The following is a 112,562-nucleotide window of genomic DNA, read 5'->3' on the forward strand; positions in this document are numbered from 1 at the left end:
CCTGAGCTGCAATCGCGGGCCTGCCTGATGCAGGCGGCCCGCCGTCCGCTGCGCCGCCATGACTGAACCCGTCGCAGGCAGCGCATCCCGCCGGTCCTGGCGCTGGCTGCCGTGGGCCCTGGTGCTGGCGGCCGGCATCGCGGCCGGCGCGGCGGCGGGCTATTTCAGGGCCCAGTCTCATGTCGTGCCCGAGGGGTCCGTCCTGCTCACGCAGACGCAGCTCGCGGCGCGTGACCAGGCCCTGGCGCAGCGCGAGACCGAAATCCGTTTCCTGCGGGCGCAGCTCGACACCGCCGACGGCGAGATCGCCGTCGAACGCGCGGCGCGCCTGGAGCTCGAGGCGCAATTGCGCGAGGCGCAGGCAGACGTCGGCCGTGGTCGCGACCAGCTCGCCTTCTACGAACAACTCCTGCCGCCCGGTCCGGCCGGATCGCTGGACATCCGCGGCGCCGAGTTCGTGCGCGAAGGCGCGGGCGTGCGCTACAAGATCCTGATGATGCGCAGCGGCCGCAGCGAGACACCGTTTCTCGGCGAGCTGCGCTTCGAGGCCGCCGGCCTGCTCAATGGCGAGACCGTGAGCGTGCCGCTCACCTCGCTGCAGGTCGCCGCCAGCGAAAACACCACGGTGCCCTCGGTGCCGGTGAACGGCGCCGCCAGCGCGGCGGCCAAGCCCGAGGCGCCCGCTGCCGGCGCCAACGGCCAGGCCAAAGAGCAGGCGAGTGCGGCGGCGAGTGCGGCAGCGAGTGCGGCGGCCAGTGCGCCGGCAAATTCCGCGGCAAGTGCGGCGGCCACCGCCGCCGCGGCGTCGAACGCGGCCGCGCCGCTCGCCTCGGCGGCCACCGGCGCCGCGCCGGCCGCCTCGGTGCCCGCGCTGACCGGCAATGGTCTGTCCCCCGAAGCGGCGGCGGCCGTGGCCAAGGTCAGCGACGGCGGGCCGTTCGACCTGCATTTCGACCAGTATCAACGCAGTCAGGGCGTGTTGGCGGTGCCGCCCGGATTTGTCCCCGAAGCCATTACCGTCAGCGTGCTGGAAAACGGCACCGTGCGTGCCACGCGCACCGTCAAGCTGGAATTTTGAATCCGGTTGACGCCTGCGCTATAGTGAACTATCTGAGCGGGTTTTCCCGCCCACCGTACATGGCCCCGTTGCGGCCAGGAGTGTAATCATGAACGCTGTCACCGAAACCGTCGACCTGCAGGAAGCGCCGCCGACCCCCCTCGTCTTCACCGACTCGGCCGCCGCCAAGGTCAAGGACCTGCTGCTCGAAGAAGGCAACCCCGACCTGAAACTGCGCGTGTTCGTGCAGGGCGGCGGCTGTTCGGGCTTCCAGTACGGCTTCACGTTCGATGAAGTCGTCAACGAAGACGACACCGTGCTCGACAAGGAAGGCGTACAGCTGCTGGTCGACCCGATGAGCTTCCAATACCTGGTCGGCGCCGAGATCGACTACAAGGAAGACATCGAAGGCGCGCAGTTCGTGATCCGCAATCCGAACGCCTCCACCACCTGCGGCTGCGGTTCGTCCTTCTCGGTCTGATCCTTGCGCGGTGCGCGCGCATTCGTTGCGCGCGCAACAAAAAGCCTCCCTCGGGAGGCTTTTTGCTTTTGCAGCGCTTTGCTTGTCGGGGGCGCTGAAGAATCAGCGCGGGTAGAGCGCGCCCAGCACCCGCGCGGCGCGCGCGCCGGTCACTTCGGGCACGGCGGCGGGCAGGCGGTCGACGTGCATCTGCGCCAGCCAGGCGAAGGCCATGGCCTCGACCCACTGCGCGGGTACGCCGGCCAGATCGGTGGGCTCGACCGGCACGCGCAGCACCGATGCGAGATCCTGCATCAGGCCGCTGTTGCGCGCGCCGCCGCCACAGACGAGCAGGTCCTGCACCCGCACGCCCTGCACCGCGATCGCGTCTGCCACCGTGCGGGCCGTGAGGCGCTGCAGCGTGGCCTGCACGTCTTCGGGCCGCAGGGCCGGGCCGTGAAAGCTGGCCAGGCGTTTTTCGATCCAGCGCATGCCGAAGAGGTCGCGGCCGGTGGACTTGGGCGCCGGCAGCGCAAACCACGGCTCGCTGTCGACGAAGTGCGCGAGCAGCGCTTCCGAGGCGCGGCCCAGCGCGGCCCAGCGGCCGTCGGCATCGAAGGGCTGGCCGGTGTGGGCCAGGCACCAGGCGTCGAGCAGCACGTTGGCGGGCCCGGTGTCGAAGCCGCGCGGTGCGCGGCCCGGCTCGAGCAGCGTGACGTTGGCGATCCCGCCCAGGTTGAGCACGGCGCGCGGGAAGTCGCGGCCGAACATGGCGGCGTGAAAGGGCGGCACCAGCGGCGCGCCCTGGCCGCCGGCCGCCACGTCGCGGCTGCGGAAGTCGGCCACCACGTCCATGCCGCAAAGCTCGGCCAGCAGGGCCGGCGCATTGAGCTGGATGGTGTAGCCGAGGTCGGGGCGGTGCCGCACGGTCTGGCCGTGTGCGCCCACCGCCACCACGTCGGCCGGATGCAGGCCGGCCACGAGCAGCAGGTCGCGGCAGACGGCGGCGTAGACGTGGGCGAGTTCGTTGGCGGCGAGGCGGGCCTGCGCGAGTTCGTCGGGGCCACTGGTGTTGAGCGCCATCAGGGTGGCGCGCAGGGCTTCGGGCAGCGGGGCGCTCACGCTCGCCAGCATCTGCGGCGCGGCGTGCGGTGCGAAGCGCATCAGCACGCCGTCCACGCCGTCCATGCTGGTGCCCGACATCAGGCCGATGAAACAACGGCCCGGCAGCTTGCTGCGCGGGCCGTTCGAGGCGCGACTCATGGATGGGATCAGCGGCTGGCGACGCTGGTGGTGGCCTCGGGCAGCGTGGTCTGGAACTGCGTGAGCAGTTCGATCTGCTGCTTGTAGGGCGCCACCGCCTGGGCGAAGGCCCGGGCCTCGGCGGGCTCGAGCGTGCGCGCCACCGGCAGGTCGACCGAGAGCGGATCGATCGGCTGGTTGTCGACGCGGAATTCGTAGTGCAGGTGAGGGCCGGTGGCCCAGCCGGTCGAGCCGACGTAGCCGACCAGGTCGCCCTGGGCGATCTTGTCGCCCTTCTTCAGGCCCGGCGCGATCCGGCTCTGGTGCGCGTACAGCGTGGAGTACTTGCCGTGATGCTTGACGATCACGACGTTGCCGTAGCCGTTCTGCCAGCCGGCGAAATCGACGGTGCCGTCGGCCGTGCTGTGGATCGGCGTGCCGGTGGGGGCGGCGTAGTCGACGCCCTTGTGGCCGGTCCAGGTCTTGTGGATCGGATGCATGCGCATGCCGAACGTGGAGCTGATGCGGGTGAACTTCAGGGCGGTGCGCAGGAAGGCGCCGCGCAGGCTGGTGCCGTCGAAGTCGTAGTAGGAGCCCGACTTGTTGTCGGCGCTGAACCAGACCGCGTTGTAGGTCTTGCCGCCGTTGATGAACTCGACGGCCAGCAGGCGGCCGGCGCCGGCGTAGCGGCCATCGTGCGAACGCGTTTCGTAGACCACGCGGAACTGGTCGCCCTGGCGCAGGTCGCGCAGGAAGTCGATCTTGGCGCTGAGGATGTCGGCCATCTGCAGCGTGATCGAGTCGGGGATGCCGGCCGCGTCGGTGGCGCCGAACAGCGACGAGCGGATCGTGCCCACGGCGACGCGGGTCTGCAGCTCGGTGTTTTCGGTGAGCTCCTGCGCCTTGAAACCGCTGGCGGTGGGCTCGACCTGCAGCATCTTGGTGTAGACCTGGCCGTTCGATTCGTTGCCCGGCGTGTGGATGTAGCGCAGCCACACCAGCTTGCCTTCGGCGTCGGTGGCGGCCTGCACGGCGCGGCCCGGGTACAGCTTGTAGATGCTGCGCGCGCTGGGCTCGTGCGTGAGGAAGGACTGCAGGCCCGACTCGTCGATCTCGAGACGCTGCAGCACGGCGGCGAGCGTGTCGCCGGCGCGGATGCGGGTTTCGCTGATGTAGGGGGCGTCGGTGGCCGGCGTGGTGCTGACCTGGACCTGGCTCGACTCGAGCGGCAGTTCGCTGTTGATCAGTCGCATCGGCGGCAGGTCGGCGTGGTTGGGCTGTTGCACCATGCCCAGCGCGGCGGCGCCGACGAAAAGACCGAGAGCGGAAACGACAAGGGTGCGCCGGAACATGGCGCCACCACGGGAGGAGGGTTCGGCTTGGGGGGCGAACAGGGCGGCAACTTTACGTCGGAAGCTGCTCACCAGGCTGTTGGGGCCACGATTCATCGTGATTCAGACCTTGAAGTGGCGTCGCGTTCAAGTTACGGGTTAAACGCGGCCTCCCCCTGCCGGCCTGCGGGCCGGCGGCAGGAATACGCCGCGCGGCGTATCTTGGTCCAAAGATTGGTACAAACGGCAATAAGTGACAGATGGCTGCCGAGGCAGAGCCCCATCTGATCCGGACAGCAACGGCCACGAACATGACAGTTGCGTATGATTAGGGCAGTATCCTAGCCGATTCGGCTAGAATTTTCGACCAATTTCCTCGCTTTTTACACCTTTTTTGCGCCGTGGATTACCCTCGGCCGGACTGCCCATGTCGCACCCCGAAGCCCCCATCACCCCCGAAATCGAAGCCGATTTGCGCATCGTGCGCCGCGGATGCGACGAACTCCTGGTGGAATCCGAGTTCGCCCGCAAGCTCGCGCGCAGCCGCGCCACGGGCGTACCGCTGCGCATCAAATTGGGACTGGATCCCACCGCACCGGACATCCACCTGGGCCACACGGTCGTGCTCAACAAGATGCGCCAGCTCCAGGACCTCGGTCACACGGTGATCTTCCTGATCGGCGACTTCACCTCGATGATCGGCGACCCCAGCGGCCGCAACTCGACCCGCCCGCCGCTCACGCGCGAGCAGATCGCCCAGAACGCCGAAACCTACTACGCCCAGGCCAGCCTGGTGCTCGATCCCTCGCGCACCGAGATCCGCTACAACTCCGAGTGGTGCGACCCGCTGGGCGCGCGCGGCCTGATCCAGCTGGCCTCGCGCTACACCGTGGCGCGCATGATGGAGCGCGACGACTTCACCAAGCGCTTCAAGGGCGGCGTGCCGATCGCGGTGCACGAGTTCCTCTACCCGCTGATGCAGGGCTACGACTCGGTCGCGCTGAAGTCCGACCTGGAGCTCGGCGGCACCGACCAGAAGTTCAACCTGCTGGTCGGCCGCGAACTGCAGAAGGAATACGGCCAGGAGCCGCAGTGCATCCTGACCATGCCGCTGCTGGTGGGCACCGACGGCGTCGAGAAGATGTCCAAGTCCAAGGGCAATTACATCGGCATCTCGGACACGCCGGATTCGATGTTCGGCAAGCTGATGTCGATCTCCGACACCCTGATGTGGCGCTACTTCGAGCTGCTGTCGTTCCGCTCGCTCGAGGACATCGCCGCGCTCAAGGCCGAGATCGACGGCGGCCGCAATCCGCGCGACGCCAAGGTGGCGCTGGCGCAGGAAATCATCACCCGCTTCCACTCGGCCGCCGCGGCCGAGGCGGCGCTGGCCGCCTTCGAGGCGCGCTTCCGTGATGGCGCGATCCCGGACGACATGCCGGAGGTGAACGTGGCCGGCGCGCCGATGGGCATTCTGCGCGTGCTGCGCGAGGCCGGGCTGGTGGCTTCGAGCTCGGAAGCCCAGCGCAATGTCGAGCAGGGCGGCGTGCGCGTGAACGGCGATCGGGTCGAAGACAAATCGTTGCAATTGGCGGCGGGCACCTACGTGCTCCAGGTGGGCAAGCGCAAGTTCGCGCGTGTTAACTTGGGGGCGTAGCAACACGTTCGCATTTCTCCAGGAGGTCGCCATGAAACTTGCGAGTTTGTCTTTCTCCGATAACGAGTCGATCCCCGATCGCTATGCGTTCGGCAAGATCGATGAAAAGTCGCACGTCGCGTTGGCGGACAACTTCAATCCGCAGTTCTCCTGGGATGAGGTGCCTGCCGGCACGCAGTCGTTCGCCCTGATCTGCCACGATCCCGACGTGCCCACCAAGCCCGACGACGTCAACCAGGAGGGCCGCACCGTGCCCGCCTCGCTGCCGCGCACGGACTTCTTCCACTGGGTGCTGGTCGACATCAAGCCGGACCTGCGCGAGATCGACGAAGGTGCGTTCTCGAGCGGCATCTCGCCGCGCGGCAAGGGCGGCCCGCTGGCGCCGCACGACATGCGTCAGGGCCTGAACGACTACACCGGCTGGTTCGCGGAAGACCGCGACATGAGCGGCGAGTACTTCGGCTACGACGGCCCGTGCCCGCCCTGGAACGACGAGATCGTCCACCGCTACATCTTCACGCTGTATGCGCTCGACGTGCCGACGCTCAACCTGCAGGGCTCCTTCACGGGCGCCGACGCGCTCAAGGCGATCCAGGGCCACGTGCTGGCCCAGGCGCATCTCACCGGCACCTATACGCTCAACCCCGGCCTGGCGCCGCGCCAGATCGGCGCCACCACGGCCACGTGAGGGCGGGCGCCGGCGCGGCCCGCGGCCGCGCCGGCCTTCATGAGGGCGGCTCATGCCTGTCATGAAAAATCTTCCCCAAACGCGCAGATGACGGCGCGTTGGTCGCACAAACGACGATCTTGGCCGCAGGCGCGGAAATAAGCGCGGGTATACCCGGGCGGCGCGCGGTACACTAGCGCTCATTGATTTACCCCCGCAATCCTCACCGATCCAGGAACCCCCCATGTTTGACCGCAAGCTCACCCTCGACAAGGTGGATCCCGACCTCTGGGCCGCGATTCAGAAAGAAGATGTCCGCCAAGAGCAGCACATTGAGCTGATCGCTTCCGAAAACTACGCCAGCCCGGCCGTGATGCAGGCCCAGGGCACGCAGCTCACCAACAAGTACGCCGAAGGTTATCCGGGCAAGCGTTACTACGGCGGCTGCGAGTACGTCGACGTGGTCGAGCAGCTTGCGATCGATCGCCTGAAGGAACTGTTCGGCGCCGAAGCCGCCAACGTGCAGCCCAACTCGGGCTCGCAGGCCAACCAGGGCGTGTACATGGCCGTGCTGAAGCCGGGCGACACCGTGCTGGGCATGAGCCTGGCCGAAGGCGGCCACCTGACGCACGGCGCGTCGGTCAACGCCTCGGGCAAGCTGTACAACTTCCTGCCCTACGGCCTGGACGAAAACGAAGTCCTGAACTACGCCCAGGTCGAGCAGCTGGCCAAGGAACACAAGCCCAAGCTGATCGTGGCGGGTGCCTCGGCCTACGCCCTGCACATCGACTTCGAGCGCATGGGTCGCATCGCCCGTGAAAACGGCGCGCTGTTCATGGTCGACATCGCCCACTACGCCGGCCTGGTCGCGGGTGGCCAATACCCGAACCCGGTGCCGCACGCCGACTTCGTCACCTCGACCACGCACAAGTCGCTGCGCGGCCCGCGCGGTGGCGTGATCATGATGAAGGCCGAGTTCGAGAAGGCCGTCAATTCGGCCATCTTCCCGGGCATCCAGGGCGGTCCGCTGATGCACGTCATCGCCGGCAAGGCCGTGGCCTTCAAGGAAGCGCTGTCGCCCGAGTTCAAGGACTACGCCGCCCAGGTCGTGAAAAACGCCAAGGTGCTGGCCGACACGCTGGTCAAGCGTGGCCTGCGCATCGTGTCGGGCAAGACCGAAAGCCATGTGATGCTGGTCGACCTGCGTCCCAAGGGCATCACCGGCAAGGAAGCCGAAGCGGTGCTGGGCGAAGCCCACATCACGGTCAACAAGAACGCCATCCCGAACGACCCGGAAAAGCCCTTCGTGACCAGCGGCATCCGCCTGGGCACCCCGGCGATGACCACCCGCGGTTTCAAGGAAGCCGAGGCCGAGGCCACCGCCAACCTGATCGCCGACGTGCTCGACAACCCGCGCGACGAAGCCAACATCGCCGCGGTGCGTGCCCGCGTCAACGAGCTGACCTCGCGTCTGCCCGTCTACAGCAAGTAAGCACCCGTCGGGGCGGCCGCCAGCGGCCGCTTCCGCCGCGAGACAGGCCCCGGAGCAGGCTCCCGGGCCTGTCTTTTTTTGGCATCGGACGCGGCGGATGCGTGGGATGCGCGCGGCATTATTTACAATGCCCGGATCACAGAAGTACAGGGGAAAACCGATGAGATGCCCATTCTGCGCCAATGCCGACACGCAAGTGGTCGACAGCCGCGTCTCCGAGGAAGGCGACACCATACGGCGCCGGCGCCGCTGCCTGGCCTGTGACAAGCGCTTCACCACCTACGAACGCGTCGAGCTGGCCATGCCTTCCGTGGTCAAGCGCGACGGCAACCGCACCGAATACGACGCCCGCAAGCTGCGCAGCAGCCTGGCGCTGGCGCTGCGCAAGCGGCCGGTCAGCACCGAGCAGCTCGACGGTGCCGTCACGCGCATCGAGGAAACGCTGCTCGCCAGCGGCGCGCGCGAGATCCCCAGCGAGAAGATCGGCGAGCTCGTGATGAACGAGCTCAAGCGGCTCGACAAGGTGGCCTACGTGCGCTTCGCGTCGGTCTACAAAAGCTTCGAAGACATCGGCGAATTCGTCGAGGCCATCCGCGAGATGCAGGGGCCGCGGCCGCCGAACAAGCTGCGCAAGGAATAGCCGCGCGGCCTCATGCCGCCGGCTGCGGCGGCGCGGCGGATTCCGGCGGATGCGCGCGCAGCGCGCTGGGCGGCGCGCTCTCGAAGCGGCGCCAGACCCGGCGCAGATGGTGGGCCGAGCTGAAGCCCGACTGCTGCGCCACCCGTTCCATGCCGTGGCGCGTCTGGCTCAGCAGCGTGCGCGCCAGCGCCAGCCTCACCTGATACAGATAATCCATCGGCGTGCAGCCCGCATGCTCGGCGAACAGCCGCGCCAGGTGCCGCGCGCTGGTGTGCGCGTGGCGCGCGAGCGCGTCGGCGTTCCAGTCGGCGGCGGGGTCGCGCAGCACCGCGTCCTGGACCCGGTGCACGCCGGGATGCAGGTGATTGCGGTGGTCGAGCCAGGGCGAGATGGCCGGGTCGTTGCCCGCGCGGCGCAGGTACACCACCATGTCGCGCGCGACCGCGCTGGCGATCTGCGGGCCGGTCACGCGCGCCACGAGGTGCAGGGCCAGGTCGATGCCGGAGGTCACGCCCGCGCTGGTCCAGAGACGCTCGTCCTGCACGAAGATGCGGTTTTCCAGCACGCGGGCGCGCGGCTCCATCCGCGACAGGGCCGCGACGCAGTTGTGGTGCGTGGTGCATTCGCGGTCGCGCAGCAGGCCGGCGGCCGCGGCCAGCAGCGCGCCGGAGCAGATCGATACCAGTTCGAAGCCGTCGGCCGGCATGCGCACGCGCAGCCATTCCAGCACCTGCTGGGCCGCCGGCGCGCGCAGATCGTAGTGGCGGTCGATCACGCCGCTGATGATGACCAGCGCGTTGGGCGCTACGCGGGTGGGGAGCGGCGCCAGGCGCGACAGGTGCAGGCCCGGCAGCCCGGTCTCGAGCTCGGCCGCGGGCGAACAGTAGGTCACGTCGAAACTGCCGGGGGCGAGCTTGTTGGCGACCCGCAGTGCCTCCGCCGGCCCCGCCAGGTCCAGCAGCACGATGCCGTCGAGCACGACGAAATAGACCGGCACGGGCGCGGCGCGCATCACAGACTCCAGGCCTGGGCCGCCGGCACCACGCGGGCGAAGCGGCCCTCGAGCACCAGCTCGGTCCGTTCGCGCAGCTCGGCCGGAGTGTAGACCCTGCCGCTGCGCGCCTGCATCGCGAAGGTGAGCGTGGCGTCGAGCGCGTAGATCACGTCCAGCCCGTTGTCGCTCGCGTGCCGGGTGGTGGTTTCGCAGCACTGTTCGGTGCGGATGCCGCTGATCACGACGCCGGTGACGCCCTGCGCGCTGAGCCAGTCGTCGAGGTTCTGGTCCTTCGCGTCGCGGGCATAGAGCGCGGAGTGCACCGTTTTGCGAAACACGGGGCAGGGCGGCACGCGCAGGCCGGCCAGGGTGCGCACCTGGCCGTTGGCCGGGTCGAACGGATCGGCCTTGCCGCCGTCCTGCTCGTGAAAGATCTGCACGATCGGCTGGCCGCGCCGTTGCGCCTCGTCGATCAGGTGCTGGACCGCCGCGAGGAACGCCGGCAGCTCCGTCTCGTCCCAATACGGACGCGAGCGGAAGGATTCCTGGATGTCGATCAGCAGCAGGGCGGTGCTCATGGCGAGGCTTCCAAAGACAGAAAGGGACAGGAAATGATCCTGTGTGTCGCTGGATTATCGCCCGACTTCCCCGGGGCGGGCAGCCCGGGCCGGGACCGCCAGCGGCCCGATTCGGACATCGCCTGCGGTGGCGGCGCCGGGCAGTCAGGCACGCGTCAGCGCCGATGCGGCGTTCGCGCCGCTGCGGCATACAATCCGTGAGTCGTCATCACAGCCGCCGTACCCGACGTGGATCGCACCCAGCCGCAAGACCTCGCCCATATGCAGCGCGCACTCGCCCTTGCGCGTGGCGTCCTGTACACGACCTCGCCGAATCCGCGCGTGGGTTGCGTGATCGTGCGCGAGGGCCGGGTCATCGGGGAGGGCGCCACGCAGCCGCCCGGCAATCCGCACGCCGAGGTGATGGCGCTGCGCGCCGCGGCCGCGGCCGGCGAGACCGTTGCCGGCGCAACCGTGTACGTCACGCTCGAACCCTGCTCCCACCATGGCCGCACGCCGCCCTGCGTCGACGCGCTCATCGCGGCCGGGCCGGCGCGCGTCGTGGTGGCCATGGGCGACCCCAATCCGCAGGTCAATGGCGCCGGCTTCGCGCGCCTGCGCGCCGCCGGCATCGAGGTCTGCACCGGCGTGGGCGAGGCCGAGTCGCTCGAGCTGAACGCGGGCTTCGTGGCGCGCATGAGCCGCGGCACCCCCTGGGCCTGGATGAAGATGGCCGCCTCGCTGGACGGCCGCAGCGCGCTGCACAACGGCATTTCGCAATGGATCACCGGCGATGCCGCGCGGGCCGACGGCCACCACTGGCGCGCCCGCGCCGACCTGGTGCTGACCGGCATGGGCACCGTCACCAAGGATGATCCGCAACTCAATGTGCGCGCGGTGCAGACGCCGCGCCCGCCGCGCAAGGCCGTGGTCGATGCGCGGCTCGACATCTCGCCGCAGGCGCGCCTGTTCGACGGCACCGAGGTGCTGGTGTTCACCGCCGCCGCCGACCCGGCGCGCGAGGCCGTGCTGGCCGACCGCAACGCCCGGGTGATCCGGCTGCCCGACGCGCGCGGCGAGCGCGTCGACCTCGCCGCCATGATGGCCTGGCTCGGCCGCAACGATTTCAACGAGGTGCACGTCGAGGCCGGCGCCGGCCTGTCGGGGGCGCTGCTGACCGCCGGCTGCATCGACGAGCTGCTGGTCTACCTCGCGCCCGTGCTGCTCGGCGACGCCGCCGGCATGGTGCGGCTGCCGCTGCTCGAACATCTCGAGGCGGCGCGCCGCTATGTGTTTACCGATATGACTCGCGTGGGCGCCGACGTGCGCCTGCGCGCCACGAGTGATGCGCACTGGCAGGCCCTGGTGGCCAGCGTGCGCGGCGTCGGCGCTGCCGGCGCGCTTTCCTGATCAAGACGGCGCCGCGGAGCGCCCAAAGGAGCAAACCTATGTTTACCGGTCTGGTTGCGGCAGTCGGCCGCATCGTCAACGTGGCGCCGCTGGGCGACGAATCCGCCGGCGTGCGGCTCGACATCGATGCCGCCTCGCTCGGCCTGCACGACGTCGGCCTGGGCGACTCGATCGCCGTGCAGGGCGCCTGCATGACCGTCGTCGCGCTGCAGGGCACGCAGTTCCAGGTCGACGTCTCGCGCGAGAGCCTGAACCGCACCGTGGGCCTCGCGGCCACGGGAGAGGTGAATCTGGAGAAATCGCTGCGCATCGGCGACCAGATCGGCGGCCATCTGGTGTCCGGTCACGTCGACGGCCTGGGCGAGGTGCTGCGCTTCTCCGATGCGGGCGAATCGCGCGAGCTGGTGATCCGCGTGCCCAAGACCCTCGCGCGCTTCCTGGCCTACAAGGGCTCGATCGTGGTCAACGGCATCAGCCTGACGGTCAACAGCGTGCTCGACGACAGCGACGGCTGCGACATCAGCATCAACATCATCCCCCACACGCAGGAAGTCACGACGCTGCGCAACGTGAAGGCGGGCGACAAGGTCAACCTCGAGGTCGACATGATCGCGCGCTACGTGGAACGCATGCTGTCGGTGAGCGGCGCCGCCGCCGGCGGCGCGGTGGCCTGGCTCTGATCCGGGGCCCCAGGCTCCTGCGGCCGGCTCGCGGGCCGGCCTCCTGCCCGCGAGGGCGCTTTTGGCGGGTACGGAAGGTGGAATGAGAGACGAAGCACTGACCTTCGTGGCGGCGGCCCTGGTGCTGCTGACCCTCAGCCGGCTGGCGCTGGCGGCGTGGCAGTGGCCGCGCGTGCGCGACGCGGGCGGTCTGTGGCCGCTGCTGCGCGGCGGCCTGCGGATCGACGCGCACATGGTGGCGGTGCTGGCGGCCTGGCCGCTGGTGCTGGGCCCCTGGCTGGGCGAATTTCACTGGGCCGCCGAGATCACCTCGTACTGGTTCATGCTGTCGTGGATCCTGCTGGTGCTGCTGGAGGTGTCCACGCCGCCCTTCATCCAGGAATACGACACGCGTCCGAACCGCCTCTTCGTGGAGTATCTCAAGCATCCGCGCGAGGTCTCCAACATGGTGTGGCGCGGCTACAAGACGGCGCTGCTGGGCGGCACCGCCGTGCTGGTGCTGGTGGGCTTCGCCGGTTGCGTGCTGTTCTTCAACCCCACCGACGATACGCCGCTGGCCTGGTGGCAACGCATCCTCTACAGCGTCGGCATGCTGGCGGTGGTGATCCTGGCGATCCGCGGCAGCCTCGGGCACCGGCCCATGAATCCCTCGTCGGTGGCGTACTGCTCCGACGGCATGGTGAACACGCTCGCGCTGAACTCGCTCTACAACGTCTTCTACGCGATCTACAGCATGAAGAACGAGCGCGGCGGCTCGGCGATGTACGGCAAGATGCCGAGCGCGCGCATGCACGAGATCGTGCTGGCGCACGCGAACCTGCCGCCGCCCGCCGCGGGCGCCGAATTGCCCAGTCTGCACCGGCAGCAGCCGGCGGCGCGGCCGGCGCGGCCCAAGAAGATTGTCATCATCCTCGAGGAAAGCCTGGGCGCGCAGTACAGCGCCGCGCTGGGCGGCATGGGCCTCACCCCCGAGCTCGATGCGCTGATGCGCGAGGGCTGGGCCTTCACCCGCACCTATGCGACCGGCACCCGCTCGGTGCGCGGCCTGGAGGCGGTCACCACCGGTTTCCCGCCCACGCCGATGCAGGCGGTGCTGAAGCTGCCGCGCGCGCAGCGCGGCTTCTTCACGCTGGCGCAGCTGCTGGGGCGCGAGGGCTATCAGTCGCGCTTCATCTACGGCGGCGAATCGCACTTCGACAACATGAAGGCCTTCTTCCTGGGCAACGGTTTCGACGGCATCGTGGATCGGAAGGATTTCGTGGATCCGGTGTTCGAGGGAACCTGGGGCGCGAGCGACGAGGACATGTTCAACCAGCTCGACCGCGTGCTGCGCGAGGAGGGCGAACAGCCCAGCTTCACGCTGGCGTTCTCGGTGTCGAACCACACCCCCTGGGAATACCCGGCCGGCCGCATCGAGGTGCAGGGCGAGCCCGCCACCGAACACAACAGCGTGCGCTACGCGGATTGGGCGCTCGGCCGTTTCTTCGAGCGCGCGCGCAAGGCCCCGTATTGGGACGACACCGTATTCCTGGTGGTGGCCGATCATGATTCGCGGGTGTTCGGCGCCACGCTCGTGCCGGTGCGCCACTTCCACATCCCCGCCGTGATCCTGGGCGGCGGCATCGCCGCGCGCACCGACGACCGCCTGATCAGCCAGATCGATCTCGCGCCCACGCTGCTGTCGCTGGCGGGCATCGAGGCCGACCACCCGATGATTGGTCACGATCTTGCGATCAGTTCGCCGAATCGCGCCATCATGCAATACGACAACACGTATGGTTATCTGCGGGGCGACGATCTGCTGGTGATGACGCCGGGGCGCGACCCGGTGCAGTTCCGCTACGACGCGCCCGAGCAATACACGCCGGTGGCGGTCGACACGGAGCTGGCGCGCGTGGCGCTTGCGCACGCTCTGTGGCCCGACTGGGCCTATCGCGAGGGACGCTATCGGCTCGCGGATGTCACACCGGCCGTTTGAACGATGCTGCTTCATCATCCCGGATGATCGCGACGCGCCCCACGGGGCGCGTTTTTCATGGCCGCGTCGTCATCGGCCTCATGCGTGCGGCCGGTGTGCTCGCCGCCGCATCGGCCGATCTCGCGTGCGTCGCGATCTCCGTCATGCGGCTGGCCGGCAGCGCTTGTACACAAGCAGGTGTACCGGGAACGGCAAATGCTAGGTAATGCGGGTGAGGCGATGCGCGTTGTCTTTCCGGGCGGCGTCGAACGCGATGCATCCACCGCGCAGCGGCACGCGTATGTACCAACGTGAGGCCCCGCGCATGCGGACCCCGGCTTTTCACCGCGACGGTTTCACCGCGACGGTTTCACCGCGACGTGTTCGATATGAATAAAGGGTATGTACTCATTGCTGTCAGCACTCGCCCGACTGCGCTGCCAATGCCTGAAATCGTGGGGTCTGACGGTAAATTTCATGATGTGCCGGAACTTGTGGCACATCATCGGGGCCTAATCTCTGAAGGGGTCTCACATCCCTGTCTATTGTGTGTGGTTAAAGTGCGACGACTACATAATGCGGTGGAGCCTCATTCGCAAGAATGACTAGCTTGGCTGGTATAGGAAGCACACAATGGGTTTAACCGTATCTGATTGTTGGATACGGCACTGTAGGAGGGTCGGCCGTGCAAAGCATCCTCGAAGGCTTCAAGTCCCAGTACGCTCGGGAACAGGAATCGGAACTTTCTCTCGAAGAATTCCTTGACCTCGCCAAGCGTGATCCCATGGTCTACGCCAGCCCCGCGGAGCGCATGCTCGCGGCGATCGGCGAACCGGAACTCATCGACACGCGCAACGACCCGAGGCTCTCGCGGTTGTTCTCCAATCGCGTGATTCGCCGCTATCCGGCGTTCAAAGAGTTCTACGGCATGGAAGACGTGATCGATCAGATCGTTGCGTTCTTCAAGCATGCCGCTCAGGGCCTTGAAGAGCGCAAGCAGATTCTTTATCTGCTGGGTCCGGTGGGGGGCGGCAAGTCCTCCATCGCGGAACGCCTGAAGGTGTTGATGGAGCGTTATCCCATCTACGCCCTGAAGGGCTCGCCGGTGAACGAATCGCCGCTGGGGCTGTTCCACCCCGACCGTTTCGGCGAAACGCTCGAGCGCGACTACAACATTCCGCGGCGTTATCTCAGCGGCATCATGTCGCCCTGGGCCGTGAAGCGCCTGAAGGAATTCGACGGCGACCTGTCGCAATTCCGCGTGGTGCGGCTCAATCCCTCGGTGCTGCGCCAGCTCGCGATCGCCAAGACCGAACCGGGCGACGAAAACAACCAGGATATTTCTTCACTGGTCGGCAAGGTCGACATCCGCAAGCTCGACCGCTATTCGCAAGACGATCCCGATGCCTACAGCTATTCGGGCGGGCTGTGCCTGGCCAACCAGGGCCTGCTCGAGTTCGTCGAGATGTTCAAGGCGCCGATCAAGATGCTGCACCCGTTGCTGACCGCGACGCAGGAGGGCAACTTCAAGGGCACCGAGGGCTTCTCCGCGATCCCGTTCAACGGCGCCATCCTGGCGCACTCGAACGAATCCGAATGGCAGACCTTCCGCAACAACAAGCACAACGAGGCCTTTCTCGACCGGATCTACATCGTCAAGGTGCCGTACTGCCTGCAGACCGATGAAGAGGTGAAGATCTACGAGAAGCTGCTGCGGCACAGTTCGCTGTCGAACGCGCCGTGCGCACCCGGAACGCTGGACATGATGGCGCAGTTCTCCGTGCTGACGCGCCTGAAGGAGCCGGAAAACTCGAGCATCTATTCCAAGATGCGCGTGTATGACGGCGAGAGCCTGAAAGACGTGGATCCCAAGGCCAAGGCGCTGCAGGAATACAAGGATTACGCCGGCACCGACGAGGGCATGAACGGGGTCTCGACCCGCTTCGCCTACAAGATCCTGTCGAGCGTGTTCAACCACGACCAGACCGAGGTCGCGGCCAACCCCGTGCACCTGATGTATGTGCTCGAGCAGCGCATCGCCCGGGAGGACTTCCCCGAAGAAACGCGCCGGCGCTATCTCGATTTCATCAAGGGCTACCTGGCGCCGCGCTACGCCGAATTCATCGGCAAGGAGATCCAGACCGCGTATCTCGAGTCGTATTCCGAATACGGCCAGAACATCTTCGACCGCTACGTGACGTTTGCCGACTGCTGGATCCAGGACGAGGAGTTCCGCGACCCTGAAACCGGCGAGAGCTTCGACCGCGGCGCGCTCAACGATGAGCTGGAGAAGATCGAGAAGCCGGCCGGGATCGCGAACCCCAAGGATTTCCGCAACGAGATCGTGAATTTCGTGTTGCGGGCCCGCGCCAACAACGGCGGGCGCAATCCCAACTGGACCAGCTACGAGAAGCTGCGTGAAGTCATCGAGAAGAAGATGTTCTCGAATACCGAGGATCTGCTGCCGGTGATCTCGTTCAATGCCAAGGCGTCGGCCGAGGACAAGAGCAAGCACCAGAGCTTCGTCGATCGCATGGTCGACAAGGGCTACACCGAGAAGCAGGTCCGCCTGTTGTGCGAGTGGTACCTTAGGGTGAGGAAGTCATCCTGAGCGAGGTGAACCATGAATTCGCTCATCGATCGTCGTCTCAATGGCCGCAACAAGAGCGCTGTCAATCGCGAGCGCTTCTTGCGGCGGTACAAGGAACAGATCCGCAAGGCCGTCCAGGATCTGGTCCGTGAGCGCTCCATCGCCGATATGGACCAGGGCGGCGAGATAAACCTGCCCGCGCGCGACATCTCGGAACCCCATTTCCGGCACGGGCAGGGGGGCGATCGCGAGATGGTCCATCCGGGCAACCGTGAGTTTGCCCGCGGCGACACCATCGACCGTCCTTCGGGCGGCGAGGGCGGTGGCGGCTCCGAGCCCGGCGAGGGGGAGTCGGTGGACCAGTTCACCTTCAGCCTTTCGCGGGCCGAGTTCCTGCATTTGTTTTTCGAGGATCTCGAGCTGCCGCATCTGGTGCGCACGCAACTGGGCGATGTGTCCCAGAAGCGCTGGCAGCGCGCCGGCTACACCACCACCGGCTCGCCCAGCATGCTGAGCGTCAACCGCACGCTGCGCGCCTCCCTGTCGCGGCGTGTCGCGTTGGGGCTGCATGCCAAGAGCGAGCTGGAACTGGCCGAAACCGAGCTGGAAGAGGCGGAACAGGCCGGCGCGCCCCAGGCGCGGCTGGTGGCGCTGCGCGAGCGGGTCGCCGAGTGCAAGGGGCGCGCGGCGCGCGTGCCCTTCCTCGACGAGATCGATCTGCGCTATCGCAACCGCGTGCCGGTGGCGGTGCCGGTGGCGCGCGCCGTGATGTTCTGCCTGATGGACGTGTCCGGTTCGATGGACGAGGGCAAGAAGGACCTCGCCAAGCGCTTCTTCACGCTGCTTTATCTGTTTCTGTCGCGCAAGTACGAGCACGTCGAGGTGGTGTTCATCCGCCACACCGACAACGCGGAAGAGGTCGATGAGCACACTTTCTTCTACGATCCCAAGAGCGGCGGCACCATCGTGCTGTCGGCGCTGGAGCTGATGCACGAGATCGTGCAGGAGCGCTATTCGCCGTCGGCCTGGAACGTCTACGCGGCCCAGGCCAGCGACGGGGATTCGTTCGGCGCCGATGCCGGCAAGAGCGCGCGCTTCCTGGCGGAAAACCTGCTGCCGGCCACGCGCTACTTCGCCTACATCGAAGTGCCGGATTCGCAGGAGGCCCGCAAGAGCAGCCTGTGGGCCGAATACGAACAGGAAACCGCGCCGCACTTCGCGATGCGCCGCATCTGCGAGCGCGGCGAGATCTTCCCGGTCTTCCATGACCTGTTCAAGAAGGAGGTCGCATGAACGCCATCGCGGGTTCGCGTGCCGAGCTGGAGGCCGTCGGGCGTGCCCGGCCGATCTCCGAAGGATCCGAATGGACCTTCGAACTCATCCAGCGCTATGACGAGGTCATCTCCGAGACGGCTCGCGAGTATGGCCTGGATACCTATCCCAACCAGATCGAGGTGATCACCTCCGAGCAGATGCTCGACGCCTACGCCTCCGCGGGCCTGCCCATCGGCTATCCGCACTGGTCGTACGGCAAGGAGTTCATCCGCAACGAGCAGTACTACCGCAAGGGCATGCAGGGCCTGGCGTACGAGATCGTCATCAATTCCAACCCCTGCATCTCGTACCTGATGGAAGAGAATTCCATGCCGATGCAGGCGCTCGTGATCGCGCATGCCTGCTACGGCCACAACTCTTTCTTCAAAAACAATTACCTGTTTCGCCAGTGGACCGACGCCGACGGCGTGCTGGACTACCTGGTGTTCGCGCGCCGCTATGTGATGGAGTGCGAGGAGCGCTACGGCATCGACGCCGTGGAGGCCATGCTCGACTCCTGCCACGCGCTGCAGATGCACGGCGTGGACCGCTACAAGCGGCCGCCGCCGATCTCGTATCGCGAGGAGGCCACGCGCCAGGCCGAGCGCGAGGAACACGCCCGCCGCCAGTACAACGATCTCTGGCGCACCGTGCCGCGCGCGCAATCCGCGCCCGAGGCCGAGCGCCAGCGCAGCGTGTTTCCGCCGGAGCCCGAGGAAAACATCCTCTACTTTATCGAGAAGTATTCGCCCAAGCTCGAGCCCTGGCAGAAAGAGCTGGTGCGCATCGTGCGCAAGGTGGGCCAGTATTTCTATCCGCAGACCCAGACCAAGGTGATGAACGAGGGCTGGGCCACGTTCTGGCACTACACGCTGCTCAACCGCCTGCATCAGCGCGGCCAGGTCAACGACGGCTTCATGATGGAAGTGCTGGCCAGCCACACCAACGTGGTGAGCCAGCGCGGCTTCGACGAGCGCGGCTACGGCGGCATCAATCCGTATGCCCTGGGCTACGCGATGATGACCGACATCCGCCGCATGTGCGAGAACCCTACCGACGAAGACCGGCGCTGGTTTCCCGACATCTGCGGCACCGACTGGATCAAGACGCTCGACTTCGCGATGCGCAACTTCAAGGACGAGTCGTTCATCTCGCAGTATCTGTCGCCGCGCCTGATCCGCGAATTCCGCTTCTTCGCCGTGGCCGATCACGAGGCCAACCCCAAGCTCGAGATCGCCGCCATCCACGACGACGACGGCTACCGCCAGGTGCGCAAGCTGCTCGCCGCGCAGCACAACCGCGACAACCAGGTGCCCGACATCCAGGTGGTGCGCTACTTCCGCGAGTCGGATCGCTCGCTGGTGCTGCGCCACACCCAGAGCCGCGGCCGGCCGCTCGAAAGCAGCGAGGCCGACCAGGTGATGAAGCACCTCGGCCGCCTGTGGGGCTTCCGGGTTCGACTGGAAGAGGCCGCGCCCGACGGCACCGTGCTGTCGTACCGCCAGATCGAGCCTTGATTCCCGAGAGCGGGGCGCACCGGCGCGCCACGGCGTGCTAGTGCGTCCCCTTTTTTAGCCCACGTGTGGCGCCTGCGTCATCTGTCATGCCACGGTTCCGCCGATTCTGCTAGAATCGCGGATTCGCGTTTTCCGCAATGCGGCTTTGGCCGCCAGTCGAGGATCTCAGCGAGCCAAATTAGGACAGGTGGCCGAGTGGTTGAAGGCGCACGCCTGGAAAGCGTGTATACGTCAAAAGCGTATCGGGGGTTCGAATCCCCCTCTGTCCGCCAAGAATTTGCGCATCCTCCAGATGCCATGAAAAAACCCGCAGACGCGTGAGCGCTGCGGGTTTTTTTCATGGGCTTGGAAACTTCAATACGACCGCGAGACCTTCCTGACAAGCGGGTATCGCGGCGTTTGCGGCTTTGGCTGTTCCGCGGAGGATCGGAGGGGGCTACGCGCCTGTCTCACAGGAATAAAGCGTGAGTTCATCACGAGGCGTTGCCCCAATGCCGCGCCAGAATGCACGCCCTTTTGCGTTGTCGGCGAAGACCAACAGGTGGCACTTGGCGATGCCTTGTGCGCGGAGCGCGGCCAGGCTTGCTGAAACCAGCGCCCGTCCCAGACCCCGCCTTCTCATGAGGGGCGAGACCACGAGGTGATGTATTAACCCGCGGCGTCCGTCATGACCACACAAAATGGTGCCGACGAGCTCGTTGTCATCCCAGGCAGTGAAGCTGAGGCCGGAATTTCGATCCAGAAACGCCGATATCGCGGAATAGCTATCGGCGTCGCTCAATCCGACTTCAGGCGTGCGCAACCATAATTCGAGTGCGATCGCGTGATCGGAGGCCAGAAATTCACGCATCGTGAGAGATTTTGCGGGGCTCGAGCTTGTAGTCTGGCCGTCGAAACTCATCGGAACCTCGTTTTAGAAAGCGGGATACACAGAACCTACGTCTCCTCGCGCATCCTCTTCCACGCGGAACAGATCGTCAAACGCTGGCGTCCAGGGCTGTCGTCGATAGCTGGCTGCGCTCGAGGCGGCATCGCTCAACGCGATTGCCGAGTTGCAGCCGCATCCGCCGACCCTCACTTCCAGTCGATGCGTTCCAGCGTCATCTGCGAGATGTCGAAGTTGGCGCGGCCGACCAGGCCGTAGACGATGGCGTGGCAGCGCGCGCGCAGGTCCTTGCAGGTGAGCAGTTGCTTGCGGTCTTCGCGGGAGAGGTGGTCGGTGTTGACCGTCATCGTGTTCATGTCGCGCGGCTGGGACCGGATCATGGTAATGCCGCCGAAGCCCTGGATGTAGACCTCGACCGCGACGCGCTTGCCGCTGAGTTGATCGACGTCCAGCGTCAGGTCTTCAAAGGTCATGAACGTGTACTTGCCGGCGTCGGCCTTGGACGCCGCCGGCGCGGCGGCCTGCGGGGCGGCGACGGGCTTCAGTTTGTCATAGCAGGTCAGGCGGGTGCGGTCGTCCTGCAGCCGGGTGCAGGCGGTGTAGCCTTCCTGCAGGCTCTGGGCGGACGACAGCATGGGCAGGGCCATGGCGCAGACGAACACGGACAAGCGGGCGGCGCGGTACATCGATCTCTCCTGGTTGTTCGAGGCGCCGCGCAGCCGTTCATGGTGTCAGACTGCATTTTTGGGAAATTGCAGTCTGACACCTTTGTTTGGGGCCGGCGGCAGTTGTGATTAGGTCATGCTGATTGTGACCAATTATTCCACGAAAAGACGACAGGCTTGCCGCGCGCTGCCTCATCCAGGCACGTGTCCGCCCTCAATCAGGCCGGTGGGGGGCCAATCTCAGACGGTAGAAGACCACGCGCTCGGTTTCCTCGAAGCCCAGCGCCTCGTGCACCGCCTGCGAAACGTCGTTGTCCAGCGCGGTGTCCGATGCCAGCTCGCGGCAGCCTTGCGCGAGCGCCCAGGCGCGGCAGGCCTCGACCAGCAGGCGCGCCGCGCCGCCGCGGCGCGCCTCGGGCGCCACGTAGATGCCTTCGAGGAACGCGACGGGCGAGCTGTCGGTGCCGTTGACGTAGTCGTGCCGCAGCGCGATCTCGGCGAGCCCGATGGCGCCTGCGGGCTCCGCGGTCACGATGAACGCGGCATAGCGCGCGGGCTCGGCGAGCTGTTCGGCGATCTCGCGCCGATGCTCGGCTGCCGAGGCATCGGGCCAGAGCGCGGTGCGCAGCCGCGCCCAGTCGTCGATGAAATCGGCGCGTCGGTGAGGGGCGTGGCTGGCGAGAACGAGGGGCATGGGCGGACTCCGGAGCGGGGCGGATGCAGAATGGCCGTGCGCGACGGCACGGCCATTCTCGCAGGAACGCGGCGCGATCCCGGCTAGGCGCTCAGGTCGCGGCCGCGTGTCTCCGGCAGCACCAGCGCGCCGATGATCGCGGTGAGCGCGGCGAAGGCGACCGTGTACCAGAGGCCGCCGAAGATGTCGCCGGTGGCGATCACCACGGCCGTTGCCACGAAGGGCGCGAAACCGCCGATCCAGCCATTGCCCAGCTGCAGCGCGAGCGATACGCCGCTGTAGCGGATCTGCACCGGGAACAGCTCCACCAGCAGCGCGCCCAGGGGCCCGTAGACCATGGTGGCGAGAAAGATCAGCGCGAACAGCACGGCCACCACCATGGGCCCGTCGGGGTGCACGGGCGCGCCTGCGGGCGGCAGGCCATGCGCGGCCAGGCTGGCCATCAGGGCGGGCTCGCTGACGTCGCTCAACGCCTCGCCGTTGATGGCGACGCGCACCGGGCCGGTGCCGTCCTGCACCTTGTAGGGCACCGCGTGCGCGGCCAGCTGGCGCTTGAGCGGCGCGCAGGCGGAGCCCGTATCGCGGGCCTGGAACAGCGACAGGGAATCGTGCGCCCGGCAGCCCTCGCCGCTGATCTGCACCTGCGTCTGCGCGCGGAAGGCGGCGAGCGGCGGGTTGCCGTAGTGCGCCAGCGCCTGGAACAGCGGCACGAACAGGACCGCCGACAGCACGCAGCCGGTGAGCACGATGCCCTTGCGCCCGATCTTGTCGGAGAGCCAGCCGAAGAACAGGAAAAACGGTGTGCCGAGCGTGAGCGCGATGATGAGGTAGAGGTTGGCCTGGTCGTGCGTGAGCTTGAGCGTGGTGGTCATGAAGTACAGGCTGTAGAAGTGGCCGGTGTACCAGACCACGGCCTGGCCCGCGACCACGCCGAAGATCGCGATCAGGACCAGCTTGCGGTTGCGCGGGTTGCCCAGCGTCTCGGCGATCGGGCTGCGCGAGGTCCGGCCTTCCTTCTTCATCTGCTGGAACACCGGCGACTCGTGCAGCTTGAGCCGGATGTAGAGCGACAGCAGCAACAGCACGATCGAGCCGACGAAGGGCAGGCGCCAGCCCCAGCTGGCGAAGGCTTCCGGCGACATCGAGGCGCGGCAGATCAGGATCACGATCAGCGACAGGAACAGGCCCAGCGTGCCGGTGATCTGGATCCAGCTGGTGGTGAAGCCGCGCTGGTCGGCGCGCGAGTGTTCCGCCACGTAGGTGACCGCGCCGCCGAACTCGCCGCCCACGGCCAGGCCTTGCAGCAGGCGCAGCGCCACCAGCAGCGCGGGGGCGGCCCACCCCAGGGTCTCGAACGTGGGCAGCAGCCCGATGGCCGCGGTGGCGATGCCCATCACCAGCATGGTGATGAGGAACGTCTTCTTGCGCCCCACGACGTCGCCGAGGCGGCCGAACACGATCGCGCCGAACGGCCGCAGCACGAAGCCCGCGCCAAAGGTCGCGAGCGCGGCGAGCAGCGCCGCGGCCTCGTTGCCCTTGGGAAAGAACAGCGTGCTGAAGAACGCGGCCAGCGAGCCATAGATGAAGAAGTCGTACCATTCGAAGACGGTGCCGAGGCCGGCCGCGAAGACGATGCGTTTGGTGTCGTGGTCGAGCGGCGTGGCCGGCGCGGCCGGTTTGGAGGACAGAGCTTGAGTGGTCATGGAAGGCTCCTCAACGGGCGCGTTGCGCCAGGAACGCGGCCAGCACGCGATTGAACGCCGCGGGCTGTTCGAGCATCGGAAAGTGGCCGGCCTGCGGGATCAGGGCCAGGCCGCATCCGGGGATGCCGTCGGCGAGCGCCTCCGATTCGCACACCGGCGTGATGATGTCTTCCTCGCCCACGATCGCCAGCGTCGGAACCGTGATCTCGCCCAGCCGTGCGCGCGAGTCGGCGGCGTTGAGCGAGGCGATGGCCTGGCGGGCCACGAAGGCCGGCGTCTGTGCCACCTCTTCGCGCGCAAACGCCAGCAGCGCCGCACTCGCCGCGCTGCCGAAGGAGCGCTCGATCACGCGCTGGCTCGCCGCCACCACGCCGAGCGACTCGATGGCGGCGAGCACGTTGTCGGCGTCCACGTCCGGCCCCAGGCCGTGCGGCGTGGCGCCCACCAGCACCAGCGCGCGAACGCGGCCGGGATGGTCGAGCACGAACTGCTGCGCCACCGTGCCGCCCATCGAGAGGCCCACCAGCGTCGCGCCTTCGAGCGCCAGGGCGTCGAACACCGCATTCACGTCGGCCACGAAGGCGGCGATCGTGTACGCGCGTTGCGCGGGGCGCGGCGCGGCGCCGTGTCCGGGCAGGTTGATGAGCACGACGCGGTGGCTGGCGCTGAAGTGCGCCATCTGCTCGCGCCAGAATTCGGCGGTGGTGGTGAAGCCGTGGATGAACACCAGCGGCGCTCCCGCGCCGGCGACGCGTACGACGGTGTCGCCCAGCGCCAGGGTCTCGGTCTGCATCATGTTTTCGTCTCCGTAGTGATTTTCTTGTGGCCCGGCGCGATGCGCCGCGTCCGGGCGGTGCGAGACGGCGGTGACGCGTCTCTCGCGTCATCCATGCAAAGTGCGTGCCAGTTTCGTCCCGGACGCGGCGTTCCCGCGTGCACAGAGGGAGAACAGCGGCCACGAATCGGATTGGTCCGACGCTGGTAGGTCCCGATTGTGTCTCCGGTGTCGTGTATGGGATACATGTCTCCGGCATTAATGAGACATTCGGAGACGGCCCGGACGGGCCGCAGGGAGACGCAATGACGGCGCGCTTCATGGACGTGTTCGAGGAAGCGGAGTTCCTGCGCCTGGTGCTCGACCACGTCTCCGACAGCCTGGTCGTGGTCGACACCCACGGCACCATCGTGCTGATCAATGAACCCTATTGCCGGGTGCTGGGCGGCCGCCCCGAAGACTTCATCGGGCGCGGCATCACCGAGGTGGTCGGCCCGGCGACCAAGCTGCATCTGGTGGCGCAGGGCAGGCAGGCCCAGATCAGCTATCCGCTGGAGGTGCGCGGCCACAAGCTGGTGACCAAGCAGGTGCCGGTGCGGCGCGACGGCCAGATCGTGGGCGCCGTCGGCTTCGCGCTGTTTTCCGACGTGGCGCTGCTCAAGTCGACCTATGGGCGTGTGTTCAAGCCGGAGCTGTCGCTGTCGCAGGACGGCCAGCGCTGGACCTCGAAATACGACATGGCGGACATCGTCGGCGAGGGCGCCCGCATGGCGGCCTATCGCGAGAGCCTCGAGCAGATCGCCCGCCACGATTTTCCGGTGCTGATCTCCGGCGAGACCGGCGCGGGCAAAGAGCTGGCGGCCCACGTGATCCACGCCCGGTCGGCGCGCGCGGCCGGGCCGTTCGTGTGGGTCAACTGCGCGTCGATCCCGAGCGAGCTGATCGAGGCCGAGCTGTTCGGCTACGAGGGCGGCGCCTTCACCGGCGCGCGCCAGCGCGGCAAGCCGGGCAAGTTCGAGCTGGCGGCCGGCGGCGTGCTGTTTCTCGACGAGATCGGCGACATGCCGCTGGCCTTGCAGGGCAGTCTGTTGCGCGTGCTGCAGGCCAGGGAGTTCGTGCGCGTGGGCGGCACGGCGCCGGTGAGCGTGGACGCGCGCGTGGTGTGCGCCACCAACCGATCGCTCGAAGCGCAGGTGCGCGCGGGGCGCTTCCGTGCCGATCTCTATCATCGGCTCAACGTGCTCGCCGTCGAGGTGCCGAGCCTGCGCGAGCGCGACGACATCGCGTCGCTCGCCGACAGCCTGCTGGCGCGGGTGGCGTCGCGGGCCGGCCAGCCCGTGCCCGTCCTGTCGGCTGCGGACCATCGCCGGCTGCGCGGCCACGACTGGCCCGGCAACGTGCGCGAGCTCGAGAACGTGCTGACCCGCCTGCTGGTGGCGGGCACCCTGGCGCTGCCGCAGGCCATGCCCGCCGCGGTGGGCGCGGCCACGGACGCGGCGCCCCTGAAGCGGCGAATGCGCACGCTCGCGCAGGCCGAAATCCACGAGGCCCTGCGCGATGCAGGCGGCAACAAGCGGCGCGCTGCCGAGCGGCTCGGCATCAGCCGGGCCCATCTCTATCGCCTGCTCGCGGACACGTCCAGCGCCGAAGACTGACGTGTTGTCGAACGATGGTTGCCTGTGCAATCATCCCTGCGCCACTACATTCCGCATGAGGACCCCGCGCTTGGAGATCTACCGAGAATCCCCCCGCCGCGCCGACGTGATGGCGCTGATCGATGCGCTCGACGCCTATCAGATGCCGCTGTCGCCGCCCGAGAGCCATCATGGCGTGGATATCGAGGCGCTGTGTCGCGACGACATCGTGTTCCTGGTGGCGCGCGACGCGGGCGGCAAGGCGCTGGGCTGCGGCGGCATCCTGCTGACGCCGGCGTATGCCGAGCTCAAGCGCATGTATGTGGATCCCGCCGCGCGCGGGCTGGGCGTGGCGCAGCAGATCCTGGCGCGGCTCGAGGCCGCGGCCGCAGAGGCCGGGATCGCACGCGTCTGTCTCGAGACCGGCGTACGCCAGGACGATGCGCTGCGCTTCTACCGCCGCAGCGGCTATGTCGACTGCGCGCCTTTCGGCGACTACCTGCCGGACCCGCACAGCGCCTTCATGCAGAAGCTGCTGTAGCGACGCGTGCGCGGGCATGCCCCAGCAGCCAGGCGGCTGCGCTTGCGCTACTCTGGCATCCCGTCCACCCGATCCCGCCGGAGCCATGAGCACAGCCCCCGTATCCCCGCCCCTCGAAGTCCTGCCGCGTGACATCTCCGCCTATCGCAAGGGCAACACCGGCATCGATTACGTGCATCGTTTCGAGTCCGGCAAGCCCGGGCCACACGTGCTGATCAATGCGCTCACGCATGGCAACGAGATCTGTGGCATGGTGGCCGCCACGCATCTGCTCGACACCCAGGTGCGGCCCAGGATCGGCACGCTCACGGTCAGCTTCGCGCACGTCGAGGCCTACGAGGCGTTCGACGCCGAACGGCCCTACGAAAACCGCCAGCTGGTGCACAACCTGAATCGCATCTGGACGCCGGCCATGCTGGACGGCGCCGAGGACAGCCCGGAGCTGCGCCGCGCGCGCGAGCTGCGGCCGGTGATCGACGCCGCCGATGCGGTGCTCGACATCCATTCCACCAGCGCGCCGGTGCGGCCGTTCTGGGTCTATTACGATTCGCCGCGCAACGCGGCGCTGGCCACGGCCGTGGGCGCGCCCGACGTGCATCTGCTGATGCCGGACGGCAAGGGCCCCGGATCGCCGCTGATCGGCTATGGCCGCCACGGCGGCGATGCGCCCACGAGCCAGGGATCGCTGGTGGTGGAGTGCGGCCAGCACTTCGCCCGCTCGGCCGCCGAGCTGGCCACGGCCACCACGCTGCGTTTCCTGGCGCATTTCGGGCTGATCGAGCCGCAGGCGCCGGCCGCCGTGGCGCCGCAGCGCTTCAAGCTGCTGCAGGTGCACGTGGTCAAGTCGGAAGACTTCCGTTTCGTGCGGCCGCTGGTGGGCTTCGAGACCTTCGCCCGCGACGAACTCATCGCCGTGAATGGCGACGAGGAAATCCGCGCGCTGTGCGATGACTGCACCATCTTCATGCCGGCGCGCGTGCCGATCGTGGGCCGCGAGGCCGTCTATCTCACGATGCCGGCCTGATCGCGGCAGGGCCGCCGGTGCGCGCACCGGCGGTGGCCTCAGTCGGCGCGGGTGCCCGGCGGCAGGTTGGCGCGCACCATGCGGCCGGCGATCGATTCCCGCATCGGAATGTCGGGCAGCGCGGCGCCCGGGCCGAACCATCTCGCCTCGGCGATCTCGTCCTCCTGAATCCGCACCTCGCCGCCGTCGTATTCGGCGGTGAAGGCGATCATCAGCGAATGCGGGAAGGGCCACGACTGGCTGCCGAAGTAGCGCAGATCGCGCACCTTCAGGCCGACCTCTTCCTCGACCTCGCGGTGCACCGCGTCTTCGATGCTCTCGCCGGCCTCGACGAAGCCGGCCAGCGCGGTGTAGCGCGCCTGGGCATAGCGCGCATGGCGCGCCAGCAGGATCTCGTCGCCGCGCTTGATCAGCACCATCATGGCGGGGGAGATGCGCGGGTAGGAATGCAGGCCACAGGCCGGGCACTGCAGGCACAGCTCGTGATGCGCGTGCACCATGGGCGTGGCGCAGACGCCGCAGTAGCGATGCGTGCGCACCCACTCCGCGATCTGGAAGGCGCGGCCGGCCACGCCGGCCTGCTCGCCCAGCTCGGACAGCAGCGCGCGCAGCTTGCGGAAGGCGTAGCCGGCCGGTGCCTGCGCGTCGCGCGCGATGTGGGTGGTGCGGTAGTCGGGTTGGCGCTGATGCCAGACCTGCTGCATGGTGTCGATGCGCACGCCCAGCAGTTCACAGACGGTGGCGTCGGGCAGTTCGATGCCTTCCTCGCGCACCAGCAGCTCGTCGCCGCGGAAGATGAAGTTCACGACAGGGTCCTCGATGTTGCGATCGCGTCGGTCGGTGGCCGCCGGCGGCGTGTTGTGCGAGCTAGTGTATTCCTGTCGCCGCCGCCGCGCACGGCCGTCGTCCGTGCGCCGAATGCAGCGCGGCCCGCGCGAGGCGGGCCGCTCGATTTCCCAAAGACCCGCGCGGCCTACTGGATCTTGATATTGCGTTCCTTCACCAGCGCCGCCCACTGCGCGGTCTCCTTGGCGAGGTGGTCGCGCAGCGCGTCGGGGCTGCCGCCGATGGGCTCGGCGCCGATCGAATCCAGCGTGCTCTTGACCTTCGGATCGGCCAGGGCCTGGCGCATCGCGCCGTTGAGGCGGGCGATCACCTCGGGCGGTGTGCCGGCCGGTGCGAACGCCGCGAACCAGGGCATCAGCTCGTAGCCCGGCAGGCCGGCCTCGGCCACGGTGGGCACGTCGGGCAGGGCGGACGAGCGCTTGGCCGTGGTGACCGCCAGGGCGCGCAGCTTGCCCGACTGGATGTGCGGCTTGGCCGAGGTGATGCTGTCGAACATGTAGTCGACCTGGCCGCCGAGCAGATCGGCGATGGCGGGGCCGCTGCCCTTGTAGGGCACGTGCAGCATGTCGATCTGCGCCCGCGACACGAACAGCTCGCCGGCCAGGTGGATGGAGGTGCCGACCCCGGCCGAGGCGTAGCTGTAGTGCCCCGGTTTGGCGCGCGCCTTCGCGATCACGTCCTGCACGCTGGACACGTCGTTGCGGGCGGGGTTGGTGACCAGCACGTTCGGCACCACGGCGAGCAGCGAGACCGGCGCGAAGTCCTTCTGCGGGTCGTAGGTCATGTCGCGGTAGAGCGCGGGATTCACGGCCATGCCGTTGGCCGCGATCATGATGGTGTAGCCGTCGGGGGCGGCGCGCGCCACGGTGGCGGCGCCGATGTTGCCGCCCGCGCCGGCGCGGTTTTCCACGATGAACGAGGTGCCGAGCTCACGGCCCATCGCTTCGCCGAGCGTGCGGGCGATGCTGTCCATGGCGCCGCCGGGCGGGAAGGGCACGACCCATTTCACGGGGCGCTCGGGATAGCCTGCGGCCTGGGCGGCCAGCGTGGCGCCGCACAGCGCCAGTCCGCTCGCGAGGCGGGCGAGCCGGTGTTTGAACATCATGTCTTCGTCTCCAGTCATTATCGTTGCCGGCGCAACCGTGAGGCTGGCGCGCGGCGGCGGGCGCCGCTCCCGGCGGGGAGGGCGCGGCGGATGGCGCCATACCTGAATTGGCACTCCGCGGACGAATTCCAGTATTGCCATGCCAGGCGCGAGCGTCCAAGACTATATTGGTCGGCATCCATACCTCTCGGGTATCCCAATCATGGAACTCCGGCATCTGCGCTACTTCCAGGCGGTGGCGCGCGAAGGCAGCTTCACGCGGGCGGCCGCCGTATTGCACATCGCCCAGCCGCCGCTGTCGCGGCAGATCCGCCAGCTCGAGGAAGAGCTGGGGGTGCAACTGTTCGAGCGGGCGCCGCGCGCGCTGCGGCTCACGGAGGCGGGCCGCTATTTCTACGAGCAGTCGCTGCAGCTCACGGCCCGGCTCGAAGACGTGGTGGCAGGCACGCGCCGGCTCGGCGCCCAGGCCACGCGCTGGTTCGGCATCGGTTTCGTGCCCTCGTCGCTGTACGGCTTCGTGCCCGAGCTGATCCGTCAGCTGCGCGAGGCGGATGCACGCGTGGAGGTCGGGCTCACCGAGATGACGACGCTGCCGCAGATCGAGGCGCTCAAGCGCGGCCACATCGACCTGGGCATCGGCCGCATCCTGTTCGACGATCCTGCCATCGAGCGGCTCGAACTGATGAGCGAGCCGCTGGTCGCCGTGATGCCGCTGGCGCACCGCCTGGCCCGGCGCGCGCGCGTGCCGGTGGCCACGCTCGCCGCGGAGCCCTTCGTGCTCTACCCGGCGCGGCCGCGGCCCAATTACGCCGATCACGTGCTGGGGCTGTTTCGCGCGGCGGGCGAGTCGCCCCAGGTGGTGCAGGAAGCCAACGAGCTGCAGACCGCGCTCGGCCTGGTCGCCGCCGGCATCGGCGTGACCGTAGTGCCCGCGGCCGTGCAGCGCGCGCACCGGCCCGACCTGGCCTATGTGCCGATCGCCTCCGATGCCTTCACGTCCCCGGTGATCCTGAGCTGGCGTAAGGACGACACGTCCGCCTTCCTGTTGCAGGCCGTCGCCACCGCGCAGCAACTGGCGCGAGGCGCCTGAGCCTCTGCTAGCATACGTGGCACCCGGCCACGCGCCGCGCCCCTGGGCGTGCGCGGCCACGCAGCACACGGCGCCGGGCATCCGAGGGTAAGAATCGACCCGTGCCGGCCACGCAGCCGCATGGGCAGCTCACGGCCGCGAACGCGGCCCGGCCTGGGGGAGGAGTGCGGCATGTCTGCGGTCGACGACGAGTCGGGTAGAAATGTGGTGGCAGTGGGGCTGTGCGTCGTGCTGGCCGTGGCCGGCGTCCTGCTCGGCCTGGGCGGTCTGAAGCTTTTCCTGTTGGGCGGATCCGCCTACTTCCTCTGTACCGGCGCGGCCTGTCTGGCCGCGGCCATCCTGCTCTGGCTCGGTCACGCCGGCTGCCTCGCGGCCTACGGCGCCATGCTGGCCTGGACCCTCGCCTGGTCGCTCTGGCAGGTGGGGCTGGACTTCTGGGGCCTGGCCGGGCGGCTCGGCTTCCTGTTCCTGCTCGGCATGGCTTTCTGGCTGCCGCCGGTGATGCGCTGGCTCAGGCTCGGCGCGCACGCCGATCGGGCGCTGCGTTTCGGCACGATGGCGCTGGCCGTGTCGCTGGCCGGCATCGTGGTGGCGGGCGTGCTGCGCAGCCAGGCCGGCCGCGAGCCGCCGGTGGCGCCGCCATCCGCCCTGGCCGCCGCCGCGCCGGCGGTTGCGGGCGCAACCGACTGGCCCTACTACGGCAATGATGCCGGCGGCACGCACTACGCCGCGCTGGCGTCGGTGCAGCCCGGCAACGTCGCCCGCCTGCGCGTGGCCTGGACCTACCGCACCGGCGAGTGGGAAGAGGGCGCCGAGCCGCGCCGGCTTGAGGTCACGCCGTTGAAGGTGGGCGACAGCCTCTATCTCTGTTCGGCCCGCAACGTGTTCATCGCGCTCGATGCGCGCACCGGCCGCGAACGCTGGCGCCACGATCCACAGGGCGGTGCGGCAATTTCCGGCGCGGCCGCGGCCTGTCGCGGCGTCGCCTTTCATGCCGTGCCGGGCGCCGACCCGGCCGCCTCCTGCAGTGCGCGCGTCTATGGCGCCACGGCCGACGCGCGGCTGCTGGCGCTCGATGCGCGCACCGGCGCGCCCTGTCGCGGCTTCGGCCGCGACGGCGCCGTGGACCTGCGGGATGGCTCGGGCAATGCACGGCACGCGTTCTATGCCACCTCGGCGCCGCAGGTGGTGCGCGGCCGTGTCGTGCTGGGCGGCTGGCTCAGCGATGGCCAGTCGGTCGGCGAGCCGGGCGGCCGCGTGCGCGCCTATGACGCCGTCACCGGCGCCTACGCCTGGTCGGTCGACCCCGACGAGGACGCGCCCTCGTCGCAGCCGAGCGATCCGAATGCCTGGGCGCCGATCAGCACCGACGAGACGCTGGGCCTGGTCTTCGTGCCGACCGGCAGCGTGGATGCGGGCGCCACCCTGTCGGCGGGTGCCGCGCGCACGCATCTCTACGGCGCCGTGGTGGCGCTGGATGCCGCAAGCGGGCGCGCGCGCTGGACCTTCCGCGCGCCGCGGGCCTCGCAATGGGATTACGACGTGGCGTCGCAACCGGTGCTGCTCGACGTGGCGGGGCCGCACGGCACCGTCCCGGCTGTCCTGCAGCTCAGCAAGCGTGGCCAGGTCTACCTGCTGGACCGCCGCAGCGGCGAGCCGCTGGCGCCGCCGCCGGGGCAGCCGGCGGCCCCTGCCGGCGACGGCCCGCTGCGCGAGGACGACATGTGGGGGCTCGCGCCCTTCGACCAGCTGTGGTGCCGCCTGCGTCTGCGCCAGTCGGACGCGGATGCGACGCCGGCCACCGGCCCCCGCCCGTATCTCGATCTGCCCGCCCTGCTGGGCGGGGTGAGCTGGGGCGGCGCGGCGCTGGATCCGCAGCGCGGCGTGCTGGTGCTGAACTGGGCGCGACTGCCGCTGTACGACCCGCTGGCCAGCGCCGCGCCCGCGGCCGGGCCGCAGCGTTCGTCGGTCACGCCCTTTCTGTCGCCGCTGGGGGCGCCCTGTGCGGCGCCGCCCTACGGCCATCTGGCCGCCGTGGATCTGCGCGCCGGCAAGGTGCTGTGGCAGACCCGGCTGGGGTCGGCCTACGACGCCGTGCCGCTCGGCCTGCGTTCCTTCGTGCCGATTCCGCTCGCCACCGGCACGGCGGGCGGGGCATTGCTGACCGCAAGCGGCCTGGTGTTCACGGTGTCGGCGCGCGAGCAGGCCTTGCGCGCGGTCGATCTGCGCAGCGGCGACGTGTTGTGGCAGGACCGGCTGCCCGCGGGCGGGCAGGCCACGCCGATGGCGTACCAGGACGCGGAGGGCCGGCCCTATGTGGTGATCGCCGCCGGCGGCCACCCCTCGATGAAGACGCGGCCGGGCGATTTTCTGGTCGCCTATACCTTGCCCTGACCCGCGTCCGCCACCCGGCGGCGCGGATACATTGATTTCCCCATCGCGCGCCGAATCTGAAATAAAATTTAACGTATGTGTTTCAGGGTTTAACCGAAACAGGCGGCGCAACGCGACGGATTCGAGGCAAGCCGGAAGGGCGCGTGCAGGGAGCCGCTCGTGGACTCAACCAGAGAGGGCACCGATGCAGCAGGGGATTTCCGCAGCGGCCGGCGCGCACGGCGCGATGCGCCGCGCCGCGTCCGCCTGGACGCGGACTCAGGGCGCGCCGGGTCGGGCGACGCAAACGGGCTCAGGCGCCACAGGATTCGATATAGGCGGCGACCAGTATTTCGAGCTGCCGTTTTTGCTGCGGTTTGAGCTGCGAGTAGCGCGCGAAATCGATATTCCGGAACGGCCAGCGCGAATCGGTGCTGCTGGATTGCGGATAACGCGGCGTGGGGGCGGGATGGACGGCCGATGCGTCGCCTTCGCCGAGCCAGACCGGCGAAACGTTCAACACCTGGGCGAGTTTGAGCAGCGCGGTGCCGGAGGGATGGATCCGTTGCCCGCTTTCATAGTTGCCGATGGCACTGGGCGTCAGGCCACTGATTTCGGCCAGTTCTTTTTGCGTCCAGCCGCGATGCGCCCTTGCGTCACGGAGACGATCGCTAAACGTACTCACCCTGTTTATGCAGCTGTCCGGCCATTTTTTGGTTAGTAATTAAAACATATGAAATCTGCGTAATCCACACCGGGCAAGGTCTTCAAATAAAAGGGTTTTCCCTCAGCGAAACAACCGGAGAAATTGGTTATTGCGCGCAATAAAACCATTGTCTGCTATTCCATTAACTACACGAGTGTGTTTTACTTTTGAAACACGTTCGTGTTGGAAGGCCGGATATGCGCTTCGTCCCGGGCCCGGTGGCTTCATGCAGCCGTCGGTCGTGGCGCAGCGCGGCGCGCGCCTGCCTGCAGCCTAGATCGCCATGAATACGCTTACGCCCGGAGTCTTGTTGTTGTGCGCGAATGCGCAGGATCGCTCGCGTTTGGGTGCGTGGGTAAATCGGTCAGGCTTCGAGGTGAAGACCTGCGACGACGTCGGGGCGCTGTTCGAGCAGCACGCCTTGCACCGCTGCGCCTACGTCGTGCTGGCGGCCAGCCATGCCGACGTGCTCATCGCCGCGGCCCGCCTGCGCACGCTGCATCCGCCGCTCGGCATCGTGGCCATCAACCACGACGTGCCCGCCGACGTGCGCGTGCAGCTCCTGCTGTGCGGGGTCGACACCTGCCTCGATGCGCGGGTCGGCGAGCGCGAGCTGGCCGCCGTGTTGCAGGCCCTGGCGCGCCGTGCCGTGCATCCCCCGGTGGCTCGCGCGCCGGCCGCGCTCGCGCCCGAGGCGCCGGTGGAGCCCGCGGGCGCCTGGCGTCTGCAGGACGACGGCTGGGTGCTCGTGAGTCCGCACAATCATCGCCTGCCCCTGAGCGGCACCGAGCGCGCGCTGGTGGGCGCGCTCCTGCAGGCGCCTACCCGGCGCATGAGCCGCGATCAGTTGATGGATGTGGTGGACGTGCGCCCCGAGCGCGGCGGCCGCACCCGGCTGCGCTATGTCGACGTGCTGGTGTGCCGCCTGCGCCGCAAGGCGGCGGAGCACGACGTGCGTCTGCCGATCCGCGCGGTGCACGGCTGGGGCTATATGTTCGGCGCGGAGGTCTGATCCGCGCCGGTGCGCCTAGCGGCGTTCCGGCTCGAAATCCTCGCCCGGCTCGGGCAGGTGCGAGGTGTCGAGCACGTCGTCTTCGCCGGCGATCACGCCCGCGTCGCCCGGCTCGTTCATCACGCGGCCCGCGCGCGGCATGCCGGCCACGGTCTCGGTCTGGCTGGGCATGGGCATCTCTTCGGTGCCCTTGCGCGGGTCGGCGGCGCGCGGGGCGGCGGGGGCGGCCGGATCGGCCGGCACCGTGGTGCTGATGGTCTTGGGCGTCATGGCGGTCTCCTTGGAATGGTAGTCGCGTGGCACGCGATCAGTGCGTGTGGCGGTTGCCGTTGAGCGATCCCGGCATGACCGCAATTGCCGTGCCGCGCGGAGGTGCGTGGCCTTGCGCGCGCCGGCATGGCGGTCCGGCGCTCCACCTATAATGGGGACTGCCTCCACGCTACGCTCACCGTGACCGATACCTTCGAACGCACCGTCTCCGCCGAGCTCGTCGCCGTGCTGGTCGCCGTGACCGGCGGCGAGCCGCGCGTGCTCACCACCGACGCCGGCCAGGCGTTGCCGGCCGGGCCGTTCGAACTGAGCCACCGCTCGCTGCAGGCCGGCATGCGCGACTGGGTCGAAACCCAGACCCATCATCCGCTGGGCTACGTCGAGCAGCTCTACACCTTCGCGGACCGCGACCGGTCGGACGCCGCCGGATCGCGCGTCATCTCGGTCAGCTACCTGGGCCTCACCCGCGAAGCCGGCGAGACCGGCGTGGCGCAGGTCGGCTGGCAGGACTGGTATCGCTATTTCCCCTGGGAAGACCAGCGCGCGGGCCGCCCGGCAGTGCTGACCGGCGAGATCGAGCCGGCGCTGCAGGCCTGGGTCGCGAGCGCGGACGACCCGGCCTCGGCCGCGCAACGGCAGCAGCGTGTCGCCTTGAGCTTCGGCATGGACGGCGCGCCCTGGAACGAAGACATGGTGCTGCAGCGCTACGAGCTGCTGTTCGAGGCCGGGCTGGTGCCCGAGGCGCAACGGCGCGGCGCCCGGCCCCGGGCCGCGCTGCCGGGGCAGGCCATGCACCATGACCATCGCCGCATCCTGGCCACCGGCATCGCGCGCCTGCGGGCCAAGATCAAATACCGTCCGGTGGTCTTCGAATTGATGCCGCCGGAGTTCACGCTGCTGCAGTTGCAGCTCGCCGTCGAGGCGCTGGCCGGACGCGGACTGCACAAACAGAATTTCCGCCGCCTCATCGAGCAGCAGGACCTCGTCGAAGAGGCGGGCGGCATGACCACGGGCACCGCGGGCCGGCCCGCCAAGCTGTTCCGCTTCCGCCGCGACGTGCTGGCCGAACGCGCCATCGCCGGCAGCAAGCTGCCGCTCGCCCGTCACATCTGACGTCGCGCCACCCCCACACGATGCTGCACTGCGGCTTGACAGGGCTTTATGCTCAGGAATAGCATAAGTTCATCCCAGGCAAGCAGCCCTTTTTTTACGGCTCTAAATACTCAAAATGAGCATAAAAACCGAAGTGTCCCCCGTGTCGGCCTCCATCGCCCGCGTCCCGCCCCTGCCTCTCGTCATGCTGGAGCCGCTGGTGCGCGCCACGCTGCTCGAAGACCTGGGCCGCGCCGGCGACATCACCACCGATGCCATCGTGCCCGTCGAGGCCCGTGGCCGCACCCGCCTGGTGGCGCGCCAGGCCGGCGTGCTGGCCGGCCTCGACATCGCGCGCCTGGCGTTCCGCCTGGTCGATCCCGAGATCGCGTTCCGCGCCTTGCTCGCCGACGGCGCCCGCCTCGAGCCCGGCAGTGAGATCGCGGTGATCGAAGGGCCCGCGCGCGGCATGCTGACCGCGGAGCGCACCGCGCTGAATTTCCTCGGTCACCTGAGCGGCGTGGCCACGGCCACGGCGTCGATCGCCGACGCGATCGCGCACACCCGCTGCAAGGTGACCTGCACGCGCAAGACGCTGCCGGGCCTGCGCGCCGTGCAGAAATACGCGGTGCGCGTGGGCGGCGGCAGCAATCACCGCTACGGCCTGGACGACGCCGTGCTCATCAAGGACAACCACGTGGCGCTGGCCGGGGGCGTGAGCGCGGCGGTGCAGCGCGCCCGTGCCGCGGTCGGCCACATGGTCAAGATCGAACTCGAGGTCGACACGCTGGCGCAGCTCGAGGAAGCCCTCGCGCTCGAGGTCGACGTGGTACTGCTCGACAACATGGACAACGCCACGCTGCGCGCGGCCGTGGCGCTGGTCGATGGCCGGGCCATCACCGAAGCATCGGGCCGCATCACACCCGACACGGCGCCTGGCATCGCGGCCACGGGCGTGGACCTGATGGCGGTGGGCTGGCTCACGCACAGCGCGCGCGTGCTGGACATCGGCCTGGACAGCTGAACCGACTCTCTCCGATTTTCCGACCTCGCGGACCCTTCGGCGCACGCCTGCCTGCATGCGCCGGGGCGGCCTGCACCCTGCGATCATGAAACGTACTCTGTGGCTTTCTCTTGCAGCACTCGCCCTGGCGCTTTCGGCGCTGGCCCTGAGCACCGCCGGCGGCTCCTCGGTGGCGCGCGAGGTGGCGCCCGCCTGGCCCACCCGCCCGCTCACCATCGTCGTGACGTTCCCGCCGGGCGGCGGCACCGACCTGTTGGCGCGCAAGATCGGCGCGGCGCTGGCCGCCGAGCTGGGCCAGCCGGTGGTGGTGGAAAACCGCCCGGGCGCGAGCGGCAACATCGGCGCGCGCGCGGTGGCGCAGGCCGCGCCCGACGGCTACACGCTGCTGATGGTGAACAGTTCGTTCGCGATCAATCCCGGCGTGTTCCGCAAGCTCGATTTCTCGCCGGAACACGATTTCGCCGCCGTGATCAACGTGGCGTTCGTGCCCTCGGTGGTGGTGACCCGCGCCGACACGGGCTACGCGACCCTGGCGCAGGCGCTCGCGCGCGGCCGGCCGCAAGACCCGCTCGCCTTCGCCTCCTGCGGCAACGGCACGCCGCAACACCTGGCCGGCGAGATGCTGCAGCTCGCCAGCGGCGCCACGCTGCAACACGTGCCCTACAAGGGCTGCGGGCCGGCCCTCACCGACGTGCTGTCGGGGCAGGTGCCGGTGGGTATCGTGACGGCCTCGAGCGCGGTGCCCTTCATCAACAGCGGCAAGCTGCGGGCGCTGGCCGTGACCTCGCCCGAGCGTTCGCTGTTGCTGCCGCGCGTGCCCACGGTGGCGGAATCCGGCATGCCGGGCTATCAGCTCGACCAGTGGCACGGCCTGCTGGCCCCCGCCGGCACGCCGGCGGCCGTGGTCGACAAAATCAATGCGGCGGTGGCGCGCATCGTGGCCGAGCCGGTGATGCGCAACGCGCTGCTCGACCTGGGCTTCGCGCCCACGGCGTCCAGCGCGGCCGAATTCGACCGGCTGGTGCATGCCGACATCGCGCGCTTCGCCGAGCTCACCCGCAAACTCAGCCTGCACGCCGATTGAGGCCCGGGCTCAGACCGTCGCGGCCTGGGCCTCGAGCTGTTGCTTCAGGTCGGGTGCGAGCTTGAGCTGGCGCGCCAGTTCGTCGAGGTAGGCGCGCTCCATGAAGCTTTCCTCGTCGACCACCAGCACGCTGGCCAGGTACATCTCGGCCGCCATTTCGGGCGTCTGCGCCGCGCGCGCCACCACGGCCGGATCGACCGGACGCGCCAGCTCGGCCTCGAGCCAGCCGCGGTCGGCGGCATCGCCGGAGAGACGGGTGAGCTCCTGCTCCAGCAGTTGGCGTTCGTCGGGGCCGATATGGCCGTCGGCCTTGGCCGCGCCGATCATGGCGGTGAGGATGGCGCTGGCATGCTGCTCGACCTGGGCGGGCGGGAGCCGGTCCACGGTCTGCGGTTGGGGCAGGGCGGCCGGCACCGCAGCCACGCCCTGGGGCGGCGTGCCGCCGGCCTGCTTGCGCTGCCATTGGTCATAGGCGCGATACGCCAGCACGCCCACCGCCGCCACGCCGCCATAGACGGCGAGCTTGCCGCCCACCTTGCGCGCCTTCTTGCTGCCCATCAGCAGTCCGAGGGCGCCGGCGCCCAGCGCGCCACCGCCCAATCCCTTCAGGAACGAGCCGTTGCCGCCGCCCTGCGTGGCCTCGCTCGCGCGGCTGGCCGCGCCCTGGACCAGGCTCTGGCCGGATTGGAGAAGTTGATCGAGCAATTGACGAGCACTCAAGGTGGGCTCCTGTGACAGTGACTAACGTCATTCTGACCTTGTTGCATTGCAAAAGTTCAGATGGCTGTCAGCTTCGGTAATCAGGGACGGCGTGCTAAAAGAGGGCGTCGCGGTCGACCCGCAACCTCTGGAGCCCCTCCCATGACCATCACGCTACGCGCCAATGCGCCCGGCACGCTGCAATACACCGCCCAGGCCGAGGGCCATGACCTGCCGGTCGCCATGCCGGCGCCGCTGGGCGAGGGGCCCGATCCGCACGATTATTTCGATACCGCGCTGGGCGGCTGCAAGGCGCTCACGCTGATGGTGTATGCGCAGCGCAAGCAGATCCCGTTGCAGTCGGTGGATGTGGACGTGGTGCGCGATGGCTCGGAAGAGCGGCGCGGCGTCTATCGCCTGACGGCGCAACTGCGCCTGAATGGCGACCTGACCCAGGCGCAGCGCGAGGAATTGCTGGCGGTGGCGGAAAAGTGCCCGATCCACAAACTCATGACCGCCGTGGACGTGCAGGTCTCGACGATCCTGCAGCCCTGACGCCGCGCATCAGCGCGCGATGCGATCGCCCTTGCCGGGCTCGGCGGCCGGGGCCAGCGGCGCCGGCTTCACGCGCGCGGCCGCGCCGCTGTCCGGACGCAGCGGCGCCAGGCGGTGCACCGTATCGAGCACGGCGGTGAGCTCGGCCGGCTTGCGCAGGTGCGCCGCATGCCCCTGGCAGGCTTCCTCGACCTCGTGCTCGGGCCGGCCGCTCAGGATCAGCACCGGCGTTTCGTTGAGGTAGGCGTTTTCACGCATCGCGGTCAGCAGCGCACCGCCATCCATGCCGGGCATGTTGAAGTCGGTGATGACGAGGTCGGGGCGCAACTCGAGCATCTGCTGCAGGGCGGTGAGGCCATCCGTGTGCGTATGGACGTCGTAGCCTTCGTCGTGCAGGAATTCGCTGAGCATGTCGACGATCATCGGTTGATCGTCGACGAGGAGGATTTTCGTCATGTGATGTCGGCCACGCGGGGCGTGGCATCGGGAATTCGTGGATCGCGCCTGGCGGCGCCAGTGGCCGGGCCGTCGTGGGCCGGGGGATGGCGCGAGAGCAAGCGCAGTGCCTGGCGTCCGCGCCGCGATGACGGGCGGGATTCAGGCAGGCCGCATGCTAGGGCAAGCAGGCGTCCGGCGGCTGAACCAATTGTATCGCCTTGCAACCATGCCCACGTCGCTCGCGCCGGTCCGGGCCGGGTACGACGGTCGAAAAGCCAGCTCCACGCGGATGCTTTGTGCCCGTGATGCCAGCTGCACAAGTCCGACAAGGAAAATCGTGCCGCGTTCCCGGCCGGCGTGCATTTAGGCATGAATCCCGGATGTGGCGCCCAAAGAAAAACGCCGCGGCCCCTGCGGGACGCGGCGTTCGGGTCGGGCGCGCCGGGCGTCAGCCGCGGGTGCCGGTGCCGGGCACGCGCAGTTGCGAGCCCACCTTCAGGTTGTTGCCCTTCAGGTTGTTGAGCGCGCGCAGCGCGTCGACCGTGGTGCCGTAGCGCTTGGCCAGGCCGAACAGCGTGTCGCCGTTGGAGACCTTGTGGCTGCGCACGTTCGGACGCGCATTGTTGGGACGGGCCGGGGGCGTGGGCTTGGCGCGGCTGGCAGGGGTGCGCGAGGCCGGGGTGTCCTTGACCACGCCGTCGAGCGAGCCGACCGGCGCGCCCAGCGAGGCCAGTTGCACGGCACCGCCGCCGCCGGCATCGGCGGCGCCCGCGGGCACCAGCAGCGTCTGGCCGCTGGCCACCTTCTGGCGCGACGGCACGTCGTTGATTTCGCGCAGGCGCGCCTCGGCCACGTTGAAGCGCTTGGCGATGGCGGCGTAGCTCTCGCCGCGGCGCGACGAGTAGGCGGTCCAGGTGCTCAGGTCGCCCTTGAAGTTGCGCAGGTTGGCGTTGAAGGTTTCGACGCGATTGGCCGGCAGCAGCAGCGTGGGCTGGTGTTCGCCGCGGATCAGCGGACGATTGAAGGAGGGATTGAGCGCCTTGAATTCGTCGAGCGGCATCTCGGCCAGCTTGGCGGCCACTTCGATGTCGATGTCGCTGTTTTTCTGGATCGTGACGAAGTAGGGCGTGTTGTCGACCTTGGGCAGCGCGACGGCGTAGCGCTTGGGGTCGGCGATGATGTTCTTGATGGCCTGCAACTTGGGCACGTAGTTGCGGGTTTCGTCGGGCATGTTCAGGCTGAGGTAGTCGGTCGACAGGCCGTTCGCCTCGTTCTTGGCCATGGCGCGCTGCACCGAGCCCTCGCCCCAGTTGTACGAGGCCAGCGCCAGGTACCAGTCGCCCTGCATCTCGAACAGCTTCTCGAGGTAGTCGAGCGCGGCGTAGGTGGAGGCCACCGGGTCGCGGCGCTCGTCTCGCCACCAGTCCTGCTTCAGGTTGAAGTGGGTGCCGGTGGTGGGGATGAACTGCCACAGGCCCGAGGCTTGCGAGCGCGACAGGGCCGTGGGGTTGTAGGCGCTTTCGACGAACGGCAGCAGGGCCAGTTCGGTGGGCAGGCCCCGGCGGTTGACCTCGTCGACGATGAAATACAGGTACTTGCCGGCCCGCTCGGCCATGCGCTGCACCGATTCCGGGTGCGACGCGTAGTAGTCCGTCCACTGCTGCGACAGCTCGGTGTTCAGGTTCGGGATGGCGAAGCCGCGGCGGATCCGGTCCCAGGCATCGCGCGGCGGGCTGGTGAGGTCGACGGTGCGCGACGTGTCTTTGGCGATATACCGACTCGAGGATCCCTCGGCCTGTTGGGGCTTGTGGCTGGTGCCTGCGCAGCCCGCGAGGGCGACGAGAAGAAGCGGGATCAGGAGTCGGATAAAGCTCATTGTCGGGTCACTTGAAATTGTTCTTCCATTCACGCAGCGCGGCAAAGACTTCCACGGGGCTGGACAATGCGTGTCCGGCCCGGGCGGCTGCAGCCTTGGCGACATCTACTTCCAGGGTACGCAGGAACGGATTGGTGGCCCGCTCCTGACCGATCCAGGATGGCAGGGTTGGGACACCTTCTGCGCGTAATTGCTGGGCCCGCTCGTACCACTGTTGCAGGGTGCGGTTGGCAGGTTCGACCGCCAGCGCCCAGCGCAAGTTGGCTAGAGTGTACTCGTGTGCACAGAAAACCTGTGTATCTTCCCGTAAAGTCCCCAATTTCTGCAGAGATTCGCTCATTTGCGCGGGCGTGCCCTCGAACAGCCGGCCGCAGCCCGCCGCGAACAGCGTGTCGCCACAGAAGAGCGCCGGGGTGTCGCCGGCCGTGCCGACGTAGGCGATGTGGCCGGCGGTGTGGCCCGGCACGTCGAGCACGCGCAGCGTCAGGGCCACCTCGGGCAGCGCGACCGTGTCGCCTTCGCCCAGCGGCACGTCGCAGTGCGGCAGGGTCTCGAGCGCGGGGCCGTAGACGCGCGCGCCGGTCTCCTGCACCAGTTCGATCACACCGCCCACGTGGTCGGCGTGGTGATGCGTGAGTAGAATGGCGCGCAGTGTCAGGTTCCGGTCGCGCAGAAGGCGGCGTACCGGTTCGGCCTGGCCGGGATCGACGACCACCACCGAGGCATCGCGCACGATGGCCCAGATATAGTTGTCATTGAAGGCAGGCAGGGGCAGGATGCGGACACCGCCGTCGGCGGCGCCCGTGATGTCGGGCTTGGCTTGCATAGCGTGAGGATGGATAGTGGCTGAGGTAACGTCGCCGATTGTAGAACTCGCCGATTGGTTCGACTCTGCGCCCGGGCAATACGCCCTGGCCTGGGAGCGCGAGCGCTTCGATGAGCTGGTGGCGGACATCTTCGGCTACCACGCCTGGCAGGTCGGCCTGCCGCAGCTCGACCTGCTGCGCGCCAACCGCATGCCGTTCAAGGCCTGGGTCGGCAACGAGGCCGTGGCCGGCGCGTGGCAGCAGGCCAGCGTGATCGCCGCGCCCGAGGCGCTGCCGTTCGAATCCCAGACCGTCGACCTGCTGCTGTTGCCGCACACCTTCGAATGCGCCGAAGCCCCGCACCTGGTGCTGCGCGAGGTCGAGCGGGTGCTGGTGCCCGAGGGCCGCGTGATCGTTTCCGGCTTCAACCCCTGGAGCCTGTGGGGCGCGCGCAATGCCATGCCGGGCATGGAAGCCTGGCTGCCATCCGCGCGCCAGGCCCAGATGTCGGTGCCGCGCCTGAAAGACTGGCTCAAGCTGCTGTCCTTCGACATCGACAGCACGCATTACGGCTGCTTCGCGCCGGCCTGCCGCACCGAACAATGGCTGCGGCGCTGGCATTTCCTCGAGCGCCACGGCGCGCGCTGGTGGAAGATGGGCGGCGCCGTTTACGTGGTGTCGGCGGTCAAGCGCGTGGCCGGCATGCGGCTGATCGGCCCGGCCTGGAAGAAAAAGGCCAAGGCGGCCCCGGCCGCATCGGTCGTGGTCAATCGCAGCGCCACGCCGGCGCACGCCGACGAATAACCCAGGCCGCCCCGCGGGCGGCCATTTCAAAGAAGTGACATGCAAGAGAATTCGACCCCGATCGACGCCGTGGAAATGTGGACAGACGGCGCCTGCAAGGGCAATCCCGGCCCGGGGGGCTGGGGCGTCTTGATGAAGGCAGGTGGCCATCAGAAAACCATGTTTGGCGGCATGCCCGAAACCACCAACAACCGCATGGAGCTGCAGGCGGTCATCGAAGGGCTGCGGGCGCTCAAGCGGGCCTGCACGGTCGTGATCCATACCGACTCGCAATACGTGATGAAGGGCATGATGGAATGGCTGCCCAACTGGAAGCGCCGCGGCTGGATGACGGCCGACAAGAAGCCCGTGAAGAACGTCGAGCTCTGGCAGGAGCTCGACGCACAGGTCGCGCGCCACACCGTGTCGTGGCGCTGGGTGCGCGGCCACAACGGCGATCCGGGCAACGAGATGGCCGACACGCTGGCCAACGAGGGCGTGGCCAGCGTGGCCAAGAGCCGCCGCGTCTGAGCGCCGCTTAGGGGATTTCCCCAGTCCCCCGCGCGCGCGGCGACTGTACCTGTATGTAAATGCAGGTGATACAGTCCGAGGTTCTCTGATCTCTCAGCTCGCTGCCTGACACGCGGGCGTTCGTCGTTCGCGCATGAAGAAAGCCGCTTTGTTTGCCGTGCTGGCCGTGGGCGTCGCCGCCGGCGCCGCACTGGGTTGGGCCGTTCCGCGCTGGTGGCCCGCCGCCGCTCCCTCCGCCTCCGCGCCCGCGGCCGCCCCGGCCGTGGTCAAGGTCGCGCCGGTCCGGGTGCAGGTGGCCAAGGTCGAAGAGGTGCCGTTCGCACGCGGCATCGGCGCCGTCGGCAGCCTGCGTTCGGACGAATCCGTGATCCTGCGGCCCGAAGTGACGGGCCGCATCCAGCATATCGATTTCACCGAAGGGCAGGCGGTCAAGGCCGGCCAGGTGCTGATCCGCCTGGACGATTCGATCCCGCGCGCCGAGCTGGAACAGGCGCGCGCCAACCTGGCGCTGGCGCAGAGCCAGTACAAGCGCTCGGTCGACCTGCAGGGGCGCGGTTTCGTCAGCCAGCAGGCGCGCGACGAGGCGTCCAGCACGCTCAAGGTGCAGCAGGCCGCCACCGTGCTGGCCCAGGCGCGGCTCGACAAGATGACGATACGCGCGCCGTTCGCCGGCATGGTGGGCCTGCGCGACGTGTCCGTGGGCGACTACGTGAATCAAGGCCAGGATCTCGCGCCGCTCGAGGCCATCGATCCGCTCAAGGTCGATTTCCGCGTGCCCGAGATGTACCTGAGCAAGGTCCGCGTGGACCAGGCGCTGAGCGTGCGGCTGGATGCGCTGCCGGGCCAGGAGCGCGTCGGCAAGGTCTACGCCGTGAGCCCGCTGGTGGACGCGGGCGGCCGCAGCATCCTGCTGCGCGCCACGGTCGCCAACCCGGATCACACGCTGCGTCCGGGCATGTTCGCGCGGGTGCAGCTGCAGTTCGCCCAGGACCGCGCGCTGGTGGTGCCCGAAGCGGCGCTGGCGCCTTCGGGGCAGACCCAATATGTCTTCCGCGTGCGCGACGGCCGGGCCCAGCGCATCCAGGTGACGGTGGGCGAGCGGCGCGAAGGCCGCGCCGAGCTGCTCACCGGCGTGGCGCTGGGCGACGACGTGGTGGTGGCCGGCATCCAGCGGCTGACCGACGGCGCGCCGGTCACGATCGTCAGCGACGCAAGCTGAGCAGACGGCCATGGTGATCTCCGAAATCTGCATCCGCCGGCCGGTCTTCGCGTCGGTGCTCTCGCTGATCATCGTGCTGATCGGGCTGATCTCCTATTCGCGCCTGAGCGTGCGCGAGTATCCGAAGATCGACGAGCCCATCGTGTCGGTCGACACCACCTACAAGGGCGCCTCGCCCGAGGTGATCGAGTCGCAGGTCACCAAGCCGCTCGAAGACCAGCTCGCCGGCATCGAGGGCGTGGACGTGATGACCTCGCGCAGCCGCTCCGAGCGCAGCCTCATCAACATCAAGTTCAACCTCTCGCGCGATCCCGACGCGGCCGCCGCCGAGGTGCGCGACAAGGTCTCGCGCGCGCGCCGTTTCCTGCCCGATGAGATCGACGAGCCGATCATCGGCAAGGTCGAGGCGGATTCGCAGCCCATCATCTATATCGCGGTGGAGTCGGGCAACTACTCCGCCATCCAGACCTCCGACTACATCAACCGCTACATCAAGACGCGCCTGTCGGTGCTGCCCGGCGCGGCCGAGGTGCGGGTGTTCGGCGAGCGCCTGCCCTCGATGCGGATCTACGTGGACCGCGACAAGCTCGCCGCCTACAACCTGGCGGTGCAGGACGTGGAGGCCGCGCTGCGCAGCCAGAACGTCGAGATCCCGGCCGGCCGCATCGAATCGCGCGCGCGTGAATTCTCGGTGGTCTCGTCCACCGACCTGCAGACGCCGCGCCAGTTCGAAAACGTGATCGTGGCCAACGTGAAGGGCTATCCGGTGCGGATCCGCGATCTCGCCACGGTCCAGATCGATGCGGCCAGCGATCGCGTGCTGTCGCGCTTCAACGGCAAGCCGGCCATCAACATCGGCATCACGCGCCAGGCCACGGCCAATCCGCTCGAGCTGTCCGAGGCCGCGCGCGTGGAGGTCGAGCGCCTGAACGAGAGCCTGCCGGCCGGCATGCGCCTGTCGATCGCCTACGACTCCTCGGTGTTCATCGAGCGCTCGATCGACTCGGTGTTCCACACCATTCTCGAGGCCATCGTGCTGGTGGTGCTGGTGATCTTCTTCTTCCTGCGCAGCGTGCGGGCCAGCCTGATCCCCATCGTCACGATCCCGGTGTCCCTGATCGGGGCGTGCGGCCTGATGTACCTGTTCGGCTTCTCGATCAACACGCTCACGCTGCTGGCCATGGTGCTCGCCATCGGGCTGGTGGTGGACGACGCCATCGTGGTGCTGGAAAACATCTTCCGCCACATCGAGGACGGCATGCCGCGCATGCAGGCCGCCATCCAGGGCTCGCGCGAGATCGGCTTCGCGGTGGTCGCCATGACGATGACGCTGGTCACCGTGTACGCGCCGCTCGCCTTCGCCACCGGCCGCACGGGCCGGCTCTTCATCGAGTTCGCGCTGGCGCTGGCCGGCGCGGTGCTGGTGTCGGGCTTCGTCGCGCTCACGCTCACGCCGATGATGTGCGCGGTGCTGCTCAAGCACGAGACCCGCCACGGCCGGCTCTACAACCTGATCGAAGGCTGGCTCGAAGGCATGGGCCGCGCCTATCGCCGCAGCCTGGGCGCCGCGCTGCGGCACCGCGTGGTGGTGATCGTGATCGGCCTGGCGGTGGCCGGCGCGAGCGGCGTGCTGTTCAAGGTGGTCAAGAGCGAACTCGCGCCGATCGAAGACCGCGGCGTGATCTTCGGCATCGTCAGCGCGCCGGAGGGCGCCACGCTCAACTACACGCTCGACAGCATGCTCGGCATCGAAGGCTTCTATGCCGACGTGCCGGAAGCGATGGCGCGCCAGACCACGGTCGGCTTTCCCACCGTGACCGACGGCACGGCGATCCTGCGGCTCAAGCCCTGGGAGGAGCGCAGCCGCAAGCAGCAGGACATCGCGCGCGAGCTGCAGCCCAAGTTCAATTCGCTGCCCGGCGTGCGCGCCTTCCCCACCAACCCGCCCTCGCTGGGCCAGTCGGCGCGCTCCAAGCCGGTCGAGTTCATCATCATGAGCCAGGCCTCGTATCCCGAGCTGGCCAAGCTGGTCACCACCTTCACCGATGCGCTGCGCAACTATCCGGGGCTGCAGAACGTCGACACCGACCTGCGCCTGAACACGCCCGAGCTGCGCATCCAGGTCGATCGCGACAAGATGGCCGACGTGGGCGCCAACGTCGACGTGGTCGGCCGCACCCTCGAATCCATGCTGGGCGGGCGCCAGGTCACGCGCTACAAGGACGAGGGCGAGCAATACGACGTGATCGTGCAGGTGATGCCGCGCGATCGCGCCACGCCCACCGACATCTCCGGCATCTACGTGCGCGCCCGCGACGGCAGCATGGTGCAGCTCGACAACCTGCTGCAGGTCAAGGAAAGCGTGTCGCCGCAGTCGCTCAACCACTTCAACCGCCTGCGCGCGGTCAAGGTGGACGCGGCGGTGGCGCCGGGCTACGCGCTGGGAGAGGTGCTGGACCACATGCACGAGGTGGCGCGCCAGGTGCTGCCGCACACCATCGTGACCGATCTCGACGGCCAGTCGCGCGAGTTCCGCGATTCGTCGGGCAGCATCTACCTGGTGTTCGCCATGGCGCTGGCCTTCATCTATCTGGTGCTGGCCGCGCAGTTCGAAAGCTGGCGCAACCCGTTCATCATCATGCTGTCGGTGCCGCTGTCCATGACGGGCGCGCTGCTGGCGCTGTGGGCGACCGGCGGCACGCTGTCGATCTACAGCCAGATCGGCCTGATCACGCTGGTCGGCCTCATCACCAAGCACGGCATCCTGATCGTCGAGTTCGCCAACCAGCTGCGCGAGCAGGGCATGGGCATCGTCGAGGCCGTGACCGAGGCCAGCGTGCTGCGGCTGCGTCCGATCCTGATGACGACGGGGGCCATGGTGCTGGGCACCGTGCCGCTGGCGCTCGCCTCCGGCGCGGGGGCGGAGTCGCGCCAGCAGATCGGCTGGGTCCTGGTGGGCGGCCTGAGCCTGGGTACACTACTGACTTTGTTCGTGGTGCCGGTCGCCTACACGCTGATCGCCACCCGCTCGCCGCACCGGCAGGGCGCCCCGGCGTCCGGCCCCGGTGCCGCCGAGCCGGCCAAGCCCGTGCACGGCAACGACTGAGCCGCGCGCCGCCCCGGCGGCGCCCACTTTTTTACCCAGGTTATCCACCCGCCATGCGCCAGATCATTTTTGACACCGAAACCACCGGCCTCGACCCCAACCAGGGTCATCGCATCGTAGAGATCGGCTGCGTCGAGATCGTCAACCGCATGACGACCGGCAACACGCTGCACATCTACCTGAACCCCGATCGCGACAGCGATCCCGAGGCGCTGGCCGTGCACGGCCTGACCACCGAGTTCCTGTCGGACAAGCCGCGCTTCGCCGAGGTGGCCGACCAGTTCCTCGCCTTCATCGAGGGCGCCGAGCTGATCGCGCACAACGCCGCGTTCGACGTGAAGTTCTTCAACGCCGAGCTCGAGCGCGTGGGCAAGGGCCCCATCGCGTCGTACTGCGCCACCATCACCGATTCGCTGATGCACGCCCGCACGCTGTTCCCGGGCAAGCGCAACTCCCTCGACGCGCTGTGCGACCGCTTCGGCATCTCGAACGCCCACCGGACGCTGCACGGCGCCTTGCTCGACTCCCAACTGCTGGGCGAGGTCTGGCTGGCGATGACGCGCGGCCAGGACGCGCTCCTCATCGACGTCGAGGAAGACGCGGGCGGCCTGTCGGCCGGGCAGGCGCTGGGCCGCTTCGACGCCTCCGGGCTGCCGATCATCGTGGCCACCGCCGAAGAGCTGGTGGAGCACCAGGCCTATGTCGCCGCGCTCGACAAATCCGTGGGCGGCGCCTGCAACTGGCGCAACTACGATCCGCAGCCCGAGGCGGCGCCCGTCGAGGGCGCCCAGGCGGCCTGAGCTCCGGAAGACCGGGTGATTTTTTTGCCGCCCGCTTGCACACCTCAAAAAATCTGTGCTATAGTCTTGCTTCTTTACCGGGTGGTTAGCTCAGTGGTAGAGCACTGCCTTCACACGGCAGGGGTCACAAGTTCGAAACTTGTACCACCCACCAGATTCAGGATGGCGCGTTCCCGGTAAGGCGCCCTCTGCAAAAAGCCCCAGGTCACCCCTGGGGCTTTTTGTTTTCCGGCTGCCGATCGGTCGGGCCGGGCGCCGCGCCATCGGCTCGCGGCGGCGGCAGGAATGGTCGCGCGCGCAACCGTCGCGGCCGCAACGATCCGGTGCCGTGCCTTTTCCTTGCCGCTTCGCAAAGCGCCGTCATGCGCCTTGCGGCATGCGCCCAGGCGTTACCAAACACAAGCTCGCCACGCCGTCTGCCTGCGCCGCCGCGCCATGCGCACCGCGGATCCAGGCCCCGAATCGCCATCGCGCCGCCCCGGACCGGTGCGGAGGTCCGCGGGGGCGCGCGCGCCACCCCGGGCCACCCGACCCTCACGCAAGCGCCGTTCCCGTTCCGCAAAAACACGTCACATCCTGACCGCAAGCGGTAGCGATTGCGTGCGGCCTTTTCGTGTATGGTCGTTCTGGCCCCCGATATGCCCCGGACTTCATGCGCCGGATCCCTGTGTGACGGGCCGCACCGCAAGACCTTGATCCTGCGCAACTCCCGCGCTGGCCATCGGCCGGCCCGCGTGGATCGCGCAGATAACATGCATTGCATAACGGCTCGTCGGACGCTTCCTGCGCCCGCGGGCGGCGCTTGCCAGAAAGTGGGACTGCGACGGGCTGCCCGAAGAAGGCGGACGGGCGCGATCACCATCCCGCTTTCGATCGTGGAGATCGAATGAAGAAGTCGCTGGTTTGGGGAGGGGCCCTCGTGGTGGTTCTGGTGGCGGCTGCCGCGGCGCTTGCGTCGTGGGCGAATCAGCGCAACGCCAGCGACCTGCCCGCCTATATCGAAGGCGCCAACGGCAGGCTCGAGGCCAGCCGCATCGATATCGCAACAAAATATGCCGGCCGGCTCGAGGCGCTGGGCGTGCGCGAGGGCGACCAGGTCGCTGCCGGCGCCGAGATCGGCCGCATGGACAGCGCCGAGGTGCGCACCCAGCTCGCGGCCGCGCAGGCGGCGCGTGCGCGCGCCGAGGCCGCCGTGGCCCGGGCCCAGGCCGAGACCGAGGCGCGCACCGCGCGCGAGCGTCTCGCGCAGATCGAACTCAAGCACACCCAGGGCCTGCGGGGCGACGATCTGGTCTCGCCGGTCGAGCTGTCGCGCCGGCGCCTGCAGGCCGAGGGCGAGAGCGCGGGCGTGAGCGCGGCGGGCGCCGCCGCGGGCGAGGCCCGCGCCGCCCAGGCGGAAGCGCAGGCGCAGATCGCACGGGTCGAGTCGGTGCTCGACGACATGACGCTGCGCGCGCCCGTCGCGGGCCGCATCGAGTACCGCATCGTCGAGCCCGGCGCGGTCCTGCCCGCGGGCGGACGCGTCGTCACGCTGCTCAACACCGCCGACGTGTACATGACGCTGTTCCTGCCCTCGCGCGTGGCCGGCGCGCTGCGCTTGGGCCAGGAGGGCCGCATCGTGATGGACGGGCTCAACGACGTGGTGTTTCCCGCCAAGGTCACCTTCGTGGCCTCCGAGGCGCAGTTCACGCCCAAATACGTCGAGACCCGCAGCGAACGTGACAAGCTCATGTTCCGCGTCAAGCTGCAGATCCCCGAAGAGGTTGCGCGCAAGCACGCCGCGCTGCTCAAGGCCGGCATGACCGGCAACGGCTACGTCAGATCGGATCCCGACGCCGCCTGGCCGGCGCGGCTCGAACCGCGCCTGCCGCAGGAGTAAGGGATGGGCGCCGAGGCCACGGCCGCCGTCGTCATCGAGGGCGTATCGCACCGCTACGGCAAGACCGTGGCGCTCGACGACGTCTCGTTGCGCCTGCCGGCCGGCCGCAGCATCGGCCTGATCGGACCCGACGGCGTGGGCAAGTCCACGCTGCTGTCGCTCATCGCGGGCGTCAAGCGCCTGCAGACCGGCACGGTGCAGGTGCTGGGCGGCGACGTCGGCGACCGCCGCTTTCGCAACGACCTGGCCGCGCGGCTGGCCTTCATGCCGCAGGGCCTGGGCCGCAACCTCTATCCCACGCTGTCGGTGCAGGAAAACGTCGATTTCTTCGCGCGCCTCTACGGCCTGTCGCAGGCGCAGCGCCGCGCGCGCATCGAGCGGCTGTTCCGCGCGACCGGGCTGGCGCCGTTCACGGACCGCCCGGCCGGCAAGCTGTCCGGCGGCATGAAGCAGAAGCTCAGCCTGTGCTGCGCGCTGGTGCACAACCCGGAGCTGCTGGTGCTCGACGAGCCCACCACCGGCGTGGATCCGCTGTCGCGGCGCCAGTTCTGGGCATTGGTGGACGCGCTGCGCGCGGAGATGCCGGGGATGACCGTGGTGGTCGCCACCGCCTACATGGAGGAGGCGCAGCGCTTCGATCATCTGGTCGCGCTGGACGCCGGCCGGCTGCTGGTGAGCGATGCCACCGCGGCCGTCATGCAGCGCGCCGGCACGGCCACCCTGGAGCAGGCCTACATCGACCTGCTGCCGGCCAATCGCCGCGGCGAGGGCGGCGAGCTCGTGATCCCGCCGCGTCCGCCCGCCGACGGGCCGCCCGCCATCGAGGCGCACGACCTGACGCGCCGCTTCGGCGACTTCGTTGCCGTGGACAAGGTGAACTTCCGCATCGAGCGCGGCGAGATCTTCGGCTTTCTCGGCTCGAACGGCTGCGGCAAGACCACCACCATGAAGATGCTCACCGGCCTGCTCGACGCCTCGTCCGGCACCGCCGAGCTGCTGGGGCATCCCATCGATGCGAGCGACGTGGCGACCCGCATGCGGGTCGGCTACATGTCGCAGTCGTTCTCGCTCTACGAAGAGCTCACGGTGCGCAGGAACCTCGACCTGCATGCGCGGCTCTACCGCATGGAGGGCCGGCGCGCGCGCGAGGCGGTGAGCGATGCCCTGACGCGGTTCGAGCTCGCCGAGGTGGCCGACACCCGGCCCGCCAGCCTCTCGCTCGGCATGCGCCAGCGCCTGCAGCTGGCCGCGGCCTGCCTGCACGGCCCCGAGGTCCTGATCCTCGACGAGCCCACCTCCGGCGTCGACCCCGCCGCGCGCGACATGTTCTGGCGTCATCTGATCCGCCTGTCGCGCGAGTCGCGCGTCACGATCTTCGTGTCCACCCACTTCATGAACGAGGCGCAGCGCTGCGACCGCATCTCCTTCATGCATCGCGGCCGCGTGCTGGCCGTGGGCACGCCCGAGGAGCTGCGCGAGCGCCAGCATGCGCCCACGCTGGAGGAGGCCTTCGTCACCTATCTCGAGCAGGAAGACCCCGAGCAGAAGACCAACACCGCCACGCCGCAGGCGGCCGGCGCGCTGGCCGAGGCGCCCGCGCCCGCCGGCGCGGCGGGCGGGCTGCGCGGCTGGCTGCGCCGCACCTGGGCCTTCGCGCTGCGCGAGGCGATCGAGCTGCAGCGCGATCGCATGCGGCTCGCCTTCGCCCTGTTCGGCCCGGTGGTGCTGCTGTGCATCGCCGCCTGGAGCGTGTCGTTCGACGTGGAGAACATCCGCTACGCCGCGTTGGACCGCGACCAGACACGCGAGAGCCGCCAGCTGCTGGAGCATTTCTCGGGTTCGCGCTACTTCAACGAGCAGGCGCCGCTCTACAGCACGGCCGAGCTCGAGCGGCGGCTGCGCTCGGCCGAGGCCAAGCTGGTGATCGACGTGCCGCCCGGCTACGGCCGCGACCTGCTGGCCGGGCGCCAGCCCGAGGTGGGCTTCTACATCGACGGCGCGTCGCCGTTCACGGCCGAGAACATCCGCGGCTACGTCACCGGCATCATGCTCGAATACGCCCGCGCGCGCGCCGCCGACGATCCGCGCGTCACCGGCAACGTCGTCATGCCGGCCGACGTGGCCTCGCGCTTCACCTTCAACCAGGAGTTCCGCAGCATCTACGCCATCACGCCGGGCATGCTGATGCTGGCGATGATCCTGATCCCCACCATGCTGACCGCGCTCGGCGTGGTGCGCGAGAAGGAGATGGGCTCGATCACCAATCTCTACGCCTCGCCGGCCAGCGTGGGCCAGTACCTGCTCGGCAAGCAGCTGCCCTATGTGGTGCTGGCCATGCTGAGCTATCTGTCGCTGGTGTTCCTCAGCATCGTGCTGCTCGGCGTGCCGCTGCGCGGCTCGTTCCTGAGCCTGAGCCTGGGCGCGCTGCTGTTCGTGCTGGCCGCCACCGCGCTCGGCCTGTTCATGTCGACGCTGGTGCGCTCGCAGGTGGCCGCGATCTTCGGCACCGCCATCCTCTGCCTGATCCCGTCGGTCAACTTCTCCGGCCTGCTGTATCCGGTGTCCACGCTCACCGGCAGCAGCTACTGGGTCGGCGTGGGCTTTCCGTCGTCGTGGTTCCAGTCGATCAGCCTGGGCGGCTTCACCAAGAGCCTGGACTGGCGCAGCTTCGGCACGATGTACCTGGCGCTCACCGGCTTCGCGCTGGTGTATCTCGGCATGGCGCGCCTGCTTTTGCGCAAGCAGGAGGCCTGAGATGGTGCAATGGCTGCGCAACGTGATCCGGCTCTGCGGCAAGGAGTTCTACTCGCTCGGGCGCGACGTGACGCTGCTGCTCCTGATCGCCTATGCCTTCTCGGCCGCGATCTATTCGGTGGCCGAGGGCGTGAAGGCCGAAGTCTCGAACGCCACCGTGGCCATCGTCGACGCCGACCGCTCGGAGCTCACGCTGCGGCTGCGCGACGCGATCCAGCCGCCGTACTTCAAGACGCCGGTCGACATCCGCCGCAACCAGGTCGACCCCGGGCTCGAGAGCGGCCGCTACATCTTCGTGATCGAGTTCCCGCCCAATTTCGAGCGCGACGTGCTGGCCGCGCGCGGCCCCACCGTGCAGCTGCTGATCGATGCCACCGCCATGACGCAGGCCGGGCTGGGCGCGGCCTATCTCGACGAGATCTTCGCGCGCGAGATCCTGGATTTCCTGAAGGTGCGCGGCATCGAGTCGCGGCTGCCGGTGGTGCCGGTCACGCGCACGCTGTTCAACCCGAACGGCCAGTCGGCCTGGTTCACCTCGGTGATGCAGATCGTGACCAACGTCACCGTGCTGGCCATCATCCTGGTGGGCGCCGCGGTGATCCGCGAACGCGAGCACGGCACCATCGAACACCTGCTGGTGATGCCGGTGCGCGCCAGCGAGATCGCGATGGCCAAGGTCCTGGCCAACGGCGCCGTCATCCTGCTGGCCGGCATGCTGTCGCTGCGGCTGGTGGTGCATCACGGCCTCGACATTCCGCTCGCCGGCTCGCAGCTGCTGTTCATGGCGGGGCTGGCGCTCTACCTGTTCGCCGTCACCGCGCTGGGCATGCTGCTGGCGACCATGGCGCCCACCATGCCGCAGTTCGGCCTGCTCGCCGTGCCGGTGTACGTCGTGGCCTATCTGCTCTCCGGCGCGGCCACGCCCGTCGAGAGCATGCCCGCGCTGATGCAGCGCATCGTTCCCATCCTGCCCACCACGCAGTTCGTGCAGCTGGCTCAGGCCATCCTGTACCGCGGCGCGGGCTTCGATGTGGTCTGGCCGCAGTTCGCCGCCATCGGCGTGTGCGGCGCCCTGTTTCTTGCGCTGGCGCTGGGACGCTTTCGTTCCATGCTGGCCCGTCAAGGTTGAACCCGATGACCGTACTGTCGCTACTCCTCGCACGCGCCGCCCGCTGGCGGCTGCGTCCCGTGCCGCTCGCGCTGGTGCTGGCGCTGTCCGCATGCTCGACCGTGGACGTGGACGTGCCGGAGGCGCGCAAGGCGCCCGCGCGCTTCGACCAGGTGCCGGACGGCGCGCCGATCGATGCGGCCGCACTCGATCAGTGGTGGCTGGGCTGGAACGATCCGGTACTGACCGAACTCATCGAACAGGGCCTGGCCGAGAACAGCGACATCCGCATTGCCCAGGCGCGGCTGGAAGAGGCGCGCGGCATGGCCGGCGTGGTCGATTCGGCGCTCTATCCGCAGATCGGCGCCAGCGGCATGGCCCAGCGCGGCAAGATGGAGATCCGCAAGCCCGCCGGCCTGCCGGAAGATACGACCATGATCACCAGCTACCTCGGCGGCTTCACCGCGAGCTGGGAGGTCGACGTGTTCGGCGGCCGCCGCAGCGATTCGGCGGCCGCGGCGTCGGCCGCGCAGGCGCGCCAGGAGGCGCTGTATGGTGCGCGCCTGACCGTGGCGGGCGACATCGCGCGCAACTACCACGAGGCGCGCGGCATCGCGCAGCGGCTCAAGGTGCTCGACCGCAGCATCGCGGCCACCGAGAGGCTGCGCCGCTACGCGCTGGGCCGCTACGACGCGGGACAGGCGACGCGCTACGAGGTCGGCCGCGCCACCGCGCAGGCCGATGCGATCAAGGCGCAGCGGCCGCTGCTGACGAGCGAGTACGACATCCGGGTGCGGCGCATCGCGGTGCTCACCGGCCGCACGCCGCAGTCGCTCGCCTACCTGCCCGCCGTGCCGGCCTCCGCGGCCACGCCCGCGCCGCCGGCCGGCATGCTGCCCTCCGACGTGCTGGCGCGCAGGCCCGACGTGCGGGGCCGCGCCGACATGGTGAATTCGTACGCCGCGCGGCTGGGCAGCGCCAAGGCCGATCTGCTGCCGCGCTTCTTCCTCAACTTCATGCTGCAGGACGGCCGCGTCGACTTCAGCACTCTCGGCGCGCTGCAGGGCACGGCCGGGCTGCTCGGCGCGGGCGTGACCCTGCCGATCTTCACGGCCGGCCGCATCAAGTCCAACATCGCGGCCTCCGACGCGCGTCTGCGCGAGGCGCTGGCGAGCTACGATCGCAGCATCCTCGATGCGCTCGAAGACGTCGACAACGCCTACGGCATGCGGCGCGGGCTCGACGAGCGCGAGCGCCTGCTCGTCACCGCCAGCGAGTCGGCCGCCGACAATGCGCGCCAGGCCGGCCGGCTATATGATGCTGGCAGGCAGACCCTGCAGGACGTGCTCGACGCGCAACTCGATGCGCTGCGGCGCGAGGATGAATTGGCGCAGGTGCGCATGGCGCAGGCCAATGCCACGGTGCGGTTGTTCCAGTCGTTGGGAGGCGGCTGGCCGGCCAGCGCCGCCAACACGGCGCCCGACCCGGCACGGGACGGGGCGGTGCCGGATCGACCAGGAGAATAACGAGATGCATCCGAACACCAACACCATGCTGATCATCGTCAGCGTCGCGGTCGCATTGATGCTGGCAGGCTTCGGCCTGCGCGACCGCAACCTCGGCCTGCTCCTGATGGGCATCGGCCTGATCGTGGCCATCGCCACGATCGTCTACAAGGCCTACATCACCTTCAGCTCGTTCTACTGACCTCCCGGTCGGTATGTTGCGGGCGCAACGATTGCGGCCGCAACCGCCAAGTCCGGCCGCCGGGTCAGGGCAGGTCGCGCGCCATGTACACCGCGCCGGCGCCGTATTGCGCCAGTTTCGCGCGCAGCGCCGCGGAATCCGGCTCGCGCCGGTAGCCCCGCCGCTCCCAATAGCCCACCGCGGATGCCAGCGACACCAGCGCCGCGCGCGCCAGGCCGAGCTCGCGCGCGCTGCGTGCGCTGTCCTCGAGCAGCGCGGCCGCCACCCCCAGCCCCTGCGCCGACGGCGCCACCGCGCAGTCGTGCACGAACCAGGTCGAGGCCGGCGCGGGCAGGGCGGCGAGCGGCTGGTCGAGCGCGGCCGGCAGGCCGGCATCCCAGGGGTAGGCGATCAGATAGCCGAACAGCGCACCCTCGTGCTCCGCGACGCGGCAGGTGTGCGGCGCGAGCATCTGGCGGTTGGCGAAGAAGGCCGCCGCCTCGAGCAGGTCGGCGGGATAGACCTGCGCCTGGATCCGCACGACCGCCGCGACGTCGGCGGCCAGCATGGGGCGGATGCGATAGGGCACTGGCATGAAAACGTCTCCTGAATCGGGCGCCAGTTTAGCTGGCTGTCAGGATTTGAGAGCAGGCCAATCCTATTTTCGCGAGCCAACGCGGGTTTGATGAAAATTCAACGCGGGCACTTTCATACTGCGTTCCAGTTCAATCCTGATCGTGCCCGTCATGAAGACCGACACCCGCGCCGACACCCCCGTTTCCCTCGCCCTGCCGTCCCGCGCCGCCGCCGTCGGCCTGCCGCGTCCGGCCGACCCGCGGCTCGCCGCCCGGCTGAGCGTGATCGTGCCCTGCCTCAACGAGGCCGACAATCTGCGCGAGCTGCTGCCCGCGCTGCGGGCCCGCCTCGATGGCCTGTGCCGCGAGTGGGAGGTCATCGTGGTCGACGACGGCAGCACCGACGCCACGCCCGCGCTCATGCAGGAGTGGTCGCTGCTCGACGGCTACCGCTACGTGCAGCTGTCGCGCAACTTCGGCAAGGAGGCGGCGCTGAGCGCCGGCCTCGAGGCCGCGGATGGCGACGCCGTGATCTGCCTCGATGCCGACATGCAGCATCCGCCCGCGCTGATCGACGAGATGGTGCGCCGCTGGCGCGCGGGCGCCGACATGGTCTATGCCGTGCGCGCCGACCGCGCCGACGAGACCTGGTTCAAGCGCGCCGGCACCCGACTGTTCTACCGCCTCATGACCGGCGCGGGCCGGCCCGAGGTACCCGCCGGCGCGGGCGACTTCCGCCTGATGGACCGGCGCGTGGTCGAGGCCCTGGTCGCGCTGCCGGAGCGCACGCGCTTCATGAAGGGCCTGTACGCCTGGGTCGGCTTCCGGGCCGAGCCCTTGCCCTACACGCCCGCCACGCGCATGCACGGCCGCACCCACTATCGGCCCTGGCGCCTGGTCCGCCTGGCGCTCGACGGCCTCACCGCGTTCACCACCTGGCCGCTGCGTGCGGTCAGCCTGGTCGGCGTGCTGTTCGCCGTCTTCGCCCTGGGCTACGCGTTGTGGCTGGTGCTGGATTATCTGCACAGCGGCAATCCGGTCTCCGGCTGGACCACCATCGTCACCGCGCTGTTCTTCTTCGCCGGCGTGAACCTCGTGTCGCTCGGCGTGGTGGGTGAATACGTGGCGCGCATCTTCGATGAGGTGAAGGGCCGTCCGCTCTACCTGACGCGGCAGCGCCGCGGCCGCGCCAAGCGCGCCAGCCGGGCGTCCGCACGATGATGACCTCGCTGACGGGCGGGACGCGCGACGCGTTCCGCGCCTGGTCCGGCGTCTGGGTGCTGGGGCTGGCCTTGCTCTGGCTGGTCTGCCTTTCCTGGGCGCGCGTGCTGACGCTGCCCGATGAAGGCCGCTACGTGGGCGTGGCGTGGGAGATGCTGCGCAGCCATTCCTGGCTGGTGCCGCGCATCGACGGCATGCCGTATTTCCACAAGCCGCCGCTGTTCTACTGGCTCACGCAGGGCAGCCTGGCGTTGTTCGGCCTGCACGCATGGGCCGCGCGCCTGCCCTCGCTGCTGGCCGCCTGGGCGCTCGTGGCCGGTGTCTACGCCTTCGTGCGGGCGCAACGCGGCGAGCAGCAGGCCGCGCTCGCCGTCACCGTGCTGGTCACCCTGCCGCTCTTCTACGGTGGCGCGCAGTTCGCCAATCTCGACATGCTGGTGGCGAGCCTGATCGGCCTCACCGTGCTGGCCGGCGCCACCGTCGTCCTGCGGGCGGCGCGCGGCGAGCCCGCCCGGGGCATGGCGCTGGCCACCGCGGCGCTGGCCGCGCTGGCCGTGCTGGCGAAGGGGCTGATCGGCATCGTGCTGCCCGGCGCGATCCTGGCCCTGTGGCTGGTCCTGCGCCGCGACGGGCGCGGCCTGCGCGCGCTGCTCTGGTGGCCGGCCATCGTGGTGTTCCTCGCGATCGCATTGCCGTGGTTCGTGCTGATGCAGCTGCGCTATCCGGGCTTCTTCCACTACTTCTTCGTCTACCAGCACTTCGAGCGCTTCGCCGCGAGCGGCTTCAACAACAGCCAGCCGTTCTGGTTCTACCTGCCGGTGGTGGCCGGGCTGGCGCTGCCCTGGTCGCTCTGGGCCGGCGGCGCGCTGCGCCGCAGCTTCTGGCGCGAATCGGGCCCGGGCGGGGTGCGCGTGCTGTACCTGGTCTGGCTGGCGGTCGTGATCGGTTTCTTCTCGCTGCCGCAGTCCAAGCTGATCGGATATGTGCTGCCCGCGCTGGCGCCGCTGGCGCTGTTGATGGCGGACGTCATCACCGCCGCGCATGCGGCGCGCGCCGACGCCCGCGTCGCCCGGCTGTTCCAGGTGTCGCTGCTCGCGGCCGCCGGCATCTGCGTCGTCGCGGTGGGCGTGGCCGCAATGAACCCGCGCGACAGCGCCGCCCGGCTGGGCGCGCAGGTGCGCAGCGCGGCGGGCCCGCAGGATCTGCAGGTGGCGCTGCACAGCTTCCCGTTCGACCTGGGCTTCTACACGGCCTCGCGCGAGCCGGTGCGGGTGATCGACGACTGGGCCAACCCCGAGATTCCCACGCGTGACAACTGGCGCAAGGAGCTCTACGACGCCGCGCAGTTCGAGCCGCAGGTGGGCGCCCGCGTGCTGCTGGGCGCGGACGCCTTCACGCAGACGCTGTGCGCCGCGCCCGCCGGCCAGGTGTATTGGATATGGGGACGTGACAGCGACCAGGGCGCCTATGCCGTGTTGCGCGGGCTGGCGCCCACGCTGGTGCAGGATCGGCGCCGCGTCTGGCGCGTGGAGGCGGGCTCGGCGTTCAGCGCGCAGCTGTGTGGGCAAAGGCCCACAGCCGGCTCGCCAGGAACGTCAGGCACGCCAGCGCAATGAGGATGAGGGCCAGCAGCAGATCGTAGGGCAGGTCGGTCGCGTGCAGCAGCCAGGCATACGCGGCCTCGTTCACGACGAATCCCGCGGCTGAAACCAGAAAGAAACGACGCGCTGCTAAGGTCCAGTTGCGGCTCAGGTGGCGGAAGGTGAGACGGTAATGGCCCGTGAACGACACCACGAAGGCAATCAGCCACCCCGCGAGGTTTGCCAGGAGCGGGGCGGCGCCGAGCGCCTCGACGCAGCCGACGGCCACCAGCCAGTGCGTGGCGGCGGCGGCGCAGCCCACGAAAACGAACCAACCGAGCTGGCGCAGCAAGACACGCATGGTGATGTGATGGACACTCAGGAAACAGACTTCTTCGGACGGCGGATCGCCGTGTGCGGCGACGATTTTGGCATGAATCATGCCGTCGATGGTGCCATGCTGCAGCTGGTCGACCTCGGCCGCATGAGCGCGGTGAGCTGCCTCGCCACCGGGCCCGCGTTCGCCGCTCATGCGGCCGAACTGCAGCGTCGCGACGTCGACATCGGCCTGCACCTGAACCTCACCGAATCGCTGTGCGCGGCCGACGGCGAGATGCCGGCGTTGCACACGTTGCTGGTGCGGGCCTGGCGCGGCCAGCTCGAGCCCGGCTGGGTCGAAGGGCAGATCGCGCGCCAGCTCGATGCCTTCGAGGCGCACATGGGCCGCGCGCCCGACTACGTCGATGGCCACCAGCACGTGCATCAGTTTCCCGGCGTGCTGCAGCCGCTGCTGCGCCAGTTGCGCCAGCGCTACGGCCTGTATCGGCCGTGGCTGCGCAATACCGCGCCGGGCCTGCTCGCGGGCGTGCCGCTGGCCGATGCGGCCAAAGCGCGCTTCATCGGCCTGCTGGGGTCGCGCGCGCTGCGCGCCGCCGCGCAGACCGAGGGCTGGCGCACCAATCGCCGTCTGCTCGGCGTGTACGGCCTGGAGGGCGGCGCGCGCGCCTACGCGGATCGGCTGCATTGCTGGCTGTTCAACGCGGCCGACGGCGACCTGCTGATGTGCCACCCGGCCTTGCCCGGCCGCGATCCGATGGCGCATGCGCGGCAGCGCGCCGCCGAGTTCGAGGTGCTGCGCAACACCGAGCTGAGCGGCTGGATGGGGGCCAACGGCCTGGCCGTGCGGCGCCTGTCGCAGCTGGGCGCCCTGCGCGACACGGCGGAATCGGTTAACTTTGACGCCGTCGCACCCGCCGGAAGACTCCGGCATCTCGTCAGCCGTTCATGATTCACCCCCCGGATACCGCCGCCGTCCCTCCCGCCACGCCGCCCCGCAAGACGCTCACCGAGCGCTTTCTGCACGCCTTTTTCTTCGAGGTGATCGCGATCGTGATGAGCGCGCCGGTGGCCGCCTGGGCCATGGACAAGCCGGTGTTCGACATGGGCGTGCTGACCGGGGTGATCGCCTTGATCGCCCTGTTCTGGAACATGGTCTACAACGCCGGCTTCGAGCGCGTCGAGCGCCGTTTCGGCCTGGCGCGCACGCTGCCGGTGCGGGTGGTTCACGCCTGTGGCTTCGAGGTGGGGCTGGTGCTGATCGTCGTCCCGCTGGCCGCGGGGTGGCTGTCGATCGGCTGGTGGGCGGCGTTCATGCTCGACCTGGGCTTTCTGATGTTCTACCTGCCCTACGCCTTCTTCTACAACCTCGCCTACGACCGCCTGCGCGCGCTGGTGGGGCCGCGCGCCGGCCCTGCAGCGCGCCTGAGCCGGTTCAGTCGGGCAGCGCCGCATTGAGCGTGGGCGCCTTCCAGGCCCGGCCCGCGTCGTCGACGAACTCGCGCACCGCCTTTTCGTAGGCCATCCCGCTCCTGACCGCGCCGGAGTGCGAGGCGCCGTCGATCTTCACCAGCCGGCGCAGCCCGGGATCCACCTTCACCGCCGCGGCGTAGAGCTCGTCGCTCATGGTGTGCGGCACCACCCGGTCGGCCGTGCCGTGCACCAGCAGCAGGGGCTTGTTCAGCGTCGCCAGCTTGGCGACCGAGTCGAACGGCTGGGTGATCAGCAGCGAGGCGCCCGGCAGGCCGCCGTATTTCATCGTGGCCATCATGGCCGCCACGCTGGTGAAGCTCGATTCCACGATCAGGCCGGCGAAATCGGGCAGGTCCGGCCGATGCGCCAGGTCGATCGCGATGGCGCCGCCCAGGCTGTGGCCGTAGACGAAGCGGCGCGATGCATTGGGCTGGCGCCGCGCCAATTCGCGCAGCGCCGTGGCGGCGTCGTGAAAGGCCGACTCTTCGGAGGGCAGCCGCGGCGAGGATTCGCCGAAGCCGCGGTAATCGATCGCCAGCACCGAGTAGCCCATGCGGGTCCAGCCTTCCATGCGGAAGGCGCTGCCGTTCAGGTTCCAGCGCGCGCCGTGCAGATACAGCACCGTGGGCGCGTCCGGCAGCGGGCTCTGCCAGTACCAGGCGCGGATCGCTTCGCCATCGGCCACCGGCAGGTCGAACACCTCCGTGCCGGTGGGCGGCTCGCGCCACCAGCGTTGCTGGTCGTGTTCGGGCGAAAAAATGGCCTGACGCTGCCAGGCGTCGAGCTCGGAGCAGCCGACGAACCCCGCGGCGATCAGCAGGCCGGCGCCGGCGATGCGGCGCGAGGTACGGTTGAGGATAGCCATGCAGCCTCAGACCGGTTCCGAGCGCCCGGGTTCCCGCAGCGCGCGGCGAAGGATTCGGGGCCGGATCGTCAGGACGCCATCAGCTCGAGCGCCACCGGATACAGCGAGGCCACCAGCAGGAGCGCCATGGTCCAGTTGAACAGCCTGACCGCGCCAGGGCGGTGCAGCAGGCGCCGCAGCGCCACGCCGAACACCACCCAGATGCCGATGCTCGGCAGATTGACGATGCCGCACACCACGGCCGCCACCATCAGGTTGGCGAAGAAACCTTGCTGCGGCGTGTAGGTCGCGATCACGCCGATCGCCATCACCCAGGCCTTAGGGTTGATCCATTGGAACAGCGCGGCCTGCGTGAAGGTGAAGGGCTTGCCGCGCTGTGCGCCGTCCTGCATCGGGCCCGACCGCGCGATCTTGCAGGCCAGGTAGAGCAGATAGAGCGCGCCGCCATACTTGAGCACCGTGTAGAGCCAGGGCGCGTGGGTGAACAGCGCGCCCAGGCCCAGGCCGGTCAGCACCATGAGCAGCACGAAGCCGATCGACACGCCCAGCATGTGCGGAATGCTGCGGCGAAAGCCGAAGGTCAGGCCCGACGACGCCAGCATGACGTTGTTGGGGCCGGGGGTGATCGAGGCCACCAGCGCGAAGGCCGCGAGCGGACCGAGCAGGGGCAGGGAAAGCATCGGGATCGAATCGAACATGGCGGGGTCCTCAGCGCGTGGCAACCAGGGCGCGGCGGCCGCCCGCGATCACCGCGATCACGGCGATGGCGAACACGAAGGTCATGGGTTCGACCGCCTCGTCGAACAGCAGGGCGGCGGCCAGCACCGTGAGGAAGGGCTGCAACAGCTGCACCTGGCCCACGCGCGCGATGCCGCCCGCCGCGAGGCCGCGATACCAGGCGAAGAAGCCCAGGAACATCGAGCCGAAGGCCAAATAGGCGAAGGCGCCCACCGCCTTGGCCGAGGGGGTGGGGGCGCTGGCGGCCAGCCACAGCACCGGGCCCGCGATGATGGGCACGCTCACCACCAGCGCCCAGCAGATCGTGCGCCAGCCGCCCAGCGTGCGCGAGGCGCGCGCGCCCTCGGCGTAGCCCAGCCCGCCCAGCGCGACGGCCACCAGCAGCCACAGGTCGCCCAGCTGCAGCGCGCCGTGCCCCTGGCGCAGCGCGTAACCCATCACCAGCACCGCGCCCAGCAGGGCCCAGAGCCAGAATGCCGGCGAGGGCCGCTCGCCCGTGCGCCACGCCGCGAATGCCGCCGTCGACAGCGGCAGCAGGCCGTTGAACACCGCGCCGTGCGACGAGGACACGCTGGACATCGCGAGCGTGGACGCCAGCGGCCAGCCGATCACGATGCCGGCCGCGGCCAGGATCACGCCGCTCCATTCGCGGCCGGCCGGGCGGCGGCTGCGCGTCGCCAGGAGCAGCAGCGCGGCGGGCACGGCGGCGACCAGCGCCCGTCCCAGGCCGACGAGCAGGGGTGTCAGTTCGGCGATCGCCACCCGGGTCATGGGCAGGGTCAGCGAAAACACCAGCACGCCGAGCAGGCCGTAGGCATAGCCTTCGACCAGGGTCGACGAGGGGGAGAGAGCGGGGGACGGATAGGGGGCGGAGCGCATGGAACACCAAAGTGGAGACCGGCACTTGCCAGTCGCGGATCTGCCTGTCACTCTACGCACAGTTGGCAGTACAGTACCGATACACTTGGGCAGTTCAATTTGAAGACTGGCCCGGTCAATCCACCAATACAGTGCGTTCCCATGCTGCAGACCTCCGATTCGCTTTCTCCCCAGCCCTGGCAGCCCGTGCGCGAGGCAGACCAGACCCTGGTCGTGCAACTGGCCGACGACCTGGCGCGCCGCATCGACGAGCAGGGCCTGCGGCCCGGCACGCGCCTGCCCTCGATCCGGCGCATGGCCGAGCAGGCCAACGTGAGCCGCTTCACGGTGGTGGAGGCCTACGACCGGCTGGTGGCGCGCGGCCTGGTGCAGTCGCGCCGGGGCGCGGGGTTCTTCGTGCGGGCGCGCAGCGGCCAGCTCGCGGCCGCCGCCACGCCGAGCACGAACATGGTCGCGCCCGCCGCGCGGGTCGACGTGATCTGGCTCTTGCGCAACATGTTCCGCGACGGCCCGCCCGACGCGCCCGGGGGCGCCGGCCTGCTGCCGCCCGAGTGGCTCGATCCCGAGCTGGTGGCCGGCGCGATCCGCGCGGTGGGCCGCTCGGCCCGCGCCAACCTGCTGTCCTACGGCCGGCCGCAGGGCTATGCGCCCTTGCGCCAGCAGCTCGCCGCCATGCTGCAGGGCGAGGGCGTGCCCGCCCATCCCGAACGCAATCTGCTCACCACCAACGGCGTCACCCACGGCCTCGACCTGGTCGCGCGCCACCTGATCCGGCCGGGCGACACGGTGCTGGTCGAAGACCCCGCCTGGTTCGTGATCTTCGGCCGGCTCACGGCCTTCGGCGCGCGCGTGATCGGCGTGCCGCGCGGCCCCGAGGGCCCCGACCTGGCGCTGCTCGACCGCATGGCCGCGGAGCACAAGCCGCGGCTGTTCATCATCAACGCCTCGGTGCACAACCCCACCGGCCACACCCTTTCCGCCGGCGCCGCCTACGACATTCTGCGACTGGCCGAGAAGCACGATTTCCTGGTCGTCGAAGACGACACCTACTCGGCCCTGCACCCGGGCGGCGCGATGAAGCTGGCCGCGCTCGATCGCCTGAACCGCGTGATCCTGGTGGGCGGCTTTTCCAAGACGCTGGCCGCGAGCCTGCGCGTGGGCTATCTGGCCGCGCATGCCGACATCCTCGAACAGCTCACGCACCTGAAGATGCTGGCCGGCCTGACCTCGCCCGAGCTGGGCGAACGCGTGGTGCATCGCGTGCTGGTCGAGGGGCAGTACCGGCGCCACGTGGAGCGCGTGCGTGCCCGGGTCGACGAGGCGCGGCGTCGTTGCAGCCGCGCCCTCACCGATCTCGGCATGACCGTGCCGCACGAGCCGCAGGCCGGCATGTTCGTGTGGGCCGACTGCGGCCGCGATTCCGAGACGGTGGCGCGCGCGGCGGCCGACCGCGGCATGCTGCTGGCGCCCGGCACGCTGTTTTCGCCGAGCCAGGCGCCCTCGACCATGCTGCGTTTCTCTGTGCCCATGATCGAGAATCCGAAATCGTTCGAGGTGCTCGCCGAGCTGCTGCAGGCGGCCGGCGGCGCGGGGGTGGCTGCGCGCGGCGCGAACTGAATATACTTCGAGGGTTGCGCGCCGCCTCCGGCGCCTCTCGAAGGAATACGCCATGTCCGCTCCGATCCGACCCCTCACCGAAAACTTCGCCGTGGCTCCGCAGCTCGGCCCCGGCGACATGGCCGACGTGGCCGCGGCCGGCTACAAGAGCGTCATCATCAACCGCCCCGATTTCGAGGGCGGCCCCGACCAGCCCACCGCCGCCGACGTGTCCAAGGCCGCCGCCGCCGCGGGCCTGTCGATCGAATACCAGCCCGTGGTCGGCAGCGCCATGACCGCCGCCGACGTGGCCCGCTTCGCCGAGCTGCTCAAGACCCTGCCCGGTCCCGTGCTGGCCTATTGCCGCACCGGCACGCGCTGCACCAACCTGTTCGTGGCCGCCCAGCAGCTGGGTTGATGGCGATCAACCCCCCCTACCAAGGCATAGGTCTGCTGCCCGGTTTTTTCCGGTAGCATGTAATTTCCAACAAACAGGAGCTGGCAGCATCATGTTCAAGAAGATCCTGATTCCGACCGACGGTTCCCCGCTCTCCGCGCAAGCCGCCAACGCTGGCATCACGTTCGCGCGCTCGGTGGGCGCCGAAGTCGTGGCGCTCTACGTCACCCAACCCTTCGCCGCCACGATCGGCTTCGACGGCATGGCCGCCGCCTACGCGATCACCGACGAAGACTACGAGAAGGCTTCCGCCGAGCAGGCCGAGAAGTACCTCAAGCAGATCACCGACCGTGCCGCCACCGCGGGCGTGAAGTACGAGGCGCGCGCCGTCTCCAACTTCAACGTCGCCGACGGCATCGTGCAGGCCGCCACCGACGCCGGTTGCGACCTGGTCTTCATCGGCAGCCACGGCCGCAGCGGCCTGTCGCGCCTGCTGCTGGGCAGCGTCACGGCCAAGGTGCTGTCGCTGGCCACCACCGCCGTGCTGGTCTACCGCGTCAAGGAAGACAAGAAGTAAGCCCGGGCGGCGCAGCGCGCCGCCAGGTCGCTTCCCCACCCCCGCCGGGCGCGAGCCCCGCGGGGGTTTGTTTTTTGCGCGCCATCCCCATCTCTCTGGCCTGCGCCGCGAAAGCCATCCGCTAAACCAAGGTTTTATGGCGCCCGCCAGGGCTCCGTACTATGCTTGATCGACAGGCGCACGTTGCGCCGGCGGCCATCAGTTGCCGGCGATCCAACCTGCCACACACCAAGAGGCCATCATGACTCGCAGGACGCGTATCGAGCTCTATCGCAACATCGGAATCAGTGCCCACATCGACGCGGGCAAGACGACGACCACGGAGCGCATCCTTTTCTACACCGGCATCACCCACAAGCTGGGTGAGGTGCACGAAGGCGCGGCCACGATGGACTGGATGGAGCAGGAGCAGGAACGCGGCATCACCATCACGTCGGCCGCCACCACGGCGTTCTGGCGCGGCATGGCGGGCAACTATCCCGAACACCGCATCAACATCATCGACACCCCGGGCCACGTCGACTTCACCATCGAAGTCGAGCGCTCGATGCGGGTGCTCGACGGCGCCGTCATGGTCTATGACTCGGTCGGCGGCGTGCAGCCGCAATCCGAAACCGTCTGGCGCCAGGCCAACAAATACGGCGTGCCGCGCATCGCGTTCGTCAACAAGATGGACCGCGTCGGCGCCGACTTCCTGCGCGTGCAGCGCCAGATCGTCGAACGCCTCAAGGGCGATGCCGTGCCGATCCAGCTGCCGGTGGGCGCCGAAGACCACTTCGAGGGCGTGATCGACCTGATCAAGATGAAGTCCATCATCTGGGACGACGCCACCCAGGGCATGCGTTTCGAGTATCGCGACATCCCCGCCGACCTGCTGCCGCAGGCCGAGCAATGGCGCGAGAAGATGATCGAGAAGGCCGCCGAGGCCAACGAGACGCTGCTCGAGAAGTACCTGTCCGGCGAAGCGCTCACCGAAGAAGAGATCAAGCAGGGCCTGCGCGCGCGCACCATCGCCAACGAGATCGTGCCGATGCTGTGCGGCAGCGCCTTCAAGAACAAGGGCGTGCAGGCCATGCTCGACGCCGTCATCGACTTCCTGCCGTCGCCCGTCGACGTGCCCGCCATCAAGGGCCACGACGAACACGACAAGGAGCTCGAACGCCATCCGGCCGACAACGAGCCGTTCTCGGCGCTCGCCTTCAAGATCATGACCGACCCCTTCGTGGGCCAGCTGGTGTTCTTCCGCGTCTACTCGGGCGTGGTGAAGTCGGGCGACTCGGTGCTCAATCCGCTCAAGGGCAAGAAAGAGCGCCTGGGCCGCATCCTGCAGATGCACGCCAACGAGCGGCGCGAGATCAGCGAGGTCTATGCCGGCGACATCGCCGCCGCCGTGGGGCTGAAAGACGTCACCACCGGCGACACGCTGTCGGATCCGCAGAAGGTCATCATCCTCGAACGCATGACGTTCCCGGAGCCCGTGATCTCGCAGGCCGTCGAGCCCAAGACCAAGGTCGACCAGGAAAAGATGAGCACCGCGCTCAATCGCCTGGCGCAGGAAGACCCGTCGTTCCGCGTGCGCACCGACGAGGAATCCGGCCAGACCATCATCTCGGGCATGGGCGAGCTGCACCTCGAAATCCTGGTCGACCGCATGAAGCGCGAGTTCGGCGTGGAGGCCACCGTGGGCAAGCCGCAGGTGGCCTACCGCGAGACCATCCGCAAGAAGGTCGAAGGGGTCGAGGGCAAGTTCGTCAAGCAGTCGGGCGGCCGCGGCCAGTATGGTCACGTGGTGCTCACGCTCGAGCCGAGCGACGCCGGCAAGGGCTATGAGTTCGTCGACGCCATCAAGGGCGGCGTGGTGCCGCGCGAATTCATCCCGGCGGTCGACAAGGGCATCCAGGAAACGCTCAATTCCGGCGTGCTGGCGGGCTACCCCGTGGTCGACGTGAAGGCCACCCTGACCTTCGGTTCGTACCACGACGTCGACTCCAACGAAAACGCCTTCCGCATGGCGGGCTCGATGGCGTTCAAGGAAGGCATGCGGCGCGCGAGCCCGGTGCTGCTCGAGCCCATGATGCAGGTCGAGGTCGAGACGCCCGAAGACTTCACCGGCAACGTGATGGGCGATCTGTCTTCACGCCGCGGCATCGTGCAGGGCATGGAAGACATCGCGGGCGGGGGCGGCAAGCTGGTGCGCGCCGAGGTGCCGCTGGCCGAGATGTTCGGCTACTCCACCTCGCTGCGCTCGCTGACGCAGGGTCGCGCCACCTACTCGATGGAGTTCAAGCACTACGCCGAAGCGCCGCGTCAGGTCGCCGAGCAGGTGATGGCCGCGCGCGGCAACAAGCCCTGAGCGTACGGGCGTCGCATCGGGTGCCGACTGGCGCCCGATGCCGTTGCCCTCAGGCGGCTGCCGCCGCCTTCAACTGGCCGCGTGGGCGTTTGCGCCCCGCGGCCAGTTTCACGCCGGCCAGGATCAAGCCGAAGCCGAGCGCGTGATAGCCCTGCAGGTGTTCGCCCAGCAGCGGCCAGGCCAGCAGTGCCGCGTAGGCCGGCACGAGAAACATCGACAGGCCGGCCGTGGCCGGACCGGCGCGCTGCACCAGCTTGCCATACACCACATACGCGCCCAGGCTGGGCACCAGCGCCAGGAACAGCAGCGTGCCGTAGAGGCGCGGGTCGTGCAGCGGCGCGGTCGCGCCCATGGCGGCCTCGATGCCGGCGAACGGCGCCAGCGCCACCACCCCGCCCGCCATCATTGCCGCGAGCCGCAGGCTGTCGGGCAGGCGCGGCATCCGGGCGCGCTTGAGCAGCACCGTATAGAAGGCCCAGCCGGTGGCCGCGAACAGCACCCACAGGTCGCCGCTGCCGAACGACAGCGTGGCCAGCACCTGCAGGTCGCCGCGCGTCAGCACGGCCAGCACGCCGGCCAGCGCCAGCAGCAGGCCGGCCGCGCGGGCGGGCGCCAGCGGCTCGCGCCACAGCACGGTTTCGAGCAGCACGACGAGCAGGGGGCTGCAGGAGAAGATCAGCGCGATGTTGGTGGCGCCCGTCGATTGGGCGCCGATGTACTGCGGCGCGACCGCCACGCCCATGCCCAGCAGCGCCAGCGGCAGCAGCGCCGGCCAGGCCTGGCGCAGGGCGTGGCGATGGCGCCGCCAGGCGGGCCAGGCGAAGGGCGCCAGCAGCAGCAGGGCGGTCAGCCAGCGGCCGCAGGCCAGGAAGACGGGCGGCAGGCCGATCTCGTGGGCCCAGCGCGCGGCCACCATGTTCGAGGCGAACAGGGCCGGGGCGGTGGCCAGCATGAGCAGGGTGACGAGCGGCGCGCCGGCGCGCGAGCCGGGCAGGGACGACGAAGAGGGTGCAGCGTGCGACATGGGTGCAGCGGCGCGGATCACGCGCCCGGTAATGCCAGGGAGCCAACCGCTCGGGCCGCGGGGGTGGTGCGGGCCGGGGTCGGGCAGTGCGGGCCGGGTATGGCCTGCATGAGGGATAGTCTATCGGGCGCCAGGCAGAATGTGCTTCTTCATCCTCCCCGGAACGCCCGTACGGGGAGAATGATTCGCTGTATATTCGTCGATCAAGGAAATATTCTTTTTCGGAGCGCCGCGTGAGCCCCCGTCTGGACGATACCGACCGCAAGATCCTGCGCGCGCTGCGCGCCGATGGCCGTCTCACCAACATCAAGCTGGCCGAGATGATCGGCCTGTCGCCCACCCCGTGCTGGAACCGCGTGCGGGCGCTCGAAGAGGCGGGCGTGATCGAGGGCTACACGGCGCTGCTGAACCAGAAGGCGCTCGGCCTGCCCGACACGGTCATGATCGAGGTCACGCTCGAACACCACGACGACGACACGCTCGAGCGCTTCGGCGCGCAGATCGCGGAGCTGCCGGAGGTGGTGGAGGCATTTCTCGTGACGGGAGACTACGACTACCTGATCAAGGTGGCCGTGGCGGGCACCGAGGGCTATGAGCAGTTTCTGCGCAAGCGGCTCTACAAGCTGCCGGGCGTGCGGCACAGCCGCTCCACCTTCGTGTTGCGGCGCCTGAAGCAGACGGCCTCGGTGGCGCCCTGACGCGGGCGCCGCGGCCTCAGGATTTCCGGGGTGCGCCGCCCTGCGCGATCACGCTCTTTTCGCCGCGGGCCGCGATGCGTTTCTCCCAGCCGTGGATCGCGCCCAGCACGAACAGCGCCAGCAGCGTGCTGACCACGGCGGTGGCCTCGCGGCCCATGCCGGCGGCGATGCCGACGGCCGCCGTGAGCCAGATGCTCGCAGAGGTGGTGAGACCGCGGATCTCGCGCTCATCCGACAGCTTGATGATCGCGCCGGCGCCCAGGAAGCCGATCCCCGCGATCACGCCCTGCAGCACGCGGCTGAGGTCGGCCACTTCCATGCCGTTCTGCACCGGCACCAGCACGAACAGGGCGGCGCCCAGGGCCACCAGCATGTGCGTGCGCAGGCCGGCGGCCTTGCCGCTGCGCTCGCGCTCGTAGCCGATCAGGCCACCCAGGATCACCGCCACCAGCAGCCGCAGGATCACGCGCGTCGCCTCGCCCACATCGGGGATATCGGCAAATTCGCTGCGCACGGTCAGCCAGATTTCGTGCCACACGCCTTCCATCGATCGCTCCGGACGAATCCCGCCATCGCGGCGGGGCGTTTCAAGTTGAATCCAGCATAACCGCAGTCATCGGGCAGGGCTATCATGACGCAGGCCAAGTACGCGCCCGACCGGGTGCCCCTCAGGACCGCTGGAGTCTTTCACGATGATGGATTATCTGCTTTCGCTTGCGCAATCCCCCGCCGCCTGGGCCGCCCTGGCCACGCTGATCGCCATGGAAGTGGTGCTCGGCATCGACAACCTCATCTTCATCTCCATCCTCACCAACAAGCTGCCGCCCGAGCAACGCAGCCGCGGCCGGCGCATCGGCATCGGCGCCGCGCTGATCCTGCGCCTGGCCCTGCTCGGCACGGTGGCGTTCATCGTGAGGCTCAACACCCCGGTGTTCACGCTGTTCGGCGAAGGCTTCTCCTGGCGCGACATCATCCTGATCGCGGGCGGCCTGTTCCTGGTCTGGAAGGCGACGCGCGAGATCCACCATCACGTCGATCCCGCGCCCAGCGGCGACGTCTACGACAGCAGCCGCCAGACCATCGGCTTCGCGGCCGCGATCGGGCAGATCCTGATGCTCGACCTGGTGTTCTCGATCGACAGCATCATCACGGCGGTGGGCATGACGCCGCACATCCCGATCATGGTGATCGCCGTGATCGTCGCCGTGACCGTGATGCTGGTGGCCGCCGATCCGCTGGCCAGGTTCATCGAGCGCAACCCCACCATCGTGATGCTGGCCCTGGCCTTCCTGCTGATGATCGGCATGGTGCTGGTGGCCGAGGGCTGCGGCGCGCACGTGCCCAAGGGCTACATCTACGCGGCGATGGCGTTCTCGGCGGCCGTGGAAGGGCTCAACATGCTGGCGCGGCGTGCGCGCCAGCGGCGCGGGCAGGGCGCCCACTGAGCCTGCGGCCGTCCGCGTGCGGGGTGGTTCAGCCGAGGAAGTCGGCGATGGCCTGGTTGAAGGCGCGCGGATTGCCGAGGTTCATGCCGTGCGACGAACCGGCGATCGCCACGCGCTGCGCCTGCGGCATCAGCGCCTGCAGGCGCGCGATGAACTCGGGGTAGGGCGGCGGGCTGAGCGCGCCGCCGATCAGCAGCGTGGGCAGGCCGAGCGCGGCCAGCGCGTCCAGGTCGAGCGGCGCGGGCGGTTCGGCCGCCTGGCCGAGCAGAGTGGCGGCGTTGTCGCGCACCATGTCCTTGAACCACGGCACCATGCGGCGCCAGGTGTCCGGCCCCGTGACCGTGTCGATGAAGAGCGCCAGGCCGGTGTCGGCGTCGCCCGCGCGGATGTGCTCGAGCGCGCGCTGGCGGAAGTCGCCGCGGTCGTCCGCGCCCGGCAGCGACAGGCCCGGGTCGGCCAGCGTCAGCGTGCGCACCAGGTCGGGCCGCGCCAGCGCCGCCTCGATGGCGATGCGGCCGCCGCGCGAGTGCCCCACCAGATGCGCCGGCTCGCCGGCCACGCGCTCGATGAACGCGAGCACGTCGGCCGTGTGCTGCTGAATCGAGAATCCCGGCCCCGCGCCGTCCCATTGCTCCGGCCAGTAGTGGCGCAGCGAGGGCGCCAGCACGCGGAACTGCCGGCCCAGTGGCGCCAGCTGCGGCTTCCAGTAGCGGCAGTCGCACAGCGAACCGTGGATCAGCACCATGGGCGCGCCCGCGCCGTGTTCGGTGTAGGTGAGCGGGTAGTCGGAGAGGGCGACCGTCTGCAGGTCGAGCTGGGGTTCGGAACGCATGATGCCGGGAGTCTGGAGCAGGCTGCGATTCTAGCGCGCTACACTTTCCCCCGTTCACCCACCGAGGAAACCGAAAGATGGATGCGCCCGACCTGGAAGCCCTGCCCGAATCCGCCCGCCGCGTGGCGCGCCTGTTGATCGAGCTCGGCCACGACCGTCCCGTGGTCATGCTGCCGCAGACCGGCAAGACCTCGGCCGAGGCCGCGGCCGGGCTCGGTTGCGAGGTGGCGCAGATCGCGAAGTCGATCATCTTCCGCCGGCTCAAGGACAACGCGCCGGTGCTGGTGGTGGCCAGCGGCATCAACCGCGTCGACGAGGCCAAGGTCGCCGCCCGCGTGGGCGAGCTGGGCAAGGCCGACGCGCGCTTCGTGCGCGACACCTCGGGCTACGCCATCGGCGGCGTGTGCCCCATCGGCCATGTGGTCAAGCCCGTCATGCTGCTCGACGAGGATCTGTTCCGCTACGACAGCCTGTGGGCCGCGGCCGGCCATCCCAACGCCGTCTTCAACCTCACGCCCGCCCAGCTGGCGCGCATGACCGGCGCCGAGGCCGCCGACGTGGCCCTGCGCGCCTGAGCGTTCAGCGGCGCTGGCGCGCGCGCTGGTTCGAGCTGTAGATGTTGTCGCGCTGGGGCAGCGGCGCGCCCTCCAGCCCCGCCAGCCATTGCGCGGTGCTCATCACGTTGGCGAAGCGCGTCTGCATCACGATGCTGAAGACGCGGTGGATCTCCTCCGCGCTGGCCGCGCCCGCGCTGTTCTCGTACGGCACCGAACCGCTCGCGTCCTGCAGGAACTCCACGCCGAAGCCGTAGCGCGTGGCGTCCTTCGCGGTGGCGTCGTCGCAGTTGTGGGTCATGTAGCCCGCCAGCGTCACCGTGTCGATGCCGCGCCCCACCAGCCAGGGCAGCAGCCCGGTGTCCGTGAAGGCGCTCGGCAGCTTCTTCTCCACCAGCAGATCGTGGCCACGCCGCGCGACCTCCTCGTGCAGCGCCGCGCCGTGGCTGCCGCGCGCGAACACCGGCGCGGTCTCGGGGCCGACGTTCTGCACCACCACCAGCGCCAGCCCGTGCCGGCGTGCCGCGTCCATCGCGGCCGTGATGTTGGCCAGCGAAACGGCGGGATCGGGGTACTCGATCGGCAGGTCGCCGGTGAAGTATTCGTTCTGCACGTCGATGACGATCAGGGCGCGGCGCGGGGTCTGGCTCATGGGATGGATTCCGTCGGATGGATCGCGGTGCGCGATCCCTGCCGGCATTGTGCGCAGCCGCGCGCGGGCGCCCAAGTGGCCCGCGAGACAATATTCGATAGAATCGGGCCATCGGCCGGGCGGGCCCTCCGCCCGGCCCCGGCCGCCGGAGCGCAGCATGCCCGATTCCGAAGCGATCGCCGTCGCCGTGGTGGCGTTCGACCGCATCAGCCCCTTTCATCTGTCCGTGCCCTGCGTGGTGTTCGAGCCGCGCAGCGACCCGCGCCTGCCGCGCTACACCCTCACCGTGTGCGCGGCCGAGCCGGGGCCGCTGCGCACCAACGCGGGCTTCGAGATCGTTACCCCTCACGGCCTGGATGCGCTGGCCCGCGCCGACATCGTGATCGTGCCGAGCTGGCGCGATCCGGCCGAACCGGCGCCGCCGGCCCTGGTCGCGGCGCTGCAGGCCGCCCACGCGCGCGGCGCGCAACTGGTGGGCCTGTGCCTGGGCGCCTTCGTCCTGGCCGAGGCCGGCCTGCTCGACGGGCTCGGCGCCACCACGCACTGGATGTGGGCGGAGGACTTCGCGCGGCGCTTCCCGGCCGTGCGGCTCGATGCCGAGGTGCTGTACGTCGACGAAGGCCGCATCCTCACCTCGGCCGGCACCGCCGCCGGCATCGACTGCTGCCTGCACCTGCTGCGCGAACGGCACGGCGCGGAGGTGGCAAACCAGATGGCGCGCCGGCTCGTCACGCCGGCCCATCGGCAGGGCGGACAGGCGCAGTACGTGGAGCGGCCGGTGGCCGCCGAGGCCAGCCCCGACCGGCTGGCCGAGACCCTGCAATGGGCGGGCACGCAGCTGCATCGCCCGCTCGACCTCGACACGCTGGCCGCGCGCGCGGCCATGAGCCGGCGCACCTTCACGCGGCGCTTTCGCCAGGTCACCGGCACCACGCCGGGCAACTGGCTGGCAGGCCAGCGCCTCCTGCTGGCGCAGCGGCTGCTCGAGGCGGCGGATACGTCGATCGATGAGGTGGCCGAGCGTGCCGGCTTCGGCACGGCGGCCTCGCTGCGGCAGCAGTTTGCCCGCGTGCTGCGCACCTCGCCTTCGGCCTACCGGCGCACCTTCCGCGCCGGCTGAAGGCTCAGTGGACCTGGGTCGACAGGCCGTCGACCAGCACGTGCGGGCGGCCCTGCGAGCAGCGCTCCACCCGGGCCAGCACGCCGTAGACCTGGTCGAGCGACTGCGGCGTGATCACGGCGGCCGGCGCGCCGCTCGTGTGCATGGCGCCGGCGCGGATCATCCAGGCGCCGTCGGCGTGCTGGAGGGCGGCGTTCACGTCGTGCAGCGCGGCCAGCGTGATGAGGCCGTGCTCGCGCGTTTCCTGGCGCAAGAGCGTCATGACGTGGAATTGATAGTTGGGGTCGAGCGCGGAGAGCGGCTCGTCGAGCAGCAGCACGCGCGGCCGCCGGATCAGCGCCTGCGCCAGCCCCACCAGCTGCTTCTGCCCGCCGGAGAGTTCGTCGAGAAAGCGCAGCGCCAGATGGGCGATGCCCAGCCGTTCGAGCAGCGCGTTGATGGCCTCGAGGGTGGGCCGGCCATCGCGCGGCGGATGGGCCTCGGCGGCGGCGCGTACCGATTCGATCACGCGCAGGTGCACGTCGGCGGGCAGGCTCTGCGGCAGGTACACCAGGTCGCGCGACCGCGTGCCGATGTCGAGCCGACACAGGTCCTGCTCGCCCAGCAGCACCGCGCCGGCGCGCGGCGGCACCAACCCGGCCATGGCCTTGAGCAGGGTCGACTTGCCGCTGCCGTTCGGGCCCAGCAGCGCGGTCAGCGAGCCCGGCGCCAGCGGGCCCGCATCGAGCGCGTTCACCACCGCCGGCGCGCGGCCGTAGCCGGCCGTGAGGCCGCGCAGCACGAGGCTTCGGGACGCGCTCACAGGCTGGCGGGCCGGCGCAGCAGCACGGCCAGGAAGAAGGGCACGCCGACCAGGGCGGTGAGGATGCCCACCGGCACGATCACGCCGTCGAGCAGGTTCTTCGACAGCAGCGAGGCGGCCGACAGGATCAGCGCGCCCGTGAGCGCGCTGCCCGGCAGGAAATAGCGGTGGTCTTCGCCGAACAGGCGGCGCGCGATGTGCGGCGCCACCAGCCCGACGAAGCCGATCGTGCCGACGAAGGCCACGGCCAGCGCCGACAGCACGCTCACGCGCGCGATCACGCCGAGCCGCACGCGCCGCACGTCCACGCCGAAGCTGGCCGCGCGCTCTTCGCCCAGCCGCAGCGCGGTCAGGCGCCAGGCCTGCGCCTGCGCCAGCGGCAGGGCCACGGCCAGGGCCAGGGCCATGATTCCCACGCTGCTCCAGTTGGCGCGCGTCATGCTGCCCATGGTCCAGAACACGAGGTTCTGCAGCGCCTGCGCGCTGGCGACGAACTGGATGAGCGAGGTGAGGGCGTTGAAGCTGAACACCAGCGCCACGCCGAACAGCACGATGCTGGCCGTGCCGATGCCGCGCCGGCGCGCCACCGCGTCGAGCAGCAGGCCGCACAGCGCGGCGAAGAGGAAGGCGTTGACCGGCACCAGCCAGTCCAGCGGCAGGCCCGGCAGCCCGGCCTGCAGCACGATCGCCAGCGAGGCGCCGAGCGCCGCGGCCGACGACACGCCGAGCGTGTACGGGCTGGCGAGCGGATTGTTGAGGATGGTCTGCATCTCGGCCCCGGCCAGGCCGAGCGCCGCGCCCACCATGGTGGCCATGGCCGCCTGCGGCAGCCGGATGTCCCAGACGATCACGCGCGTGCTCACGTCCGCGGCGGCGGGCGAGAACACGGTGGCGAAGAGTTCGGAAGGCGTGAGCCCGGACGGGCCCAGCAGCAGGTCGGCGGCGACGCAGGCCAGCGCGACGGCGAACAGGCCGCTGGCGAGCAGCCAGCGCCGGCCGGTCAGGCCGCGGTAGGCGGCCACCGCATCGGGCGGCGTGCCGCCAGCCGGCGTGACGGCCATTACTGCAGCAGTTGCAGGCGGCTCTTGGCCGTGTTGGCGGCGGGCGCCGTGGGGTAGTCGCGCACGATGCGTTGCAGCGTGGACTTGGCGCCGGCGCGATTGTTCATTTCGATCTGGCTGCCGGCGATCACGAGCAGCGCGTCGGGCGCGCGCGGATTGTCGGGCGAGTTCTGGACCAGGGTGTTGAGCTGTTCGATCGCGCCCTTGAAGTCTTTCATGGCGTAGCGGCTGCTGCCCAGGTAGAACTGCGCGGTCGGGGCCAGCGGGCTGTTGGGATACAGCGCGACGAAGGCGGCCAGCGACTCGGCTGCGTCCTTGTATTGGGCCTTGCGGAACTGGTCGATCGCGCCGTCGTAGGCGGCCTGTTCCTGCGGGTCGGCGGCATTCACGCCCGGCGGGTTGCCGGCGTGCTGCTGCTGGCCCTGTGCGCCGCCCGAATTGGGCTGCTGGCGCGAGATGAGTTCGAGCTGGTCGCGCAGTTGCGCGATTTCCTGTTGCAGCGACTGGATCTGGTCGGCCAGCTGCAGGCGGGCGCGCTGGTTCTGTTCGTTCTGTTGCTGCACCTGCTGGCGCAGTTCGAGGATGGCCCGGCGGGCTTCATCGTCGGCAAAGGCATGGGCAGGAGCGGCCAGGCCGGCGCAGGCAATGCTGACGCTGATGACCAGGGATCGCAGGGACAGGGCTCGATCGCGCATAGAAATTCCAGGATCTAGAAATGCAAAACGTCGGGGCGGCCGGTTGACCGTCCCGACGCGTTGTGGGGCTACTGACTCGCTAGGAGTGCTTAACGCTGATAAACGATATCAGCGCGGCGGTTTTCCGCGAAGTCAGCTTCAGACGTACCCGTCGCCTTGGGCTTTTCCTTGCCCAGGGAGATGGTTTCGATCTGGTTGTCGGTCACGCCGAGCAGCGTCATCATGCGACGCACGGCATCGGCACGACGCTGGCCCAGGGCCAGGTTGTACTCGGCGCCGCCGCGTTCGTCGGTGTTGCCTTCGATCTTGATGCGCTGTTGCGGGTGCGAAGCCAGGTAACGGGCGTGGGTTTCGACCAGGCCGCGGTATTGGTCCGACACGGAGTAGCTGTCGAAGTCAAAGTACACCGAGCGCTGTTGCGCCAGGATGCTTTGGGGGTTGAACGGATCCAGGATTTGGCCAGAGGCCGAACCTTGGCCGGAGCCGCTGCCCTGACCGGCTTTATCGTCGAGAGGGACGGAGCTGCAAGCTGCCAGCGTGGCAGCAAGAGCAGCGATGGTTAGGCTTTTGGCAATGCGCGACTTCATGATAGTTCCTTTGCAAAGAGAGTCACACGTGTTATCGGGTAAATGGGCCCCACGTTGGTTCACGTATTTCCCCATTCAGGACTGACAAGGTCTGCCGCACGCGGCCGTCGCTCGAAACGCCTGCCAGGACGCTACGGCCATTTTGGATGGTTGCGTAGAGGACCTGCATGCCATTGGGCGCAAAACTCGGCGACTGATCGTCTCGACCATCAGTCAGCAAGTTTTCGGTGCCAGAGGACAGGTTCAGCGATGCGATACGAAACGCGCCGTCGCGTCTAGCAACGTACAGCAGCGTCGATCCGTCGGGGGAAATTCGGGGCGAAATGTTGTAACCACCGTTAAAAGTGAGGCGGCGTGCGTCGCCACCATCCAGGCCGGTCTGATAGATCTGCGGCCCGCCACTGCGGTCACTGGTAAAGATAATGGAACGGCCGTCGGGCGTAAAGGTCGGCTCGGTGTCAATCCCGGGCGAACGCGTAATACGGCGCATATTCGAGCCGCCGCCTGCGCTGACGATGTAAATTTGCGACAACCCGTCACGGGTCAGCGCGACAGCCAGCTGGCTGCTGTCGGGTGCCCAGGCGGGTGCGCTGTTGTTGCCCTTGAAGTTGGCGACCGGCACGCGCGCGCTGGTGGCCAGCGTGTGCACGTACACCACCGGCTTGCCCGACTCGAAGCTCACGTAGGCGAGCTTGCTGCCATCGGGCGACCAGGCCGGCGAAATGATCGGCTCGCGCGAACGCAGCGCGACCTGCGGGTTCTGGCCGTCGGCATCGGCGACCTGCAGCTCGTAGGTCGTGCCCTGCTTCAGCACATAGGCGATGCGGGTCGAGAACACGCCACGCACGCCAGTGATCTTTTCGTAGATCCGGTCGGCGATCTGGTGCGCCACGCGGCGCAGTTCCTGTTCGGAACCGGAGAACGCCACGCCGTCGAGCTGGGCCTTCTTGACCGTGTCGCCGAGGCGATACTTGACGTCGTAGCGGCCATCGGCCGTGCGGGTGATCGAGCCGTAGGCGATGAAGTCGGCGCCGCGGCCACGCCAGTCGTCGAAGGCGATCTGCGAGTCCACATTCAGACCGGCGCCGGCGGCGTTGATCAGGCGGAACTGGCCCGTGCGGGTCAGGTCGGCGCGGATCACTTCGGCCAGGGCACGGCCACGGGTGTCATCGCCAGCGAAGTCGGCGATGGCGACTGGGTATTGCGTGGCACCGGTACCGGAAATGTCCACGCGCAGCTGGGCGTGGGCCGGTTGCCAGGCCAGCACGGCGGCGACGAGCAGCACCAGTGCGAGGCCGTACGAACGCAAGATCCCCGGCAGGGTGTGTCGGGATGCGGGTGTCATGGTCGGCAATCTCCTGTCAATCATACATACGGTAAATAACGTCGATGAGGGGCTCGTAGCGGCCCGTCGAAGGCTTCGGGAACGGGTTGCAGCGGCGGATGCCGGTCTCGACCGCGCGGTCGAAGCCGGTGTTGCCGGACGAGCGCGTCAGCGACACGCCCTTGACCGATCCGTCATTGTTCAACTGTACCCGGTATTCAGCCGTCGGATTGCCCGAGCCGGCGCGCGGCGGGGTGGGGTAAGCCACGCCCGGCTGCACGCAGGCACGCACCTTGGCGCCGTAGCCGTCGTCGCGTCCGCCGCCGGCCTGATTGCGGTCGGCGGTGCCGCCCGGAATCCCGGCCGCGCCGAGCGCGTCGTTGCGGAAGGCATCGCGCAGCGCCTTGTCGGCGGCGGCCTTCTTGGCGGCTTCTTCCTTGGCCTTCTTCTCGGCGGCAGCCTTCTTCTCGGCAGCCGCCTTCTCGGCCGCGGCCTTTTCGGCGGCGTCCTTCTTGGCTTGTTCTTCCTTGGCCTTCTTCTCGGCAGCGGCCTTCTCGGCCGCAGCCTTTTCGGCGGCGTCCTTCTTGGCCTGCTCTTCCTTGGCCTTCTTCTCGGCCGCCGCCTTCTCGGCAGCCGCCTTTTCCGCCGCAGCCTTCTCGGCGGCGGCCTTTTCGGCGGCCTTGCGTTCCTGGTCGAGGCGCTGCTTTTCCTTCAGCTCCGCGGCCTTGCGCTCATCTTCGAGACGCTGCTTTTCCTTGGCGGCCTCGGCAGCCTCGCGCGCCTTCTTCTCTTCCTCGCGCTTCTTGCGCTGCTCTTCGAGCGCGATCTCGGGATCGGGCTTGTCCTCGGGCTGCACCGACTGTTGCGGCGGCGGCGGGGGAGGCGGCGGGGGAGGCGGGGGCGGCGGCGCGGGATCCGGCTCGGGCTGGGGTTCCGGCGTGGGGTCGGGTTTGGGCGTGGGCTTGGGCTCTTCCTGGGGCGGCGGGGGCGAGACCGGCGAATTGCCGTCGGCCCACAGCTCGACCTGCACCGGGCCCGGGTTTTCCGAGCGCCAGTTCACGCCGAGGATGAGCGCGACCAGGAGCAGCACGTGCACCGCCACCGCCAGGCCCATGGCCTTGCGGTTGTCCTGCTGCTCGGGAGTGGCAGGGGCGCTGTCGTCGTGCTTGAAGAGAGGTGGCGTCATGCGTTGCTAAGGTCGTCGAGCGGCGGATTAACGTTTCGGGGCGGGTTTCGCCTGGCTCTGGGAAGCACCGCCGCCGCTCTGGTCGACCAGCAGGCCCAGCTTGGTGATGCCGCTCGAACGCAGCTCGTCCATGACCTTGACCACCGTTTCGTACGGGACCTTGCCATCGGCCGCGATCACGACCGGCGTGTCGGCCGTGATGCGCGACTGCACTTCCGAGACCAGCGCCGTGTTGGCGATCTCGGTGGGCGTGGCGCCGGGTTCGCGCATGCGCAGCGCGATCTTGCCGGCCTCGTCGATCTGGACCTCGAGCGGCGTGGCGGGCACGTCCGATGCCTGGCCGACCGACGGCAGCTGGATCAGGCCGGGCGTGATCAGCGGCGCGGTCACCATGAAGATCACCAGCAGGACCAGCATCACGTCGATGTACGGCACGACGTTGATGTCGGCCTTCATGCGGCGGCCGCCACGGCCGCTGGAGCGTACCGAGGGCATCAGCGCACCTGTCGTTGCAGGATGTTCAGGAACTCGTCGACGAAGCTGTCGAAGCGGATCGACAGCCGGTCGATGTCATTGGTGAATCGGTTGTAGGCCACCACCGCGGGGATGGCGGCGAACAGGCCGATGGCCGTGGCGATCAGCGCTTCGGCGATGCCGGGTGCGACCGAGGCCAGCGTGGCCTGCTGCATGTTCGACAGGCCGATGAAGGCGTGCATGATGCCCCACACGGTGCCGAGCAGGCCGATGTACGGGCTGACGGAGCCGGCGGACGCCAGGAAGTTGAGGTGGGATTCCAGCGAGTCCATCTCGCGCTGGTAGGCGGCGCGCATGGCGCGGCGCGGACCATCGAGCATCTCGCTGCCGCCGCCGCTGCGGCGCGCTTTCAGGAACTCGGTCATGCCGGCATCGAAGATGCGGGCCAGGGCGCCTTGCTCGTCGCGGCGCGAGGCCACGGCTTGCTGCAGCATGGCGAGGTCGCCGCCCGACCAGAAATCGTCTTCGAAACGGCGGGTCTGCTGGTGCGCACGCTTGATGGCCATGCGCTTGGCGAAGATATAGGTCCAGGACATGATGGAAATGCCCAGGAGCATCAACATGATGAGCTGTACCGGCACGCTGGCGTGCGAGATCAGCGAAAGCAACGACATGTCGTTGGTGACTTGCATGGTTATCCCTGAAGAAATTCCAGTTTGGCGCGTAGTGCAGCCGGCAACTCCGCCGGACGCATGCGAACCGAGTCGACACAGCAGACTTGGATTTGCCCTTCGGCCAGCAGTTCCCCGTCTCGCAGTGCACGCTGCGCGAAGTGTATCGAAGCCCGGCCCAGACGTGTAACACGACTGGTGATTGTCAGTAAGTCATCAAGACGGGCGGGCTTGCGGTACGCCATGTCCAGGCTGGCCACGACGAACAGCCGCCCCGCCTCGCGCACCAGCGTGGACTGGTCCACGCCGAGCTCGCGCAACCACTCGGTGCGCGCGCGCTCGAAGAACTTGAGGTAATTGGCGTAGAAAACCACCCCGCCGGCGTCGGTGTCTTCGTAATAGACACGGACACGCAGGGTGGATTCGGGGGACGTCGAAGAACTCACGATGGATGACGACTACGTGGAAACCCGGGCCAGCGTGGCCCGGGGGCGCAGTCTACAGCGTTTCGAGCTTGTCCAGTACAGTTTGCAGCGCGGAATCTGCGGGAATCTTCGCGGCCTCGGATTCGCGGCGCGCCTGCACCTCGATCACGCCGTCGTTCAGACCCCGCTCGCCCACCGTCACGCGCAGCGGCACGCCGATCAGCTCCCATTCCGCGAACATCACGCCGGGGCGCGCATCGCGGTCGTCGAGGATCACGTCGACGCCGCGCGCCTTGAGCGATTCGTAGAGTTCCGTTGCCTTGTTACGAACGGTTTCACTTTTGCCCCAGCCCACGGGGCAGATCACCACCTCGAAGGGGGCGATGCCGCGCGGCCAGATGATGCCGCGGGCGTCGTGATTCTGCTCGATGGCCGCGCCCACGATGCGGGTCACGCCGATGCCGTAGCAGCCCATTTCCATCGTCGCCGGCTTGCCGGTTTCGTCGAGGAAGGTGGCCTTGAGCGCCTTCGAATACTTGGTGCCGAGGTAGAACACGTGGCCCACTTCGATGCCGCGCTGGATCGCCAGATGGCCCTTGCCGTCGGGCGAGGGGTCGCCCTCCACGACGTTGCGCAGATCCGTCACCAATTCGGCTTCAGGCAGGTCGCGGCCCCAGTTCACGCCGCGGATGTGGAAGTCTTCGCGATTCGCGCCGCAGACCCAGTCGGCCATGTTGGCGACGGTGCGGTCGACCACCAGGCGCACCGGGCGGACGGTGTTGACCGGGCCGAGGTAGCCCGGCTTGCAGCCGAAGTGCTCCACGATCTCGGCTTCGGTGGCGAAGCGGTAGCCCGCCAGGCCCGGCACCTTGCCGGCCTTGATTTCGTTGAGCTCGTGGTCGCCGCGCAGCAGCAGCAGCCACACCTGCACCGGCTTGCCTTCCTCTTCGGTGGCCAGCACGATCGACTTGACCGTCTGCGCCAGCGGGATCCCGAGCAGCTCGGCCACCGCCTCGCACTTGGCGGCGCCCGGCGTGGGCACCTCGGCCATGGCTTCCGTGGGCGCGGCGCGTTCCGGCAGCAGATTGGGCGCCTCGGCCAGCTCGATGTTGGCGGCGTAGTCGCTGTCGGGGTTGTAGACCAGCAGGTCTTCGCCGGTGTCGGCGATCACCTGGAATTCATGGCTGCGCGAGCCGCCGATGGAGCCGGTGTCGGCCGCGACGGCGCGGAACTGCAGGCCCAGGCGCGAGAAGATGCGCATGTAGGCCTGATACATGTTGTCGTAGCTGCGCTGGGCGCCGGCTTCGTCGCGGTCGAAGGAATAGGCATCCTTCATGGTGAATTCGCGGCCGCGCATCAGCCCGAAGCGGGGCCGGCGCTCGTCACGGAACTTGGTTTGGATGTGATAGAAGTTGATAGGGAGCTGGCGATAGCTCTGGATCTCGTTGCGCGCCACGTCCGTGATCACCTCTTCCGAGGTGGGCTGCAGCACGAAATCGCGCTGGTGTCGATCCTTGATGCGCAGCAGTTCCGGGCCGTACTGCACCCAGCGGCCCGACTCCTCCCAGAGCTCGGCCGGCTGGACCACCGGCATCAGCAGCTCGATGGCGCCGGCGTCGTTCATCTCGGTGCGGACGATGTTTTCGATCTTGCGGATCACCTTCAGGCCCAGGGGCATGTAGGTATAGATGCCGCCGGCCAGCTTGCGGATCATGCCCGCCCGGGTCATCAGTTGATGGCTGGCGACTTCCGCCTCGGCGGGAGCCTCTTTCAGGGTGTTGATGTGGTAGTTGGATGCGCGCATGTTTGAGAGTGGCAGCAGATACGTATAATCAACTGTAATTGTATTGAATTCGGTGGGGGTGGCCCATGCTTGATCGCGAAGGCTACCGCCCCAATGTCGGCATCATTCTCGTCAATGGCAAAAACGAGGTCTTTTGGGGCAAGCGAATCCGGGAACACGCATGGCAGTTCCCGCAGGGCGGCATCAAGTACGGCGAAAGCCCGGTGCAAGCCATGTATCGCGAGCTCCATGAAGAAGTGGGCCTGAAGCCCGAGCATGTCCGTATTTTGGGGCGTACACGAGATTGGCTGCGTTACAACGTGCCGGACCATTTCGTCCGGCGCGAGTGGCGTGGTCACTATAAAGGACAAAAACAGATCTGGTTCCTGTTGCGGCTGGTCGGCCGTGACAGCGATGTGTGCCTGCGCTCGACGCAGCATCCGGAATTCGATGCCTGGCGCTGGAGCCAGTATTGGGTGCCGCTCGATGCCGTGATCGAGTTCAAGCGCGAGGTCTATACGCAGGCTTTGAACGAGTTGGCAGCCATTCTTTTCCGCCGTCACCACGAGACGCGCTATCTGCGCCAACGGGTGCACGGACCGCGCACTTCGCCCGACAACCCGCAAGCAGAGACGGACGGTCATGCGCATATTGCTGGTTGAAGACGAACGCGACATGGCGTCGTGGTTGATGCGGGCGCTCGCCCAGAGCGGCTTCCTGCCCGACCACGCGCCGGACGCGCGCACGGCCGAAGGCCTGATGGCGGGCAACGAATACGACGCGATCGTGATGGACCTGCGCCTGCCCGACAAACACGGTCTGGTGCTGCTGCGCGAGATGCGCAACCGCGACGACCGCACCCCGGTGCTGCTGCTGACGGCGCAGGGCGCGCTGCAGGATCGCGTGCGCGGGCTCAATCTGGGTGCCGACGATTTCCTCACCAAGCCGTTTGCGCTCGAGGAGCTCGAGGCGCGCCTGACCGCCCTGGTCCGGCGCAGCCGCGGCCGCCAGCACCCGCGCCTGCAATGCGGTTCGCTTTCCTACGACGGCGAAAGCCGCGCGTTCACGCTCGACGGCTCCCTGCTGTTCCTGACGCCGCGCGAGCACGCCGCCCTGGCGGCGCTGCTCACCCGCAGCGGCTACCCGGTCGACAAGACCCAGCTGTTCGGCAAGGTGTTCACGCACGACAGCGAGGCCAACCCCGATGCGATCGAGGTCGTGTTGCACCGCCTGCGCAAGAAGCTGGCGGGCAGCGACGTGCGCATCGTGACCGTGCGCGGGCTGGGCTACATGCTCGAAAGCGTGGTCAGTGAACCCGCCAAGGAAGAGTAGGGCGCAGGCCCTGCCCGAAGACGCCGCGCCGGCCGTGCCCGCGCGGCGTTTGCGCATGGCGCTGCGCCCGCCGCTGGTCGGGATCCGCGCGCTGCTCATCTCGCTGCTGCTCCCCGGCGTGGTCATGCTGCTCGTGATCGACAGCTGGAACGACTACCGCACGCTCTCCACCATCACCAACGAGGCCTACGACTCGGCGCTGCTCGAGCCCGCGCGGGTGCTCGAGAGCAGCCTGGAGTTCACGCCCGACGGCATGCTGCAGGTGGCCACGCCGCTCTATGCGCAGGTCATGCTGGAATCGCGCGCCGGGCTGCGCAAGTATTACCGCATCGAAGAGATCGATCCGCCGCGGCCGGAAGGCAGCCAGGTCGGTCCGGGCGAGGGCCGCTCGCTGGCCGGCATGCCCGAGATGCCGCGCCCGCCGGTCTGGCCGGTGGGCAACGGCAACCCGGTGTTCTACGACGCCGTCTATCGCAACGATCCGGTGCGCGTGGTGGCCGTGCTGCGCGATCTCTATTACCGCGGCAATCACCGCCAGGTGCTGGTGATCGTGGCCGAAAGCATCGGCAAGCGCGTGGCCGCCGAGGCCAACGCGCAGCGCCAGGAAGTGCTGCGCGACGCGCGCATGCTGGCGCTGGTGGCGCTGCTTGTGTGGTGGGGCGTGAGCTGGGCGCTGCGGCCGCTGGTGCGGCTGCGCAACGACATCCGCTCGCGACCGCCCGACGATCTCACCCCGCTCGACGCCGCGCGCGTGCCCAGCGAAGTGGCGCCGCTGGTCGAGGCGGTGAACCACCACATCGCGCGCCATCGCCGCGTCATCGACGAACAATCGCAATTCCTGGCCGACGCCTCGCACCAGCTGCGCACGCCGCTGGCCATCATGCTGACGCAGGCGCAGTACGCGCTGCGCGAGCGCGATCCGGTGCGCGCGCAGGAAGGGCTGCGCGCCATCGTCGACCAGCTCGGCCGCACGCGCCGCCTCACCGAGCAGCTGCTGTCGCTGGCGCACGCCAGCCAGGCCGACCCGACACCGCGCCAGGCGCTGGATTTCAATGAGCTTGCACGCAACGTCGTGCTGCAATACCTCCCGCTCGCGCACGACAAGCGCCAGGATCTCGGCTGGGTGGATGTGCGCGGCGACGATGCCGCACCGAGCGACGGCGGCGCGGCCACCGTGCCGGTGCTGGGCAGCGAGGCGGAACTGCACGAGGTGATGTCGAACCTCGTGCACAACGCCATCAACTACGCGCCCGTGGGCGCGCGCATCACCGTGTCGGTGGTGCGGCAGGGCGCCCATGCCGAGTTCATCGTCTCCGACGACGGGCCGGGCATCGCGCCCGAACTGCGCGCCCGCGCGTTCGCACGCTTCGACCGCATCGACGCCGAACGTGCGACCACCGCGTCGGGCTCGGGCCTGGGCCTCGCGATCGCGCGCGCCTTCGCGCGGCGCAACGATGGCGACATCGAATTGCGCGACGGCGAGCCCAACGCGCAAGGCGGCACGGGCCTGGCCGCCGTGTTCTGGATCCCCATGATCAGTGATAACCCTGGGATTCAGGAACCCGACAGCGCATAGAAAGCCGATTAGCAGCTTCGCTCCGTATTCTCCACGCCTATCCCGGCAAACGGGATGACGTCATCCGCATTTGGGATGCCGTACTACGAACCGCGCCACGGCGCGCGAGGAGCAAGTGTGGAGTTATCTAGCTACAAGAAGGACTACTACGGGGGCGCGCTGATGGTGTTGATCGGCATCGGCGCCGTCTATGCCGGTACCGACTATCACCTGGGTTCCTTGTCCCACATGGGGCCGGGCTTCTTCCCCGCCGCCATCGGTTCGCTGCTGGCGCTGGTCGGTCTGATGATCGCCGCGTCGGCGCGTTCGCGCGGCGCGGAAACGGTCAGCGAGAAGGCCGTGCCGGTCGAAGGCGGCCACGGCCACGCCTTCCCCGACCTGCGCGGCGGCGCCTGCATTCTGCTGGGCATCCTCGCGTTCCTGTTGCTCGGCGAGTGGGGCGGCCTGCTGCCGGCGACCTTCGCCATCGTGTTCATTTCCGCCTTGGGCGATCGCACCAACACCATCAAGCAGGCCCTGTTGCTGTCGGCCTCGATGTGCGCGATCGCGATCGTCGTTTTCTGGTGGGCGCTGCAGCTGCAGCTGCCGCTGTTCCGTTGGGGTTGAAGCGCCATGATCTCTCAATCCTTGCAAGACCTCTGGTATGGCTTCGGCGTCGCATTCCAGCTGCACAACCTGATGTGGTCGTTCTTCGGCGTGCTGGTCGGGAACCTGATCGGCGTGCTGCCCGGCATGGGCGCGCTGTCGGCCATCTCGATCCTGCTGCCGCTCACCTACGTGATGCATCCGGTGCCCGCCATCCTGATGCTGGCCGGCATCTTCTACGGCTCGCAATACGGTGGCGCGATCGGCGCGATCCTGCTCAATCTGCCTTCGCATCCGCCGCACGCGGTGACCTGCCTGGACGGCTATCCACTGACCAAACAGGGCAGGGGCGGGACAGCGCTCGGCATCACGATGATCTGCTCGTTCTTCGCGGCATCGGTGGGCATCATCGTCATGATCTTCGCCTCGCCGCTGCTGGTCGAGATCGCGTTCAAGTTCGGCCCGACCGAGATCTTCTCGATCATGCTGCTGGGCTTGCTTGCGGGCGCAACCATGTCGCGCGGCTCGCCGCTCAAGGGCGTGGCCATGACGCTGTTCGGCCTGATGTGCGGCGTGGTGGGCACCGACGTGAACACCGGCACGATCCGCTTCTCGTTCGGCCTGATCGACCTGTCCGATGGCCTCGAACTCGTGGCGATCTCGATGGGCCTGTTCGGCGTGGCCGACTTCCTGATGAGCGTGAACCGCATGGCCACCATCAGCACGGGCGCCAAGCTGCGCGTGCGTGACATGCGCCCCAGCCGCCAGGAAATGAAGGAAGCCTTCATGCCCATGGTGCGCGGCACGCTGGTGGGCACCGTGTTCGGCGCCATGCCCGGCACCGGCCCGACCATCACCACCTTCATCGCCTACGCGCTGGAGCGCAAGGTCTCGAAGACGCCGGAGAAGTTCGGCACCGGCATGATCGCCGGCGTGGCCGCGCCCGAAGCCTCGTCGCACTCGAAGACGCAGGTCGACTTCATCCCGACGATGAGCCTGGGCATTCCGGGCGACGCCGTGATGGCGCTGATCCTGGGCGCGCTGCTGATCCAGGGCATCCAGCCCGGCCCGCAACTGATCACCGAGCATCCGGACATCTTCTGGGGCCTCATCGCCAGCTTCTGGGTGGGCAACGTGCTGCTGATGGTGCTCAACGTGCCGCTGATCGGCGTGTGGGTCAAGCTGCTGCAGGTGCCGTACCGCTACCTGTTCCCGTCCGCGCTGTTCTTCATCGCCGTGGGCGTGTTCAGCACGCAGAACAGCCTCTTCCAGATCTGGGAAGTGCTCGCTTTCGGCGTGATCGGTGCGCTCCTGATGTTCCTCGACTTCTCGGTCGCGCCGATCCTGCTCGGCTTCGTGCTCGGCCCCATGGTCGAAGAGAACTTCCGTCGCGCACTGCTGCTGTCGCGCGGCGACCTGGCGGTGTTCGTCGAGCGTCCCATCAGCGCCTGGTTCATCGCGGCCAGCGCCTTGCTGATCCTGGCGCAGGTCTGGAGCTTCGTGCGGCGCAACCGCAAGAAGGCGCCGGTGCCGGCCGACGCATCGACCTGATCGGCGCTGCGCATGTGAAAAAAGGCGATCCCGTGGGTCGCCTTTTTTTCGTCAGCGCGCGATCGGCTTCATGCCGAGCTGCTGGTAGCGCGGCGGCAGCCGTTCGAACAGGAAGTCGACGAAGGTGCGGACCGCCGGGATCATGCCGCGGCGCGACGGATAAATGCAGTGCACGATGCCTTCGGGCGACTGCCAGTCGGGCAACACGGTCACCAGCTCGCCGCGGCGGATCTCGGCCTGCGTCGCCACCGAGGGCAGCAGCGCGATGCCGCGGCCGCGCACGGCGGCCTCGGTCAGCACGATGAAGTCGTTGCAGCAGAGCTGCGGCTGCACCGTGACCTCGATCGATTCGCCCTTGCCGTTGCGCAGCGGCCAGGCCACCTCCGCCTGCGGGTCGTTGAAGCTCAGCGTCGCATGGCCGGCGAGGTCCTGCGGGGTGTCGGGCGTGCCGTGGCGCTGCAGATAGGCCGGGCTGGCCACCAGCGTGCCGCTCGCGATGCCGAGCTGGCGCACCACCAGCTCCGCGTCGGTGTCGAGCCGCGTGCGGACCCGCAGCGCGAGGTCCACGCCCTCGTTGATGAGGTCGACCCGCCGGTTCGTCACCATCAACTGCACCGAGACTGCCGGCCAGGCGTCCATGAACTCCGGCAAGAGCGGCGCCAGCAGTTGCTGCGCGATCGACACCGGGCAGCTCACCACCACGGGACCGGCAGGCTCGGTCTGCAGCTGGCGCATGGCCTCTTCGGCGGCACGTGCCGACACCGCCATTTCGCGGCAGTAATGGAGGTAGCGTTCGCCCGCCGTCGTGAGGCGCAGGCGCCGCGTCGTGCGCTGCAGGAGGCGCACGCCGAGGCGCTCCTCGAGCTGCGAGATGCGGCGCGACAGGCGCGATTTGGGGATGTCCAGCGCACGGGCCGCGGCGCTGAAGCCGCCCTGGTCCACGACCTGGGCGAAATAGAAGAGATCGTTGAGATCGTGCATCTCGATTGTTCTACCTATAGAACTTTTAGTTCATCTTAACCGGGTTTATGGTTCTAATGAAGCGTTCTACAGTGTCGACATGCTTAGCGCGGCAAGCCGCCGCCACACGGAGAAATTCTCATGAAGACGCTTGTCGTACTGACCTCGATCCTCGGTGATCGTTCCAACTCCCGCCAACTGGCCGACCACCTGATCGCCCGCACCCGGGCCGCCGATCCGGCCGGCAGCATCGTGATCCGCGATCTGTCCACGGACCCGGTGCCGTACTTCGACGGCAACACCGTCGGCGCGCTGTTCACGCCCGCCGAGGCCCGCACGCCGGCCCAGCAGGAAATCGTCGCGCTGAGCGACGCGCTGATCGCCGAGTTGCAGGCCGCCGACCGCGTGGTGTTCGCGCTGCCGGTCTACAACTTCAACATGCCGGCCCAGTTCAAGAGCTATCTGGACTACCTGGCGCGCGCCGGCGTCACGTTCCGTTATACGCCGGAAGGGGTGCCCGAGGGACTGGTAAAGGGTAAGCAAGTGCTGACGCTGATCGCCCGCGGCGGCAAGGCCGAAGGCACGCCCGGCGACACCATGACGCCGTACCTGACGCAGATGTTCGCGTTCCTCGGCATGACCGACGTGACCTACATCGCCGCCGAAGGCATGGCGATGGGCGAACTCGCCGCGGCGGAAGGCCTGGCCCTGGCGAAGCAGCGCATCGACGCGCTGATCGCCCAGCCCGAGTCCGCGCTCGCCGCCTGAGCGCCGCGCGCAGCGGCTGCTTGCCGCCCGCAGCTTGCCGCCCGCAGTTGGCCGCCCGCAACAAAAAGCCCGGCTGGAGTTTTCTCCAGCCGGGCTTTGCTTTTACCGCGACACGACAGCGGGCTCAGAGTGCCTGCATTTCGGTGTTGGCATTACGCGAGGGCACCGGCGCCGGGGCGGGCGCGGGCGCGGGAGTGGGCACCGGCGCCGTGGCGGCCGGGGCCGCGGCGGCGGGCGCGTCGGTGCCGGGCACCGGCACCTCCACGTACGGCAGGTTCAGCGCCTGGCTCGTCAGGGTGCGGATCTGGTTGGTCAGCGCCGGGCTGTCGTTCAGCTTCTGCCCGTAGGAAGGAATGATCTCCTTCAGGCGCGCCTTCCAGCCGGCTTCCATTTCCTTGGGGAAAGCACGGGCCAGCACGTTCAGCATGATCGGCGGCGAGGTCGAGGCACCGGGCGACGCGCCCAGCAGCGCGGCGATCGTGTTGTCCTTGTCGGTCACGATTTCGGTGCCGAACTGCAGGATCGGGCCTTTCTCCGGATCGCGCTTGATGACCTGCACGCGTTCACCCGCAGTCACCAGGCGCCAGTCTTCGCGCTTGGCGTGGGGGAAGTACTTCAGCACCTGCGCCTGGCGATCGTCGTCGGTCAGCATGGCCTGGTTGATGAGGTACTTCACCAGGTCGAGGTTTTCGATGCCCACGCTCGTCATGGCGGTCACGTTGTTGTGATTCACCGACGAGAACAGGTCGAAGGCCGAGCCCTGCTTGAGGAACTTGGTCGTGTAGAGCGCAAACGGCCCGAACAGCACCACCGGCTTGCCATCGAGCTTGCGCGCATCCAGGTGAGGCACCGACATCGGGGGCGAGTCGGTATCGGCCATGCCGTAGGCCTTCACGTTGTGGCGGCCCGCGATCGAATCGGCGTCGAACGCGAGGAACTGTCCGCCCACCGGAAAGCCGGCGTAGTTCTTCGATTCCGGGATGCCCGAGAGCTGCAGCAGCTTGAGCGACGCGCCACCGGCGCCGATGAACACGAAGCGCGACTTCACCGTGCGTTCCTGGCCGCTCTTCAGATCCTTGACGGTGACGTTCCACGTCTTGTCGTCGTTCTGGCGCAGCGCGGTCACCTCATGCTGCAGCTGCAGCTTGAAGTTCGGATTGCGTTGCAGGCCCTGCGTCAGCTGGTTCGTGATGACACCGAAGTTCACGTCGGTACCCAGCGGCATGTAGGTGGCGGCCACCTTCTGCTTGGGATCGCGGCCTTCCATCAGCAGCGGCGCCCACTTCTTGATCTGCTCGGGATCGGTCGAATATTCCATGCCGTAGAACAGCGGGCTCTTCACCAGCGCTTCCTGGCGCTTGCGCAGATACTCGATGCGGTCTTCGCCCCAGACGAAGCTCATGTGGCCCGTCGGATTGATGAAGTCGGAGGGCTGGCCCAGACGGCCGGCCTTGACCTGGTGCGCCCAGAACTGGCGCGAGATCTCGAACTGCTCGGCAATGCCGATCGCTCGCTTGATGTCGACCGAACCGTCGGGCATCTCGGGCGTGTAGTTCAGTTCGGCGAAGCCCGAGTGACCGGTGCCGGCGTTGTTCCAGCCGTTGGAGCTTTCCAGCGCCACGCCATCGAGGCGTTCGAAGAGTTCCACGCGCCAGTCCGGCTGCAGTTCCTGCAGGTAGGTGGCGAGCGTGACGCTCATGACACCGCCGCCCACCAGGACGACGTCGACGGGTTTTTCGTTTTCGGCTGCGGGCACCGAACGCTGGTGCAGCGGCCAGTACAGGAACAACGTCAGTGCAATTATCGCCAGTGCAGCCAGGCTGCCCACGATCTTGAGAAACTTTCTCATGGGTTGAGTACCTTCTGTTTGAGAGGGTTATATGTTTTTGTTTTTATGCAGGAACATCGAGAAAAACGGGTGGTTGCGAGCCTCCATGAAAGCGCCGCGCGCAGGCCGCCCAAGACGGGCTTGCGCGTGACGGCCGGCCCGCGCGGGGCGCAGGCCGAAAACGAAACGGGAAAGGGATCCGGCCTCGTGCCGGCATGCCTCATCTGCTGTCGAGCCGGCCGCAAGGCCGTCCGCGTGACGCCGCGCCGCCAGACGAGTGGCGGCAAGCGAGGTCAGCGGGTGGGCATCAACAGGTGCGCAGAATCATGGAGGTGTTGCCAGGCACGTCGGTGCGGGAGCAGGGCCACGGCGGGCGCGCTGCCATCGCGTTGCGCAGGGCGCGCAACGGGAGCCGTCGTGCCCAGAACAGCCCCGGGCAAACGGCTCCGTGCGAGATGCGAAGGATTATCGCACAGCAATGCAAGAGGCCTGTCCGGCCCCCGGACAGCGTCAGTCGCGCAGGCGCTTGATGAGGCTGGAGGTGTCCCAGCGGCCGCCGCCCATCTTTTGCACGTCGGCATAGAACTGATCGACCAGTGCGGTCACGGGCACGCGGGCGCCGTTGTTGCGCGCTTCGGCGAGCACCAGGCCCAGGTCCTTGCGCATCCAGTCGACCGCGAAGCCGAACTCGAACTGGCCGTCGACCATGGTCTTGCCGCGGTTTTCCATCTGCCAGCTCTGGGCGGCGCCCTTGCTGATCACGTCGAGCACCTGCTTCATGTCGAGGCCGGCCTGCTGGCCGAACGCGATCGCTTCGGACAGGCCCTGAACCAGGCCCGCGATGCAGATCTGGTTGACCATCTTGGCCAGCTGGCCCGCGCCCGGCTCGCCCACCAGCGTGACCGCGCGGCCGAAGGCCAGCGCCACCGGGCGGATGGCGTCGAACACGGCCTGCTCGCCGCCGCACATGACCGTCAGCACGCCGTTGACCGCGCCGGCCTGGCCGCCCGACACGGGGGCGTCGATGAACTGCAGGCCCAGCTCGCGGGCCTTCGCGTAGAGCTCGCGGGCCACGTCGGCCGAGGCGGTGGTGTGATCCACGAACACGGCGCCCGCCTTCATGCCGGCGAACGCGCCGTTCTCGCCCAGCACCACGCTGCGCAGGTCGTCATCGTTGCCCACGCAGGCAAACACGATGTCCGCGTCCAGCGCGGCTTCGCGCGGCGTGGGGGCGTGCTTGCCGCCGAACTCGGCGACCCAGGCTTCGGCCTTGGCCGGGGAGCGGTTGTACACCGTCACGGTGTGGCCCGCGCGCGCGAGGTGGCCGGCCATGGGCAGGCCCATGACGCCCATGCCCAGGAAGGCGACGCGCTGCGGCGTCACGTTGTCATAGCTCTTGGAACCGATGCTTGCCATGCGGGGAACTCCGGTGAGGTGCGAAAGAGGCGATTACCTTACCGCAATCAAAAGCCCGCGGCGAGCCCGTCGCGCCGACTGTCGCTGGCCGCCACGTAGCCGTCTACGCCCGGATCGCCCAGGCGCCAGATGAACTGCCCCGAGCCGAAGTCGGTGCAGGGGTCGGCGATGCGCTCGAGCAGGTGCCCGCGCGCGCGCAGCCCGTCGACCACGGCGGGACAGAGCGCGCACTCGGCATCGACCGACAGCCCGCGGTTCCATTTCCAGCGCGGCGCGTCGCATGCTGCCTGCGGCTGCTGGGCGTAATCGAGCATGCGCACCAGGGTCTGCACATGGCCCTGCGGCTGCATGTTGCCGCCCATCACGCCAAAGCTCATCTGCGGCGCCCCGTCGCGCATCAGCAGCGCCGGAATGATGGTGTGGAACGGCCGCTTGCCGCCGGCCACCGCATTCGGATGGGCGGGGTCGGTGGAGAACGCATGGCCGCGGTTCTGCAGGCTGACGCCGGTGCCCGGCACGACCACGCCCGAGCCGAAGCCCATGTAGTTCGACTGGATGAAGCTCACCATCATGCCGTGCCGGTCGGCCGTGGTGAGATAGACGGTGCCGCCCTGCGGGGCCTGGCCCGGGCTGAAGATGCGCGCGCGGCGCAGGTCGATCTGGCGCGCGCGCTCGGCGAGATAGGCGGGGTCGAGCAGCTGTGCCGGCGTGACCCGCATGTGGGCCGGGTCGGCCACGTGCGTATACACGTCGGCGAAGGCCAGCTTCATCGCCTCCAGCATGATGTGTTGCGTCTCGGGATGGTCCACCGGCCGCTGCGCCAGCTCGAAATGCTGCAGGATGCCCAGCGCGATCAGCGCCGCCATGCCCTGGCCGTTGGGCGGCAGCTGATACAGCGTGTGGCCGCGGTAGTCCTGCCCGAGCGGCTCGACCCACTCGGGTTGGAAGTCGCGCAGATCGGCCAGCGTGAGCGCGGCCTCGTGCGCCTGCGCGTGCGCCACCAGCTTGTGCGCGGTCTCGCCTTCATAGAAATCACGGCCCGCGCTGCGGGCGATGCGCGCCAGGGTGCGGGCCGCGTCCGGCAGGCTCACGCGCTGGCCCACGCGCGGGGCATGGCCGTCGGGCAGGAAGTGCTCGGCGTAGCCGGGCTGGTCCTGCAGCGCATCGACCTGGGCGGCCCATTTGTGTTGCACCACCGGCGTCACGGCGTAGCCGCGCTCGGCGTATTCCTGGGCGGGCGCCAGCACGGTGTCGAGATCGAGCCGGCCGAAGCGGCCGTGCAATGCCACCCAGCCCGCCACCGCGCCCGGCACCGTCACGCTGTCCCAGCCGCGCATCGGAATGCCGCCCGGGTGCTTGCGCTTGAAGTAATCGATGCTCCAGCGCGCCGGCGCCGGACCGGAGGCATTCAGGCCGTGCAGGCGCGCGCCGTCCCAGACGATGGCGAAACAGTCGGCGCCCAGGCCATTGCTGACCGGTTCGACGATCGCCAGGGTCGCGGCCGCCGCGATGGCGGCGTCCACGGCATTGCCGCCTTGCGCCAGCATGCGCAGGCCCGCCTGCGCGGCCAGCGGCTGGGAGGTCGCGACGGCATTGCGGGCAAAGACGGGAAGGCGAACGCTGGGATAGGGGTTGGTCCAATCGAACATCATGGGGCGATTCGATACGACACGGGTAAACCCCTAGCTTAACTGAGCGTCCGGGTTCCTCGTTTGCGCTGTGCCAGAGCCATGTCGGTCTGCAATCCTCCGTGGCGGCCGGCAGGGATTTTCAGACGAAAAAAAACCGGGCCCACGCGGGGCCCGGTTTCCGGCTGGAGGCCGGCTCGCGCCGGCGTCAGGCTCAGTCTTCTTCCACGAAGGTCTCTTGGCGCTTCTTGCGGATCGCAGGCAGGGCCACCAGCACCACCAGGAACAGGGCCACGGCCAGCAGCGAAGCCGACAGCGGGCGCGTCACGAAGGTACCGAAGTCGCCACGCGACAGCAGCAGGGCGCGACGGAAGTTTTCTTCCATCATGGGGCCCAGCACCAGACCCAGCAGCAGCGGCGCGCCTTCGCACTTCAGCTTCGACCACACATAACCGATCACGCCGAAGATTGCCGTGATGAAGATGTCGAAGGTGTTGTAGTTGAGCGAATACACACCGATCGTGCAGAACACCAGGATCGCCGGGAACAGGATGCGGTAGGGCACCTTGAGCAGCTTGACCCACAGGCCGATCAGCGGCAGGTTCAGCACCACCAGCATCAGGTTGCCGATCCACATCGAGGCGATCAGGCCCCAGAACAGTTCCGGGTGGCTGGTCATGACCTGCGGGCCGGGCTGGATGTTGTGGATGGTCATCGCACCCACCATCAGCGCCATCACGGCGTTGCCTGGGATACCCAGGGTCAGCAGCGGGATGAACGAGGTCTGGGCTGCGGCGTTGTTCGCCGATTCCGGACCCGCCAGGCCGGCCGGGTGGCCCTTGCCGAAGCGCTCGGGGTTCTTCGAGATCTTCTTCTCGAGGGTGTACGACGCGAACGACGACAGCACGGCGCCACCGCCCGGCAGGATGCCCAGGGCCGAACCCAGGGCGGTGCCACGCAGCACGGCCGGGGCAGCTTCCTTGAATTCCTGCTTGTTGGGATACAGCGAGCCGATCTTGTCGGTGATGTCGACGCGGTTTTCCTTCTGCTCGAGGTTGGTCATGATTTCGGCGAAGCCGAACACGCCCATGGCCACGATGGCGAAGTCGATGCCGTCCTGCAGTTCGGGCACGCCGAAGTCGAAGCGGGCGACACCCGAGTTCACGTCGGTGCCGACCATGCCGAGCAGCAGGCCCAGGATGATCATCGCGATTGCCTTGGGCAGCGAGCCCGAGGCCAGCACCACGGCGCCAACCAGGCCGAGCACCATCAGCGAGAAGTATTCGGCAGGACCGAACTTGAAGGCCAGCTCGGCCAGTTCGGGAGCGACCCAGGCCAGCAGCAGGGTGGCCACGCAACCGGCGAAGAACGAACCGAGTGCAGCGATGGCCAGTGCGGCGCCGGCGCGGCCGTTGCGCGCCATCTGGTGACCGTCCAGCACGGTCACCACCGCGGATGTCTCACCGGGTAGCGCCACCAGGATCGCAGTCGTGGAGCCGCCGTACTGCGCGCCGTAGTAGATACCGGCAAGCATGATCAGACCGGCCACCGGGGGCAGCACGTAGGTGATCGGCAGCAGCATCGCGATGGTCGGCACGGGGCCAATGCCGGGGAGCACGCCGATCAGCGTGCCGAGAATGCAGCCCAGCAGGGCGTATGCCAGGTTTTCGGGCGTGAAGGCCACGCCGAAACCCATCATCAGGTTGTCAAACAATTCCATGTGGCTCTCCTTAATTGCTCAGAAACGACGGCCACAGCGGGAAGATCAGGCCCAGGCCCTTGATGAAGGCCAGGTACGCGAACACCACCAGGAAAATACCGTTGGCAACGGCCACCTTGAGACTGAACTCGTGGCTCGCCAGGCTGCTGGTGACGACCAGGATGAACACCGAGATGTACACGCCCAGAAGTTTCAGGAGCACGCCATAGAGGATCACCGAGCCCACGACGAGGAACACGATGCGCCAGTCGAAGCGGTCGACATGCGTTTCGGTGGCCTTCTTGGCCAGCGATCCGATCAGAACGACCGCACCCAGCAATGCCAGGACGAGTCCCAGCCAGAAGGGGAAATACCCCGGGCCCATGCGGGCGGCAGTACCCATTTGGTAGCTGCTTGCCTGCCAGGCGAATCCCAGTCCAAGGGCGATGAACATCACCCCCGACCAGAAGTCCTGCCGATTGCGTAGCTGCATGATTGGTTGGCTCCTGTTTTACAGCATGTAGATAAGGCTCAAGCCCGGGCGTAGTCTGACCAATGTTGGTCGCAGGCGACGGGCGCAAAAAAGGCACTTGAGGGTGCCATTTGTTGTTCTTTGAAAGCTCGATTCGCCTCTTTTGAAAGCGGAAAAGGCTTTTTTGAAGGCCGAATACTAATGGAGGGCAAGCGCAAAACAAACCCTGGAGCCAGCGCCTGAGCTCGGGGTTTTCCCTAGAAATTCGCCTGTATAGGGGATGATCCTGCCTTCAGATGTAACCCGCAGCGCGGATTGAAGGTGTTTTGAAAGCAGATTGAAAGCTTGAAGAAAGGATGGTGAAAGTCGACCCGGTCGTCCGACTTTTGCGCCCGCTGGCGGGGCCCTGTGAAAGCCTTCTGGCAATTCGCTTTCAGGTTCTACTGAATATTGCCGTGTTTCTCAGCTTGCGTGAAGGGGCCCGATCCGCTTCCGGATGGTTTACGATAGCGCCCATGTTGCATGACCTCGACCAACTCGCCGCCCGAATCGGGCAATTGGTGCAGCGCACCCGGCAGCTTCACGCCGAGCGCGACGCGTTGCGTATCCGCCTGAACGAAAGCGAAGCGGAGCACCGCGCGCTGCAGGCACGCTATGCCGAACGCGAAGCCGAATTCCAGTCGCTCAACGCGCGCGCCCGTGAACACGACTCCGCCGCAGAACTCCTGCGCGCCGAAACGCAGCGCGCCGAAGCCTCGCTGCGCGAAGAGCTCGCCCGCGAATCCGCCGACCGCCATGCGCTCGAAGCGCGCGCCGCGGCTCGCGAAGCCGAACTGCAGGGCAGCCTGCTGTCGCGCGACAACGAACTGCAGCGCCTGCGCGTGGCTGCCGCTTCGGCCCGCGAGCGCATCGACGCCGTGCTGGCCCGCCTGCCCGGCGCGGCCGCCGAGGAGCAGCACTGATGGAACGTATCGATATCAACCTGCTGGGCCGCGACTACTCGCTCGCGTGCTCGGCCGAAGAAAAGCCCACCGTCCTGGCCGCCGTGCGTCACGTCGACCAACTGATGCTGCGCATCCAGGGCACCGGCAAAGTTTCCAGCAACGAGCGCATCGCCGTGATGGCCGCGCTGCAGATCGCTGGCGAACTGCTCGCCATGAAAGCCCCCGACGGTCCGCTGGGCGGTTTGGCGGTCGGCGACTTCAAGCGTAGAATTGAGGAAATGAACACGATGCTCGACGATGCGTTGTCGGGCCAGGAAAAGCTGCTCTGAGCGAGCGGCGGTTCTTTCGGGTTCAAGGGCGCCAGTGATGGTGCCCGGCAGTCAGGGCGCAAGCCCTGCCGCCACCCGCAGACTTCCCCGGCAAGAAGCCTGATCGTGGTGCGCCAGCGCGGCGCGCCGGGATGCTTGCCCCACCGGTTGTCCCTGCGGTGTTCGTGACTTGGCCATACATTCTCTGAACCTATGTCTTATGGCATATTGGTTGCGGGAGTGTCGAGCTGGCGTGATTGTCCCTCCGGGGATGAACCCAAGGCTCTTCGGAACGCGACCACCTTGAACCTCAGGGTTCGAGATGCCGGCCTAGACGGCACCCGCGGGGCATTTCTTCCGCAAGCCTGCTTTGCGCAGGCTTGCGGCCCCCCGGCAAGTCTCCCGATTCTTTCAATCGCTTTCGCGAACCCGCCTGCGCGTCGCCTGCGCACACGCGCGCTTACAGATCATTGCACTGTGGCGCGCGCACCCGTTCCATACCTGATAGCTTTCTGCTTGCGCGCGGGTGCCGGTTGCCCGCCGCCGCGTACAGGGCTGTGCCCCCGCGCATCGTCCGGCGTCACACTCTAAAGGTTGTTGCGATGACCCATTCCCAGCGTTCCGAATTTCTTCCGGCCCGCCCGGCCATGCCGGCGCTCACCCGCCTGGCCGCCGCCTGCGGTGCGGCCCTGGCCATGGCGTTCGCGCCCGCCGTGTTTGCGCAGAATGCTCCCGCGGCCGGCACCACCGAGACGGCGAGCAACACCAGCCGCGGCCCCGAGCTGAACCTGCAGGCCGGCGCCTCCACCGAGGTCAAGCAGGACACCGTGCGCATCACCCTGGCGGTGGAGCTGGAGGCGGCCGACCAGGCCACCGTCGGCAAGCGCCTGTCCGCCGCGCTCGACGACGTGGTCAAGCGCGCCAAGGATGCGAAGGGCGTGGAAGTGCGCTCGGGCGGCTACAACGTCTGGCCCAACTCCAGCAGCAAGGGCAAGATCACCAACTGGCGCGGCCAGGGGCAGATCATTCTGGAGTCGAAGGATTTCGAGGCGGCCTCGGATCTCGCCAGCAAGCTGGGCGACAAGACCGCCATCGCCAACATCCAGTTCCTGCTGTCGCCCGAGGCGCGTGAGGCTGAGGAGCGCAAGCTGTTGACGCAGGCCGCCAACGCCTTCCGCGAGCGCGCGCTGGCGGCGTCGACCGCCTTCGGCTTCAAGGGATATCAGCTGTCGAAGATCGACCTGAGCGGCGGTGGCGAAGTGCCGATGCCGCGCATGCCCGCGCCGATGATGATGGCCAAGGACAGCGCGGAAGGTGCCGCCGGCGTTCCGCTGGAAGCCGGCGAGGTCACGGTCAGTGTGACGGTGAGCGGGACGATCGTTTTGCAGTAAACACGAAGAGCGCCAGGCCGGCGAGGAACATGGGCAGCGACAGCCATTGACCCATGCTCATTCCGCCGGCCAGCAGGCCCAGGAAGTTGTCGGGCTCGCGCGTGAATTCCACGAGGAAACGGAACGCGCCATAGCCCATCAGGAACAGCGCGCTCACCTGGCCCAGCGGGCGCGGCTTGCTCGAAAACCACCACAGGATGCCGAACAGCACGATGCCTTCCAGGCCCAGCTCATAGAGCTGCGACGGGTGGCGTGCGAGGCCGTCGCCGGATCCCGGGAACACCATCGCCCACGGCACGTCGGTGGGACGGCCCCACAATTCACCGTTGATGAAGTTGCCCAGCCGGCCCGCGCCGAGCCCGAGCGGGATCAGCGGCGCGATGAAATCGGCCACGGCGAAGAAGGGCATCTTCTGCTTGCGTGCGAACAGCAGCATCACGACGATCACGCCGATCAGGCCGCCGTGGAAGGCCATGCCGCCTTGCCACAGATACAGGATCTCGAGCGGATTGCTGAGGTAGTAGCCCGGCTTGTAGAACAGCACGTAGCCCAGGCGGCCGCCCACCACTACGCCCAGCACGCTGTAGAAGATCAGGTCTTCGAGCCCGCGCGCCGTCATGGCGCCGCCCTTGCCCTGGGAGATGCGATAGCGGCCCAGGCCATACACCAGGGCGAACGCCACCAGGTACATCAGGCCATACCAGTGGATCGCCAGAGGGCCGATCTGCAATGCAATGGGGTCGAATTGTGGGTACTGAAGCATGTTGCGCCCGGCAGAGAAAGATGGTCGATAATAACCGGCGAATGATTCGATCGCAGGGTAAGGAGACAAGACCATGCCGCACAACGAACGTTCCCGTCATATCACCGAAGGCGTCGCTCGCGCGCCCAACCGGGCCATGTACTACGGCCTCGGCTATCGCGAAACCGATTTCGCCAATCCCATGATCGGCGTGGCCAACGGCCATTCCACCATCACCCCCTGTAATAGCGGCCTGCAGCGGCTCGCCGACGCGGCGATCGAGGCCGTGCGCAGCGCCCAGGCCAACCCGCAGGTCTTCGGCACGCCCACCATTTCAGACGGCATGTCGATGGGCACCGAAGGCATGAAGTATTCGCTCGTGTCGCGCGAGGTCATCGCCGATTGCATCGAGACCGCGGTGCAGGGCCAGTGGATGGACGGCGTGGTCGTGATCGGCGGTTGCGACAAAAACATGCCGGGCGGCATGATCGCGCTGGCGCGCAGCAACGTGCCGGGCATCTATGTCTACGGCGGCACCATCAAGCCGGGCCGGCACAAGGGCAAGGACCTCACCATCGTGTCGGTATTCGAGGCGGTCGGCGAGTTCACCATGGGGCGCATGGACGAAACCGAGTTCAAGCAGATCGAGCAGTGCGCTATCCCCGGCTCCGGCTCCTGCGGCGGCATGTACACCGCCAACACCATGAGCTCGGCGTTCGAGGCCATGGGCATGAGTCTGCCGTACTCCAGCACCATGGCCAACGAAGACGACGAGAAGGTCGCGTCGGCGGCCGAGTCGGCGCGCGTGCTGGTCGACGCGGTGCGGGCCAATCGCAAGCCGCGCGACATCATCACGCGTGAATCCATCGAAAACGCCGTCGCGGTCATCATGGCCACCGGCGGCTCGACCAACGCCGTGCTGCATTTCCTGGCGATCGCCCATGCCGCCGAGGTGCCCTGGACCATCGACGATTTCGAGCGCATGCGGCGCAAGGTGCCGGTGATCTGCGACCTGAAGCCTTCGGGCCGCTATGTCGCCACGGATCTGCATCGCGCCGGCGGCATTCCGCAGGTGATGAAGATCCTGCTCAACGCGGGTCTGCTGCATGGCGAGTGCATGACCATCTCGGGCCAGACCATTGCCGAGGTGCTTGCCGCCGTGCCCGATCAGCCCGACCCCGGGCAGGACGTGATCCATCCGATCGACCAGGCGCTCTATCCGCAGGGACACCTCGCCATCCTCAAGGGCAATCTCTCGCCCGAGGGCTGCGTGGCGAAGATCACGGGGCTCAAGAATCCGGTCATCACCGGTCCGGCGCGGGTGTTCGATTCCGAAGACGACGCGATGGCCGCCATCATGGCGCGCCAGATCCAGCACGGCGACATCGTGGTGATCCGCTATGAAGGCCCGAAGGGCGGCCCGGGCATGCGCGAAATGCTCGCGCCCACTTCGGCCCTGATCGGCCAGGGGCTGGGCGAAACCGTCGGCCTCATCACCGACGGCCGTTTTTCGGGCGGCACCTGGGGCATGGTGGTGGGGCACGTCGCCCCGGAAGCCTATGTCGGCGGTCCGATCGCGCTGATACGCGAGGGCGATTCGGTTACCATCGATGCCCACAGGCTGCTCTTGCAGCTCAATCTCAGCGACGAGGAAATGGCGGCTCGTCGCCGCGACTGGAAACAGCCCAGTCCGCGCTATACCCGAGGCGTCCTGGCCAAGTTCGGCCATCTCGCCAGCTCCGCCAGTCGTGGGGCAGTTACCGATGCATTTGAAGAGTAGTTTGGCGGCGCTGGCCGTGGGGCTGGCGCTCGCGGGCGCCCAGGCCCCGGCCCAGGCGCAGACCACCGGCCTGGACCTGGCCAAGAACAAGGCCTGTATGGCCTGTCACCAGGTCGAAAGCAAACGGGTGGGGCCGCCGCTCAAGAGCGTGGCCGAGCGCTATGCCGGCCAGGCCGAGGCGGCCGATTACCTGGCAAACAAGATCCGGCATGGCGGCCGCGGCGCCTGGGGCGCCGTGCCGATGCCGGCGCAATCCCAAGTCAGCGCCGAAGAGGCGCGCCAATTGGCCGAGTGGGTGCTGAGCCTGTCGCCCGCCAAGCCCTGAGAAAGGAAACATCATCATGTCGCAATCGACGGAAGTGGCGCTGCTGGGTGGCGGCTGCTTTTGGTGCGTGGAAGCCGTGTTCAAGGACCTGCGCGGTGTGGTGAGCGTGTTGCCCGGCTACGCCGGCGGTCACGTCGACAACCCGAGCTACGAACAGGTCTGCCGCAAGGACACCGGCCACATCGAGGTGGCGCGCGTGGAATTCGATCCGGCCGAGCTGAGCTTCAGCGACCTGCTGCGCGTGTTCTTCGCCACGCACGATCCCACCACGCCGGGCCGCCAGGGCAACGACGTCGGGCCGCAATACGAGTCGGCCATCTTCTGGCAGAACGAAACCCAGCGTGACCAGGCCCAGGCCGTGATCGACGAGGTCAACGCCGCGCACATCTACGACGCGCCCATCGTGACCAAGCTGCTCCCGCCCGCGCATTTCTGGCAGGCCGAGGATTACCACCGCGATTACTTCGCCCTGCATCCCGACCAGGGCTATTGCCAGTTCGTGATTGCACCGAAGGTGGCCAAGTTCCGCAAGCAATTCCACGACCGCCTGGCGCGCTGAGCCTCGCGGCGCAACGCGGCTGATCGCGGCCCGACAAAAAGCCCCACGGCATCGCTGCCGTGGGGCTTTGTCGTTTGCTGCCGCGCAGCCGGTCGATCACTCGACCGTCTTGAGCACGCCGCGGCGCATCTGGTCGAGCTCGATCGATTCGAACAGGGCCTTGAAGTTGCCCTCGCCGAAACCCTCGTTGCCCTTGCGCTGGATGATCTCGAAGAAGATCGGGCCGATCTGGTTTTCGGTGAAGATCTGCAGCAGCAGGCCGCCGCCGGGGGCGCCGTCGAGCAGGATGCGGTTCTTGCGCAGGCGATCCACGTCTTCGCCGTGATCCGGCATGCGGCGGTCGAGCAGCTCGTAATACGTTTCCGGGGTGTCGAGGAACACGACGCCGGTCTTGCGCAGCGCTTCGATCGTGGCGTAGATGTCTTCGGTCGCCATGGCGATGTGCTGGATGCCCTCGCCGCGGTACAGGTCCAGGTATTCCTGGATCTGGCCCTTCTCCTCGGTGCCTTCCTCGTTGATCGGAATGCGGATGTTGCCGCACGGCGAGGTCATGGCCTTCGACTTCACGCCGGTGACCTTGCCTTCGATGTCGAAGTAACGCACTTCACGGAAGTTGAACAGGCGCTCGTAGAACTCGGCCCATTCGGCCATGCGGCCCTTGTGCACGTTGTGCGTGAGGTGATCGACCAGCGACAGGCCGGCGCCGACGTGGTTGAGGTCCTGCTGCGCATTGGCGGGGTCGAGCGGCTCGAAGTCCACGTCGTAGATGCTGATGTCGCCGATGCCGCCGTGGCCGGTCTTGCCGCGCCAACGGTCCACCAGGTAGATCAGCGAGTCGCCGATGCCCTTGATGGCGGGGATGTTCAGTTCCATCGGGCCGCTGTGCGAGTCGAAGCCCCAGGCGCCCAGCTCGAGGGCGCGCTTGTAGGCCGCCGCCGCGTCTTCCACGCGGAAGCCGATGGCACAGATCGACGGGCCATGCAGGCGCGCGAAACGTTGTGCGAAGGAATCCGGTTCGGCATTGATCAGGAAGTTGATCCCGCCCTGGCGGTATAGGGTCACATCCTTGTGGCGGTGCTTGGCGATCGCCTTGAAGCCCAGCAGTTCGAAAACCTTGCGCAGCGCGGCGGGATCGGGGGCGGTGTATTCGATGAATTCGAAACCCGAGGTGCCCATGGGATTGTCCCAGGGCTGGAATTGGCTGCTCATGGCTGCCTCCGTTGTCATGTTGTGTGCCTGGCTCGATGAGCACGAGCGAACGCAAATTGTAGGCAGAGGGGGCGAGCAGATGATTGCAAATATGCCCCGAAACACGGTTATCCCGGCAATATAATTGCCGAAATACGCATATCAGGAGCTATCAATGCCCGAAATCGATCTGGACCGAACAGATCGGCGCATTTTGGCCGAGCTGCAGCGCGATGGACGCCTCAGCAACCAGGAACTGGCCGAGCGCGTGGCGCTGTCTCCCAGCCCATGCCTGCGCCGGGTCCGGCGGCTCGAGGAGCAGGGATACATCAAGCGCTATGTCGCGCTGGTCGACGCCGAGCGGGTGGGGCTGGGCCTGCTGGCCTACGTCACCATCAAGCTCAACAAACACGTGGGCGGCAGCCACGCGCCCATGAGCGACTTCGCCCGCGACGTACAGCTCTGGCCCGAGGTGGTCGAGTGCTACGCGATGTCCGGCGACATGGACTACCTCATCCGGATCCAGGTGGCCGACCTGGCGCACTTCTCGCGTTTCGCCATGGACACGCTCATGCAGCACCCCGCCGTGGTGGACATGAAGTCGTTCTTCGCGCTCCAGCAGATCAAGGAAACCACCGAGCTGCGGATCTGAGCCTGTCTCCTTATATAGAGGGGCCGGTCTCCGACAGGGAACCGGCCGGCGGCGGGGCATGGCGCTCCTTATATATATGGGTCTCTTATATATAGGGTGGCGGTGCGAGCCGCTGGTGGCAAGAGGAGGCTGGCCGGACCGATCGCCCGTGCGTCCATATATAGCGCGCGGCAATCTTCGGCCGTCGCGCCGGGCCGCGGTCATAGTGGTACGCACCCTTTTTTGCGGTTTTATTAAAAAAAGTGCGCCATCGGCCACCCGGCCAAAAAAACCGTGCTATAGTTCGCCCCCTTCGCTGCTCACACATTGATGCGAGCGACGAAGCCGAAGCGGCAAGCAGCTGTTTCCTGGTCTCAAAGCGGTTGCCACTTGAGTGGGACGCGAGACGGAAAAAGCGGCTTTCAACGCAGGAGAGTGGGGCTTGGCCCAGGTGTGAGTCGAATGACCCGCCGGACTTTTCAGCGTTGCACGGTGAGCTGCAGGATGTGCGACCTGAGTTGCATGGTCTGCAAAAATCGTGTTATAGTTTCGGGCTTGGCAGTAATCAAAACATCAGGGTTTACCCGGATGCAGCGAAAGCAGCCAGGGCCGCTCGAAGCGGCGGCATGTTGGGAGTCAGGCGTAGATGCCGCGAACGACAAGCTGCTCACGATGAGCTGCAGATTGTGCGATGTAAGTTGCACGAAATGCAAAAATCGTGTTATAGTTTCGGGCTTGGCAGTTGTCGAAAATTCAGGGTTTACCCTGATGTTTCGAGAAAGGCCAAGGTGCTGAAAGGCACGGCGCTCAAGCAGATGGTGCGGTCGGCAACGACGGCGCTGGAAGCGAGAGAAGAAGCGGTGAGTTGCTCGGTGATGAAAATCTTCAAAACTGAGTTGACAAACGAAAAAAACTTCTTCATAATCTCGTTTCTCTGCTGCTGACAACGCAGCGACAGCGACGAAGCGAAAGCGAGTCACTGAAGCGAAGTTGGCAGCGAAGTCGAAAGACTTCGAGCGTAGCAGGCAAGAATTTGGCAGTACCGCTCTTTAACAACTAAACAACCGATAAGTGTGGGCACTTGATGCGAGTGCGCTGCCACCGGGTTTCGGCTCGGTGGCAAAAGCAAAAGTATCAAAGTGCCGACACAATAGAAGTAAGGTAGTAATACCTCACTTCCTTTGAGAAGCAAGCGAAGTCGCTGTCTACGGATGGCGGCGAAAAACAGAGATTAAACTGAAGAGTTTGATCCTGGCTCAGATTGAACGCTGGCGGGATGCTTTACACATGCAAGTCGAACGGCAGCACGGACTTCGGTCTGGTGGCGAGTGGCGAACGGGTGAGTAATGTATCGGAACGTGCCTAGTAGCGGGGGATAACTACGCGAAAGCGTAGCTAATACCGCATACGCCCTTCGGGGGAAAGCGGGGGACCTTCGGGCCTCGCACTATTAGAGCGGCCGATATCGGATTAGCTAGTTGGTGGGGTAATGGCTCACCAAGGCGACGATCCGTAGCTGGTTTGAGAGGACGACCAGCCACACTGGGACTGAGACACGGCCCAGACTCCTACGGGAGGCAGCAGTGGGGAATTTTGGACAATGGGGGCAACCCTGATCCAGCCATCCCGCGTGTGCGATGAAGGCCTTCGGGTTGTAAAGCACTTTTGGCAGGAAAGAAACGGCACGGGATAATACCCCGTGCAACTGACGGTACCTGCAGAATAAGCACCGGCTAACTACGTGCCAGCAGCCGCGGTAATACGTAGGGTGCAAGCGTTAATCGGAATTACTGGGCGTAAAGCGTGCGCAGGCGGTTCGGAAAGAAAGATGTGAAATCCCAGAGCTTAACTTTGGAACTGCATTTTTAACTACCGAGCTAGAGTGTGTCAGAGGGAGGTGGAATTCCGCGTGTAGCAGTGAAATGCGTAGATATGCGGAGGAACACCGATGGCGAAGGCAGCCTCCTGGGATAACACTGACGCTCATGCACGAAAGCGTGGGGAGCAAACAGGATTAGATACCCTGGTAGTCCACGCCCTAAACGATGTCAACTAGCTGTTGGGACCTTCGGGTCTTGGTAGCGCAGCTAACGCGTGAAGTTGACCGCCTGGGGAGTACGGTCGCAAGATTAAAACTCAAAGGAATTGACGGGGACCCGCACAAGCGGTGGATGATGTGGATTAATTCGATGCAACGCGAAAAACCTTACCTACCCTTGACATGTCTGGAATCCCGAAGAGATTTGGGAGTGCTCGCAAGAGAACCGGAACACAGGTGCTGCATGGCTGTCGTCAGCTCGTGTCGTGAGATGTTGGGTTAAGTCCCGCAACGAGCGCAACCCTTGTCATTAGTTGCTACGAAAGGGCACTCTAATGAGACTGCCGGTGACAAACCGGAGGAAGGTGGGGATGACGTCAAGTCCTCATGGCCCTTATGGGTAGGGCTTCACACGTCATACAATGGTCGGGACAGAGGGTCGCCAACCCGCGAGGGGGAGCCAATCCCAGAAACCCGATCGTAGTCCGGATCGCAGTCTGCAACTCGACTGCGTGAAGTCGGAATCGCTAGTAATCGCGGATCAGCATGTCGCGGTGAATACGTTCCCGGGTCTTGTACACACCGCCCGTCACACCATGGGAGTGGGTTTTACCAGAAGTAGTTAGCCTAACCGCAAGGAGGGCGATTACCACGGTAGGATTCATGACTGGGGTGAAGTCGTAACAAGGTAGCCGTATCGGAAGGTGCGGCTGGATCACCTCCTTTAAGAGCTTAGCGCTCGATGTCAAGTGTCCACGCTTATCGGTTGTTTGAAATATAGCTGCTGGATCGTACAGATCCGAGAGTAAGAGTCTGGGGTCTGTAGCTCAGTCGGTTAGAGCACCGTCTTGATAAGGCGGGGGTCGTTGGTTCGAATCCAACCAGACCCACCAAAGTTATTCCGAGCGATCGGGGTATGGGGGTGTAGCTCAGCTGGGAGAGCGCCTGCTTTGCAAGCAGGATGTCATCGGTTCGATCCCGTTCACCTCCACCAGTGCTTCGCGCACTGCCTGGTAGATACTAAGCACGCAAGAGTTCAACGATTAGTGCTGCGAGTCAGTATTAATCGTTGGGTTTAGGCCTGACAGCTATATTTGTTCTTTAACAATTTGGAAGAAGCACAACGTAAAGTGTTCATCAAGTAATCAACGCAAGTTGACGAAGATGAATACGGGTTGTGATTGCATGATTTTGTTCCAAAGTCTCAAGTTTCGATGGTCACGCAAGTGGCGATCGAAAAATAGCTTTGATGAACGGCACAAACGCGAAATGTCAACAAGCGTCCTATAAGACTTTAGTGTTATAGGATCAAGCGACTAAGTGCACATGGTGGATGCCTTGGCGATCACAGGCGATGAAGGACGTGGTAGCCTGCGAAAAGCTACGGGGAGCTGGCAAACAAGCTTTGATCCGTAGATGTCCGAATGGGGAAACCCACCGCGCAAGCGGTATCCCTGACTGAATACATAGGTCAGTGGAAGCGAACCGGGTGAACTGAAACATCTCAGTAGCTCGAGGAAAAGAAATCAACCGAGATTCCGAAAGTAGTGGCGAGCGAAATCGGAAGAGCCTTCATGTTTTAGCCATCAACATAGTTGAACAGTCTGGAAAGTCTGGCCGTAGCAGGTGATAGCCCTGTAGACGAAATGTCGATGGTGGAACTAAGCATGAGAAAAGTAGGGCGGGACACGTGAAATCCTGTTTGAAGATGGGGGGACCATCCTCCAAGGCTAAATACTCGTGATCGACCGATAGTGAACCAGTACCGTGAGGGAAAGGCGAAAAGAACCCCGGAAGGGGAGTGAAATAGATCCTGAAACCGTGTGCATACAAACAGTCGGAGCCTCCTTGTGGGGTGACGGCGTACCTTTTGTATAATGGGTCAGCGACTTACATTCAGTGGCAAGCTTAACCGGATAGGGAAGGCGTAGCGAAAGCGAGTCCGAATAGGGCGTTCAGTCGCTGGGTGTAGACCCGAAACCAGATGATCTACCCATGGCCAGGTTGAAGGCACGGTAACACGTGCTGGAGGACCGAACCCACTAGTGTTGAAAAACTAGGGGATGAGCTGTGGATAGGGGTGAAAGGCTAAACAAATCTGGAAATAGCTGGTTCTCTCCGAAAACTATTTAGGTAGTGCCTCAAGTATTACTGCAGGGGGTAGAGCACTGTTATGGCTAGGGGGTCATGGCGACTTACCAAACCATGGCAAACTCCGAATACCTGCAAGTACAGCTTGGGAGACAGAGCACCGGGTGCTAACGTCCGGACTCAAGAGGGAAACAACCCAGACCGCCAGCTAAGGTCCCAAATTATCGCTAAGTGGGAAACGAAGTGGGAAGGCATAGACAGTCAGGAGGTTGGCTTAGAAGCAGCCACCCTTTAAAGAAAGCGTAATAGCTCACTGATCGAGTCGTCCTGCGCGGAAGATGTAACGGGGCTAAGCGATAAACCGAAGCTGCGGGTGTATATCTTTGATATACGCGGTAGGAGAGCGTTCTGTAAGCCTGCGAAGGTGGCTTGTGAAGGCTGCTGGAGGTATCAGAAGTGCGAATGCTGACATGAGTAGCGATAAAGGGGGTGAAAAGCCCCCTCGCCGTAAGTCCAAGGTTTCCTGCGCAACGTTCATCGGCGCAGGGTGAGTCGGCCCCTAAGGCGAGGCAGAGATGCGTAGCTGATGGGAAGCTGGTTAATATTCCAGCACCGTCGTACAGTGCGATGGGGGGACGGATCGCGGAAGATCATCAGGGTGTTGGATGTCCCTGTTGCTGCATTGAAGATGGCGCTTAGGCAAATCCGGGCGCGTAAATCAAGGGTGTGGCTCGAGCGAGCATGTCTCGCGAAGTGATTGGAAGTGGTTCCAAGAAAAGCCTCTAAGCTTCAGCTGTACGAGACCGTACCGCAAACCGACACAGGTGGACGGGATGAATATTCCAAGGCGCTTGAGAGAACTCGGGAGAAGGAACTCGGCAAATTAATACCGTAACTTCGGGAGAAGGTATGCCCCGGTAGTGTGAGGCGCCTGCGCGCTGAGCATGATGGGGTCGCAGAGAATCGGTGGCTGCGACTGTTTATTAAAAACACAGCACTCTGCAAAGACGAAAGTCGACGTATAGGGTGTGACGCCTGCCCGGTGCCGGAAGGTTAAGTGATGGGGTGCAAGCTCTTGATCGAAGCCCCGGTAAACGGCGGCCGTAACTATAACGGTCCTAAGGTAGCGAAATTCCTTGTCGGGTAAGTTCCGACCTGCACGAATGGCGTAACGATGGCCACACTGTCTCCTCCCGAGACTCAGCGAAGTTGAAGTGTTTGTGATGATGCAATCTACCCGCGGCTAGACGGAAAGACCCCATGAACCTTTACTGTAGCTTTGCATTGGACTGTGAACCGGTCTGTGTAGGATAGGTGGGAGGCTTTGAAGCGAGGTCGCTAGATCTCGTGGAGCCAACCTTGAAATACCACCCTGGTTTGTTTGCGGTTCTAACCTTGGTCCGTTATCCGGATCGGGGACAGTGCATGGTGGGCAGTTTGACTGGGGCGGTCTCCTCCCAAAGCGTAACGGAGGAGTTCGAAGGTACGCTAGGTACGGTCGGAAATCGTGCTGATAGTGCAATGGCATAAGCGTGCTTGACTGTGAGACTGACAAGTCGAACAGGTGCGAAAGCAGGACATAGTGATCCGGTGGTTCTGAATGGAAGGGCCATCGCTCAACGGATAAAAGGTACTCTGGGGATAACAGGCTGATACCGCCCAAGAGTTCATATCGACGGCGGTGTTTGGCACCTCGATGTCGGCTCATCTCATCCTGGGGCTGTAGCCGGTCCCAAGGGTATGGCTGTTCGCCATTTAAAGAGGTACGTGAGCTGGGTTTAAAACGTCGTGAGACAGTTTGGTCCCTATCTGCCGTGGGCGTTGGATACTTGACGGAGCCTGCTCCTAGTACGAGAGGACCGGAGTGGACGTACCTCTGGTGTACCGGTTGTCATGCCAATGGCATTGCCGGGTAGCTAAGTACGGAAGAGATAACCGCTGAAGGCATCTAAGCGGGAAACTCGTCTGAAGATTAGGTATCCCTGGGGGCTTGACCCCCCTGAAGAGTCGTTCAAGACCAGGACGTTGATAGGTCGGGTGTGGAAGCGCAGTAATGCGTTAAGCTAACCGATACTAATTGCTCGTGAGGCTTGATCCTATAACTCTCAAGTCTTAATTAACCATGTAGAGCGCAACTAACCCTTGCCCCTCGCATGTGACGCTGGCGACATTTCTGCCAGTGCCGTTCAAACATACATCAACGCAACCCATACACACTTTACGTGCTCTCGATGACCCGCCTGGCCACAAGCCCGCGGTGACACGAGCGCGTGCTGCTTCTTCCAAATTCAAGTGTTTGACTCCGCGTCAACCGCTTACCCGGTTACGCCTGACGACCATAGCAAGGTGGCCCCACTCCTTCCCATCCCGAACAGGACCGTGAAACGCCTTCGCGCCGATGATAGTTGGCATTCGCCTGTGAAAGTAGGTCATCGTCAGGCTTTTATTCCTCAAAACCCCACTGGATACCCTCCAGTGGGGTTTTGTTTTTGGGGCGC

Annotated in this window: 103 protein-coding genes, 4 tRNA genes, 3 rRNA genes and 1 other RNA gene (1 of these 111 running past the window's edge); 66 read left to right on the forward strand and 45 right to left on the reverse strand. The window is 67.4% G+C overall.

Features of this window, described 5'->3' with window-relative positions:
• The 3 genes from argC to erpA form a co-directional block, all read left to right on the forward strand.
• Positions 1–5, forward strand: the 3' portion of a protein-coding gene (gene argC / locus CEG14_RS03315) for an N-acetyl-gamma-glutamyl-phosphate reductase (protein WP_094824916.1). Its footprint begins 1,063 nt before the window's first position; only the last 5 of its 1,068 coding nucleotides appear in the window; its start codon lies beyond the left edge, outside the window; it ends in the stop codon at positions 3–5.
• A gap of 53 nt (positions 6–58) precedes the next feature.
• Positions 59–1,078 (forward strand): DUF6776 family protein, encoded by a 1,020-nt coding sequence (locus CEG14_RS25620; protein WP_143277162.1) that lies wholly within the window; start codon positions 59–61, stop codon positions 1,076–1,078.
• 88 nt (positions 1,079–1,166) lie between these two features.
• Positions 1,167–1,538, forward strand: a complete 372-nt coding sequence (gene erpA, locus CEG14_RS03325) for an iron-sulfur cluster insertion protein ErpA (protein ID WP_094824917.1) — start codon at positions 1,167–1,169, stop codon at positions 1,536–1,538.
• A gap of 102 nt (positions 1,539–1,640) precedes the next feature.
• Here erpA and CEG14_RS03330 read toward each other — a convergent pair whose 3' ends face one another.
• Both CEG14_RS03330 and CEG14_RS03335 read right to left on the reverse strand, forming a co-directional pair.
• On the reverse strand, positions 1,641–2,780 hold the full coding sequence (locus tag CEG14_RS03330; RefSeq protein ID WP_094824918.1) for an anhydro-N-acetylmuramic acid kinase: 1,140 nt from the start codon (positions 2,778–2,780) through the stop codon (positions 1,641–1,643).
• An 8-nt stretch (positions 2,781–2,788) separates the two neighbouring features.
• On the reverse strand, positions 2,789–4,207 hold the full coding sequence (locus tag CEG14_RS03335; protein WP_094824919.1) for a M23 family metallopeptidase: 1,419 nt from the start codon (positions 4,205–4,207) through the stop codon (positions 2,789–2,791).
• A gap of 310 nt (positions 4,208–4,517) precedes the next feature.
• On the opposite strand from CEG14_RS03335, the gene tyrS reads away from it, so the two are divergent.
• The 4 genes from tyrS to nrdR all read left to right on the forward strand — a co-directional run bounded on the left by tyrS (position 4,518) and on the right by nrdR (position 8,546).
• On the forward strand, positions 4,518–5,747 hold the full coding sequence (gene tyrS / locus CEG14_RS03340) for a tyrosine--tRNA ligase (protein WP_094824920.1): 1,230 nt from the start codon (positions 4,518–4,520) through the stop codon (positions 5,745–5,747).
• 31 nt (positions 5,748–5,778) lie between these two features.
• Positions 5,779–6,435 carry a YbhB/YbcL family Raf kinase inhibitor-like protein gene (locus tag CEG14_RS03345; RefSeq protein ID WP_094824921.1) on the forward strand — a complete coding sequence of 219 codons (657 nt, stop codon included), beginning with the start codon at positions 5,779–5,781 and terminating at the stop codon, positions 6,433–6,435.
• 223 nt (positions 6,436–6,658) lie between these two features.
• Positions 6,659–7,906, forward strand: a complete 1,248-nt coding sequence (gene glyA, locus CEG14_RS03350) for a serine hydroxymethyltransferase (RefSeq protein ID WP_094824922.1) — start codon at positions 6,659–6,661, stop codon at positions 7,904–7,906.
• Between the two features lie 160 nt (positions 7,907–8,066).
• The gene (gene nrdR, locus CEG14_RS03355) at positions 8,067–8,546 is read left to right on the forward strand and encodes a transcriptional regulator NrdR (protein ID WP_094824923.1); all 480 of its coding nucleotides are present in this window, start codon (positions 8,067–8,069) and stop codon (positions 8,544–8,546) included.
• 10 nt (positions 8,547–8,556) lie between these two features.
• On the opposite strand, the gene CEG14_RS03360 is transcribed toward nrdR, so the two are convergent.
• Positions 8,557–9,558 carry a GlxA family transcriptional regulator gene (locus tag CEG14_RS03360; RefSeq protein ID WP_094824924.1) on the reverse strand — a complete coding sequence of 334 codons (1,002 nt, stop codon included), beginning with the start codon at positions 9,556–9,558 and terminating at the stop codon, positions 8,557–8,559.
• On the reverse strand, positions 9,558–10,118 hold the full coding sequence (locus tag CEG14_RS03365; RefSeq protein ID WP_094824925.1) for an isochorismatase family protein: 561 nt from the start codon (positions 10,116–10,118) through the stop codon (positions 9,558–9,560). Before CEG14_RS03365 ends, CEG14_RS03360 begins: the two co-directional genes overlap by 1 nt.
• A 228-nt stretch (positions 10,119–10,346) precedes the next feature.
• On the opposite strand from CEG14_RS03365, the gene ribD reads away from it, so the two are divergent.
• From ribD to CEG14_RS03400, 7 genes are all read left to right on the forward strand, one after another.
• Positions 10,347–11,507 (forward strand): bifunctional diaminohydroxyphosphoribosylaminopyrimidine deaminase/5-amino-6-(5-phosphoribosylamino)uracil reductase RibD, encoded by a 1,161-nt coding sequence (gene ribD, locus CEG14_RS03370; RefSeq protein WP_369597794.1) that lies wholly within the window; start codon positions 10,347–10,349, stop codon positions 11,505–11,507.
• Positions 11,508–11,545: 38 nt separating this feature from the next.
• Positions 11,546–12,187, forward strand: coding sequence for a riboflavin synthase (locus CEG14_RS03375; protein ID WP_094824927.1), 642 nt, complete (start codon positions 11,546–11,548; stop codon positions 12,185–12,187).
• 82 nt (positions 12,188–12,269) lie between these two features.
• Positions 12,270–14,165 (forward strand): LTA synthase family protein, encoded by a 1,896-nt coding sequence (locus CEG14_RS03380; RefSeq protein ID WP_094824928.1) that lies wholly within the window; start codon positions 12,270–12,272, stop codon positions 14,163–14,165.
• A gap of 664 nt (positions 14,166–14,829) precedes the next feature.
• Positions 14,830–16,755, forward strand: coding sequence for a PrkA family serine protein kinase (locus CEG14_RS03385; protein WP_176461356.1), 1,926 nt, complete (start codon positions 14,830–14,832; stop codon positions 16,753–16,755).
• A gap of 12 nt (positions 16,756–16,767) precedes the next feature.
• On the forward strand, positions 16,768–18,027 hold the full coding sequence (locus tag CEG14_RS03390) for a YeaH/YhbH family protein (protein WP_094824930.1): 1,260 nt from the start codon (positions 16,768–16,770) through the stop codon (positions 18,025–18,027).
• A complete protein-coding gene (locus CEG14_RS03395) occupies positions 18,024–19,565 on the forward strand; it encodes a SpoVR family protein (protein WP_094824931.1) in 1,542 nt (513 codons plus the stop codon). Before CEG14_RS03390 ends, CEG14_RS03395 begins: the two co-directional genes overlap by 4 nt.
• Positions 19,566–19,746: 181 nt before the next feature.
• Positions 19,747–19,837: transfer RNA gene (locus tag CEG14_RS03400), tRNA-Ser, on the forward strand.
• Positions 19,838–20,001: 164 nt separating this feature from the next.
• Here CEG14_RS03400 and CEG14_RS03405 read toward each other — a convergent pair.
• From CEG14_RS03405 to CEG14_RS03425, 5 genes are all read right to left on the reverse strand, one after another.
• Positions 20,002–20,466: a GNAT family N-acetyltransferase gene (locus tag CEG14_RS03405; protein ID WP_094824932.1), complete on the reverse strand. Its 465-nt coding sequence runs from the start codon at positions 20,464–20,466 to the stop codon at positions 20,002–20,004.
• A 173-nt stretch (positions 20,467–20,639) separates the two neighbouring features.
• A complete protein-coding gene (locus CEG14_RS03410; protein WP_094824933.1) occupies positions 20,640–21,137 on the reverse strand; it encodes a hypothetical protein in 498 nt (165 codons plus the stop codon).
• Between the two features lie 193 nt (positions 21,138–21,330).
• Positions 21,331–21,810: an aminoglycoside 6'-N-acetyltransferase gene (gene aac(6'), locus CEG14_RS03415; protein WP_094824934.1), complete on the reverse strand. Its 480-nt coding sequence runs from the start codon at positions 21,808–21,810 to the stop codon at positions 21,331–21,333.
• Positions 21,811–21,893: 83 nt separating this feature from the next.
• Complete coding sequence (locus CEG14_RS03420; protein WP_094824935.1) at positions 21,894–23,513, reverse strand: MFS transporter; 1,620 nt, start codon at positions 23,511–23,513, stop codon at positions 21,894–21,896.
• A gap of 10 nt (positions 23,514–23,523) precedes the next feature.
• Positions 23,524–24,309, reverse strand: coding sequence for an alpha/beta fold hydrolase (locus CEG14_RS03425; protein ID WP_094824936.1), 786 nt, complete (start codon positions 24,307–24,309; stop codon positions 23,524–23,526).
• Positions 24,310–24,593: 284 nt separating this feature from the next.
• On the opposite strand from CEG14_RS03425, the gene CEG14_RS03430 reads away from it, so the two are divergent.
• From CEG14_RS03430 to CEG14_RS03440, 3 genes are all read left to right on the forward strand, one after another.
• On the forward strand, positions 24,594–25,943 hold the full coding sequence (locus tag CEG14_RS03430; RefSeq protein WP_094824937.1) for a sigma-54 interaction domain-containing protein: 1,350 nt from the start codon (positions 24,594–24,596) through the stop codon (positions 25,941–25,943).
• A 70-nt stretch (positions 25,944–26,013) separates the two neighbouring features.
• On the forward strand, positions 26,014–26,463 hold the full coding sequence (locus CEG14_RS03435) for a GNAT family N-acetyltransferase (RefSeq protein ID WP_094824938.1): 450 nt from the start codon (positions 26,014–26,016) through the stop codon (positions 26,461–26,463).
• An 85-nt stretch (positions 26,464–26,548) separates the two neighbouring features.
• A complete protein-coding gene (locus CEG14_RS03440; protein ID WP_094824939.1) occupies positions 26,549–27,487 on the forward strand; it encodes a succinylglutamate desuccinylase/aspartoacylase domain-containing protein in 939 nt (312 codons plus the stop codon).
• 38 nt (positions 27,488–27,525) lie between these two features.
• Here CEG14_RS03440 and nudC read toward each other — a convergent pair whose 3' ends face one another.
• Positions 27,526–28,293 (reverse strand): NAD(+) diphosphatase, encoded by a 768-nt coding sequence (gene nudC, locus CEG14_RS03445; RefSeq protein WP_179280526.1) that lies wholly within the window; start codon positions 28,291–28,293, stop codon positions 27,526–27,528.
• A 167-nt stretch (positions 28,294–28,460) separates the two neighbouring features.
• Positions 28,461–29,435, reverse strand: a complete 975-nt coding sequence (locus CEG14_RS03450) for a Bug family tripartite tricarboxylate transporter substrate binding protein (RefSeq protein ID WP_256985583.1) — start codon at positions 29,433–29,435, stop codon at positions 28,461–28,463.
• 205 nt (positions 29,436–29,640) lie between these two features.
• On the opposite strand from CEG14_RS03450, the gene CEG14_RS03455 reads away from it, so the two are divergent.
• Together CEG14_RS03455 and CEG14_RS03460 are read left to right on the forward strand one after the other, a co-directional pair.
• Complete coding sequence (locus CEG14_RS03455) at positions 29,641–30,528, forward strand: LysR family transcriptional regulator (RefSeq protein WP_094824941.1); 888 nt, start codon at positions 29,641–29,643, stop codon at positions 30,526–30,528.
• Positions 30,529–30,699: 171 nt separating this feature from the next.
• Positions 30,700–32,922, forward strand: coding sequence for an outer membrane protein assembly factor BamB family protein (locus tag CEG14_RS03460; protein WP_143277163.1), 2,223 nt, complete (start codon positions 30,700–30,702; stop codon positions 32,920–32,922).
• A gap of 292 nt (positions 32,923–33,214) precedes the next feature.
• Here the strand turns inward: CEG14_RS03460 and CEG14_RS03465 are convergent, their stop codons facing one another.
• Positions 33,215–33,586 carry a helix-turn-helix domain-containing protein gene (locus tag CEG14_RS03465; RefSeq protein ID WP_094824943.1) on the reverse strand — a complete coding sequence of 124 codons (372 nt, stop codon included), beginning with the start codon at positions 33,584–33,586 and terminating at the stop codon, positions 33,215–33,217.
• A gap of 397 nt (positions 33,587–33,983) precedes the next feature.
• Here CEG14_RS03465 and CEG14_RS03470 point away from each other — a divergent pair, with 397 nt between their 5' ends.
• Positions 33,984–34,619 (forward strand): winged helix-turn-helix domain-containing protein, encoded by a 636-nt coding sequence (locus CEG14_RS03470; RefSeq protein WP_094831008.1) that lies wholly within the window; start codon positions 33,984–33,986, stop codon positions 34,617–34,619.
• A gap of 15 nt (positions 34,620–34,634) precedes the next feature.
• Here the strand turns inward: CEG14_RS03470 and CEG14_RS03475 are convergent, their stop codons facing one another.
• Positions 34,635–34,889, reverse strand: a complete 255-nt coding sequence (locus tag CEG14_RS03475; RefSeq protein WP_094824945.1) for a hypothetical protein — start codon at positions 34,887–34,889, stop codon at positions 34,635–34,637.
• Positions 34,890–35,015: 126 nt separating this feature from the next.
• Between CEG14_RS03475 and CEG14_RS03480 the strand changes: the two genes are divergently transcribed.
• The 3 genes from CEG14_RS03480 (at position 35,016) to CEG14_RS03490 (ending at position 38,089) form a co-directional block, all read left to right on the forward strand.
• A complete protein-coding gene (locus tag CEG14_RS03480) occupies positions 35,016–36,002 on the forward strand; it encodes an NUDIX hydrolase (RefSeq protein WP_094824946.1) in 987 nt (328 codons plus the stop codon).
• A gap of 115 nt (positions 36,003–36,117) precedes the next feature.
• Positions 36,118–37,005: a carboxylating nicotinate-nucleotide diphosphorylase gene (gene nadC, locus CEG14_RS03485; RefSeq protein ID WP_094824947.1), complete on the forward strand. Its 888-nt coding sequence runs from the start codon at positions 36,118–36,120 to the stop codon at positions 37,003–37,005.
• Positions 37,006–37,090: 85 nt separating this feature from the next.
• A complete protein-coding gene (locus tag CEG14_RS03490; protein ID WP_094824948.1) occupies positions 37,091–38,089 on the forward strand; it encodes a tripartite tricarboxylate transporter substrate binding protein in 999 nt (332 codons plus the stop codon).
• A 9-nt stretch (positions 38,090–38,098) separates the two neighbouring features.
• On the opposite strand, the gene CEG14_RS03495 is transcribed toward CEG14_RS03490, so the two are convergent.
• Positions 38,099–38,809, reverse strand: coding sequence for a tellurite resistance TerB family protein (locus CEG14_RS03495; protein ID WP_094824949.1), 711 nt, complete (start codon positions 38,807–38,809; stop codon positions 38,099–38,101).
• Positions 38,810–38,950: 141 nt separating this feature from the next.
• Here CEG14_RS03495 and CEG14_RS03500 point away from each other — a divergent pair, with 141 nt between their 5' ends.
• Positions 38,951–39,343: an OsmC family protein gene (locus tag CEG14_RS03500; RefSeq protein WP_094824950.1), complete on the forward strand. Its 393-nt coding sequence runs from the start codon at positions 38,951–38,953 to the stop codon at positions 39,341–39,343.
• Between the two features lie 9 nt (positions 39,344–39,352).
• On the opposite strand, the gene CEG14_RS03505 is transcribed toward CEG14_RS03500, so the two are convergent.
• The 3 genes from CEG14_RS03505 to gloB form a co-directional block, all read right to left on the reverse strand.
• Complete coding sequence (locus CEG14_RS03505; RefSeq protein ID WP_094824951.1) at positions 39,353–39,799, reverse strand: response regulator; 447 nt, start codon at positions 39,797–39,799, stop codon at positions 39,353–39,355.
• 430 nt (positions 39,800–40,229) lie between these two features.
• Positions 40,230–41,657: a transglycosylase SLT domain-containing protein gene (locus tag CEG14_RS03510; RefSeq protein ID WP_094824952.1), complete on the reverse strand. Its 1,428-nt coding sequence runs from the start codon at positions 41,655–41,657 to the stop codon at positions 40,230–40,232.
• Positions 41,658–41,664: 7 nt separating this feature from the next.
• Complete coding sequence (gene gloB, locus CEG14_RS03515; protein WP_094824953.1) at positions 41,665–42,483, reverse strand: hydroxyacylglutathione hydrolase; 819 nt, start codon at positions 42,481–42,483, stop codon at positions 41,665–41,667.
• 16 nt (positions 42,484–42,499) lie between these two features.
• On the opposite strand from gloB, the gene CEG14_RS03520 reads away from it, so the two are divergent.
• The 11 genes from CEG14_RS03520 (at position 42,500) to CEG14_RS03570 (ending at position 56,350) form a co-directional block, all read left to right on the forward strand.
• Positions 42,500–43,267 (forward strand): class I SAM-dependent methyltransferase, encoded by a 768-nt coding sequence (locus tag CEG14_RS03520; RefSeq protein WP_094824954.1) that lies wholly within the window; start codon positions 42,500–42,502, stop codon positions 43,265–43,267.
• A gap of 39 nt (positions 43,268–43,306) precedes the next feature.
• The gene (gene rnhA / locus CEG14_RS03525; protein ID WP_094824955.1) at positions 43,307–43,777 is read left to right on the forward strand and encodes a ribonuclease HI; all 471 of its coding nucleotides are present in this window, start codon (positions 43,307–43,309) and stop codon (positions 43,775–43,777) included.
• 133 nt (positions 43,778–43,910) lie between these two features.
• On the forward strand, positions 43,911–44,996 hold the full coding sequence (locus tag CEG14_RS03530) for an efflux RND transporter periplasmic adaptor subunit (protein WP_094824956.1): 1,086 nt from the start codon (positions 43,911–43,913) through the stop codon (positions 44,994–44,996).
• A 10-nt stretch (positions 44,997–45,006) separates the two neighbouring features.
• Positions 45,007–48,102, forward strand: a complete 3,096-nt coding sequence (locus CEG14_RS03535) for an efflux RND transporter permease subunit (RefSeq protein ID WP_094824957.1) — start codon at positions 45,007–45,009, stop codon at positions 48,100–48,102.
• Between the two features lie 53 nt (positions 48,103–48,155).
• Positions 48,156–48,902 (forward strand): DNA polymerase III subunit epsilon, encoded by a 747-nt coding sequence (gene dnaQ / locus CEG14_RS03540; RefSeq protein WP_094824958.1) that lies wholly within the window; start codon positions 48,156–48,158, stop codon positions 48,900–48,902.
• 79 nt (positions 48,903–48,981) lie between these two features.
• Positions 48,982–49,056 (forward strand) — tRNA-Val (locus CEG14_RS03545).
• A gap of 732 nt (positions 49,057–49,788) precedes the next feature.
• Positions 49,789–50,781 (forward strand): HlyD family secretion protein, encoded by a 993-nt coding sequence (locus CEG14_RS03550; RefSeq protein ID WP_094824959.1) that lies wholly within the window; start codon positions 49,789–49,791, stop codon positions 50,779–50,781.
• A gap of 3 nt (positions 50,782–50,784) precedes the next feature.
• Positions 50,785–53,535: a ribosome-associated ATPase/putative transporter RbbA gene (gene rbbA, locus CEG14_RS03555; RefSeq protein WP_094824960.1), complete on the forward strand. Its 2,751-nt coding sequence runs from the start codon at positions 50,785–50,787 to the stop codon at positions 53,533–53,535.
• Position 53,536: 1 nt separating this feature from the next.
• Positions 53,537–54,664: an ABC transporter permease gene (locus CEG14_RS03560; RefSeq protein WP_094824961.1), complete on the forward strand. Its 1,128-nt coding sequence runs from the start codon at positions 53,537–53,539 to the stop codon at positions 54,662–54,664.
• 5 nt (positions 54,665–54,669) lie between these two features.
• On the forward strand, positions 54,670–56,169 hold the full coding sequence (locus CEG14_RS03565; RefSeq protein WP_094824962.1) for an efflux transporter outer membrane subunit: 1,500 nt from the start codon (positions 54,670–54,672) through the stop codon (positions 56,167–56,169).
• A gap of 4 nt (positions 56,170–56,173) precedes the next feature.
• Positions 56,174–56,350: a hypothetical protein gene (locus tag CEG14_RS03570; protein ID WP_094824963.1), complete on the forward strand. Its 177-nt coding sequence runs from the start codon at positions 56,174–56,176 to the stop codon at positions 56,348–56,350.
• Positions 56,351–56,414: 64 nt separating this feature from the next.
• Here the strand turns inward: CEG14_RS03570 and CEG14_RS03575 are convergent, their stop codons facing one another.
• Complete coding sequence (locus tag CEG14_RS03575; RefSeq protein ID WP_094824964.1) at positions 56,415–56,924, reverse strand: GNAT family N-acetyltransferase; 510 nt, start codon at positions 56,922–56,924, stop codon at positions 56,415–56,417.
• Between the two features lie 151 nt (positions 56,925–57,075).
• Between CEG14_RS03575 and CEG14_RS03580 the strand changes: the two genes are divergently transcribed.
• Together CEG14_RS03580 and CEG14_RS03585 are read left to right on the forward strand one after the other, a co-directional pair.
• Entirely contained in the window at positions 57,076–58,125 is a 1,050-nt protein-coding gene (locus CEG14_RS03580) for a glycosyltransferase family 2 protein (protein ID WP_094824965.1), read from the forward strand.
• On the forward strand, positions 58,125–59,741 hold the full coding sequence (locus tag CEG14_RS03585) for an ArnT family glycosyltransferase (RefSeq protein ID WP_094824966.1): 1,617 nt from the start codon (positions 58,125–58,127) through the stop codon (positions 59,739–59,741). The genes CEG14_RS03580 and CEG14_RS03585 overlap by 1 nt, the downstream gene beginning before the upstream one ends.
• Here the strand turns inward: CEG14_RS03585 and CEG14_RS03590 are convergent.
• The gene (locus CEG14_RS03590; protein ID WP_094824967.1) at positions 59,671–60,066 is read right to left on the reverse strand and encodes a GtrA family protein; all 396 of its coding nucleotides are present in this window, start codon (positions 60,064–60,066) and stop codon (positions 59,671–59,673) included. The two genes, CEG14_RS03585 and CEG14_RS03590, sit on opposite strands and share 71 nt — an antisense overlap.
• Positions 60,067–60,138: 72 nt before the next feature.
• Here CEG14_RS03590 and CEG14_RS03595 point away from each other — a divergent pair, with 72 nt between their 5' ends.
• Both CEG14_RS03595 and CEG14_RS03600 read left to right on the forward strand, forming a co-directional pair.
• Positions 60,139–60,993 (forward strand): ChbG/HpnK family deacetylase, encoded by an 855-nt coding sequence (locus CEG14_RS03595; protein ID WP_256985567.1) that lies wholly within the window; start codon positions 60,139–60,141, stop codon positions 60,991–60,993.
• On the forward strand, positions 60,990–61,499 hold the full coding sequence (locus tag CEG14_RS03600) for a multidrug/biocide efflux PACE transporter (protein WP_094824969.1): 510 nt from the start codon (positions 60,990–60,992) through the stop codon (positions 61,497–61,499). The genes CEG14_RS03595 and CEG14_RS03600 overlap by 4 nt, the downstream gene beginning before the upstream one ends.
• Here CEG14_RS03600 and CEG14_RS03605 read toward each other — a convergent pair.
• The 3 genes from CEG14_RS03605 to CEG14_RS03615 all read right to left on the reverse strand — a co-directional run bounded on the left by CEG14_RS03605 (position 61,477) and on the right by CEG14_RS03615 (position 63,996).
• A complete protein-coding gene (locus CEG14_RS03605) occupies positions 61,477–62,379 on the reverse strand; it encodes an alpha/beta hydrolase (RefSeq protein WP_094824970.1) in 903 nt (300 codons plus the stop codon). The genes CEG14_RS03600 and CEG14_RS03605 overlap by 23 nt on opposite strands.
• A 68-nt stretch (positions 62,380–62,447) precedes the next feature.
• Complete coding sequence (locus tag CEG14_RS03610; RefSeq protein ID WP_094824971.1) at positions 62,448–63,077, reverse strand: LysE family translocator; 630 nt, start codon at positions 63,075–63,077, stop codon at positions 62,448–62,450.
• Positions 63,078–63,087: 10 nt separating this feature from the next.
• Positions 63,088–63,996 (reverse strand): DMT family transporter, encoded by a 909-nt coding sequence (locus tag CEG14_RS03615; protein ID WP_094824972.1) that lies wholly within the window; start codon positions 63,994–63,996, stop codon positions 63,088–63,090.
• Between the two features lie 186 nt (positions 63,997–64,182).
• Here CEG14_RS03615 and CEG14_RS03620 point away from each other — a divergent pair, with 186 nt between their 5' ends.
• The 4 genes from CEG14_RS03620 to fusA all read left to right on the forward strand — a co-directional run bounded on the left by CEG14_RS03620 (position 64,183) and on the right by fusA (position 68,919).
• Positions 64,183–65,613, forward strand: coding sequence for an aminotransferase-like domain-containing protein (locus CEG14_RS03620; RefSeq protein WP_094825271.1), 1,431 nt, complete (start codon positions 64,183–64,185; stop codon positions 65,611–65,613).
• Positions 65,614–65,665: 52 nt separating this feature from the next.
• Entirely contained in the window at positions 65,666–66,010 is a 345-nt protein-coding gene (locus CEG14_RS03625) for a TIGR01244 family sulfur transferase (protein WP_094824973.1), read from the forward strand.
• Between the two features lie 91 nt (positions 66,011–66,101).
• Positions 66,102–66,566: a universal stress protein gene (locus tag CEG14_RS03630; protein WP_094824974.1), complete on the forward strand. Its 465-nt coding sequence runs from the start codon at positions 66,102–66,104 to the stop codon at positions 66,564–66,566.
• Positions 66,567–66,807: 241 nt separating this feature from the next.
• Positions 66,808–68,919: an elongation factor G gene (gene fusA / locus CEG14_RS03635; RefSeq protein ID WP_094824975.1), complete on the forward strand. Its 2,112-nt coding sequence runs from the start codon at positions 66,808–66,810 to the stop codon at positions 68,917–68,919.
• Between the two features lie 49 nt (positions 68,920–68,968).
• Here fusA and CEG14_RS03640 read toward each other — a convergent pair whose 3' ends face one another.
• A complete protein-coding gene (locus CEG14_RS03640; RefSeq protein ID WP_256985568.1) occupies positions 68,969–69,943 on the reverse strand; it encodes a DMT family transporter in 975 nt (324 codons plus the stop codon).
• A gap of 233 nt (positions 69,944–70,176) precedes the next feature.
• On the opposite strand from CEG14_RS03640, the gene CEG14_RS03645 reads away from it, so the two are divergent.
• Entirely contained in the window at positions 70,177–70,641 is a 465-nt protein-coding gene (locus CEG14_RS03645) for an Lrp/AsnC family transcriptional regulator (protein ID WP_094824976.1), read from the forward strand.
• Between the two features lie 16 nt (positions 70,642–70,657).
• Here CEG14_RS03645 and CEG14_RS03650 read toward each other — a convergent pair whose 3' ends face one another.
• On the reverse strand, positions 70,658–71,188 hold the full coding sequence (locus tag CEG14_RS03650; protein ID WP_094824977.1) for an MgtC/SapB family protein: 531 nt from the start codon (positions 71,186–71,188) through the stop codon (positions 70,658–70,660).
• Positions 71,189–71,336: 148 nt separating this feature from the next.
• Between CEG14_RS03650 and CEG14_RS03655 the strand changes: the two genes are divergently transcribed.
• Entirely contained in the window at positions 71,337–72,086 is a 750-nt protein-coding gene (locus CEG14_RS03655) for a TerC family protein (protein WP_094825273.1), read from the forward strand.
• Between the two features lie 28 nt (positions 72,087–72,114).
• Here CEG14_RS03655 and CEG14_RS03660 read toward each other — a convergent pair whose 3' ends face one another.
• Positions 72,115–72,918 (reverse strand): alpha/beta fold hydrolase, encoded by an 804-nt coding sequence (locus tag CEG14_RS03660; protein WP_094824978.1) that lies wholly within the window; start codon positions 72,916–72,918, stop codon positions 72,115–72,117.
• 77 nt (positions 72,919–72,995) lie between these two features.
• Between CEG14_RS03660 and CEG14_RS03665 the strand changes: the two genes are divergently transcribed.
• On the forward strand, positions 72,996–73,493 hold the full coding sequence (locus CEG14_RS03665; protein WP_094824979.1) for a YbaK/EbsC family protein: 498 nt from the start codon (positions 72,996–72,998) through the stop codon (positions 73,491–73,493).
• Between the two features lie 4 nt (positions 73,494–73,497).
• On the opposite strand, the gene CEG14_RS03670 is transcribed toward CEG14_RS03665, so the two are convergent.
• Entirely contained in the window at positions 73,498–74,124 is a 627-nt protein-coding gene (locus tag CEG14_RS03670; protein WP_094824980.1) for a cysteine hydrolase family protein, read from the reverse strand.
• A gap of 157 nt (positions 74,125–74,281) precedes the next feature.
• Between CEG14_RS03670 and CEG14_RS03675 the strand changes: the two genes are divergently transcribed.
• Positions 74,282–75,244 (forward strand): helix-turn-helix domain-containing protein, encoded by a 963-nt coding sequence (locus tag CEG14_RS03675; RefSeq protein WP_094824981.1) that lies wholly within the window; start codon positions 74,282–74,284, stop codon positions 75,242–75,244.
• 4 nt (positions 75,245–75,248) lie between these two features.
• Here CEG14_RS03675 and CEG14_RS03680 read toward each other — a convergent pair whose 3' ends face one another.
• The 10 genes from CEG14_RS03680 to CEG14_RS03725 all read right to left on the reverse strand — a co-directional run bounded on the left by CEG14_RS03680 (position 75,249) and on the right by CEG14_RS03725 (position 84,273).
• On the reverse strand, positions 75,249–76,046 hold the full coding sequence (locus CEG14_RS03680) for an ABC transporter ATP-binding protein (protein ID WP_094824982.1): 798 nt from the start codon (positions 76,044–76,046) through the stop codon (positions 75,249–75,251).
• Entirely contained in the window at positions 76,043–77,107 is a 1,065-nt protein-coding gene (locus tag CEG14_RS03685) for a FecCD family ABC transporter permease (protein ID WP_094824983.1), read from the reverse strand. The genes CEG14_RS03680 and CEG14_RS03685 overlap by 4 nt, the downstream gene beginning before the upstream one ends.
• Positions 77,107–77,802 (reverse strand): tol-pal system protein YbgF, encoded by a 696-nt coding sequence (gene ybgF, locus CEG14_RS03690; protein WP_094824984.1) that lies wholly within the window; start codon positions 77,800–77,802, stop codon positions 77,107–77,109. The genes CEG14_RS03685 and ybgF overlap by 1 nt, the downstream gene beginning before the upstream one ends.
• 89 nt (positions 77,803–77,891) lie before the next feature.
• Positions 77,892–78,389 carry a peptidoglycan-associated lipoprotein Pal gene (gene pal / locus CEG14_RS03695; RefSeq protein ID WP_094824985.1) on the reverse strand — a complete coding sequence of 166 codons (498 nt, stop codon included), beginning with the start codon at positions 78,387–78,389 and terminating at the stop codon, positions 77,892–77,894.
• A gap of 31 nt (positions 78,390–78,420) precedes the next feature.
• Positions 78,421–79,734, reverse strand: coding sequence for a Tol-Pal system beta propeller repeat protein TolB (gene tolB, locus CEG14_RS03700; RefSeq protein WP_094824986.1), 1,314 nt, complete (start codon positions 79,732–79,734; stop codon positions 78,421–78,423).
• Between the two features lie 16 nt (positions 79,735–79,750).
• Complete coding sequence (tolA, locus tag CEG14_RS03705) at positions 79,751–80,899, reverse strand: cell envelope integrity protein TolA (RefSeq protein WP_094824987.1); 1,149 nt, start codon at positions 80,897–80,899, stop codon at positions 79,751–79,753.
• Positions 80,900–80,926: 27 nt separating this feature from the next.
• On the reverse strand, positions 80,927–81,394 hold the full coding sequence (gene tolR / locus CEG14_RS03710; RefSeq protein WP_094824988.1) for a protein TolR: 468 nt from the start codon (positions 81,392–81,394) through the stop codon (positions 80,927–80,929).
• Positions 81,394–82,065, reverse strand: a complete 672-nt coding sequence (gene tolQ, locus CEG14_RS03715) for a protein TolQ (RefSeq protein WP_094824989.1) — start codon at positions 82,063–82,065, stop codon at positions 81,394–81,396. The genes tolR and tolQ overlap by 1 nt, the downstream gene beginning before the upstream one ends.
• A gap of 2 nt (positions 82,066–82,067) precedes the next feature.
• A complete protein-coding gene (gene ybgC, locus CEG14_RS03720) occupies positions 82,068–82,490 on the reverse strand; it encodes a tol-pal system-associated acyl-CoA thioesterase (protein ID WP_094824990.1) in 423 nt (140 codons plus the stop codon).
• 52 nt (positions 82,491–82,542) lie between these two features.
• Positions 82,543–84,273 (reverse strand): proline--tRNA ligase, encoded by a 1,731-nt coding sequence (locus CEG14_RS03725; RefSeq protein ID WP_094824991.1) that lies wholly within the window; start codon positions 84,271–84,273, stop codon positions 82,543–82,545.
• 65 nt (positions 84,274–84,338) lie between these two features.
• On the opposite strand from CEG14_RS03725, the gene CEG14_RS03730 reads away from it, so the two are divergent.
• The 5 genes from CEG14_RS03730 (at position 84,339) to CEG14_RS03750 (ending at position 89,296) form a co-directional block, all read left to right on the forward strand.
• On the forward strand, positions 84,339–84,914 hold the full coding sequence (locus CEG14_RS03730) for an RNA pyrophosphohydrolase (RefSeq protein ID WP_094824992.1): 576 nt from the start codon (positions 84,339–84,341) through the stop codon (positions 84,912–84,914).
• Positions 84,895–85,584: a response regulator gene (locus tag CEG14_RS03735; RefSeq protein ID WP_094824993.1), complete on the forward strand. Its 690-nt coding sequence runs from the start codon at positions 84,895–84,897 to the stop codon at positions 85,582–85,584. The genes CEG14_RS03730 and CEG14_RS03735 overlap by 20 nt, the downstream gene beginning before the upstream one ends.
• Before the next feature lie 55 nt (positions 85,585–85,639).
• Positions 85,640–87,160, forward strand: a complete 1,521-nt coding sequence (locus tag CEG14_RS03740; protein ID WP_094824994.1) for a sensor histidine kinase — start codon at positions 85,640–85,642, stop codon at positions 87,158–87,160.
• A gap of 162 nt (positions 87,161–87,322) precedes the next feature.
• A complete protein-coding gene (locus CEG14_RS03745) occupies positions 87,323–87,766 on the forward strand; it encodes a tripartite tricarboxylate transporter TctB family protein (RefSeq protein ID WP_094824995.1) in 444 nt (147 codons plus the stop codon).
• Positions 87,767–87,772: 6 nt separating this feature from the next.
• On the forward strand, positions 87,773–89,296 hold the full coding sequence (locus tag CEG14_RS03750; protein WP_094824996.1) for a tripartite tricarboxylate transporter permease: 1,524 nt from the start codon (positions 87,773–87,775) through the stop codon (positions 89,294–89,296).
• Positions 89,297–89,347: 51 nt separating this feature from the next.
• Here the strand turns inward: CEG14_RS03750 and CEG14_RS03755 are convergent, their stop codons facing one another.
• The gene (locus tag CEG14_RS03755) at positions 89,348–90,277 is read right to left on the reverse strand and encodes a LysR family transcriptional regulator (protein WP_094824997.1); all 930 of its coding nucleotides are present in this window, start codon (positions 90,275–90,277) and stop codon (positions 89,348–89,350) included.
• Positions 90,278–90,397: 120 nt separating this feature from the next.
• Here CEG14_RS03755 and CEG14_RS03760 point away from each other — a divergent pair, with 120 nt between their 5' ends.
• On the forward strand, positions 90,398–91,024 hold the full coding sequence (locus tag CEG14_RS03760) for an FMN-dependent NADH-azoreductase (protein ID WP_094824998.1): 627 nt from the start codon (positions 90,398–90,400) through the stop codon (positions 91,022–91,024).
• 124 nt (positions 91,025–91,148) lie between these two features.
• Here the strand turns inward: CEG14_RS03760 and mqo are convergent, their stop codons facing one another.
• From mqo to CEG14_RS03785, 5 genes are all read right to left on the reverse strand, one after another.
• Complete coding sequence (mqo, locus tag CEG14_RS03765) at positions 91,149–92,873, reverse strand: malate dehydrogenase (quinone) (protein ID WP_094824999.1); 1,725 nt, start codon at positions 92,871–92,873, stop codon at positions 91,149–91,151.
• A gap of 489 nt (positions 92,874–93,362) precedes the next feature.
• Positions 93,363–94,268: an NAD(P)-dependent oxidoreductase gene (locus CEG14_RS03770; RefSeq protein WP_094825000.1), complete on the reverse strand. Its 906-nt coding sequence runs from the start codon at positions 94,266–94,268 to the stop codon at positions 93,363–93,365.
• 47 nt (positions 94,269–94,315) lie between these two features.
• A complete protein-coding gene (locus tag CEG14_RS03775; protein ID WP_094825001.1) occupies positions 94,316–95,920 on the reverse strand; it encodes a gamma-glutamyltransferase family protein in 1,605 nt (534 codons plus the stop codon).
• Between the two features lie 190 nt (positions 95,921–96,110).
• Positions 96,111–97,616 (reverse strand): tripartite tricarboxylate transporter permease, encoded by a 1,506-nt coding sequence (locus tag CEG14_RS03780; protein WP_094825002.1) that lies wholly within the window; start codon positions 97,614–97,616, stop codon positions 96,111–96,113.
• Positions 97,617–97,626: 10 nt separating this feature from the next.
• Positions 97,627–98,088, reverse strand: a complete 462-nt coding sequence (locus CEG14_RS03785; protein ID WP_094825003.1) for a tripartite tricarboxylate transporter TctB family protein — start codon at positions 98,086–98,088, stop codon at positions 97,627–97,629.
• 494 nt (positions 98,089–98,582) lie between these two features.
• On the opposite strand from CEG14_RS03785, the gene CEG14_RS03790 reads away from it, so the two are divergent.
• From CEG14_RS03790 to CEG14_RS03805, 4 genes are all read left to right on the forward strand, one after another.
• Positions 98,583–99,029 carry a hypothetical protein gene (locus CEG14_RS03790; RefSeq protein WP_306437023.1) on the forward strand — a complete coding sequence of 149 codons (447 nt, stop codon included), beginning with the start codon at positions 98,583–98,585 and terminating at the stop codon, positions 99,027–99,029.
• Entirely contained in the window at positions 99,029–99,340 is a 312-nt protein-coding gene (locus CEG14_RS03795; RefSeq protein ID WP_094825004.1) for a cell division protein ZapA, read from the forward strand. The genes CEG14_RS03790 and CEG14_RS03795 overlap by 1 nt, the downstream gene beginning before the upstream one ends.
• 147 nt (positions 99,341–99,487) lie before the next feature.
• Positions 99,488–99,673: non-coding RNA, 6S RNA (ssrS, locus tag CEG14_RS03800), on the forward strand.
• A gap of 248 nt (positions 99,674–99,921) precedes the next feature.
• Positions 99,922–100,710: an SIMPL domain-containing protein gene (locus CEG14_RS03805; RefSeq protein ID WP_256985570.1), complete on the forward strand. Its 789-nt coding sequence runs from the start codon at positions 99,922–99,924 to the stop codon at positions 100,708–100,710.
• On the opposite strand, the gene lgt is transcribed toward CEG14_RS03805, so the two are convergent.
• Positions 100,673–101,473 carry a prolipoprotein diacylglyceryl transferase gene (gene lgt, locus CEG14_RS03810; RefSeq protein ID WP_094825006.1) on the reverse strand — a complete coding sequence of 267 codons (801 nt, stop codon included), beginning with the start codon at positions 101,471–101,473 and terminating at the stop codon, positions 100,673–100,675. The genes CEG14_RS03805 and lgt overlap by 38 nt on opposite strands.
• Positions 101,474–101,546: 73 nt before the next feature.
• Between lgt and ilvD the strand changes: the two genes are divergently transcribed.
• From ilvD to msrA, 3 genes are read left to right on the forward strand one after another with little or no spacing between them, the layout of a single operon-like run.
• On the forward strand, positions 101,547–103,232 hold the full coding sequence (ilvD, locus tag CEG14_RS03815; protein WP_094825007.1) for a dihydroxy-acid dehydratase: 1,686 nt from the start codon (positions 101,547–101,549) through the stop codon (positions 103,230–103,232).
• Positions 103,216–103,557, forward strand: coding sequence for a c-type cytochrome (locus CEG14_RS03820; protein ID WP_094825008.1), 342 nt, complete (start codon positions 103,216–103,218; stop codon positions 103,555–103,557). Before ilvD ends, CEG14_RS03820 begins: the two co-directional genes overlap by 17 nt.
• A gap of 16 nt (positions 103,558–103,573) precedes the next feature.
• Positions 103,574–104,116 (forward strand): peptide-methionine (S)-S-oxide reductase MsrA, encoded by a 543-nt coding sequence (msrA, locus tag CEG14_RS03825; RefSeq protein WP_094825009.1) that lies wholly within the window; start codon positions 103,574–103,576, stop codon positions 104,114–104,116.
• Between the two features lie 96 nt (positions 104,117–104,212).
• Here msrA and hppD read toward each other — a convergent pair whose 3' ends face one another.
• Positions 104,213–105,325: a 4-hydroxyphenylpyruvate dioxygenase gene (gene hppD, locus CEG14_RS03830; protein ID WP_094825010.1), complete on the reverse strand. Its 1,113-nt coding sequence runs from the start codon at positions 105,323–105,325 to the stop codon at positions 104,213–104,215.
• 154 nt (positions 105,326–105,479) lie between these two features.
• Here hppD and CEG14_RS03835 point away from each other — a divergent pair, with 154 nt between their 5' ends.
• Positions 105,480–105,956, forward strand: coding sequence for an Lrp/AsnC family transcriptional regulator (locus tag CEG14_RS03835; RefSeq protein ID WP_094825011.1), 477 nt, complete (start codon positions 105,480–105,482; stop codon positions 105,954–105,956).
• A gap of 739 nt (positions 105,957–106,695) precedes the next feature.
• Here CEG14_RS03835 and CEG14_RS26230 read toward each other — a convergent pair.
• A complete protein-coding gene (locus CEG14_RS26230; protein WP_179280527.1) occupies positions 106,696–106,857 on the reverse strand; it encodes a hypothetical protein in 162 nt (53 codons plus the stop codon).
• Between the two features lie 311 nt (positions 106,858–107,168).
• On the opposite strand from CEG14_RS26230, the gene CEG14_RS03840 reads away from it, so the two are divergent.
• From CEG14_RS03840 to rrf, 5 genes are all read left to right on the forward strand, one after another.
• A 16S ribosomal RNA gene (locus CEG14_RS03840) occupies positions 107,169–108,699 on the forward strand.
• A gap of 90 nt (positions 108,700–108,789) precedes the next feature.
• A tRNA-Ile gene (locus CEG14_RS03845) sits at positions 108,790–108,866 on the forward strand.
• A 25-nt stretch (positions 108,867–108,891) separates the two neighbouring features.
• Positions 108,892–108,967 (forward strand) — tRNA-Ala (locus CEG14_RS03850).
• A 312-nt stretch (positions 108,968–109,279) separates the two neighbouring features.
• Positions 109,280–112,162, forward strand: a 23S ribosomal RNA gene (locus CEG14_RS03855).
• Between the two features lie 230 nt (positions 112,163–112,392).
• Positions 112,393–112,505: ribosomal RNA gene (gene rrf / locus CEG14_RS03860) — 5S ribosomal RNA — on the forward strand.
• Together the 16S, 23S and 5S rRNA genes with 2 tRNA genes alongside form the textbook arrangement of a ribosomal RNA operon.
• Positions 112,506–112,562: the final 57 nt, after the last annotated feature.

The sequence above is a fragment of the Bordetella genomosp. 1 genome, from assembly GCF_002261335.1.
Lineage (GTDB): Bacteria > Pseudomonadota > Gammaproteobacteria > Burkholderiales > Burkholderiaceae_B > Bordetella.

Coding starts and splice junctions, on each gene's coding strand:
- CEG14_RS03795 (WP_094825004.1), top strand. CDS start 99,029: ATGGAACGTATCGATATCAACCTGCTGGGCCGCGACTACTCGCTCGCG.
- CEG14_RS03790 (WP_306437023.1), top strand. CDS start 98,583: ATGTTGCATGACCTCGACCAACTCGCCGCCCGAATCGGGCAATTGGTG.
- CEG14_RS03360 (WP_094824924.1), bottom strand. CDS start 9,558: ATGCGCGCCGCGCCCGTGCCGGTCTATTTCGTCGTGCTCGACGGCATC.
- CEG14_RS03500 (WP_094824950.1), top strand. CDS start 38,951: ATGACCATCACGCTACGCGCCAATGCGCCCGGCACGCTGCAATACACC.
- CEG14_RS03390 (WP_094824930.1), top strand. CDS start 16,768: ATGAATTCGCTCATCGATCGTCGTCTCAATGGCCGCAACAAGAGCGCT.
- CEG14_RS03455 (WP_094824941.1), top strand. CDS start 29,641: ATGGAACTCCGGCATCTGCGCTACTTCCAGGCGGTGGCGCGCGAAGGC.
- CEG14_RS03365 (WP_094824925.1), bottom strand. CDS start 10,118: ATGAGCACCGCCCTGCTGCTGATCGACATCCAGGAATCCTTCCGCTCG.
- CEG14_RS03750 (WP_094824996.1), top strand. CDS start 87,773: ATGATCTCTCAATCCTTGCAAGACCTCTGGTATGGCTTCGGCGTCGCA.
- CEG14_RS03460 (WP_143277163.1), top strand. CDS start 30,700: ATGTCTGCGGTCGACGACGAGTCGGGTAGAAATGTGGTGGCAGTGGGG.
- CEG14_RS03395 (WP_094824931.1), top strand. CDS start 18,024: ATGAACGCCATCGCGGGTTCGCGTGCCGAGCTGGAGGCCGTCGGGCGT.
- CEG14_RS03335 (WP_094824919.1), bottom strand. CDS start 4,207: ATGAATCGTGGCCCCAACAGCCTGGTGAGCAGCTTCCGACGTAAAGTT.
- tolQ (WP_094824989.1), bottom strand. CDS start 82,065: ATGCAAGTCACCAACGACATGTCGTTGCTTTCGCTGATCTCGCACGCC.
- CEG14_RS03805 (WP_256985570.1), top strand. CDS start 99,922: ATGACCCATTCCCAGCGTTCCGAATTTCTTCCGGCCCGCCCGGCCATG.
- CEG14_RS03625 (WP_094824973.1), top strand. CDS start 65,666: ATGTCCGCTCCGATCCGACCCCTCACCGAAAACTTCGCCGTGGCTCCG.
- CEG14_RS03420 (WP_094824935.1), bottom strand. CDS start 23,513: ATGACCACTCAAGCTCTGTCCTCCAAACCGGCCGCGCCGGCCACGCCG.
- CEG14_RS03615 (WP_094824972.1), bottom strand. CDS start 63,996: ATGCGCTCCGCCCCCTATCCGTCCCCCGCTCTCTCCCCCTCGTCGACC.
- CEG14_RS03640 (WP_256985568.1), bottom strand. CDS start 69,943: ATGTCGCACGCTGCACCCTCTTCGTCGTCCCTGCCCGGCTCGCGCGCC.
- hppD (WP_094825010.1), bottom strand. CDS start 105,325: ATGAGCAGCCAATTCCAGCCCTGGGACAATCCCATGGGCACCTCGGGT.
- CEG14_RS03425 (WP_094824936.1), bottom strand. CDS start 24,309: ATGATGCAGACCGAGACCCTGGCGCTGGGCGACACCGTCGTACGCGTC.
- CEG14_RS03580 (WP_094824965.1), top strand. CDS start 57,076: ATGAAGACCGACACCCGCGCCGACACCCCCGTTTCCCTCGCCCTGCCG.
- rbbA (WP_094824960.1), top strand. CDS start 50,785: ATGGGCGCCGAGGCCACGGCCGCCGTCGTCATCGAGGGCGTATCGCAC.
- CEG14_RS03780 (WP_094825002.1), bottom strand. CDS start 97,616: ATGGAATTGTTTGACAACCTGATGATGGGTTTCGGCGTGGCCTTCACG.
- CEG14_RS03665 (WP_094824979.1), top strand. CDS start 72,996: ATGGATGCGCCCGACCTGGAAGCCCTGCCCGAATCCGCCCGCCGCGTG.
- lgt (WP_094825006.1), bottom strand. CDS start 101,473: ATGCTTCAGTACCCACAATTCGACCCCATTGCATTGCAGATCGGCCCT.
- CEG14_RS03480 (WP_094824946.1), top strand. CDS start 35,016: ATGGCGGTCCGGCGCTCCACCTATAATGGGGACTGCCTCCACGCTACG.
- pal (WP_094824985.1), bottom strand. CDS start 78,389: ATGAAGTCGCGCATTGCCAAAAGCCTAACCATCGCTGCTCTTGCTGCC.
- CEG14_RS03785 (WP_094825003.1), bottom strand. CDS start 98,088: ATGCAGCTACGCAATCGGCAGGACTTCTGGTCGGGGGTGATGTTCATC.
- rnhA (WP_094824955.1), top strand. CDS start 43,307: ATGCAAGAGAATTCGACCCCGATCGACGCCGTGGAAATGTGGACAGAC.
- CEG14_RS03490 (WP_094824948.1), top strand. CDS start 37,091: ATGAAACGTACTCTGTGGCTTTCTCTTGCAGCACTCGCCCTGGCGCTT.
- CEG14_RS03375 (WP_094824927.1), top strand. CDS start 11,546: ATGTTTACCGGTCTGGTTGCGGCAGTCGGCCGCATCGTCAACGTGGCG.
- CEG14_RS03595 (WP_256985567.1), top strand. CDS start 60,139: ATGAATCATGCCGTCGATGGTGCCATGCTGCAGCTGGTCGACCTCGGC.
- CEG14_RS03345 (WP_094824921.1), top strand. CDS start 5,779: ATGAAACTTGCGAGTTTGTCTTTCTCCGATAACGAGTCGATCCCCGAT.
- tolA (WP_094824987.1), bottom strand. CDS start 80,899: ATGACGCCACCTCTCTTCAAGCACGACGACAGCGCCCCTGCCACTCCC.
- CEG14_RS03475 (WP_094824945.1), bottom strand. CDS start 34,889: ATGACGCCCAAGACCATCAGCACCACGGTGCCGGCCGATCCGGCCGCC.
- CEG14_RS03600 (WP_094824969.1), top strand. CDS start 60,990: ATGATTCACCCCCCGGATACCGCCGCCGTCCCTCCCGCCACGCCGCCC.
- nadC (WP_094824947.1), top strand. CDS start 36,118: ATGAGCATAAAAACCGAAGTGTCCCCCGTGTCGGCCTCCATCGCCCGC.
- CEG14_RS03735 (WP_094824993.1), top strand. CDS start 84,895: ATGCGCATATTGCTGGTTGAAGACGAACGCGACATGGCGTCGTGGTTG.
- CEG14_RS03605 (WP_094824970.1), bottom strand. CDS start 62,379: ATGGCTATCCTCAACCGTACCTCGCGCCGCATCGCCGGCGCCGGCCTG.
- CEG14_RS03440 (WP_094824939.1), top strand. CDS start 26,549: ATGAGCACAGCCCCCGTATCCCCGCCCCTCGAAGTCCTGCCGCGTGAC.
- CEG14_RS03820 (WP_094825008.1), top strand. CDS start 103,216: ATGCATTTGAAGAGTAGTTTGGCGGCGCTGGCCGTGGGGCTGGCGCTC.
- CEG14_RS03550 (WP_094824959.1), top strand. CDS start 49,789: ATGAAGAAGTCGCTGGTTTGGGGAGGGGCCCTCGTGGTGGTTCTGGTG.
- CEG14_RS03725 (WP_094824991.1), bottom strand. CDS start 84,273: ATGCGCGCATCCAACTACCACATCAACACCCTGAAAGAGGCTCCCGCC.
- CEG14_RS03770 (WP_094825000.1), bottom strand. CDS start 94,268: ATGGCAAGCATCGGTTCCAAGAGCTATGACAACGTGACGCCGCAGCGC.
- dnaQ (WP_094824958.1), top strand. CDS start 48,156: ATGCGCCAGATCATTTTTGACACCGAAACCACCGGCCTCGACCCCAAC.
- mqo (WP_094824999.1), bottom strand. CDS start 92,873: ATGAGAAAGTTTCTCAAGATCGTGGGCAGCCTGGCTGCACTGGCGATA.
- CEG14_RS03570 (WP_094824963.1), top strand. CDS start 56,174: ATGCATCCGAACACCAACACCATGCTGATCATCGTCAGCGTCGCGGTC.
- CEG14_RS03430 (WP_094824937.1), top strand. CDS start 24,594: ATGACGGCGCGCTTCATGGACGTGTTCGAGGAAGCGGAGTTCCTGCGC.
- CEG14_RS03685 (WP_094824983.1), bottom strand. CDS start 77,107: ATGGCCGTCACGCCGGCTGGCGGCACGCCGCCCGATGCGGTGGCCGCC.
- CEG14_RS03405 (WP_094824932.1), bottom strand. CDS start 20,466: ATGAGTTTCGACGGCCAGACTACAAGCTCGAGCCCCGCAAAATCTCTC.
- CEG14_RS03585 (WP_094824966.1), top strand. CDS start 58,125: ATGACCTCGCTGACGGGCGGGACGCGCGACGCGTTCCGCGCCTGGTCC.
- CEG14_RS03755 (WP_094824997.1), bottom strand. CDS start 90,277: ATGCACGATCTCAACGATCTCTTCTATTTCGCCCAGGTCGTGGACCAG.
- CEG14_RS03675 (WP_094824981.1), top strand. CDS start 74,282: ATGCCCGATTCCGAAGCGATCGCCGTCGCCGTGGTGGCGTTCGACCGC.
- ilvD (WP_094825007.1), top strand. CDS start 101,547: ATGCCGCACAACGAACGTTCCCGTCATATCACCGAAGGCGTCGCTCGC.
- CEG14_RS03660 (WP_094824978.1), bottom strand. CDS start 72,918: ATGCGTTCCGAACCCCAGCTCGACCTGCAGACGGTCGCCCTCTCCGAC.
- nrdR (WP_094824923.1), top strand. CDS start 8,067: ATGAGATGCCCATTCTGCGCCAATGCCGACACGCAAGTGGTCGACAGC.
- CEG14_RS03410 (WP_094824933.1), bottom strand. CDS start 21,137: ATGTACCGCGCCGCCCGCTTGTCCGTGTTCGTCTGCGCCATGGCCCTG.
- msrA (WP_094825009.1), top strand. CDS start 103,574: ATGTCGCAATCGACGGAAGTGGCGCTGCTGGGTGGCGGCTGCTTTTGG.
- CEG14_RS03575 (WP_094824964.1), bottom strand. CDS start 56,924: ATGCCAGTGCCCTATCGCATCCGCCCCATGCTGGCCGCCGACGTCGCG.
- CEG14_RS03330 (WP_094824918.1), bottom strand. CDS start 2,780: ATGAGTCGCGCCTCGAACGGCCCGCGCAGCAAGCTGCCGGGCCGTTGT.
- fusA (WP_094824975.1), top strand. CDS start 66,808: ATGACTCGCAGGACGCGTATCGAGCTCTATCGCAACATCGGAATCAGT.
- CEG14_RS03760 (WP_094824998.1), top strand. CDS start 90,398: ATGAAGACGCTTGTCGTACTGACCTCGATCCTCGGTGATCGTTCCAAC.
- CEG14_RS25620 (WP_143277162.1), top strand. CDS start 59: ATGACTGAACCCGTCGCAGGCAGCGCATCCCGCCGGTCCTGGCGCTGG.
- CEG14_RS03610 (WP_094824971.1), bottom strand. CDS start 63,077: ATGTTCGATTCGATCCCGATGCTTTCCCTGCCCCTGCTCGGTCCGCTC.
- CEG14_RS03740 (WP_094824994.1), top strand. CDS start 85,640: ATGGCGCTGCGCCCGCCGCTGGTCGGGATCCGCGCGCTGCTCATCTCG.
- glyA (WP_094824922.1), top strand. CDS start 6,659: ATGTTTGACCGCAAGCTCACCCTCGACAAGGTGGATCCCGACCTCTGG.
- CEG14_RS03650 (WP_094824977.1), bottom strand. CDS start 71,188: ATGGAAGGCGTGTGGCACGAAATCTGGCTGACCGTGCGCAGCGAATTT.
- CEG14_RS03835 (WP_094825011.1), top strand. CDS start 105,480: ATGCCCGAAATCGATCTGGACCGAACAGATCGGCGCATTTTGGCCGAG.
- CEG14_RS03590 (WP_094824967.1), bottom strand. CDS start 60,066: ATGCGTGTCTTGCTGCGCCAGCTCGGTTGGTTCGTTTTCGTGGGCTGC.
- gloB (WP_094824953.1), bottom strand. CDS start 42,483: ATGCAAGCCAAGCCCGACATCACGGGCGCCGCCGACGGCGGTGTCCGC.
- CEG14_RS03560 (WP_094824961.1), top strand. CDS start 53,537: ATGGTGCAATGGCTGCGCAACGTGATCCGGCTCTGCGGCAAGGAGTTC.
- CEG14_RS03450 (WP_256985583.1), bottom strand. CDS start 29,435: ATGTTCAAACACCGGCTCGCCCGCCTCGCGAGCGGACTGGCGCTGTGC.
- CEG14_RS26230 (WP_179280527.1), bottom strand. CDS start 106,857: ATGAAGAAGTTTTTTTCGTTTGTCAACTCAGTTTTGAAGATTTTCATC.
- CEG14_RS03670 (WP_094824980.1), bottom strand. CDS start 74,124: ATGAGCCAGACCCCGCGCCGCGCCCTGATCGTCATCGACGTGCAGAAC.
- erpA (WP_094824917.1), top strand. CDS start 1,167: ATGAACGCTGTCACCGAAACCGTCGACCTGCAGGAAGCGCCGCCGACC.
- CEG14_RS03535 (WP_094824957.1), top strand. CDS start 45,007: ATGGTGATCTCCGAAATCTGCATCCGCCGGCCGGTCTTCGCGTCGGTG.
- CEG14_RS03730 (WP_094824992.1), top strand. CDS start 84,339: ATGCTTGATCGCGAAGGCTACCGCCCCAATGTCGGCATCATTCTCGTC.
- CEG14_RS03775 (WP_094825001.1), bottom strand. CDS start 95,920: ATGATGTTCGATTGGACCAACCCCTATCCCAGCGTTCGCCTTCCCGTC.
- ybgF (WP_094824984.1), bottom strand. CDS start 77,802: ATGCGCGATCGAGCCCTGTCCCTGCGATCCCTGGTCATCAGCGTCAGC.
- CEG14_RS03565 (WP_094824962.1), top strand. CDS start 54,670: ATGACCGTACTGTCGCTACTCCTCGCACGCGCCGCCCGCTGGCGGCTG.
- CEG14_RS03530 (WP_094824956.1), top strand. CDS start 43,911: ATGAAGAAAGCCGCTTTGTTTGCCGTGCTGGCCGTGGGCGTCGCCGCC.
- tolB (WP_094824986.1), bottom strand. CDS start 79,734: ATGACACCCGCATCCCGACACACCCTGCCGGGGATCTTGCGTTCGTAC.
- CEG14_RS03630 (WP_094824974.1), top strand. CDS start 66,102: ATGTTCAAGAAGATCCTGATTCCGACCGACGGTTCCCCGCTCTCCGCG.
- CEG14_RS03655 (WP_094825273.1), top strand. CDS start 71,337: ATGGATTATCTGCTTTCGCTTGCGCAATCCCCCGCCGCCTGGGCCGCC.
- CEG14_RS03745 (WP_094824995.1), top strand. CDS start 87,323: ATGGTGTTGATCGGCATCGGCGCCGTCTATGCCGGTACCGACTATCAC.
- tolR (WP_094824988.1), bottom strand. CDS start 81,394: ATGCCCTCGGTACGCTCCAGCGGCCGTGGCGGCCGCCGCATGAAGGCC.
- CEG14_RS03505 (WP_094824951.1), bottom strand. CDS start 39,799: ATGACGAAAATCCTCCTCGTCGACGATCAACCGATGATCGTCGACATG.
- tyrS (WP_094824920.1), top strand. CDS start 4,518: ATGTCGCACCCCGAAGCCCCCATCACCCCCGAAATCGAAGCCGATTTG.
- CEG14_RS03510 (WP_094824952.1), bottom strand. CDS start 41,657: ATGAGCTTTATCCGACTCCTGATCCCGCTTCTTCTCGTCGCCCTCGCG.
- CEG14_RS03380 (WP_094824928.1), top strand. CDS start 12,270: ATGAGAGACGAAGCACTGACCTTCGTGGCGGCGGCCCTGGTGCTGCTG.